Here is a 114,568-nt window from a genome sequence, read left to right as displayed (position 1 = left end):
TGGCTCGGTATGCTGGGCATGCACGGGCTTTACGAGGCCAACATGGCCATGCATGGCTGCGACCTGATGATCAATATCGGCGCGCGCTTCGACGACCGGATCACGGGGCGCGTGGATGCGTTCTCACCCCATTCCAAGAAGGCGCATATCGACATCGACGCGTCTTCCATCAACAAGATTATCCATGTGGACGTACCAATCATCGGTGACGTGGCCCATGTGCTGGAAGACCTGCTGCGGGTGTGGAAATCGCGCGGGCGCAAGACCCATAAGGAAGGTCTGGCGAAGTGGTGGAAAAAGATTGAAGAGTGGCGCACAAAGCGTTGTCTGGAATACAAAAATTCCGAAACCATCATCAAGCCGCAATATGCCCTGCAACGGCTTGAGGCGCTGACCAAGCACCGCAAGGACCGCTTCATCTGCACCGAGGTAGGCCAGCATCAAATGTGGGCCGCGCAATATCTGGGCTTCGAAGAGCCGAACCACTGGATGACCTCCGGCGGTTTGGGCACCATGGGCTACGGCCTGCCCGCGTCGGTCGGCGTGCAGGTGGCGCATCCGGACGCGCTGGTCATCAACGTGGCGGGCGAGGCGTCATGGCTGATGAACATGCAGGAAATGGGCACCGCGCGGCAATATAACCTGCCGATCAAGCAGTTCATCCTGAACAACGAGCGCCTTGGCATGGTTCGCCAGTGGCAGCAATTGCTGCACGGCAACCGCTACAGCCATTCGTGGTCCGAGGCCCTGCCCGATTTCGTCGTTCTGGCGCAGGCCTTCGGCGCGAAAGGCATAAAATGCACCGACCCGTCCGATCTGGATGACGCGATCATGGAAATGCTGAACTATGACGGGCCAGTTGTGTTCGATTGCGGCGTCGAGAAGCACGAGAACTGCTACCCGATGATCCCCTCGGGCGCACCTCATAACGAGATGCTCATGGGCGAGGATACCGGCGAGGACGCCATCGGCACCAAAGGCGCGGTGATGGTGTAAGCCATGTGGGAGTGGTTTACAGCTCTCTTCGCAGCCGCTCTGCCCCCAGCCGTCGTGCCGGACTTCGACCTGAATCGCGACGTCTACCAGCAGGAGTTGCGCTTCGCTCAGGCCGCTGAGGTCTGCGTGTGCGGAACTGGATGTGACGACGCGCCGGAGGCTGGTTATCTGGTGACCGCGACCGCTACGGATACGGGAGAGGCACAGGTGCTGCATTTCTCGGACCGGATCGAAATTGACGGGATGCCCGTGACCGTAAGGCCCGCCAGCATCTGCATCGACAAACCGGCGCAGGAACCGCTGCGCCTGACACTCTTGACACAAGCGGGCTATCCGGCGAAGTCCGGCACGCCCGTGATCGACATAAGATAGCCACCCGAAATTTTGCCATACGCATGGCAGACGCAAAGCCGACACATCTCAGACACCGAAAAGAGGCCCCAAAATGTCCCCGCTGAAAATCAAAAAAGGCTCGTCCAAACATTCGGCCTATGACCTCAAGGACCCGAACGCCGACTATATCGAGCGCCACACGCTGGCCTGCGTCGTCACCAACGAGGCGGGGGTTCTGGCGCGGGTGATCGGGTTGTTCTCGGGGCGCGGCTACAACATCGAAAGCCTCACCGTGGCGGAGGTGGACCACGAAGGTCACCGCTCCCGCATCACGATTGTGACCGTGGGGACTCCCGCGGTGATCACCCAGATCAAGGCGCAGCTGGAGCGGATGGTGCCCGTCCATGACGTCCACGATCTGACCGAGGAAGGTGCCAGCGTCGAGCGGGAACTGGCTCTGTTCAAGGTGACCGGAACCGGAAACGACCGCATCGAAGCGCTGCGTCTGGCAGAAATTTTTCGCGCCAATGTAGTGGACAGCACGTTGGAAAGCTTCGTCTTCGAGATGACGGGTCATTCCGAAAAAATTGATGCTTTTGCTGACCTTATGCGCCCGTTGGGCTTGGTCGAGCAGGCCCGAACCGGCGTTGCAGCCCTGTCGCGCGGCGCCAAGTAGAGCGATCCGCGCCCCTGCAACCCGAGGCAGATCGAGTAAGTACAGGGGCACGGACCTTTCGCCACGACGAATAGTGCTGGCTCACGCCGTGGCGAATTTAGGTTAGGCCTCGGGGATCAGGCCGCCTTCTGTTGCTGCTGTCAGCTCCTCTTCGTCCACAACGCCGTCACCATTGGTGTCGACTGCGGAAAAACCTTCCTCGGTCAGGGTTGGATACACGGCCAGCATCTCGGTGAAGGACACGACGCCGTCGCCGTCGCTGTCCAGATCGGCAACAGCGGCAAATGCCGATGTGCCCATTACAGTTGCGGTAGTCAGTGCAATAAGAGCGGTTTTCATTGAACTCTCTCCATTTGGTCGTTTCAGGTTTAGGCCCGTCCTTCAGGGCCGAGCCACCTCGTTGGTGGTCTCGAGACTGTAGATGGACCCTGCCCCGCCCGATGGGGAGAGGTCCGTGCTAAACTGCTGAAAACAAGCCATTCGCTGCCGTTTCACTACGTGAACGCAGGCATGGGTTTGCCGAGCAAGCCCTCCCCTCGGCCGTTCGGCGGGAACCTTCCTACGGCTTGCACCGGTTTCGGCAGGAAGCCGTTCACGCGTCGCGGCGAGGCAAACCATGTCGCAGTGATACAAGTGATATAGCCCCGAATCTGGGAGGGTTTTCCAAATTCAGCTGTTGGGAGGCCGCTATGTCTACTGATCTCACCGCCGTTATAGCACCCATTGAACAGGCCCGGGGCCTGCCGAACGCCCATTACATCGACGAGGCGACCTTTGCCGAGGAAACCGCCGCCGTGCTGCACGCCACTTGGGCGGGCTTGGCCGTAGGGGCTGACGTGCCGGAAAACGGCGACGCGAAACCGCTGGAGTTTCTGGGGCTGCCGCTGCTGCTGATCCGCGACAAGGATGGCGATGTGCGGGTGTTCCAGAACACTTGCCGCCATCGGGGGATGATTCTGGTCTCCGAGCCACGCAAGATCGAGGGCGCGATCCGCTGCCCCTACCATTCGTGGTGCTACTCGACCAAAGGCAAACTGGTGGCGACCCCGCATGTGGGCGGTCCGGGGATGAATACCCATGAGGCGATAGACAACGACACGCTGGGGCTTATCGAAGTCCGCTCCCATATCTGGCGCGACGTGGTGTTCGTGAACATCTCCGGCACCGCCGCCCCGTTCGAGGAGATGCATGCCGACCTGATCGCCCGTTGGGCCGAGTTCGACCAGCCGATGTATCACGGCGGTGCGGACAGCAGTTTCACTTTGGCCGCCAAGACCAACTACAAGCTGGCCGTGGAGAACTATTGCGAAAGCTACCATCTGCCTTGGGTCCATCCCGGCCTGAACAGCTATTCGCGACTGGAAGACCACTATAATATCAACGAACCGGACAAGTATTCGGGCCAGGGCACCTTGGTCTATCGCCAGTTCGAGGGTGAAGGCGGCAAGCGCTTCCCCGATTTTAGTGGTCTAAGCGAGATGTGGAATGAGGGCGCGGAATATATCACGCTCTACCCCAACGTGCTGCTCGCCGCACAACGCGATCATGGCTACGCGATCATTCTTGAGCCAAAGTCGATCAACGAGACGCTGGAGCATGTTCATATCTATTACGCAGCTCCTCAGGTGGATGATGCGATGCGGGTGAAGAACACCGCGCTTTGGAAAGAGGTGTTCGAGGAGGACATCTTCGTGGTCGAGGGTATGCAGCGCGGGCGCTACGGACCGGGCTTTGATGGCGGCAGGTTCTCCCCCGCGATGGACGGCCCGACCCATTGCTTCCACGCATGGGTGGCGCAGCGGATACTGGATTACCGGCAAAGCCACGCCGTCGCGGCGCAGTGAGCCTTGATGCCGAATTGCTCGCCGCCCATGCGGCGGGTGATGTGGAGGCGTTGATCACGCTTTATACGCGGGCCTCGGAAGAAGCTGTGAAAGACGTCGCGCAGGGGTTCTACTTGACCCACGCCTATGTCTTCGCGCTGGAGGCAGGTGACGCGCGGGCCGCGGGACTGGCGGAGAGACTTCGTGTGCAAGGGCGGCTGTAACCCTAACGCGTCCCCCCCGTGTGTTCTGAAAATCTCTGAAATTGACGTAGGGCAACGCGGGCGATCTGTTTTTCTTGTATCCTACTCCCATCATTCTTGCCTCGAATTCAATGGATGCTCAAAAAAGCAAACGGGAGTTCGTGAGGCTGAACAGATGAAGGGACTGTAAGAGACGCGAGGTTATTGATGCGACGAGGTCTACATTGTTGGGCACTTCTTGTTCCGTTTCTGGCGTCTTTCGCCGTGTCGGAAACGCTCCTCTGCGATAATCCCAACGTGAGCGTCACGTTCCACCAACGCGACATTGCCGAACTGACCTGCAATGCCGTTGAACAAGCTGAAGCTTTAATTGATCAATGTGACCTGCCACCGCTTAATCGACCGGTGAGAATAGACATTGTTGACGACCTGAAAGCGGGATGCGTCGCGCTATATCATTGCGGGAAAGACCGGATTGAGGTGCTTGAGCCTCTGAAGATGCAAGCCCGGCGAAGCCCCAAAGATGCCTTTGCGTTTCTCGACATCACCCCTTATTTTCAGAGCGTTATAGTTCATGAACTCGCGCATTCGAACTTTGACGATGCGCCCTGCCCGTTTGAATCGTGTATCGCTGCGGACGAGTATATCGCTTACTCCATGCAAATCATGTCGCTGACTCCCGAGCAAAAAGCCGAATTCGTAGAGAATTCTGACTTGGACCGGAAGATAACACGCGATGAATTAAGTGCGATAATTCTCTTTATGGCCCCTACCCTGTTCGCCCGAAAGTCATGGGCGCATCTCTCACAACGCGATGATCGGTGTGGGTATCTCCGACAAATCCTCGATGGGACGATTTTGCTCGACTACGAACGGTTCTAGCGGACCGCGCCGACAAGTCGCGCCGCAATCGAGCGCAAACAACTATCTAATAAGAAAAAGGCCCCTTCCGAAGAAGGGGCCGAGGTTCACTGATCAGGCTCGTAATTATACCGCTCAAGTTTTTTTGCCTGCGGCCTGATCTGCGTCAGGGGCGAGCGCACCCGCCCCGGAACCCGAGCACTGCCCCGCAGGGGCCGCGCCGGTATCTTGTTTAGCTACAGCCGGATGTCCCGCCGCAGGTGTTGCACTTCATGCAAGTGCCGTTGCGCACCAGCGTGTAGTTGCCGCATTCGCCGCAAGCTTCGCCTTCGTAGCCTTGCATCTTCGCTTTGGTCCGTGCGTCCAGGGATGTGGCCCCCGAGGCGATTGCGCTCGTGACTTCCGGTACCAGCGTTTGCAGGGTTGCAACCGGATCGGCCGCACTGTCGAGCGCCGTGGCGCCCATCGTTGCGTGGCCCATGCCCATGCCGCCTTGCAGGACTTTCAGCTCTTGAGGCACGCGTTTGCGCAGGTAGCCGGTGGAGCTGATCTGCTTCAGCACCTCGAGCGATTTGGAGGCCGCAGTTTCCGACAGGTCGTCGATGTTCTTCAGGTTCTCGTCCTCGCCCCGACCGATATCGTCGAAGGTCGCACCCGTTGGCTTCACATGGGCCAGATCGGTGCGGTCCAAGTAAGACACAGCCAACTCGCGGAAGATGTAGTCAAGGATCGACGTTGCGTTCTTGATGCTGTCATTGCCTTGGACCATGCCTGCTGGCTCGAACTTGGTGAAGGTGAAGGCGTCCACGAACTCCTCCAGCGGCACGCCGTATTGAAGACCAACGGACACCGCGATGGCGAAGTTGTTCATCATGGCGCGGAAGCCTGCGCCTTCCTTGTGCATGTCGATGAAGATTTCACCCAGCTGCCCGTCTTGGTACTCGCCGGTGCGCAGATACACCTTGTGCCCGCCAACGACGGCCTTTTGGGTGTAGCCTTTGCGGCGCTCCGGCATCTTGGTGCGTGCGGTGGCTTTTTCAACCTCACGGATGATGATCTTTTCGATCACCTTCTCGGCCAGCACGGTGGCCTTTTCGTGGTTCGAGCCGGTCTCAAGGATTTCTGCCGCCTCGTCGTCGTCTTCCACCAGCGCTGCGGCCAGAGGTTGCGACAGTTTGGAGCCGTCACGGTAGAGCGCGTTGGCCTTGATGCCCAAGGACCACGACAGCTCGTAGGCTTTTTGGCAGTCCTCGATATTGGCGTCGTTTGGCATGTTGATCGTCTTGGAGATCGCACCCGAGATGAAGGATTGCGCCGCAGCCATCATGTAAATGTGGCTGTCGACGGACAGGAAGCGTTTGCCCTTCTTGCCGCATGGGTTGGCGCAATCGAACACTTTGTAGTGCTCTTCTTTCAGGTGCGGCGCACCCTCCAAGGTCATGGTGCCGCAAACGTGGTCGTTAGCGTGCTCGATCTGCTCTTTGCTAAAGCCTAGGTGGCGTAGCATGTCGAAGCTCGGGTTGTTCAACTCTTTGGCTGGAATGCCGAGAGTTTGCGTGCAGAACTCCTCGCCCAAGGTCCACTGGTTGAACACGAAGCGGATGTCGAAGGCGCTTGGAAGGGCGGCTTCGATCTTGGCCAACTCGGCCTCGCCGAAACCGTGGCCGACCAGCGACGTGTGGTTGATCCCCGGCGCGTTGCCGATGGTGCCGTGGCCCACTGCGTAGGATACGATTTCTTCGATCTGGTTGCTGGCATAACCGAGGTTTTCCAGCGCGCCTGTCACACCGCGGTTGATGATTTTAAAGTACCCGCCGCCGGCCAGCTTCTTGAATTTCACCAAGGCGAAGTCAGGCTCGATACCCGTGGTGTCGCAATCCATCACCAGACCGATTGTGCCGGTTGGCGCGATAACGGTGGATTGTGCGTTGCGGTAGCCGTGCTTCTCGCCCAGATCCAGCGCTTCGTCCCAAGCGGCCATGGCGAGGTTGACCAGATCTTGGTCAGGGCAGTTCGCGTGGTCCAGCGCCAGTGGCTTGATGTCCAGCTTCTCGTAGCCGTCATCATTGCCATAGGCCGCGTTGCGGTGGTTGCGGATCACTTTGAGCATATGCTCGGAGTTTTTCGCATAACCCGGGAACGGGCCCAGCTCTTTGGCGATCTCGGCGGAGGTTGCGTAAGACACACCGGTCATCAGCGCTGTCAGGGCACCGCACATCGCGCGGCCCTCTTTACTGTCGTAGCCGTAACCCATGTTCATCAGCAGACCGCCGATATTGGCGTAGCCCAGACCCAATGTGCGGAAGTCGTAGGAGCGCTGCGCGATTTCCTTGGACGGGAATTGCGCCATGGTGACCGAGATTTCCAGCGTCAGCGTCCACAGACGGCTGGCGTGCATATAAAGCTCTGCGTCGAACTTCTGATCCTTTTGGTAGGTCAGCAGGTTCATCGATGCGAGGTTACAGGCCGTGTCGTCCAAGAACATATACTCGGAGCACGGGTTGGAGCCGCGGATTTCGCCGTCTTCGGGGCATGTGTGCCACGCGTTAACGGTGTCATGATACTGGATGCCCGGATCGGCACAGGCCCAAGCGGCGTGGCCCACTTGCTCCCACAGGTCGCGGGCCTTGATGGTTTTGCAGACCTTGTTGTCCTTGCGGTTGATCAGATCCCAGTCACCATCGGCCTCGACGGCCTTCAGGAAGGCGTCAGTCACGCGGATGGAGTTGTTGGAATTCTGGCCGGAGACGGAATTATACGCTTCAGAGTCCCAATCGGTATCGTAGGTCGGGAACTCTATCGACGTGTAACCCTGCTTTGCATAATCCAGAACGCGTTTGACGTAAGTCTCTGGGATTGCGACTTTCTTTGCGTCACGGATCGCGTCTTTCAGCTGCTCGTTAGATTTCGGGTCTACGGCGTCTTCAAGTTTGCCGTCCCAACCTTTGATCGCTTGGAAGATCACATTGAGCTTTTGCTCGTGCATCTTGGAGCCCGCGACGATGGACGCCACTTTCTGCTCTTCAAGAACCTTCCAGTTGATGAACTCTTCGATATCGGGGTGATCCGCATCAACGATCACCATCTTGGCTGCGCGGCGCGTTGTGCCGCCGGATTTGATCGCGCCAGCTGCGCGGTCCCCGATTTTCAGGAAACCCATCAGGCCGGAGGATTTCCCCCCGCCTGACAGGCTTTCGCCAGCGGCACGCAGGGAGGAAAAGTTTGTGCCAGTGCCGGAACCGTATTTGAACAGGCGCGCCTCGCGGACCCACAAGTCCATGATGCCACCGTCGTTTACCAGATCGTCGGAGACGGACTGGATGAAGCAGGCGTGTGGCTGCGGGTGTTCATAGGAGGATTTCGACTTGGTCAGTTTGCCGGTCTGGAAGTCGACATAGTGGTGGCCTTGGGCCGGACCGTCGATCCCGTAGGCCCAGTGCAGGCCGGTGTTGAACCATTGTGGGGAATTCGGAGCGGCCATCTGTTTGGCCAGCATCACGCGCATCTCGTCGTAATAGGCCTGGGCGTCGGCTTCGGTGGTGAAATAGCCACCTTTCCAACCCCAGTAGCACCATGCGCCGGCAAGGCGGTCGAATACCTGCTTGGATGAGGTTTCGCCGCTAAAACGTTGATCTTCCGGAAGTTTGTTGAGCGCAGCTTCGTCCGGGACGGAGCGCCACAAGAACTCGGGGACGTTCTTTTCTTTGACCTTCTTGGTGGCCGCTGGAACACCCGCTTTGCGGAAGTATTTCTGTGCGATGACGTCGGAGGCGACCTGGCTCCATCCTGCGGGGATTTCGACGCTATCAAGCTTGAATACGATCGTACCGTCTGGGTTGCGAATCTCGGACGCTGTGGTGGTAAATTCCAGCGCCGTGTAGGCGTCTTGTCCGGCTTTCGTAAGCTTGCGGTCGATCTTCATTCGTCTGTTCCCCGATACCCAGGCGCAACATTGCGCGTGATAATTCCGTGTGACCTGCCTCATGCGGGCCGTGGTGCCGGATCGAAGACAAACTCTCTCGTCCCATGCTTGAGCATGGGCTGACATCTTGCGATGTAATGTGTCTGGAGTGTTGCCCCGTCCCGTTGCTGCTTCCCGCCACTATATGTGGTGGCTTGGGTGTCAGCTTGCACAACCTGACGTATCGAGCCCCATCGGGTCAACGGAATTTTTACCAGTTTGAGCGACAAAAATATGTTGACCTTCAGCAGGTCGGGGTTGCCGCGATTCTTTTGGCCGACCGAGCGAGAAAATGTGCACAGGACGCGCCAAAAAGAAAAACCAATCAAATTGGCCGACTTATCACTTTAAGCTAGGGTATTGAGTGAACTATCCACAGGCTTATCCACAGCGCCCAAAGCCCAATTCGATACACAAGCCCCACATGTAGGGGGTGGTGAAAGAAATTTTGTCTATATGTAGCTGAGTGGAGCTTTGTGCGATTATGTCACGCCCAATCGTGGTTAAACGGCACTTGAAAACAGAATCGCTCTGGACGCGTGGGGGCACCAGATCGCGCCACGTGACGGACATCGCCGAACATGACGCTAAAGAAGCCCCCTGAAACGGGCTCTAGAATTGATGGATGACTAAGGGGGTTAATTTTCTCTGATGTTCCAGAGGTTTAGATGGTCGGGGCGAGAGGATTCGAACCTCCGACCCCCTGTACCCAAAACAGGTGCGCTACCAGGCTGCGCCACGCCCCGACGATCTGAGGGTTTCCTAAACACCTTCTTCGGGTTTGAAAAGCCCTAACCGCAGGGCCAAAGCGCTTCATTTTGATTAAAGCTCGAATGCTGCAAAATATCGCCTGTCGAAATGCCGAATTTAGCAGCCAGACCACCGCCGATCTCCAGAACATGGGTCAAACCATCCCCACCCTGAATTGGCGTTTCGTCATGCGGGACGGCGTTCGCATGAATATGCGCGATCCGGCCTGTCGGCTCGACGAAAATCATATCAAGAGGAATCAACGTGTTTCGCATCCAGAATGCCAGAGGTTGAGGGCGCTGATAGACAAACAGCATTCCGGCGAGTTTGGGCAGCTTTTCGCGGTTCATCAAACCGACGGCCCGTTCTCGGTCGTCGTCGGCAATCTCGATACGGAACGAGATGGCCCCGAAGCCTCCCTTTATACTGACGCGGTTGTCAGAGCATGCGGCCGCAACGGGAACAATACCGGCAAGACCGGTCAGGACAATCGCAAGTGCGGTGGCTTTAATTGTGGTTGATTGCGTGGTCCCAAGCGTGGATTTCCGCAGCCATTTGGCCACGTTCCCCATCAACGACCCGAACACAGACGGCCTCTCCTGCCAGAAGGTCGGCAAGGCCGCATCTGCGCAAAACCTCGACATGAAGGAAGATATCCTCGCTTGAACCATAGGCATTGGCAAACCCGAAGCCCTTGCCCTTGTCAAACCATTTCACCCGGGCCGGAATCATTTCTACGTTATCATAGTCGGCGATGACGCTGGCGATGCCCGTGTCATCCGGATCCGCTTCCGGCGGCGTGAGCGACAGAACTTCAACCGCTTGCAGGCCACGATCAGTTTCTTGGACGCGCAGTTCTACATTGCTGGCATCCGCGACGGAGCCTTGCCCAAAGTTACGCAGCACATTTGCATGGAGCAAAATGTCGGGACCACCCTCGTCGGCGACAACAAAGCCAAAGCCTTTTACCGCGTCGAACCACTTAACCTGACCCACTACAAATCGCGTGGTATCAGCAACTTCACTATTCTGTGTCATCCACACTGCGTCGAATTTTTCGACGCCTCCAAGATTACCCATGGAGTACTCCCAACTAATGTTGGATCCACGTTCTCACATCGAGAGGTTTCAAGATAGGTAAGGGTTTCCTGCCCTCACTCCTTACGTGTACGTCAATTACGTATATTTTTGCCGTAGTTACGGACTTAGCCGTGATATCTCCCACGGACTATCCGGATCATTGCGTGCCCAGCGAAATCGGTCGTGGAGCCGCGCAGGCCCATCAGCCCATAATTCGATTTCAACGGGTCGTATCCGAAACCCGCCCCAAAACGGTGGCCTGTCGGGGTTTAAACCCTTCTCCGCCGTCACTTTCGCAACTTTTGCCATCAAGGCGCCGCGCGACGAAAGTGGCTGCGATTGCTTCGATGCCCAAGCCCCCAACCGGCTTTTGAGCGACCGCGACTTGTAATAGGCGTCCGCTTGTTCACCGTCTTCGCGCGACACTATACCACGAACACGCACCTGACGGCGCAAAGATTTCCAATGCATCACGAAAGCAGCGGTGCCGGAGCTGTCCAACTCGCGCGCTTTTGCACTTTCGTAGTTGGTATAGAAGACGAAGGCGTCGCTCTCGATGTCTTTCAAAAGCACCATACGTGCGTTCGGCAGGCCGCTTGCGTCCACGGTCGCCAGCGCGATCGCGTTTGGATCGTTGGGCTCGACCTTCTCGGCCTCAGCGAGCCAATGACGTGCGATCGCAAAAGGATCTTCGCCCGCGAATATTCCAGTTCTGTCGGTCACTCTATATTCCCACCGTGTTTCACCGCCGCACTATCGCCAATGAATTAAGGGCTCAACCCTGACGCCGCGTCGTTTTTGACCAATTGGCAAAATTATGCCTGCGCCAGCAATGGCGCTGTTCTGTTTCATATCTGCGCCTGAAGGCTCTGCCGCGACTTGATGCAGCCAGTGCTTTCGCCTAAACCATCCCAAACACAACAAGAAGTGGCCCTGGGGGACAATATGTCAAATGGATTGATGGCAGGCAAACGCGGCCTGATCATGGGGGTGGCCAATGACAAGTCCATCGCATGGGGAATTGCGAAAGCTTGTGCCGACCAAGGCGCCGAGATTGCGTTCTCATACCAAGGAGACGCCTTGCTAAAGCGGGTCCGCCCTTTGGCCGACAGCATCGGATCGAAACATGTCCTGCCCTGCGATGTGGGCGATGGCGCGTCGATTGATGCGTTGTTTGCAACGCTGGAAAAAGACTGGGGCGGCTTGGACTTCGTGGTTCACGCCATCGGGTTCTCCGACAAAAACGAATTGCGCGGCCGGTATGTCGACACCAGCGCCGACAACTTCCGCATGTCGATGGATATCTCTGTCTACTCGTTCACAGCAGTCGCACAGCGCGCCGAAAAGCTGATGAAAAACGGCGGATCTTTGCTTACGCTCACCTATTACGGCGCCGAAAAGGTCATGCCGCATTACAATGTCATGGGCGTGGCCAAGGCGGCGCTGGAGGCGTCGGTGCAGTATCTGGCCGAGGATCTGGGTAAGGACAACATCCGCGTAAACGCGATTTCGGCCGGGACGATCAAAACGCTTGCTGCCTCCGGCATTGGCGACTTCCGCTACATCATGAAGTGGAACGAGTATAACTCGCCACTGCGCCGCACTGTGACACAAGAAGAGGTCGGCAAGTCCGCCCTGTATCTGTTGTCTGATCTTAGCTCGGCGGTCACTGGTGAGGTTCACCATGTGGATGCAGGCTATCATGTCGTCGGCATGAAGGCCGTGGACGCGCCGGACATCGAGAAATGACATTAGCGGGCTTCGTTAGCGTCGCCCTTATTCATTTGCTTGCGGCGATCTCGCCGGGGCCGTCTTTCGTGTTGAGCGTCCGGTCTGCCGCGTCCGAAGGTCTGCGAACGGCCATGGGGCTGGCTGTCGGGTTCGGCCTTGCAGCAACACTATGGGCTGCTGCTGCATTGCTTGGCCTGTCCTTGCTGTTTGAAGTCGTCCCTGCCCTGTTCACCGCGCTGAAAGTCGTGGGTGGCTTGTTCCTGATCTATATCGCATGGAAGATGTGGCAACACGCCTCCGAGCCTTTGCCCGTTATTGCTGAAGGCACCGCGCCACGGTCTGTGGTCGGGGCGGTTTGGCTGGGTCTTGTTGCGATGCTTGCCAATCCCAAGCCAGCCGTGTTTTTCGGTGCCGTTTTCGTCGGATTGGTGCCGGTTGAGGCCTCCTTGGCGGACAAGCTTTTTGTCCTGTTCAATATCTTCTGGGTCGAAACCGCGTGGTATATGATTGTGGCGCGCGTCTTCTCGCTGCCCCGCGCCCGCACGGCTTACAGCCGCTTCAAATCGAAACTGGATCGCAGCTTTGGCGGTCTGATTGCCGCTCTAGGCGCTAAAATTGCCATCACCTGAGGGAACCTGACCAATGACCGACCGCCTGCCCCACGAAAAAGGCTTTCACATCAGCTGGGATCAAATCCACCGCGACAGCCGCGCGCTTGCGTGGCGTCTTGACGGGCATGGACCGGATAACGGCGCGTGGAAGGCCGTGGTCGCCATTACCCGGGGCGGCATGGCCCCTGCGATGATCGCCGCGCGGGAGTTGGACATCCGTACGGTGGACACGATTTCGGTGAAATCCTACGACAACCAGACCCAGTCCGAGGCCAGCGTTTTGAAGAAGCCGGACGACGCGTTGATGGGCGACGGCACGGGTATCTTGATCATCGACGATCTGGTCGACAGCGGCAAAACGCTGGAGATCGTGCGCAACCTCTATCCGAACGCGCATTTTGCCACCGTATATGCCAAGCCCAAGGGCCGCGCGCAGGTGGACACGTTCATCACGGAAGTCTCGCAAGACACATGGATTTTCTTCCCGTGGGACATGGCAATGCAGTATGTGAAGCCGTATCGCGGCGAGTAACAGGTCGGCTTCTAACCTCTTGTAGGGACTTCTAAATCATGCGTCTCAACCCAAATATGGCCGCTACCTTTCCGCCTCCGGTGATGGAGGCGCGGCGCTGGATTGACGGGGTCGAATTTCCAGCAGATCGCCCCCTGATCAACGTCTCTCAGGCCGCGCCTGTTGACCCGCCTCCTGCGCCTTTGCGCGAAGCTATGTCCAAATTCGTCCTCGAGGATGACGGGACGCATTTATACGGCCCTGTTTTGGGGTTGCCGGAGTTGCGGGCGGAAGTCGCATCGCAATGGACGGCGGCCTATGGTGGCGAGGTGGCGGCCGAGCAGGTCGCAATTACCTCCGGTTGCAATCAGGCGTTTGCGTCGATGATCGCGACCCTCTGTGCTGCGGGGGACGAGGTGATCATCCCGACCCCGTGGTATTTCAACCATAAGATGTGGCTCGATATGGGCGGGATTTCATCCGTGGCCTTGAAGGCAGGTGCCGGATTGCTGCCATCGGTCGATGAGGCTGCAAAGCTCATAACATCAAAGACGCGCGCTATCACGTTGGTATCACCAAACAATCCGGGTGGCGTGGAATATCCATCCGACCTGCTTGGCGCATTTTACGACCTGTGCGAGGCGCACGGCATCGCGTTGATCGTGGACGAAACCTACCGCGACTTTGACAGCCGCAGCGGTGCACCACATGACCTGTTTACCCGACAGAACTGGGACGAGACGCTGATCCAGCTTTATTCCTTCTCCAAGGCCTACCGGCTGACGGGGCACCGTGTCGGAGCGATGGTGGCCTCGGTCGCCCGTCTGGCAGAGGCGGAGAAGTTTCTGGATACGGTGACGATCTGCCCCAACCAGTTGGGGCAACGGGCCGCTTTGTGGGGGATGCAGAACCTTGCCGCGTGGCTGGGGGAGCAGCGTGCAGAAATCCTCGCCCGTCGAGCCGCGATCGAGAAACACTTCCCCAAGCTCGCCGCCAAGGGCTGGACGCTTCAAGGCAACGGCGCGTATTTCGCCTATATGACCCATCCGTTCGACGAGCCGTCCAATGAACTGGCCCAGCGAATGGTGCGCGATATCGGCGTTCTGTGCCTGCCTGGGACGATGTTCGTTCCCGAAGGTGATCCGTCCGGCGCAACGTCTTTGCGCATCGCGTTTGCCAATATCGACGCGGACGGCATCGCAGAGCTGTTTACGCGCATGGAAACCCTCTGATCCGCTTGCCCCTTTGGGGGGGACGGTTTAACAGGTTCCAACTGGTTTTCTTCTAGGAAGGTGAGACATGGCCAAGTCAGGCAAATCTAGCGCATCGCGCATCGCGGTGTGGGGTATTTTGCTTCTGTTGGTGGCAGGGTTGGCGGGCTTTGGCTCCGGCGGTCTTGGCGGCAACATTCAGACCGTCGGCAGTGTTGGCGATACGCCAATCACCGTTCAGGAATACCAACGCGGCCTGCAACAAGAGTTGGATTTTGAAACCCGCCGCCGCCAGCAGCCGGTCTCGATGCAAACCGCCTTGCAAGAGGGGCTGGACATCCGCGTGCGTGAACGTCTGGCGGCCTCCACGGCGTTGACCGAGGAAGCCCGCGTGATGAGCCTGTCCGTGGGGGACGCCGAAGTACTGCGCCAGTTGCAGCAGGTTCCCGCGTTCCAAGGGCCAAGCGGCACGTTTGACCGCGACACCTACGAGTTTGCGTTAGAGCGTAGCAACCTGCGCCCCGCCGATTTTGAGGATGACCTGCGCAAGACCGCCGCACGCGAGTTGTTGCAGCAAGCGGTGACCGGTGGGCTGACCCTGAATAAATCCTACGCCGAAACCCTGTATGGCTATCTTGGCCAGCGCCGGTCTTTCCGGTGGGCCGAGTTGAATGCGGATCTGCTGGCGTCCCCGAACGCCGCGCCGACCGATACCCAATTGCAAGCGTTCTATGACGAAAACGGAACCCAGTTCGAAACGCCAGAGGTGCGCAAGATCAGCTATGCTTGGCTGACACCGGATATGCTGGTCGATGACATAACCCCCAACGAGGACGAACTGCTAGCGCTTTATGAGGAACGCTCCGGTGAGTTCAACCAACCCGAGCGCCGGATGGTCGAGCGTCTGGGCTTTGCCGATGCCGATGCTGCAGCGGCTGCCAAGGCGGCAATTGATGCGGGTGAGACCAGCTATGACGACCTCGTGACAGAGCGCGGCCTGACCTTGGAGGACGTGGACCAAGGCGAAGTATCGCGTGACGATCTGGACGGGCCGATCGCAGACGCGGTTTTTGCACTGACGGAGCCGGGTATCACTGATCCGGTCGAGACATCGCTTGGTCCCGCGCTCTACCGTGTGAACGCCGTTTTGGAAGCACAAGAAACCAGCTTCGAGGAGGTCCGCGATGATCTTGTTGCTGAAGCCGCCGAAGATCAGGCGCGCCGTGCGGTTCTTGATAAGCTGACCGAAGTGGAAGACCTGCTCGCCGGAGGTGCTACTTTGGAAGAACTGGGCACGGATACGGAGCTTGAGTTTGGCCAGATCGAATTTTCGAAAGAAGAACAAGAAGGTATCGCAGGTTACGACAACTTCCGCGAAGAAGCATTGTTGTTGCGCGAAGGTGACTTCCCAGAGGCGCGCGAGCTGTCTGATGGCGGCATCTTTGCCGCACGTCTGGACGAGGTGGTGCCACCCGCCCTGCCCCCACTGGCCGATATCCGTGACGATGTTGCTGCGGCTTGGGACGCGGCAGAAACCAAACGCCGGTTGAGCGAGTTGGGCGAGAACTTGAAAGCGCAACTGGACGCAGGCACCGCGATGGAAGCTTTGGGCCTTGTGGGCCGCACGGAAACCGACCGAGGCCGCACCGACTTCATCGAAGGCACGCCTCCGGCTTTGCTGGTCACCGCGTTTGATCTGGAGAAAGCCTCCGACACAGCCCTGATCCCGACGGATGACGGCGCGATCTTGGTGGAGCTGCTGGATATCTCGCCGGCCGATCTTACGGCCGACCAAGCGCAAAATTTCCTGACGCAGCTGTCCCAACAGGGCAGCGCGGGCCTCGCGGCGGATGTGTTCGAGCTGTACGGCCAAGCGGTGCAAGCGCGCCACGGCCTGAGCCTTGACCAAGTTGCGATCAATGCCGTGAACGCGAGCATGCGCTAAGCATGGCCTTGTTTCCGGAATATGACGGTTTCGCCAAGCGGTACGAAGCGGGCGAAAATCAAGTGGTCTACACGCGGCTTGCCGCTGATCTGGATACGCCGGTCTCTTTGATGCTGAAGCTGACCGCTGCACAGCCCGACAGTTTCGTGCTGGAATCGGTGACTGGTGGAGAGGTGCGCGGACGGTATTCGATTATCGGCATGAAGCCCGACTTGATCTGGCGCTGCCGTGGCGAGACAAGCGAGTTGAATCGCTCCGCCCGCTTTGACCCCGACGCGTTCGAGCCATGCACAAGCGATCCGTTGACGGCGTTGCGCGAAGTGCTGGCCGAAAGCCGCATTGATCTGCCGGAAGGTTTGCCTGCGGCCTCTGCTGGGCTGTTTGGCTATCTGGGCTATGACATGATCCGGCTGGTCGAGCATCTGCCCGATGTGAACCCCGATCCATTGGGACTGCCTGACGCCGTGATGCAACGCCCGTCGGTCGTTGTTGTTTTGGACGGGGTCAAGGGCGAGGTGATCGTCGTCAGCCCTGCATGGGCGGCCTCCGGCCTGTCCGCGCGCGCAGCCTACGCGCAAGCGGCAGAACGGGTGATGGATGCGGTGCGCGATCTGGACCGCGCGGTGCCGACGGATGCGCGGGACTTGGGCGAGGAGACTGCGGTCGCTGATCCGGTCTCGAACTTCACACATAGCGGTTATCTGGACGCGGTCGAGAAGGCCAAGGACTACATTCGCGCGGGCGATATTTTTCAAGTTGTCCCGTCGCAGCGCTGGACGCAGGAATTCCCGCTTCCGCCGTTTTCGCTGTACCGCGCGTTGCGGCGCACCAACCCGTCGCCCTTCATGTTCTATTTCAACATGGGCGGATTCCAGATCGTCGGGGCCAGCCCTGAAATTCTGGTGCGGGTCTTCGGGCGCGAAGTGACCATCCGACCGATCGCAGGAACGCGACCGCGCGGAGCTACGCCGGAAGAGGACCGCGCGTTGGAAGCCGATTTGTTAGGTGATCCGAAAGAATGTGCCGAGCATCTGATGCTGCTGGACCTCGGGCGCAATGACACTGGCAAGGTCTCCAAAATCGGCACTGTGACACCCACGGAAAAGTTCATCATCGAGCGCTATAGCCACGTGATGCACATCGTCTCCAACGTCACCGGAGAGTTGGCTGACGACCAAGACGCCCTGTCTGCACTGCTGTCTGGACTGCCTGCGGGCACCGTGTCCGGTGCGCCTAAGGTGCGCGCGATGGAGATCATCGACGAGTTAGAGCCGGAGAAGCGCGGTATCTATGGCGGTGGCTGCGGATATTTCTCGGCCAATGGCGATATGGATATCTGCATCGCGCTGCGCACGGGAATCGTGAAGGACGAGAAGCTCTATATCCAAGCGGGTGGCGGTGTTGTGTATGACAGTGACCCGGAGGCGGAGTTTCAGGAGACCGTCAACAAGTCCAAGGCGCTACTTATGGCGGCGAAAGAAGCAGGATTGTTCCTGCGCGACGGGAATGGCTGACCTGTAGGGACTTGATCCTTACGAGCCGTCACCCGCCAGCATCACAGCCGAAACCGGAACCATGGCGATCCCCGCCTCTTTTTTCTCGAGCACCCATTCCACCAGACCCTTGATCGTCTCGGGATAGCTGCGCCCGACGACAACGACCGCGCCATCGCGGTTGGCATTAAAAGCAGCGCGATCCAGATAGCGTTTTATTCTGGGGCTTTCTTCCAACTCAGCATCCAGAACGCGGAAAACCGTAGCGGCGGGAATGTCCTCGCGGCGGGCGGCTTGTTGTGCGGTGTTCAACCCGCGATCATAGGTGACCAGACCGTGACCGCTGTTCCGAATGGCCCCAAGGACAGGTTGTAGCAAGGACCGGTTGGACTGGATGCGGCCATCAAGCGGATCCATCAGGCCGACCGCTTGATCCAAAATCGAGAAATATGCCTCAACGGCAACTGCGACATCGCTTGGCGACGAGGCTGTGGGAAGTTCATTGGCAATCGCAATGACCTCCATTCCGGCCTTGCGATAATCCGCCATGATGCGGGCGGCATCTGGTGCTGTGGGGTCTAGCGCGATGGTCACCGGAATAGACAATTTCATCAGGTCCGCGCGCGGAATGCCGTCTTCGCCGCTATCAATCAGGATAACGCCGAACAGGGATTTACCCTCTGCCCCTTCAACCTTGGTGGCGAATGCTTGCAATGCGCCAAGATCAGTTGGCACGGCGGCGGGCTCTGTCGGGGTGTCGACTTGCGGGGCGGGTGTGACCAGTGTCGTTGCCCCGCCAGTGCCAACGCTTGGAAGACGGTTTGTCACCACGCCGGCATCGACCTGCGGCAGCGTGATTGGCGTGTCTGCGGAGGCCACATCGACCTCCTCGTCTTGGGCGTTGCCAATTGTTGGCAGGCTGGATACGCGCGGCTTTTCGGGCGCTTCGCTGTCCACGACCTTCTCGGTGCCGGTTATCGTTGGCGAGGGGAGTTCGGACGGCTGCACGGTTGTTGTTTCTGTGTCGACCGTCGGCTCCACATTGGGAGACGCATCAGCGGTGGGCGCCTGAACCCCGGTCTCTACTTGAGTGACCGGCTCCGGCATTGGATCGGCGCTGGCAATGATGATTTCGTCATTGCCTTCGGCCTGAACGGTCGGAGCTTGCGGGATCAGCTGGGCAACCTGCGCATCGGAAGTTGCGATCTCGGCGGTGGGGCTGTCGGTGTCAACTGCGCTGCTGGTGTCCAGCTGCGGCGTGGTTGCCTGCACGACGGGCGCATCTTGTTGCTGCTCAGGGACCGTGACGCTTTCGCTTTCAGTTACGGCGCTGTTCTCGGTGACGGGTGTTGCCGTGTCGGAACTGGTTGTGGTGGCGGCGACTGACGGCACTTCGTTTGCTTGCGGAGTTGTCTCTGTTGCTTGCGGACTGACAGCCTCAGATGGCGTGGTTTCGACCTCGAGTTTCGGGGCTGCGTCAATCCGGTCCTGCGGCAGCGGCGCATAAAGCGACAACATCGTCATCACCACCACGCCTACAAACCCACCTGACACAATACCCGCGCCTAAACCTTTACCCATCGTTCTGATCCTCGCCCGACCACTTGTCGTTTTCACCCCAAAGCGCACTTCTTACGAGGCTTTTGCCCGTCTTGTTGTATGTGGGGTCCAGATAAGCGGCCTTGACCCCGGCGCACAGCTCTGGGCATTTATACCGCGACACGGAAGGCGGTGGAAAGCCCTTTCGGAGCAAAGGGTAAGATGATGCTGCTATTGATCGATAATTACGACAGTTTCACCTACAATCTGGTGCATTTCTTCGGCGAATTGGGCGCAGATATGAAGGTTGTGCGCAATGACGCGATTGATGTGCAAGCTGCAATGGCGCTGAAGCCAGAGGGTATTGTTTTAAGCCCCGGCCCCAAGACACCTGCTGACGCGGGCATTTGTCTGGCGCTGACGGCTGCGGCCGCGGAAACCCGAACCCCGCTGTTCGGGGTGTGCCTGGGGCACCAGACCATTGGCGAGGCCTTTGGCGGCAAGGTGGTTCGGCATTCCGAAATCGTACATGGCAAGATGGGCAGCTACATTCATGACGGCAAAAGCGTTTTCAAAGGCTTACCCTCTCCGTTCGACGCGACACGCTATCATTCACTGGTGGTGGAGAAAGACACGCTGCCGGACTGTCTGGAGGTGACGGCAGCACTGGAAGACGGGACGATCATGGGATTGCAACACCGCGAATTGCCGATCCATGGCGTCCAGTTCCACCCCGAGAGCATCGCCTCGCAACACGGGCACCAGATGCTACAAAACTTCCTTGATGTTTTGCCCAGCAAAACAGGAGTTGCCGCATGAGTGAGAGGCTGAAACCACTGATCGGAATCGCCGCCGAGCGCGCATTGACCCGCGACGAGGCGGAAGTCGCGTTTCAAGCGCTGTTCGAAGGCCGCGCGACACCCAGCCAGATCGGCGGGTTTTTGATGGCACTGCGCACGCGGGGCGAAACGGTCGAGGAATATTCGGCCGCGGCAGCTGTGATGCGGTCCAAATGCAATCCTGTCGTCGCACCCGAAGGCGCGATGGATATCGTCGGCACAGGCGGTGACGGGATGGGCACGCTGAACATCTCGACCGCAACCGCGTTTGTTGTGGCCGGTGCGGGCGTGATTGTGGCCAAGCATGGCAACCGGAACCTGTCATCCAAATCCGGTGCTGCAGACGCGCTTGGGGCCATGGGGATCAACGTGATGGTGGGCGCCGATGTCGTAACCCGCGCGATCCGCGAGATTGGCATCGGCTTCATGATGGCCCCGATGCACCACCCTGCCATTGCGCATGTGATGCCAACCCGTGCAGAACTTGGCACTCGGACAATCTTCAACATCCTTGGGCCGCTGACCAACCCCGCCGGGGTCAAACGCCAACTCACAGGTGCGTTTTCGGCTGATCTGATCCGACCCATGGCGGAAACGTTACTGGCGCTCGGATCCGAGAAAGCGTGGCTGGTCCATGGTGGCGACGGGACCGACGAGTTGGCCATCTCGGCGCCGTCAAAAGTTGCGGTGCTGGAAAATGGCGCGGTGCACGAGATGGAAATCGCCCCCGAAGACGCGGGCCTGACGCCACACCCGTTCGAGGACATCCTTGGCGGTTCACCCGCAGAAAATGCTATCGAGTTTCGTGCGCTTCTTGAAGGCGAACATTCAGCATACCGCGACGCGGTGCTCTTAAACTCCGCCGCGGCTCTGGTCGTGGCAGACAAAGCGGCCAACCTGCGCGAAGGTGTGGACATGGCCCGCGCCAGCATCGACAGTGGCGCAGCCAAAGCCAAGGTTGACGCCTTGGCAAAACTGACATCGGAGGTCGTATGAGCACCCCAACCGTTCTGGAAAAGATCAAGGCTTACAAGCTGGAGGAGATCGCGGCGCGCAAAGCCGAGCGGAGCCTCGCTGATCTTGAGACCGACGCGGCAAACGCCCCCGCACCGCGCGGCTTCGCTGACGCGCTAACCGATGCGGCCATCAGCGGGTACGGGCTGATTGCAGAGATCAAGAAGGCCAGCCCGTCGAAAGGCGTGATCCGCGAAGATTTCGACGTCCCTGCCTTGGCCAAAGCCTATGCGGATGGCGGGGCGACCTGCCTGAGCGTGCTGACCGACGGGCCCTCGTTCCAAGGGGCCGACGACTATCTGGTGCAAGCGCGCGAAGCCTGCTCCCTGCCCGTCTTGCGTAAGGATTTCCTTTACGACCCTTATCAGGTTGTCGAATCCCGCGCGCTTGGTGCCGATTGCATCCTGATTATCATGGCCTCAGTCGATGACAGTCTGGCGCATGAATTGGAGGACACCGCAATCCGGCTTGGCATGGATGTGTTGGTTGAAGTCCATAATGACGAAGAGCTCCAGCGCGCCTTGCAGTTGAAGAGCCCGCTTCTGGGGATCAACAACCGTGACCTGCACACCTTTGATGTAACCTTGGACACCACTCGAAAGCTGGCGCGCCAAGTGCCGGAGGACAAGCTGATCGTGGCCGAGAGCGGGTTGTTCGAGCCATCCGACCTGTCCGATCTGGCCCGCTACGGCGCGCGCTGTTTCCTGATCGGCGAAAGCTTGATGCGGCAGGACGACGTAACCGCCGCAACACGCCATATCCTCAGTGATAAACCAATGACTGGCGGGCTTTAGATGTCGGAACTGACCCATTTCGACGGCGACGGCCATGCGCATATGGTGGATGTGTCCGACAAGCCTGTGACCTCTCGCGTTGCGGTGGCCGAAGGCTGCGTGAAGATGCAGCGCGAAACCTTTGATCTGATCACCGAAGGCCGCGCCAAGAAGGGCGATGTTCTTAGCGTTGCGCGGCTGGCGGGGATCATGGGGGCGAAGAAATGCTCCGAGTTGATCCCGCTGTGCCATCCTTTGCCCATCACCAAGGTCGCGGTCGAGCTGACACCTGATGCTTCCTTGCCGGGCATTCGTATTGAAGCGACGGTCAAGACGACGGGCCAGACCGGTGTGGAAATGGAAGCACTTACCGCCGTGTCTACCGCTGCGTTGACGATCTACGACATGGTAAAGGCCGCGGAAAAAACGATGGAAATCTGTGACATTCGGCTGGTTCTGAAAGACGGCGGCAAGTCGGGCTTGTTCGAGGCTCCGCGAGGATGATCTCGGTTGCTGATGCCTTGGCGGCGGTGCTGAAACTCGGATCGCCCGTTGACGTTGAACTTGTCCCGCTCATTGATGCCGACGGGCGCGTGCTGGCGCAGGACGTCGCTGCGACACGGGACCAGCCCCCCTTTTCCGCCTCCGCGATGGATGGCTACGCAATCTCGACCGTTGATGTCGCCGCGGGAGACACCTTCACGGTGATTGGAGAAGCCGCAGCAGGTCACCGCTTTGACGGCAAGATCGACGACGGGCAAGCCGTGCGGATATTCACCGGCGCCCCGATGCCTGCTGGCGCCCAGCGGGTTATCATTCAAGAAGACGTCACCCGCGCGGGTTCGTCGATGACGTTGCGGGAAAATATCGACAAGGGCCACCACATCCGGCCTTCCGGCGGAGACTTCAAAGTCGGTGATCTGCTGACCGCCCCGCGCCGCCTGAGCCCCTCCGACGTGGCGCTGCTGGCGTCGATGAATGTTGCCCAAGTCCCCGTGCGCCGCCGTCCCGTTGTGGCGATCATCGCCACGGGGGATGAATTGGTCAGCCCCGGAGAGACACCGCGCGACGACCAGATCATTGCCTCCAACTCGCTTGGCCTTGCCGCGATGTTCCGCCGCGCGGGCGCGCAGACGCGGTTGCTTCCAATCGCGAAAGACACCGCGTCCTCACTGGAAATGGACCTGTCGCTGGCCGAAGGCGCTGACCTGTTGGTAACGATTGGCGGCGCGTCTGTCGGTGACCATGATATCGTAGCCGAAGTTGCCGGAACGCTGGGCCTTGAACGGGATTTCTACAAGGTCGCGATGCGCCCCGGGAAGCCTTTGATGGCCGGGCGTATCGGCAAAATGGCGATGATCGGCCTGCCGGGCAATCCGGTCTCGTCCATGGTGTGCGGGGAGCTTTTCATTCGCCCCTTGCTGGATCACTTCCTCGGCCTGCCCGCAGGACCACGTGCGCGGATTAGTTTGCCCTTGGCGCAACCACTCGATGCCAACAGCCAGAGGGAGCACTATATGCGTGCCATCATCGAAGATGGTGCGGTGCGGGCTTTTGATCGCCAAGACAGCTCGCTGCTGACTGTTCTGGCCGAAGCCAACGCGCTGATTGTGCGGCCACCGAATGATCCGGCCCGTGCGGCGGGTGAGCGGATCGAGGTCATCGCGCTCTAAGCGTTGACACAAAACGGGAACAGCGGTAGAACATCGGGGAACATGGCGCGAATAATGCGCCGCCATCAGGGAGTTCTGAGCCGATGCTGACCAAGAAACAGCTGGACCTGTTGAAATTCATTCACGGACGTATTCAGCGTGACGGGGTGCCGCCCTCGTTCGATGAAATGAAGGATGCGCTGGATTTGCGCTCCAAGTCCGGCATTCACCGACTGATTACGGCGTTGGAAGAACGTGGCTTCATCCAACGGCTGGCCCATAAGGCGCGTGCACTGGAGATCGTGAAGCTGCCCGACGCGATGGAGAATGGTGGCTTTAAACCGCGAGTGATTGAGGGCGACCGCCCTGCCCCGAACCCTGCCGCCATGGCGCTTGAAGGGGTCCACGCGCTGGAACTGCCGGTGATGGGACGGATCGCCGCCGGTACACCGATCGAGGCGATCAGCGAAGTGTCACACCATGTGGCTGTTCCGGGCTCGATGCTTGCGGGCAGTGGTCACCACTACGCGCTTGAGGTGAAAGGCGACTCGATGATTGAAGCAGGCATCAATGACGGCGACGTCGTAGTGATCCGCGAGCAGATCACCGCAAATAATGGCGATATCGTTGTGGCATTGGTCGAAGATCAGGAAGCCACGCTGAAGCGCTTCCGGCGGCATGGCGCGTCCATCGCGTTAGAGCCTGCGAACTCTGCCTACGAGACGCGGGTTTTGCCGGACCATATGGTAAAGGTCCAAGGTCGTCTGGTCGGATTGATCCGCTCCTACTGAGTGCGTTTGCGCTGATGTGACACCCACAGCCGGTTGCCTTGTCGCGACCGGCTGTTTTCGTATCTGAGACCCGCTTTGGTCGTGTAAATCGCGACGGCCCCACCTTTGCTGAAATCTAGGGCGGTCCATCCTGTGCAACCTTCCGGCAGCGGGGTTTCGACACGTGGCAGCACAACGATGTCATGTGTCGCGCAGGCCTCCGCGATGTCGATTTTTTCGGGGTTGGCGGCGTTAAAGACCAGCTTTCTTCCTGCGACCTGCGTGCGAATGTGATTGGGGCTAAACCCTGTGCGCGTTGCGGCTTCCGCTTGATCAGCAATATCTCCGTCGTTCTCCAGCCAAACTCTGGCAGAAAACCCGTCACCTTTGGGCTTATTCAAGGCCCGTTCCCCATTTTGCACGATCCCGATCAGGCGGCCAGTTTCGGAGATCAGCACCGCAGGGCGCTCGACATTATGCCAAAGACCGAACGCTACAAAAACCGGCACAAGCCCGACCAGCCGCCCTGTCCCTTGCCAGATGCAAAGCATCAAGCCGCCCAGCGTCACCAATGGGAGCACTGCCGGACCCGGCGCGACAATCGCGCGGGTACTGCCGTCCAAACCTGATACCAAGTCCGCGACGCGCAAAATCCACGCCAAACCAAGCTCCATTCCCCAAAGACCGATGCCCTCCAATCCCAAGGGTGCCAGACATCCGGCCAGAAGCGCGCCGGGCATCACGACAAGACCCATCACCGGCACCGATAACAGGTTAGCCAAAAGACCGTACTGTGCCACTTGGTTGAAATGCGCCGCCCCGTAAGGTGCGGTCGCAGCTCCTGCAATAAACGACGATAGCAGCAAGGCCGCCGCGCCCGAGAGCCATTTCGGGAGTATCAGGAACAGCCCCCTATCGCGGATCACGGCGAAGACCGCCACCAAGGCCGTGGTCGCCGCGAACGACATCTGAAAGCCCGGGCCGACAAGTGCCTCCGGCGTGATAATCAGAACGATAAACGCCGCGATCGCAACCGCCCTGAGGGACAATGCAGGCCGCTCCACGCAGATCGCGAGCAACATGACAGTGACCATTATGAAGGCCCGCTGCGTCGCGACATTTGCGCCGGATACTCCTAGATATAGCACGGCGGCGATCAACGCGCCGACGGCCGCAACCTTTCGAAGATTGAGCCGGAGGGCCAGTTGTGGCACTGCGGACAGCCCGATGCGGATCACCGCGAAAACCGCGCCCGTTAACAATCCCATATGCAGGCCGGAGATGGCAAGAAGATGCGCCAGATTTGACGCCCGAAGGCGGTCTAGCAACTTAGGATCAAGATCAGCCCGATCACCGGTAATGATCGCGGCAGCAAAAGGCCCTTCTTCGTCGGACATTCGGGACTTTATCGCAGTGGATAAGGCCAATCTGAACGAGTAAAGCCACAGTGAGAAACCTTGTGCGCTCCCTGCAGGTGCCAGTCGAAGCATTGGATTGCGGGTATAGCCGAGCGCGCCGAGTTGCTGGAACCACAAATGCCGTTGGAAATCAAAGCCGCCGGGCTCCACCGGTCCGGCGGGTGGTCCCAGATGTCCGGTCGTAAGCACCGTGTCGCCAGGTGCAAACGTGATCCCGATATCGTCCCCGTGAAGCGACACGCGGACGCGGAATGGTGTGCGGTGCGGCGGCACCCGTGACAGACGAACGTGATCAAGCGTCAGGCGCATCTTCTCGGACGCGGATTTGTCGATCGAGACGATGCGCCCCTCTATCGGGCCGTAATAGCGATAGGATAGAACCGGAGCGGCCACCGCTTTTGCCCGAAGGCTTGCAACAGTCGTTCCGGCGAGGACCAAGGTCAGCACCCAAAGAGTGACGGATACCCAGCTGGCTCTGTGTTGGCCCAATCCATACGCCACAAGCCACAGCGCGCTTAAGGTTGCAGCCAGCCCTGCCAGATGCCACGTCGTCGGCTCTGACGAGGTCGCGAAATACAACCCGATCCCTGCGCCCAAACACACCGGCACCCATGGAAACAGATGCGATTGTTGCCGTGCAAATGTCGCAAAAACAACCGAGCTAATGCGTGGTGATTTGGGCTCTGCCCTGACGTTAGCCGCCCTTGTCTCCATCACTGTGATTGCCTAAACCTGACCGCAAATTGGCCAGTACGTCTGGTCCAGCCTGAATTGGGCCAATCCTGCCCGAACATGCTTTCCAAAAGGTTAAACATCCTATGACAGACGCCCCTGTGGTCACCCGCTTCGCCCCTTCTCCGACCGGATACCTGCACATCGGTGGCGCACGCACCGCGTTGTTCAACTGGCTTTATGCGCGCGGACGTGGTGGGAAGTTTCTACTCCGGATCGAGGATACGGACCGTGCGCGTTTTACGCCTGAAGCGACACAAGCCATTCTGGACGGTCTGACATGGCTGGGGCTGGATTGGGACGGCGACGCAGTGAGCCAGTTTGAAAGCGCCGACCGGCATGCCGCTGTTGCGCATGAAATGTTGGCGGCAGGGACGGCGTATAAGTGTTTCGCCTCTCAAGACGAAATCGAGGCGTTTCGTGAGGCCGCACGGGCGGACGGGCGCTCGACCCTGTTCCGCTCCCCGTGGCGCGATGTGCCTGAAAGCGAGCATCCCGACGCGCCTTTCGCCATCCGGATAAAAGCGCCGCAGGATGGCGATATCACCATTCAGGACGCCGTGCAGGGCGATGTGACGTGGAAGGCTGACGCGCTGGATGACATGGTTTTGCTACGTTCAGACGGAAGCCCTGTCTATATGCTGGCCGTCGTGGTTGATGATCATGACATGGGCGTCACCCACGTCATTCGCGGCGATGACCACCTTGCGAACGCGGCGCGTCAGTCGATGATCTACACGGCGATGGGTTGGGACTTGCCTGTCTTTGCCCATATTCCGCTGATCCATGGGCCAGATGGCAAAAAACTCTCTAAACGTCACGGGGCGTTGGGCGTTATGGAATACGCGGCGATGGGCTACACGCCAGCCGGAATGCGCAATTATCTGGCGCGTCTGGGCTGGAGCCATGGCGATGACGAGGTTTTCACCACCGAACAGGCTCTGGAATGGTTCGATCTTGGTGGCATCGGCAAAGCGCCTGCGCGGCTCGACTTTAAGAAAATGGAAAACATTAACCGTCATCAGATCGGGATGAGCGATTCTGAAACCATGGTGCGAGACGTACAAGACTATTTGGCAGCAGTTGATCAGCCTGTCTTGTCGGCTGACGCGGCAAAGGCCTTTGCAAACGCGTTTGATAAACTCGACGTCACGGATAAAACTCTGGGTGATTTACTCGCAAAATTTGCGTTTGTACTTGATAAACCACCGTTCACCTTGGACGAAAAAGCGGAAAAACTGCTTGATCCGGTATCCCGTGGTATACTGACGCAATTGACGCCGCAGCTGCAAACTGCTAGCTGGAACCGTGAAGCGTTGGAGCAAACCGTGATGGAGTTCGCCGAGGCGCAAGATCTCAAATTTGGGAAACTTGCTGGCCCCCTACGGGTCGTGCTTTCAGGCCGTGCAGTTTCACCCAGCGTCTTTGACATGATGATGATCATCGGACGTGACGAGACCCTCGCGAGGCTGGCGCATGTCGTCGGTTAATACCCTCGCCGCGCTGCGGCCGGGAGCTTAAAGGAACAAAACGACGTGGCATATATTGCCATATATAACAGGAGGTTACGACCGCGTTACCCTCCAGACACACGAAAGGTGAATGTATGTCCGACAAATCCGCACGACTGATTATTGGCAACAAGGAAATCGAATTGCCGATCCATACCCCGACTGCTGGACCCGATGTCATCGACATCACCAAACTCTACGCCCAAGGCGATGTGTTTACCTATGATCCGGGCTTCACCTCCACGGCGGCTTGCGACAGCACAATCACCTTCATCGACGGTATCAAGGGTGAATTGCTGCACCGCGGCTATCCGATCGACCAATTGGCTGAAAAATCCCACTTCCTGGAAGTCTGCTACCTGTTGCTTTATGGTGAGTTGCCATCGGCAACCGAGCTGGAAGACTTCGAAGCCCGTGTTACCAATCACACGATGGTGCATGAACAAATGCACAACTTCTTCCGTGGTTTCCGGCGCGACGCGCATCCAATGGCAACGCTTGTTGGCGTCGTGGGGGCGATGTCCGCTTTCTATCACGATAGCACCGACATCAATGATGATTGGCAGCGTGAAGTAGCCGCCATCCGACTGATCGCAAAACTGCCAACCATCGCTGCGATGGCCTATAAGTATTCTGTGGGTCAGCCATTTGTCTATCCACGCAATGACCTCGATTATGCCGCGAACTTCCTGCACATGTGCTTCTCGGTTCCAGCCGAGAAATACGAGGTTGATCCGATCCTTGCCCGCGCAATGGACCGTATCTTCACCTTGCATGCCGATCACGAGCAGAACGCGTCTACATCGACAGTTCGTCTGGCGTCATCGTCCGGCGCAAACCCGTTTGCGTGTATTGCCGCTGGCATTGCGTGCTTGTGGGGTCCCGCACATGGCGGCGCGAACCAGGCTTGCTTGGAAATGCTTAAAGAGATCGGCACGGTTGACCGCATCCCCGAGTTTATCGCGCGCGCCAAGGACAAGAATGACAGCTATCGCCTGATGGGCTTTGGCCACCGCGTTTACAAAAACTTCGATCCGCGCGCGACTGTGCTCAAGCAATCCGCCGATGAAGTTCTTGAGTTGCTGGGTGTTGAGAACAACCCGCTTTTGCAGGTCGCCAAAGAGCTTGAAAAACAAGCGTTGAACGACCCGTATTTCGCAGAGAAGAAATTGTTTCCGAATGTCGATTTCTATTCGGGCATTATTCTGGAAGCGATGGGTTTCCCGACCTCGATGTTCACGCCGATCTTTGCCCTTGCACGGACCGTCGGTTGGATTTCGCAATGGAAAGAGCAGATTTCGGACCCGAACCTGAAAATCGGACGTCCGCGCCAGTTGTATACAGGTGCGACGAAGCGCGATTACACAGACATCGAAAACCGCTAACAAAAAAGGCCACCTTCGGGTGGCCTTTTTCTTAACAAACGCGGCTTAAAGCAATCCCCCATTTAGCGCCCCTCGTAATTCGCGGCGCGCTTGTCCAGGAATGCCAGAACACCTTCCCGAAAATCATGGGTCTTTCCGCATTCGCCTTGAAGCTTAGCTTCCAACAAAAGCTGCTTTTCCAAGTCGTTCTCAAAGCTGGAGCGGATGATTTTTTTGACCCGCGCGTAGGCCTCGGTCGGGCCATTCGCCAGATAAGTTGCGCGGTCCAGCCAGTGCTGGGCAAACTCCTCATCGGCAACGGCTTCCCAGATCATTCCCATAGCGCTGGCCTGATCCGCTGTAATCGGCTCTGCAAACAATGCGGCCCCCATCGCTTTGGCCATACCCACCTGTCGCGGAAGGAAGTAGCTGCCGCCTGCATCAGGAATAAGCCCGATGCGAGTAAACGCCTGTAAGAACACAGCGGATTTGGTGGCGATCACGACGTCGGCGGCCAGTGCAAGATTTGCCCCTGCCCCAGCCGCCGGCCCGTTTACAGCGGAAATCGTCGGGATGCGGCAATTGTAGATGGCCATCAGCATCGGCACATATTCGTCGCGCAATGTCCGCTCCAAATCGGTCGACGCAACGCTGGCACGGTCGCCAAGGTCTTGACCGGAACAGAAGGCCCGCCCCTTTCCGGTCAGAACCAAGACCCGTGCGCTTGCCTCTGCGGCCTTAACGGCATGCAATATTTCGGCGCGCATTTGCGTATTCAGCGCGTTCATCACCTCGTCGCGGGTAAACTCGATCACCGCCACGTTGTTGCTGACAGTCAGTCGCAGGGTTTCGTATTGCATCGCTGGTCTCCAATTCGCGTGTTGAGCGACACGATAACGAACCGGTCAGTTTAGAAAAGCGAAACGCGCCGTCATTTCAGACTTTTATCCACCACGCTCTGCCCGCCATGCTTCCAGTGCCGGATTCGTGCTGGGCCGCTGCGGTCGCGTGGCGGGTTTTGGTGGTACAAGCGGCGCGCGTCGGTAGTGCAATTCCCGTGCGCCGAAATAGAAACTCACAATGGCCCCCAAAAGCCACCAAAGCGGTTCCGGCACATAGGCAAGCCCGCGCATACGCTCGGCAAATTCCAGCGGGTCCACCATGGCGTAGATGAACAGACCCAAAGTTCCGAGAGCCAGCATCGGGCGCGGCAAACGGTTCAAGCCGTTCATCGCGCGGTCGAACCATCCAAGTCGCCCGTATTGAAACTCCGCCCCGTGTTGCGTCAGGGCTGCGGTGAACGTCTCATGGCCCAATTCCATCTGACGGGTCGCATTGGGGCGAAACACCTCGGCCACGTCCACGACCGCACCAGCGACCCCAGTGACGCCACCCCTAAGCACTTGCGAGATCAGCCCCATGCCGCCACCCGTTTGCGGTGTTCGGTGGCCGACAGGTGGTAATGCGGTGACAAGAACTCCTCGGCCCGCTTGATCCAGCCGCCTTTGCCCCCATCCCGTCTGCGCGCGTATTTGCGCGAGGCAGGTCGGCGATCTGCCAGCGCGTAATAGTAGTCGCGCCGCGCGATACCATAGGCGTCTGTCATGTGGTCGGGCGCATCCTGAAAGGCGGCATAGGTCGCGCGGATCGTGTGCGGCCCGATCCTGCCATCAACCGTCACGTCCTGCCCCATGTCGTTCAGCAGGCGTTGCAGCAGTTTGATGGCATTTGCCCCTGCGTTCACATTCATATCGAACACGCTCGCCTGTAGCGGTTGCGGCAGGGCGTCGATGCGCGGCTCGCGAAAGTAGTGGTCAATGAAAATCTCGACCGCCTGAGCCTGCGTTAACGCCCGCACATCTGCGCGGGTTACGGTCCCGTCGCCATTCAGGTCAAGCCCAAGCCGGCGCATGGTGTGAATGGTGACACCGTGATTGGTTGGGCCACCGGGATCGTCGGGATCGTTCACATAGCCGCCTTCACGACGAACAATGTCTTGAGCAATTTCGAGAACTGTTTGCATCTTTGGCCTCCGCTGCAACACGGGGCCAAAGTTGCGCTTATTTGGTTAACGGAGCCTCTAGCTACCGTTCGCCTCTTTATACACGCCTTGTTCTTTCAACGCGTCGATGACTTCGACCGGCATGTATTTTTCGTCATGTTTGGCAAGAATTTCCGAGGCTTGGAAGACGCCTTCAATGTAGCGTCCGGTGCCGACCATGCCCTGACCTTCTTCGAACAGGTCAGGCAAGATACCCTTATAGGTGACCGCGACAACCGCGTTGCCATCGGTCACATTGAAGGTGATCTCTTGCGACTCGTTGACTTTCAGGCTGCCGTCTTCGACCAATCCGCCAATACGAAACGTCTCGCTCTCGCGCGGCGGGGTTTCGACAACTTCCGTGGGTGAGCGGAAGAAGTTGATCCCGTCACGCAGAGCGTACCCGATCAACGCAGTGGACACGAGCAGCGCCACCGCAGCGACTGCGATGACCTGAATGCGGCGTTTTTTCTTGAGGCCTTTCATGGCGCGGATCCTTTACGGGAACAGCGGGGCCATCATCAGCCCCTCGGTCTCTTCTAGACCTAACATCAGATTGGCATTTTGCAACGCCTGACCGGATGAGCCTTTCGTGAGGTTATCAAGGGCTGCGATCACGATCGCGCGGCCTTCAATCCGGTCGCCAGTGACGCCGATATGCACGAAGTTGGAGCCGCGTGTCTCATGGGTCGAGGGCGCTTGACCAAAGGGCAGTACCTCAATGAACGGCTCGTCGCTATAGGCCTCGGCAAGCGTCGCGTGGATGTCTGCGGCATCGCCTTTGACATAAACAGTCGCAAGAATACCGCGGTTCATTGGCACCAGATGGGGTGTGAACTGAACCTTAACGGGCCGTCCGGCGATGGCAGAGAACTCCTGATCGAATTCCCCCAGATGCCGGTGCGTGCCACCGATTGCATAGGCATTGCTGCCTTCGGACAGTTCCGCATGCAGCAGGTTTTCCTTCAAGGACCGACCCGCACCGGAGACACCGACTTTAAGGTCAAGGATGATGTCGTCCAGATCAATCACTCCGCCCGCAATCAGTGGCCGCAGGGCGAACTGACCCGTCGCGGCATTGCAGCCGGTGCCGGCCACAAGCCGTGCCTTGGCGATGTCATTGCGGTAGAATTCCGTCAGCCCGTAGACTGCCTCGCCCTGCATCTCCAGCGCTGCGTGGTCGTTTCCGTACCATGTCTTGTAGGCTTCCGGGTCGCGCAGCCGGAAATCGGCGGACAGGTCGACGATTTTCAGGGTCTTAGGCAGTTTGGCAATGACCTCCTGCGACGTCTTATGCGGCAAAGCGCAAAAGCACAGGTCGATGTCCGAGAAGTCGATCTCGTCGATGGTCACCAAAGTGGGCAGGTCCAGATGCCGAAGATGCGGGAACACCTCGGCCATTTCCATGCCTGCTTTGCGGTCAGCCGACAAGGCCACGATGGAGAGAGAGGGATGCGTTGCGATCAACCGGACGAGTTCCGCTCCGGTATAACCGGACGCACCTAGGATGGCGATTTTATGGGTCATGACAGACTCCGTATGAATTCAAAGATGGTTTAGAAGAAAGACAGGCGCGCGGCAATCATGCCGCTTCGAACTGGATCTTTCGTCGCAGGAACTGCGTGGCGCGGTCGGTGACCTGTGCCGGATTGCCAGTGGTCAGGAATCTGGTTTGCGTTCCCTGCCCCAGCATATTCGGGTGCCGTTTGAGATAATCCGCAAGGCTCGCCGACACCAGATTGGCTTGCGAGAACACCTTTACGTCTCCGCCCAAAGCATCCTGAAACGCCTTTTGCATCAACGGGTAATGCGTGCAGCCCAAGATCGCGGCCTGCGGGTTGGGCATCCGCCGCTTCAGCGCATCGACATGCGAGCGCACCAAGGCCTCGGCCAGCATCTCGTCGCCGTCTTCCAGCGCATCCACCAAACCGCCACAAGGCTGCGTTTCGACATCGACACCAATGGCACGGAACGCCAGTTCGCGTTGGAATGCCCGCGACGCAACGGTCGCAGGGGTGGCAAACAGGGCCACGTCCCGCACGTCTACTTCGCGCGGCGGAGAATTGTCGCCCCAGTTGCGCTCGGTCAGGGCCTCGATCATTGGCACGAAGACACCAAGCACGCGCTTGTCGGTTGGCACCCAGTTTTCCTGCATCCGCCTCAAAGCCGCAGCAGAGGCGGTGTTGCACGCGAGGATCACCAGATCACAGCCCGCATCGAACAGCGACTGCGTGGCTGCACAGGTAAGGTTGTAGATATCGTCAGCGGTGCGAACACCGTAAGGCGTGTTTGCGCTGTCGGCAAAGTAACAGACCGGCAGATCGGGCATGTCAGCCGCGATCTGGTCATAGACGGTCAATCCGCCCAACCCGCTATCAAAGATACCTACTGCCATTTTCCTGCGCCATATTCACGTTTGGCCACGTTGTCGTTCAATTCGCGCCCGTAGTCCACTGCGATTTGTGGTTAGCGATACGGAACTCCGGGCAATACCGACAGCATCTCGAACATGATATTCGCCGCGGTTAGCGCAGTGTTGCCGGAAGTGTCGTAAGGCGGTGCAACCTCGACCAAGTCGCACCCTACGATGGGCAACCCGCGCAACCCTCGGATCAGCTCCAGCGCTTGCGGCGTTGTCAGCCCCCCGATTTCGGGTGTGCCAGTGCCGGGTGCGATGGACGGGTCAAGACTGTCGATATCATAGGTGATGTAGACCGGCCCTGCGCCCATGTTCTTTCTGATCTGCGCCGCCAGCGGAGACGTTGATTTGTGCCAAACCTCCTGCGCGAGCGTTAGGTTGAACCCCCATTCGCGCGGCTCGTCGAAATCCTCTGCTGTGTAGCCAGTGCCGCGCAATCCGATCTGGTAGACATCGTCGGGGCGAAGCAGCCCTTCTTCGTAAGCGCGGCGGAACACTGTGCCATGGCACTCGCGCTCGCCGAACATCTCGTCATTTACATCGGCATGAGCATCCACATGAACGAGGCCCACCGGTCCGTGCTTTTTGGCGATGGCGCGCAGGATTGGCAGGGTGATCGTGTGATCTCCGCCGATCGTCATTGGAATGACATCCTGCTTTAAGAGTGCGTCGTAATACTCTGTAATTATTCGAATACTATCGCGAAGGTTGAACGTGTTTATGGCCACATCACCAATATCCGCACATTGCAGCGCATCAAACGGGGCAGCCCCTGTCTGAACCGCATAGGGCCGGATCATCGAGCTTTCGTTACGAACTTGGGCGGGTCCAAACCGCGTTCCGGACCGCCAGCTGGAGCCGTGATCCATCGGAATGCCAACAAACGCCACGTCGAGCCCATCCGCACTTTCAACCTTTGGAAGACGCATAAACGTGCCTTGGCCGGCAAAACGCGCAAGATCGTTCCCTGAAATTGGTTGGTTTGGCATCACGCACGCTCCCGTTTGTTATAGCAATAAAGACACATCAATTCGGTCGCCACATGCGCGCCCGCAACGGCGGTGGCGTTTCCCACATCGAACGGTGGGGAAACCTCCACGACATCGCCGCCGACCATATTCAAACGCTTAAGATCGCGCAGGATGTGAAGCGCTTGCGCCGAACTCAACCCGCCAGACACGGGCGTACCGGTTCCCGGCGCGAAGGCAGGGTCGAGGCAATCAATATCGAAGGTAAGGTAAGTTTGATGGTCACCGATGATGGATTTGATCTTCTTCACCACGGCGGCCGTCCCGCTCTCATGCACTTCGCGGGCATCTATGACGTTCACGCCCATATAGTCTTCGCAAACGGTCCGGATGCCGACCTGCACCGAGCGTTCCGGCACGATCAGACCTTCCTTCACCGCCTTGTAGAACATGGTTCCGTGGTCAACACGGGCCATGTCATCGTCGGGCCATGTGTCGGAATGGGCATCGAACTGTAGCAGCGATAGCGGCCCGAATTTTTTCACATAGGCCCGCAATATCGGGAAGGTAATGTAGTGATCTCCACCAAGACAAAGCGAGCCTGCACCGGCGTCAAGAATGCCGGAAATGTGGCTCGTAACCGCTTTAGGAAAGGCTGGTATCTCCGCGTAATCAAACGCTAAATCTCCGTAGTCCGCGATGTTGAAGTCCAGCATCGGATCAATGTCCCAGCCGTAGGGCGGATCGCAGGCTTGCAACGTCGAGACTTCCCGAATAGCACGCGGCCCAAGACGTGTCCCAGGCCTGTGTGTCACTGCTTGATCAAACGGGATCCCTGTTACGGCAAGGTCTACCCCTGTGAGATCTTTGGTATAAGTCCGACGCAAGAAGCTGAGCGCACCACCAAAGGCGTTCTCGAAGCTATGCCCCCGAAAACCGTCGCGCGTCAGCGCATTGTCTACGTCGTATGCAGCATCAGTAAGCGCCATTATCCGATCCTTATCCCATCGCGTACCAGTTGATCCGTCACTTCTTTGATAGCCAATTCAAGGGTTTCCGCAACGAAATCAATCTGCGATTGCGTGATCACCAAGGGCGGTGACATGACATTCAGGTGTCCCATCGGGCGCACCATCAATCCGCGCGCCTCTGCGGCGTCAGCAATGCGCTTGCCCACGTCAAGATCATCCGGCAGCAATGCTTTGGTGGCCTTGTCCGCTACGTTTTCGACACACAGCATCAGCTTGCGTCCGCGAACGTCGCCAACCATCGGCAGGTTTTCCAACTGCCCCAAGCGATCTTCGAAATAGTGGCCGACCTTTGTGGCATGCGCGAGAAGGCCCTCGCGCTCGATAATCTCAATATTCTTCAGCGCCGCCGCACAGGCCACCGGATGGCCCGCATAGGTGAAGCCGGATGCGTACCAGCGGTCCCCTTGCATCGCGTCCCATATCCGGTCGGAAAAGATCATGGCTCCAATGGGTTGGTAGCCGGAGCTAAGGCCCTTGGCGCAGCAAATTATGTCTGGCTGCACACCAAATTCGTCCCATGACGCAAACCAATGTCCCAAGCGCCCGAACGCTGTCACGACCTCATCCGCGATGAACAGGATATCGTGCTTCTGGCAAACCTCTGCCATCCGTTTCAGGTAGCCTTTGGGTGGCACAACAACTCCGCCGGATGCCTGAATGGGTTCCGCGAAGAAACCACCCACCTTGTCGGGTCCGATTTCGTTGATCTTGGCTTCGAACTCCGCAACCAGATCATCGCAGAACTCCGCCTCGCTCCGCTCCCCTATCGCGCGATAGCAGTCTGGTGCGCTGACATGGTGGATGCCCTCTGACAGATATTCAAACTCCGGCATCTTGTCGCCGGACCGCTTGCCGATTGAAATCGTCGCGAAACTGGAGCCGTGGTAAGAACTGTCGCGCGCGATAACATGGGTTTTGTCCGGCCGACCGGAGCAACGCTGATAATACGCAACCATGCGGTAAGCGCTGTCGACAGCCGTGGAGCCGCCAGTGGTCAGATGGACATGGTTTAAATCACCCGGCGCCAGTTCCGCCAGTTTGGCGCTTAACAGGGCGGACGGTCCGTTGGTCATGTCCACGAAGGTGTTGGAAAAGGCCAGTTTCTCGGCCTGTGCGGCAATGGTTTCAGCCATTTCGCGGCGACCCAGGCCGATATTTGTGCACCAGAGCCCACCGACCGCGTCCAGATATTCCCGCCCGTCGCTGTCCCAAAGGGAGCAGCCGGACCCGCGCTCGATTACCAAGGGTCCGTCGCGGACGAAGCTTTCGAAATGGGTCCAAGGATGCAGTGCGTGGGCCTTGTCCAGCGCTGCAATGTCGAGGTTGGTGTCAGCGCTCATGATCGCTCCTTCGTCAATTATATCGCCAACCTGCCCCTGCCTTCGTGACAATGCAAGACTTGCGCCTAAGTTCATGCACAGGCAGACAGGAACTACAGCGCGAACCAAGAAGGCGACCATGACAACACCTGAACGACTCCAACTTCGCGACAAGTTTGTTGATGCGATGAGCCAGCTGGTCTCCTCCGTAACAATCGTAACGACCGATGGTCCTGTTGGTCCCGCTGGGGCGACGGTCTCGGCGATGACGTCCGTTTCTGCGGATGGGGATGCGCCGACCATGCTGGTCTGTTTGCATCACGAAACCACTGCGGCGCCCGCTATCCTGAACAACCGCTGTTTTTGCATAAACCTCTTGGGAGCGGATCAGACTGACATCGCCAATGTCTTCGCCAGTCGCACCCCTGCGCCGGGTGGTGACAAGTTCACCGCCGGACAGTTCGAGCCTATGCGGAGCGGTGCGCCGGGATTGGTCACTGCATTGGCACGGTTCGATTGCAAACTGCTGTCAGACGAGCGTATCGGCACCCATCACGTCATGATCGGCTCGGTCCTGCAGGTGGCCTGCCTTGACGGGCCACCCTTGTTGTACGGCAATCGGGCCTATCAAAATCTCGCTTAAAGCGGCTGGGCGGTTTCGACCAGCTTCGCAAAGAAGGACGCACCGATCGGGGCGATCTCGTCGTTGAAATTGTAGTTCGGGTTGTGCAGACCTGCGTCGGTGCCTTGACCCAAGAACAGGTAAGCTCCGGGGCGTTTTTCCAGCATGTAGGAAAAATCCTCAGCCCCCATCTCGCGGCCGCCTTCATCATTCACCGCCTTGTCGCCCGCAATCTGACGCGCAACATCTGCTGCAAACGCGGTTTTGCGCGTATCATTTACCGTCGCAGGATAGCCGCGTTCATATGTCAGACGCGCCTCCACACCATAGCTTGCTGCCTGCCCGGCCACGATCTCTGTCAAGCGACGCTCGACCATATCCTGTACAGTTGGATCGAAGGTGCGCACGGTGCCGTTGATATAGGCCGTATCTGGAATGACATTGTCAGCCGAGCCAGTGTGGATTTGCGTCACGGAGACCACCAGATCATCCAGCGACTTGTGGTTCCGCGATACGATGGTCTGGATTGCGTTGCAGATGCCCAAAGTCGCGACCACAGGGTCTTTCGTTTCATGCGGGTAAGCGCCGTGCCCGCCAACACCGTCGATATGAATGTGGAACGTATCCACTGCCGCCATGATCGGACCAGGCGTTGTCACAAACTCGCCAAACGGAACGCTCGGGTTGTTGTGCAACGCGTAGACTTCGCTGATGTCAAAGCGCTCCATGATGCCTTCTTCGACCATAACGCCCGCGCCGCCGCCGCCTTCTTCCGCAGGCTGGAAGATCAACGCGACACGGCCCTTGAAATTCCGCGTCTCGGCCAGATACCGCGCCGCGCCAAGAAGCATCGTTGTATGCCCGTCATGACCGCAAGCGTGCATTTTGCCGGCAACGGTGGACGCATAGTCCAGCCCCGTGGTTTCCTGCATTGGCAGAGCGTCCATATCTGCACGCAGACCGATGGTTGGCCCGTCGCCCTGCCCTTCAATGATCGCCACGACACCGCTTTGCGCAATGCCTTCGTGAATCTCCGTGATCCCGAACTCTTTCAGGCGCGCCACCACAAATGCCGCCGTTTCGTGGCAATCAAATTGCAATTCGGGATTCTGGTGCATCCATCGGCGCCAGGTTTTCATGTCTTCAGCATAGTCGGCGATGCGGTTCACGGGTGGCATGCGGGCGTTCCTTCTGGTTATCTGCGCGCAACGATCCTCCAAACGCAAAGACACTGCAATGCCTGATCTTGTCCATGATGCCTCCCAGCCCATGCCCCGCCTGATTGAAATCATGCGCCGTCTGCGGGACCCAAAATCAGGCTGTCCTTGGGACATTGAACAGGATTTCGCCTCCATCGCGCCCTACACCATCGAAGAAGCCTATGAGGTCGCTGACGCCATCGAACGCAGCGACTGGACAGAATTGGAGGGGGAGTTGGGCGATCTGCTGCTCCAGACGGTTTACCACACGCAAATGGGAACCGAGGCTGGGTTGTTTGATTTCGCCTCCGTCGCCAATGCGATTTCGGACAAGATGATTGCCCGCCATCCCCACGTTTTCGGCGACGAAAGCCGTGATAAATCCGCCGAACAACAAGTGGCGGACTGGGAACAGATCAAGGCTGCGGAGCGCGCTGGCAAAGCGCAAGGCGGCACACTGGACGGCGTCGCTGTGGGTCTTCCCGCATTGTTGCGTGCCTTGAAGTTGCAAAAGCGGGCAGCACGGGTCGGCTTCGACTGGCCTTCGACCGACGAGGTGCTCGACAAGATCGTCGAGGAGGCCCGCGAATTGGTCGAAGCTCGCGATACCCTTACTCAAACCGAAGTCGAGGAAGAGTTCGGGGATTTGCTATTCGTCATGGCAAATCTTGGCCGACATCTTGGGTTGGACCCCGAAGCAGCCCTGCGGGCCGCAAACGCGAAGTTCACCCGTCGATTTGAAGCGGTTGAGGCAAAGCTGGCCGAGCGTGGCAAAACCCCGTCCCAGTCGGATTTGTCCGAGATGGACACCCTTTGGGACGAGGTGAAGGCGGAGAGCAGGCGGTGATTACCGCGCTTTGAACAAGCTGCCCATAATCCCGCGTACAAGGGCCGTGCCGGTCTTCGTCCCAAGCGAGCGCATCATGGATTTGGCAAACGCCTCCCCCACGCTGTCACCGCGCCGCTTTCGCGTTTTGGTCTTGGAGGTGGAGCGTTTGACGCGCGTGCCGGAATACCGCCGACCTGTTTGATATTCGCGCTCGCGGGCTTCCAACTCGTCTTCCTTGGCCTCGGCCTCTTCAGCGGCTTTTGCCGCAGCTTCTGCGCGTTGTGCCAGCATCTCGAACGCTGATTCACGATCCAATGCAGTCTCGTATTTGCCCGCGACGGGGGACGTCGCGACAACAGCACGACGTTCTTTGCTGGTGATCGGTCCAAGTTGCGAGGACGGCGGGCGGATCAATGTGCGCTCCACCATGCCCGGAATGCCCTTTTTCAGCAGGAACGAGGTTACGGCTTCGCCAACCCCCACTTCCTTGATCGCATCCTCGACGTCAAAACGTGGATTTTCGCGATAGGTGTCCGCTGCCGAACGCAGGTCTTTCTGATCCTTGCGGGTAAAGGCCCGCAACGCATGCTGCACACGGTTGCCCAACTGCCCCAGAATATCTTCCGGCACGTCGGCGGGCTTTTGGGTGATAAAATAGACCCCTACGCCCTTGGAGCGGATCAGACGTGCGACTTGCTCTACCTTATCGACCAAAGCTTTTGGCGCGCCATCAAACAACAGATGTGCCTCGTCAAAGAAAAAGACGAATTTCGGTTTTTCCGGATCACCGATTTCCGGAAGCGTTTCGAACAGTTCCGACAGCATCCAAAGCAGGAAGGTCGCGTAAAGTTTCGGGGCAGACATCAGCTTGTCAGCGGCAAGAATGTTAATCTGTCCGCGCCCGTCAGCATCGACATGGAACATGTCCTCAAGGTCCAAAGCAGGCTCTCCGAAGAAGTCGGCAGCGCCCTGGTTTTCCAATACCAGCAGACGACGCTGGATCGCGCCCACTGACTGGGACGAAACGAAGCCATAGCGCAGCGCCAGCGATTTCGCATTCTGCCCGATCCAGACCAGTAAGGACTGCAAGTCTTTGAGGTCCAGCAGCGGCAGGCCTTCTTCATCGGCCACGCGGAAGGCAATGTTCAAAATGCCTTCCTGCGCCTCCGAAAGCTCCAAAAGACGGGACAAAAGCAATGGGCCCATCTCGCTGACCGTAGTGCGAACGGGGTGCCCGCTTTCGCCATACATGTCCCAGAAGGTCACCGGGAAGGAATCGTAGCTAAAATCCGAGAAGCCGATCTTGGCAGCACGTTCCATGAACGCGCCATGCAGCTTGTGAGTGTCGGTTCCTGCGACCGCCAGACCGGACAGGTCCCCTTTTACGTCGGACATGAAAACCGGAACACCCGCATTGGACAGGCTTTCCGCCAAGATCTGCAAGGTCACGGTTTTGCCCGTCCCCGTGGCACCGGCGATAAGACCGTGGCGGTTGGCATATTTCAGCAAAAGCTCTTGCGGATCCGCGTAGCCCTCGCCACCGCCGCCTACAAAAATGCTACTCGTCTCTGCCATGTTCGCCCCTAATTGCTCTCGATCGCTTTTTAAGTCGTGCCACAATAGCTTGTTAACGTCTATGTGCCAGTATCATCGGCATGCTGATGTAGCTGTCTTGGCAGCACATAGCATGACTTCCTCCCTGTCGACTGGGCCGTGTCTTCGCGACACGGCCTTTTTTTAACCGATAGAAATGTGAACAAGTTGTCGCAGGTTTACAGTTGACCGAAGCGCTTTGGATGCCTAGAGTTTGCCCATAAGTCGGCCTAGTCCGACGGGGAGAAAAATTCGGAAGAAGGGCCTGCTTGCGGGCCCTTTTTTCATTGGGGCTGTTTCTCGGCGGAAATTACCCTGCTCAGGGGCAGATTTGCGTTTTCCATCCTGACACCCCTGCACGCGCGTGTTAAACCCCTGCCAATATCAAAATTGAGTAGCAGGATCACATGTCTGAGTATTTGAAATCCCTGATGATTGGCGCCGCATTGAGCGCTGTTGTTGCTGGTGGCGCGTTGGCGCAAACTGCAACCGACACAACAACCGAAGCCGCAGAAGAAACTGCGACCGAGGCCCCCTCAACCGAAGCCCCTGCGGCCGAAGCTGAAGCCGAAGCTCCGCGCGCTGACGGCCTGAATACGGGCTCCGAAGTGGTGGAAGTTGGCAAGACCTATAAAATCTCCGATCACGGTGATTGGGAACTTCGCTGCATCAAAGCACCCGAAGGCACAAAGGACCCTTGTCAGCTGTACCAGCTGCTGGAAGACCAGCAAGGCAACTCGGTGGCCGAGATCAATCTGTTCAACCTGCCCGATGACGACAAGCTCGCCGCGGGTGCAACGATTGTGACACCTCTTGAAACCCTGCTGACGCAAAATGTTCTGCTGTCGGTGGATGGTGGCAAGGCCAAGGTCTACCCGTTCACCTTCTGCACCACGATTGGCTGTTTCTCTCGCGTTGGCTTCACGGCTGGTGATGTCGCGGCCTTCAAGGCAGGCAACTCAGCGAAAATCGTTGTGGTTCCGGCACAAGCGCCAGACCAACGTGTAGAGCTGACCATGTCCCTGAGCGGTTTCACCGCTGGTTTTGACGCTGTGAAAGCCGCAACCGAAGCTGAGTGATCGCCAGATTATCCGAAAAACTGAAACGCCGCCGCTCCGGTCTGGAGCAGCGGCGTTTTCTTTTGGGCCATGCCTACCGCCTTACGTCTCTTTCAGCCGCGCCTTTCGACCGCCCCGCCGCTTCGCTTCCGGCTTCGCCGCCAGCCCTTCACGAAGGACGAGCGTCATCGGGTGCGTCTCCGGCATGGCGTTATAGGCGTCCAGCAGACCGGTAATCGCGGCGGAGCTGTCTTGCCCGTCAGGCAGGTTGAGCGCCCAGTCCAGAAAGATCGAGCGGCACTCGCTTTCGGTGATCCCCTCGATCCGGTAGGCCTCGCGGATCAGACCCTTCCGGTCGATCATTTTCAAATCCATCTGCTGCTCCATCAGATCATTGGTGACGCCCAGTTAACCCGAAACCCGCGTCATTGCAGAAGCTGTTCTACGACTTCGGCGGTTCTTTTACGACATTCGGCGATGTCGTCGGCAAGTATATCCACTGTTTCGCGGTCGCAATCGCGTAAAAGCATGGCAATCCCGCCTGCGCCCATTTCTTCCGGTGTCAGTGATTTGGTGGACATCAGTCGTGCGGCCATCTGGATTTTGGAGAATAGCGCGTGGGCGCCCAGAAGATGCTCATACTGCGCGTCCGATAGTAATCCCGCCTGTTTGGCATCGCTCAATTGCAGGTCAATCTGGCGCGCAGTGCCTTTACTGATAAGACAAAGCGCCTGACTGAGCAGCTCTATGTCCTGCCGCCCGCCAGCGCCGGATTTCACATCCCAAGGCTGGGGCGCGCCCGACGCCTCGGCCAGCCTCACCCGCATCTCCCGGGTTTCGCGTTTCACCTGCTCTGCTTCAAATTTGCTGGCGAGTGCCTGACAGCGCACCGCCTCCACATCCGCTTGCAGCGACGCATTACCAGCAACCGCCCGTGCGCGCGTCAGGGCCAGATGTTCCCACACCCATGCATCGTTCATCTGGTAGTTTCTGAACGCCTCCAGCGACGTCGCAACGGGCCCAGACTGGCCGGACGGACGCAACCGCAGGTCGACCTCGTATAACCGCCCTTCCGCCATCGGGGCCGTCAAAGCCGTCACAAAGGCCTGTGTCAGGCGGGCAAAATAGGTGCGCGTTTCAAGCGGGCGGCGGCCCTCGCTTTCCTCGACGCCTTCGGGGTCATAGATGACGATAAGATCAAGGTCCGAGTCCGCCGTTAAGGACGCCGCGCCGACAGAGCCCATTCCCAACACAACAGCCCCGCGCCCGGGTGCCGGACCATGTTTGCGGGCAAACTCGGCTTCCACTACGGGCAACAATGCTGCCAAAGTCGCCTGAGCCAGATCGGCGTATTGAGTGCTCGCGTCTTCAGGACTAAGCAATCCCTGCAGATGATGCACGCCAACGCGGAAATGCCATTCCTTCTGCCAGCGCCGCGCGGCATCCAACTGCCCTTCGTAATCCCCGATCTCCTGCATCTTTTCGATCAGGTGTTCCGTGAGACTCTCCACATCGGGCCATTCAGCGAAAAAATCCCCCCCGATCACCGCGTCGAGCACGCCTGCGTTCTGTGACAGATAGGTCGCCAGCGCAGGAGACGTAGCACAGATATCCACGATCAGTTTGGTGAGTTGCGGGTTAGAATCAAATAGCGAAAAGACCTGAACACCTGCGGGCAAACCTGACAGGAAGCGTTCGAATTCGGCCATAGCCTCGGTGGGGCGTGTCGCCTGTCCCATCTGTCGGAGGATGGTCGGGAACACCCGTTTGAACAGCGAGACCGAGCGCTCCGAGCGCAAGGCAGGCAAGCTGCGCCATTGCTCCAGATATGTGCTGGGCGGTTCCAACCCTTCAGTCTCCGGTGCTTCTTCGGCGTCATCGGGTGCGAAAAAGCTGTCGGTGACATCTGCAACCTCTTCAAGCCGCGCAAGCAAGCCCGCGCGAAATTTCATAACGTCTTCTTCCCCCATGAAGCGCGACAACCGCTGGAACCCTTCTTCGTTCTTGGGCAATTCATGGGTTTGGCTGTCACCAATCATTTGCAAGCGGTGTTCCACCTCGCGATGCGCAACATAAGCAGCTTGTAATCGGTCCGAGGCGTCTTTGGGCACCCAGCCCGCTTCGACCAGTTGATCCAATCCCTCCCGCGTGCCGCGTACCCGAAGATGTGGGTCGCGCCCCCCCGCGATAAGTTGACGGGTTTGCGTGAAAAACTCGATCTCGCGAATGCCCCCGGCCCCTAGTTTCATGTTGTGCCCATCAAGCTGCATTTGCCCGCCTAGACCTTTATGGCTGCGGATTTTAAGCCGCATGTCATGGGCATCCTCGATGGCAGCGAAATCCAGATGTTTACGCCAGATGAACGGGCTCAGGCGTTCAAGGAACCGCTCCCCCGCCTCCAGATCACCCGCACAAGGCCGCGCTTTGATGAATGCCGCGCGCTCCCATGTCCGGCCAACGCTCTCGTAATACCGCTCCGCTGTTTCCATCGCGATACAAACAGGCGTCACCGACGCATCGGGACGAAGTCGCAAGTCCGAGCGGAACACGTACCCGTCTGCCGTGACATCCGACATCAGGCTCATCAAGGCGCGGGTGATTTTTATGAACGTCGTCCGCGCCTCAAGGTAGTCGTCAGGCTGGAAACGGGTTTCGTCAAACAGACAGATCATGTCGATGTCGGACGAATAGTTAAGCTCGTAGGCCCCCATCTTTCCCATCGCCAGAATACACATGCCCGCCCCGATTTTCGCATCGGCTTCGGTTTGGCCGGGCAGATTTCCGCGTGCGATTTGCGCGGCGGTCAACTCGGTCAAGCCACGCTGCAAACACCGATCTGCCAGCTCCGTGAGGGCATAGGTCACCATCTCAAGCGGCCAGACACCGCCAATGTCGGCAACCGCTGCCAGCAATGCAATCCGGCGTTTGGCCTGCCGGAAAACGACTTTTATATCCCCTTCGCTCTGCTCGATATCCTGCCAAACCCCGTCGCGCAGATCTTCCGCCTCACAGGTTGCGAGCTGGGCAATCCAGTCCGCTTCGCGCTCCATCAGCCCCGCCAGATACGGGCTGCACCCTGCCGTGGTTTCCAGAAGCGTGACCAACGCCTCCGGTAGCTCGCTAAACAGGCGACGCGCGTCGGTACACCGTTCGGTGTTATGAGGAAGCGGGTGTCGGGTGATGCGATCATGAAATGCCATATACCCACGATGAAAGGCCCAGCGTCTGCCGTCAACAAGCGCTTGCAGCAATGCCCGCTATGCGTAAGGTCGCACCTCATGAGCAAAAGCCTAAAACGCGTGACCAAGGCCCTCGCCGATGCGGGGATCGACGCGCAGATCGTAGAAACCTCGGATCAAACCCGCACCGCAGAACAAGCCGCCGCACAAGCTGGCTGTGTGGTGGATCAAATCGCGAAGTCCATTATTTTCAAAGGTGAAGACAGCAATCTGGCTGTGCTTTTCATCACCGCCGGCGGTAATCAGGTGGATGCAGCCAAGGCCAGCACCGTCGCGGGAGAGGTTTTGGGAAAGGCAGATGCGGACCTCATCCGCACCCAGACCGGATTTGCCATTGGCGGGGTGTCACCAGTCGGGCATCTCAATTCCATCCGAACATTCATCGACCCGCGCTTGACGGAATTCGAGTTGATCTGGGCCGCCGCTGGAACGCCAAGACATATCTTCTCGCTCGCGCCTTCTGATTTGATAACCCTGACAAACGGACAATTGGCTGACTTTACCGGTTGACCCGGGGTTACACCTGATCTTCAAACCCGGCGACCCGCGCGACCACCTTGGCCGCCCGCAACCCCGGAGGCTCGTCACCTCTCCCAAGCCGCTCCATCGTGATCTCTGCCGCCGCAGCTTGGGCTGACCGCTCTGGGCCGGGTTTAAGAACCTGTTCCAGCGCCCGTGCAATATCAACGGGCTTGCACGCATCCCCCAGAAACTCTGGCACGGTGCGGGTCTCGGACACCAGATTGACCAGAGTTACCGTATCAATCTGCAACATCGCGCGGATCAGTTTGCGTGAAAACCAGTTCATGTCATAGGCGATCACCATTGGCACGGTGTTCGCCGCAAGCTCCAAAGATACCGTTCCGGAGGCCGCCAATGCCACGTCGGCCGCAGCAAAGGCCGCGCGTTTTTCAGCAATCGCCTCGTCGGGGTTCATGCCGCGCGGATCAAGGATAACCGGCTGCCCCGGCCAGCCACGGGTCTGCTCATAGACCAATCCCGCAACCGGAGCCGCAGCCGGAACAACCACACGGATGTCAGGGCGTTGAGCGGCAAGCTTGTGCAGGCTTTCACCGAAAATACCCGCAAGTCGCGACACCTCGCCCCGCCGAGATCCGGGCAAGGTAAGTATAACCGGCGCATCGTTCAGGCCATGGATGGCGCGGAAGGCCGACGCATCCGATGCCTCAGCCAGAGGTTCCGCCACGACAGGGTGGCCCACGAAGTCGCAAGGCAGCCCTGCCCCTTCCATATAGGGTGGCTCGAACGGAAGAAGCGCCATCACATGATCGACAATCCCGATCATCCGCTCCGTGCGTTTCGGGCGCCAAGCCCAAACCGAAGGTGCCACGTAGTGAACCGTGGGAACCGCGGACAGTTCGCGCAGCTTTCGCAAGACCCGCAGGCAAAAATCGGGACTGTCGATCGTCACAACCACATCCGCGCCGGATCCGATAATATCCTCAACCGTCTCATCACGGCGTTTGAACAGGCCTCGCAATTTGGGCAAAACCTCTGCCAGCCCCATGACCGACAATTCGTCCATGGGAAATAGCGAGGTCATGCCTTGCGCCTCCATCAACGGGCCGCCGACCCCTTGAAACCGCACATTCGGGTTCAGCTGCTTCAGGCCCTCCATCAAGGCCCCACCAAGCTTGTCACCCGACGGCTCGCCCGCGATGAGGTAGACCTTCACTCGCGCACCCAGATGAACAGGCCGTGCTTTTCGGCCAGTTTGGTGCAAAGAGCGGACTGTAACACGATGACACGTCCGGCCTCCACCACAATTCCGTCCAGCCCGACCTGAACGGCACGCAGGATGGTATCCGGACCGATGGTCGGCATGTCGATGCGCAGTTCCTGTCCGGGCTTCGCCGCCTTGATCAACACACCGCCCTTGGGTGGCAGGCCTTTCGCGCGCGGGCTTTTGAATACGCCAAGCGGGGCTTTGCCCCATGGCAGATTAGCCCGCTCATGCAACAGGCTCTGCATCATGAAATCCGTGCCGGGTTGGGCCTCGATCACCAAGGGTTGCCGCTCATGCACAATACACGCTTGCCCGACATCGGCGGCGGCCATTGCGGCGATCACCTCGATGCCGCGGTCTGCGTCCCGCGCGTGTTGCTCTGACGGGCGATGACTGCCCAGATATCCGGCGGGCGGCAAAATGTCGGGCTGTATCTCGTGGGCGCCGACAGGGCGAATTCCTGCTTCCTCGAAGAAGCCCAAGACCAACCTGAGGGCGGCGTCATCCCCCACCTGCAACGCCTGCATCATGCGCGGCACAAGGGGCATGGTTTCGGGGTCGATCTTTGAGGGGTCAAGCGGAGGACGGTCAACGCGGCCCGCAAAACAAATGCGGTCCACGCCTTGGTCTTTCAACCAAGCGATAAAGCTGCCCAAGGTTTCGATACGAAATTTGCGGACCGGTTGGTCTCCGCGCGCGTCAGAGCCTTGCCATTCCATTTGGCACAGATGATAGGGCGTGTTTGTGTCTGCCAGATGCTCCAACAGAAGCTCCGGCAACTGGCCCTCACCTACAACCAGTGCCAGCATCAGCGCGGCGCGAGGAACGACCGGCCGCTGTCGCCCAGAATGAAGTCGACAACCTCGCGCACATATTCGCTGTCCGTTTCTTCGGCCAGTCTGCGGGCGCGGTCCTGAAATGCGCCATCACCCTGACGCAGCATTTGATAGGCCGCGCGAAGGGCGGTGATGTCCGCCCGTGAGACGCCCGCGCGTTTCAGTCCGACGTAATTCAACCCGTCCAACTCGCCACGCGGGGCTTGCACAAGGCCGTATGGAATGACGTCATTGGTCACCATGGTGACCGCGCCGATAATTGCGCCGCGCCCGATGCGCACGAACTGGTGGATGCCCGCAAGGCCGCCAATGATCACCTTGTCTTCGATGATGCAATGCCCCGCCAATGCGGCTTGGTTGGCCATGATCACACCATTGCCAACGATGGCATCGTGGCCGACATGCGCACCGGTCATAAACAGGCAATCGTCGCCAACCTTGGTCAGCCCGCCCCCGCCGGACGTTCCGGTATTCATCGTCACGCCTTCACGAATGCGGTTGCGGGCGCCAATCTCCAGACGGGTTTCTTCACCGTCAAATTTCAAATCCTGCGGGATTTCACCGATCACGGCGAAGGGAAAAACAACCGTCCCCTCCCCGATCGAGGTTTTGCCGGTCACGACAACATGGCTTTTCAGCTCGACACCCGACGCGAGCGAGACATTCGCCCCCACCGTGCAAAACGGGCCGACGATCACCCCGTCGGCAAGCTGCGCGCCGTCTTCTACGAACGCCGAAGGATGGACTGTCGCACTCACTTCGGCAGGTCCATCATTGCGGTGAATTCGGCCTCGGCTGCCATTTCGCCTTCGACCGTTGCGACACCTTTGAACTTCCACACCTTCGCGCCGGCCTTGCCGCGCGTGACCTGCACATCAAGGTGCAGAACGTCCCCCGGAACGACCTTGCGGCGGAATTTGCAGCCGTCGATGGCCATAAAATAAACCAGCAGGTCCTTGTCGGCCATGTCCATGGTCACACCGACCATCACCGCGGCGGTTTGCGCCATGGCTTCAATAATCGTGACCCCCGGCATGATCGGAGCCCCCGGAAAGTGGCCTTGGAAATGTGGTTCGTTAAACGTCACGTTTTTGATGCCACGCGCACTTTCGCCCGCTTTGATATCCACGACCTTATCAACCAGCAAGAACGGGTACCGGTGCGGGATGATCCGCTGGATCAAGTCAATATCGGCAGTGGTGGTGGTCATGGATATATCCTTTGGCCTTTAGCTCATTTGGGTAGCACCAGCCTACGCGCGGCACAAGTTTGGTAGGTTAGTTATCTGTGGAGCTATTGTCAGTGTCGTCAGTCGTTTCTGCGCCTTCAGGATTTGGGCGCGGCAATGGCAGTGGACCTGGGTCAACCGGTCTTGGTGATGCGCCGATTGCCGCGTCGATCCGCTCGATAGCAGCATCCGTGATGTCGATCTGGCGCACCGAAAATATAACCGCTGTGTTGTTGAGAATTGCAACCGCGCCTGTTTCCTCGACCAGTTCCAACAAGACCGGAAACGCCGCCTCGAAAAAGCGGACGCGTTCAGCCTCGGCTTGTCGCCGGATGCTCTCGGTTTTTGCAGCCTGAGCACGGCGGATACCGGTGACACGTTCGTCGAAATCAGTCGCCAGCTTCTGGAATTCTTCGGCAGACATCCCTTCGCGCTCGACCGTTAAACGACGCTCTTCTTCTTCCAGCGCAGCCTCGATCTTGCGGTTCTCCTGCGACAGATCGGTGGACTGCTTTTGCAGGTCCTCCTGCACACGTTGTCCAAAGGCCGACGCCGCATAGACGCGGTCCTGATCGAGGGTGAGGACCGGACTAGGCTGAATGCCCTGCGCCGCAATCGGGGTGGCAGCGCAAAGCGCCACCACACACGCGCTTAGTGCACGCCGCAGGGCCATAATCAGAACTTCGTGGAGACAGTTAGATCGAACGACCGCTCTTTGTCGTAGTCTTCCTTGACCAACGCCTTGGAGAAGTTAAAGCGCAGCGGCCCAATCTGTGTATCCCAAAGCAAGGATACACCAATGACCGAGCGGATTTTGAAACCATCGTCGACAGCCGCCCCGGGAACGGCATTCGTTCCGGTGTTGGTGTCATCCAGCCCCCAAAGCGAGCCGACGTCAAAGAACACGCCGCCGCGGATGCCGTACTCTTCCGGCAAGCCCAGCGGGAAATCGGCTTCCAAGCGCGCGACTGCGAAGTAATTCCCACCCAGTGCATCCTGATTGGCACTCGTAAGGTCCCGAGGTCCTACACCTGCCCCATCAAACCCACGCAATTTGCTGGACCCGAGGAAAAATCGCTCAGTGATGCGGCTGTTGCCAGTCAGGCGCGTATTGGCCCCGAACTCGAACTGCGCACGCAGCGTTACTTCCTCGCGGGCAACCTTGGTTTCCGCAGAAACCAAACCGGTGGTTTGCAGGTACTTCAAACCGCCACCAACGCCAGCGATTTGTTGCCCGAACCGCAACAAAACCCCGCCATTCGGGTTCAGCCCCGTGCGACGCGTGTCGTAGGAATAAAGAACACCAAGTGCAGATGTGAACGCAGAGCCTTCGTCACGACGAATGATGTTAGAGGTCGTGGCGTTGACGTTTTTAATCGAGTCCTTCGAAATCCGGTAGCTCAGACGCAAACGACCGTTTTCGGAAACGGGGAATTCGATGCTGGGCTCAAACCCGACATTTTGCGTATCGTAATCCGCGTATTGGCTATCCGTGGTGCGGTAATAGGCGTTCAGACCAAGTGATAGATCGCGCCCTAAGAATGCAGGCTCGATAAAGTCTATCGACGTATTCTTGTTGTCAGACCCGGTATCGAACGAGAACGAAAGGGTTTGTCCGCGTCCGAGGAAGTTTCTCTCTTTGAAGTTCACGCTCAACGACGCGCCCGCATCGGCACCGTAGCTGACCCCGAAACCCAACGACCCTGTCGTGGTTTCTTCGACATCAACGTCAACGACAACCTGCTCCGGCCCGCTGCCTTGACGTGTGTTCACATCCGCCGTCGAGAAATATCCCAAGGCGCGAATGCGTTCAGCTGCATCGCGGATCTCGCGTGGGTTGAAGGGGTCGCCCTCAACCGTTTTGAACTGACGGCGGACAACGCGGTCCAACGTCGTCGCGTTGCCCTCGATGTCGATACGCTCGACGAAAACCCGCGATCCGCGGATCAGCGCGAATTCTACATCCAGAGTGACGTCGGCATCATTGCGGGTGATACGCGGCTCGACGCGGACGAAGTTCAGCCCCTGCCGCAGCGCAAGACGCTCCATGCGGGTGATCGTGTTTTCAATTTTTGCCGGAGAGTACACCTCGCCGTCTTTCAGACGGGCGACCTTGTGATATTCGTCGGCGTCAATTTCTGGCAAATCGGAATAGGTGGTCACCCGCCCGACTTTGAATTGCTGGCCTTCCCTGACCTTGAAGCTCACGAAATACCCGTCACGCTGGCGCGTCAGCTCCGGCGTTGAGGATAGAACCTGAAAATCCACATAGCCGCGCGACAGGTAGAAATCCCGAAGCAGCTGGCGGTCAAACGCGATGCGATCCCCCACAAACGTGTCCGACTGGATGATCGAGCGCAGAAAACCTGCCTGCTTGGATTCGATCACCCGACGCAAGCGGCGGTCCGAATACGCGCGGTTGCCGATAAAGCTGATACGCTCGACCTCAACGACGTCCCCTTCGGCGACTTCGAACACCAGATCGACACGGTTGTTGGAGCGCGGAATAATCCGCGGCGTCACTGTCGCAGCAATACGCCCGGCCTGGCTATAGCCTTCGGCCAGCAACGCGGCATCGGCCTCTGCCGTGGCTGGGCTATAGACCCTGCGCGACTGGGATTTCAGCAGCGGCATGAGGTCTGCGTCCTTGAGACGCTTGTTGCCTTCAATGTTCACGCGGTTGATTGTCGGATATTCAGAAACCGTCACGACCAAGCGGTTCCCGACCGGAACCACATCCACTGTTTCGAACAGTCCGGACCGTTGCAGACGCTGGATCGCATCATTGAGCTGGCCCGCAGTGGCGCTTTTGCCGCGTTCCAAACGCAAGTAGCTCAGAATCGTTGCATCTTCGATGCGCTGATTGCCGTCGATCTGAATCGAGGAAATCGGAAAACTCTGTGCAAATGCTGGCGTCAAAGGCACCGCGCTGCTGACAGCGGCAATGGCGAGCCCGGACAGAGCAGCCCTAACGCACTGAATTTGAATGAATTGACGTGCGTTCTGCGTCGCTTTTGCGATCTTCATGTGTTTGGGTCCCGCTCTGACACTCTATATTGTGTGTTCGGTCTAGCCCGAGTCTGCACACTTGTCAAAACGAAGCCCAAAAAAGACGCGCTGAAAACAGGCGTCTTTTATCTCGGTTTGTTACAGATATTTCAGCGGATCAAAGTCCGGCGAGCAGTCCCGCTGTTGCAAGTGCTGCGACGATGGCAACCGGCCATAGCAGGCGGTCCCAATTGAGGCTGATCAAAAGGCTCAGGCCTTGATAGCTGCTTTGAATGTGTTGCATGGGTCCGTTCCCTCACGAATACGGACCCTTTTTGATCTTCAAATGTGGCGCAAATACGGCAGCTTCACGCGCAAAAGAAGTCATTTGTTAAGGCAAACACCATCAAAGACAGCAGCAAAACCAGCCCGCCCATCATCATCGCGTTCAGCGCTTTGTCGCTTGGCGGACGCCCGACAACGGCCTCATAGGCGTGAAACACCAGATGCCCACCATCCAGCACAGGTATTGGGAAAAGGTTAAGCAATCCGACCGCGGTGGACAAAACCGCGATAAACCAGATGAACTCGGCCGCACCCTGCGAGGCCATATCACCGGAGGTTTGTGCGATGCCAATCGGGCCTTGGATATTACACGAACTTATCGCCCCCGTAATCATATGCCACATGCCCGACAGGCTCGATTGCGCGATGAACCACGTCTGGCGTACACCACCCCAGAGCGCGTCCCCTGCCCCAAGCGTTTGTCGGGTCGGCTCGAAGAATGCACCGCCCGAGAAGCCGATCAGCCAACGCGTCTCGAATCCGTCAGCCGTGGGCAAATCACGTTGGCGCGGTGTCAGTGTTTTCTCCAGCACTTCCCCATTGCGCCAAACCAGTAACTCCAATGGCTTGTCTTCGTTGCTTTGGGCCGCAACTTGCACTTCGCTCAATGCGAAAACGGGAGTGCCGTTAACTGATTGGATGACATCGCCCACTTCCAGACCACCGTCCATCGCGGCCGATTTCGGCTGCAACTGGTCAATGACCGGCGGGAACGGGAATACGCTGTCAAAGCTTACTACTTGCCCGTCGCGCTCGACTTCATAGGAAACCGTCGGCGCCGGTGCTGCGTCACGGGCCGCAAGGTAGAAGCCTTCCAAATCCGTGATTTCGGCGTCGCCGATACGTAAGATTCGGTCACCTTCTTGGAACAGCTCGATCTCACCGGGCAGCGGTTTGAGTTTGCCGATGACGGCTTCATCCGTAGTCGTGCCTGAAAACAGGAATATGCCTGCAAACACCAGAATGGACAGAATAAAGTTGAAGACAGGGCCCGCAGCCACGGTCGCCGCACGTCGCCACAGGTCGGCCCCGTGCATGGTACGTTTCCGCTCGGTCTCGCTCAGACCGGTAATCGCTTCGCCATCCTTGCCGGATGCCGCGTCGGAATCTCCCAGAAATTTGACATATCCGCCAAACGGCAACGCCGCGACCTGCCAACGGGTGCCGCGTTTGTCGACGCCCGAAAACAGCACTGGACCAAAACCCAACGAGAACACTTCTGCATGAATGCCGCACCAGCGGCCCACGATGTAGTGGCCGTATTCGTGAATCGCCACGATCACGCTCAGCGCCACGACAAAGGCGACCAACGCGCCGAAAAAGCCGCCAAACGAGGGAAGCATCCCCAAAATATCCATAAACCGCCCTTTCGCGTCTCGTTATCCGGTGTCTAGCGCACCGTTGCGTCTTGCATCATGTCTTGTGTGGTCTTGCGTGCCAAATGGTCTGTGGCAAGCACCTTATCAAGGGTGAGTATGTCGCAACTAAGACCATTACGCTGCTGCAAACGGTTCAAAACTTTGTCAACAAGCCGCGCCATATCCTGAAATCCGATCTGGCCCGCAATAAACGCGTCCAATGCGGCCTCTTTGGACGCGTTGAAGGCAGCCCCGGACAGCCCGCCCGTTTGCATCACATCGCGCGCAATGCGCAGCGCGGGATATCTGTCTTCTTCGGCGGGTCTGAAATTCAGGCTTCCGATCTGCGCCAGATCTAACCGTGCGACAGGGACATGCCCGCGATCCGGCCAGTGCAGCGCATAACCGATGGCATGGCGCATATCGGGCGGTCCAAGATGCGCCATCAGCGCCCCGTCTTTGAAACCAACCAGCGCATGGATCAGACTTTCAGGATGCACGACGGCCTCGATCTTGTCCGTATCGACACCAAAGAACTCTTTTGTCTCAATAAGTTCCATCGCTTTGTTAAACATCGACGCGCTGTCGATGGTGATACGCTGCCCCATATCCCAGTTCGGATGCGCGGAGGCTTCCGCCAAGGTCGCCTTCTCCAACGCTTGGAGGGGCCAATCGCGAAATGCACCACCGGAGGCCGTGATGATGATGCGCTCGACCGCTTTCATATCCTCCCCGACAAGGGCTTGAAAAACGGCGGAGTGTTCGCTGTCCACGGGCAGAATGGTCGCCCCGTGTTTCCGCGCCTCGGCCATCAGATATGGCCCCGCTGTGACAAGGGATTCCTTATTGGCCAAAGCCAGAATCGTGCCATGACGCAAGGCGCGAAGCCCCGGCACCAGACCGGCGGCCCCGACGATGGCCGACATGAACCAGTCCGCCTTCCGGTCCGCCGCCTCAGCCACGGCAGCTTCACCTGCGGCAACTTCGATCCCTGTTCCGGAAAGAGCGGCCTTCAGATCGTCATAGCAGTCGTCAAACGCCGTCACGGCAAGATCGGCGTTGAGCGAAATCGCCTGCTCTGCCAAACGCGCCACATTCCGCCCGCCCGTCAATGCCACTACATCATACAACTCAGGTGCACGCGCGATCAGATCGACCGTGTTTTCCCCGATCGAGCCGGTGGAGCCAAAGATCGTGACTTTGCGCATCAGCCAATCAATGCCGGTGGAAAATCAACGACTTGCTCGATCAGCAGCAAGAATACCGACGCGCCCAGCATTCCGTCAAAGCGGTCGAACACGCCGCCATGACCGGGGATCAGGTTCGACGAATCTTTCACGCCCATCTTCCGCTTTACGGCGCTTTCGGCGATGTCTCCCATCTGCGACGCCATGGAGATAGCAACAGATATGCCCAATATCTCAAGCCCCACCCCGGGGACTGTCATAAATGCCGCGCCTACCAGCGCTGCCGCAACCCAGCCCGCTACGGTGCCGGACCATGTTTTTTTGGGGCTGACACGCGGCCAGAACTTCGGGCCGCCGAATATCCGCCCCGCGAAATAGCCCAGCACGTCGGTGGCGATGACCACCAAGGCCAGCCAAAGCATCCAGACAAAGCCGAAATCAACGCGGAGGATCGCAAGCCCGTAGCACGAAATCACAATCAACGCAGCAAACACCATGTAGAGCGTCCGGTTACTGGACAGCAACGCGATGCCTGCCATTGCAGGGACCAGAATGAACGGCAGTCCAAGGCCCGGTGGCAGCAAACTCACCGCCAGGAACGATCCGGCCGCCAGCGCCCCCATGGTCAAGGCGCGGTTTTGCCCTGCCCCCAGCATGCGGACCAGTTCCCAAACCAATGCCCCGCACACGAGTGTCAGCAGCGCCATAAACCAGAAGCCACCTGCCCAGACGGCACCGATCCCGACAACGGCCATGACAGCGGCCGAACTCATGCGGGCCGCCAGATCAGAAAATTTTTCAGATGATGCGCTCATGTCGCCTCCCTAGAATTGCAGGCGAACGGCCTTCAAGCCTTCACTGCGCCAAAGCGACGGTCACGACTGCCATAGCGGGCCACGACGCTGGTGAACACCTCCGGCGTGAAATCCGGCCAGTGCGTGTCGATAAATTCATACTCGGCATAGGCCGATTGCCATAGCAGAAAGTTGGAAATCCGTGCCTCGCCGGAGGTGCGGATCACCAGATCAGGATCCGGCAAAACATAGGTATCAAGGAAGGAAGCCAGCACCTCGGAATTAACCTGCTCTGGCAATAGGCGCTTTTCCGCGATCTCCACAGCCAAACGCTGCGTGGCACGGGTCACCTCGTCCCGCGCGCCGTAGTTCAGCGCAATCGTCAGGTGCGTCGTGTCGTTCTTTTCGGTCAGTTTTTCGAGGTAATCCATCAACGCCTGAAGCTTCTTGTCCAGCTTTTCGCGGTCCCCGATGAATCGCACGCGGGTGCCGAGGCGGTGCAGATAATTGGCCTCGCGCTGGATATAACGCCGGAACAGCGCCATCAAACCCGACACTTCGGATTGGGTGCGCTTCCAGTTTTCGGTCGAAAATGCGAACATTGTCAGATACTTGACGCCCAGTTCTGGGCAGGTCTCCACTGCCTGACGCACGCGTTTCGCACCCGCTTGGTGGCCGAACAGTCGGGGCCGGTTGCGCTGCGTCGCCCATCTGCCGTTGCCATCCATAATGATGGCAACATGTTTGGGCCCATTCGGATTGATATCCACAGCGCTCATTTCGTTACCTCAATTTATTATTCGTTAATCTTCTTTATCAAAAAAGCCCGCACGTGTCAGTCGATCCGTTGCGGGAAATTTCACATCTAAACCTGCATGATCTCTTCTTGCTTGTTCTCAAGCGCCTGATCCACCAGCTTGATCTGCGCGTCGATCATGTCCTGAACCGCGGACTCCCAGAATTTCTGGTCATCCTCGCCCATTCCGTCAGCCTTGGCCTTTTTGATCTGGTCCATCGCATCGCGGCGAATGTTGCGGATCGCCACACGGGCATGCTCGGCATATTGCCCCGCCACTTTCGTCAATTCGCGACGGCGCTCTTCGTTCAATTCGGGGATCGGCAGCATAATGATCGTGCCGTTTAGTTGAGGATTGATCCCTAAGCCACTCTCCCGAATGGCTTTTTCCACTTTTCCGACGAGCCCTTTGTCCCACACGTTGATCGTCACCATCCGCGGCTCCGGCACGTTCACCGTGCCCACTTGGTTGATCGGGGTCATGGAGCCGTAGGCATCGACCATCACCGGTTCCAGCATTGAGCCGGAGGCCCGGCCTGTGCGCAGCGAGCCGAACTCGGTGCGCAAGCTGGCCATGGCGCCATCCATGCGGCGCTGAATATCGTCGGTGTCTAGCATGAAATCTTCGGACATAATCGGTCTCGTCTTTGAGTTTGCTTTGTCTGCTTGTGTAGACGATGCCTCGCGCCAAGACCAGACCCCGACGGAGCCTTCAATTGACAACAATTTTCATCAGTTGTCGCGCATTATGTTTTGGTATGTCATGCCACATTAAGGTTCGGGCCGCAGACTCACACCCTCAAGGAAGGGTGCAAACATGCCATGACGACAACCACGTCGGATTTCATATATATCGGCAATTTTGCCGACATGGATACCAATGAAGGCGATTGGGATACCGAGAACCCCAACCTTGTCCTTGGTGTCCATGACGATCTGGTCATTACGACCCTGACCCAAGTGGATGGGAACAACGATGGCTTGATCAATGACGACGAGGCGGGCAACCCAAATGATTACGTAGGTTACGACGTCGGAAACGGGACGACCACGCAATGGGTCGACAGCACGTCTGAATATAATGCCATCGTCACCCTTGGGGATGGCACACAAATGGTCATCGAACTGGTTGTCATCCAAACACAAGCAGGCGACGTCTTTGTGGCCGATCTGTATAACCGGACCGACCTTGACGCCAAAGCTATCCAGTCAGTTGAACTGACATCGCTCAAGGCCAGCAATTATGGAAGCTATTATTCAGAGCAAGGCGTGTCCGGCACCAGCGTTGTATGCTTTGCCGCAGGGACGGCTATACATGGCGCGCAAGGCCCCGTTCGCGTCGAGAATATCCAGCCCGAGGACAAAATATGGACGCTAGACCGCGGGTTTCAACCGGTGCGCAATATCATGCGACGCGCGCTCTTACGCCCAGACCATAATGCGCCAGTGCGGATTGCCAAAGGCGCTCTGTGCCAGGGCATCCCGCGCCGGACGTTGTTTGTCTCGCCGCAACACCGCGTTCTGCTCACCACCCGCGTGGCAAAAAACATGCTGGGCGACAGCGACGTGCTAATTGCCGCAAAGCATCTGATCGGCTTGGACGGGATCACGCAGCAATTGCCATTCCTGCCGGTCAGCTACACGCATCTTCTGTTTGATCGCCATGAAATTATACTAGCGAATGGCGCTGCGGTTGAAAGCCTGCTTACGGGCGCGCAAACCCGTAGAATTTTGGCCGCGTCGGGCCTGCCTCCAGACCCGATGCGCCCTGCCCGAACGGTGCTTGAAGGCCCGCGTGCGCGCAGGTTAATCGCCCGCCATCTGGCCAACCGAACCCCGCGCCAAGAGCCTTTGGCCCGGAACCTGCGTCAGGAGTCCTTCACAATCGTGTAAGTCCCCTCGCCCGCCAGAATGCCCTTGAACCCGCCCGGCTCGTCCAGCGAGAACACGATGATCGGCAGGTCGTTGTCACGGGCCAGTGCAATGGCGGAGGCATCCATGACGCCAAGGCGCTTTTGCAGGACGTCATCAAAGCTGACCTTGTCATAGCGCACCGCGTCGTCGTGCTTGGCGGGGTCCTTGTCATAGACGCCATCAACCTTGGTGCCCTTGAAGATCGCCTCGCAGGACATTTCGTTTGCCCGCAATGTCGCGGCGGTGTCGGTGGTAAAATACGGGTTCCCCGTTCCGGCGGCAAAGATGCACACCCGCTTCTTCTCCAAGTGCCGCACTGCGCGGCGGCGGATATAGGGCTCGGCCACCTCGTTCATGGTAATCGCCGAAATCACCCGTGTGTGGATGCCAAGGCTCTCCAGTGCTCCCTGCATCGCCAGCGCGTTCATCACCGTGGCCAGCATGCCCATGTAGTCCGCCGTCGTCCGCTCCATCCCCTGCGCGGAGCCCTGAAGCCCGCGAAAGATGTTGCCGCCGCCAATGACCATGCAGATTTCCACGCCCATTTCGTGGACCGATTGCACTTCGCGAGCGATCCGTTCCACCGTTGGCGGATGAAGGCCGAATCCCTGATCCCCCATCAATGCCTCGCCGGAGATTTTCAACATAACGCGTTTGTAGGTCGTCTTGGAGGCATCGGTCATGGCGGGCAGCCTTTCTGGGAGTGCGATTTGAGCAGTTGCAAATTGGTGGCAAACTGTCGGAAAACGCGGAAAGTTTCAACGGCCAAGCGCCGTCCACCCGCGACAAACTGTTAATAACTGGAATCCCACCGCGCGATGTTGCCTCTGCTTGAACATATCGGAGCCGAACAGCCGGTTTTGATCGCCGGACCAACTGCCTCCGGCAAGTCCGCGCTGGCCTTGCAGATTGCGACCACGCTGGGTGGCACGATCATTAACGCCGATGCGTTGCAGGTCTTCGATTGCTGGCAGCTTTTGTCGGCCCGCCCCGATGCCGCCGAGTTGGCGCAGGCAGACCACAGGCTTTACGGGCACGTGCCCTACCGCGAGACCTATTCGACAGGGCATTGGCTTCGCGATGTAACGACGGAACTCGCCAAGCCATCCCGTCCGATCATCGTCGGGGGGACCGGTTTGAACTTTACGGCCCTCACCCAAGGCTTGGCCGATATCCCGGCTATCCCCAGTACCATACGCGCTGCGGCCGAGCAGCTGACCCGCGAAGACATGCTTCAGGATCTGGACCCCGAGACTACCGGACGCATCGACGTGCTGAACCGCGCACGCGTGCAACGCGCGTGGGAGGTTCTAAAAGCCACCGGTCGCTCGATCAGCGCGTGGCAGTCCGAAACACCGCCGCCCACCCTGCGCCGCGAAGATTGCACCGCGATTGTGCTGAATGCCCCCGTCCCGTGGCTCGACGACCGGATCATCCGCCGGTTTGATCAAATGCTGCAAAAGGGCGCGCTGGACGAGGTGCGGGCGCTGCAATCCGATTGGGATATCCAGCGCCCCTCCGCCAAGGCCATCGGCGGTCCTGAGCTTATGGCGCATCTAAATGGCGAAATTCCGCTGTCAGAGGCCCGCGACCGCGCGATTATCGCTTCGCGTCAATATGCTAAGCGCCAACGAACATGGTTCCGTGCCCGTATGAAAGACTGGACGCAGATTTCCGCCGATGAATTGCGTTTTTGACACAGAATTGCCTTAATTCGATATTTGACAGCTTGAAGGCGGGCAAACTACTACTCAGTTTGTCTATATTCGACGTTCCGGCACGACAGCATTCGCAGGACATTTTATGACCCGTCAAATTCTACCTCAAGTAGAGACCCTTGCGACCCATCAACGGTCTGAAGCATGGCGGACTGACGCAGCGCAATCTCTGGACCACCCGATCCTGTTCTGGATCACCCGTGGTCAGGGGCGCATCATGGTGGATTGCCGGATGCGTGGCATCGGGCCGAATACCGCGATTTTCATCCCGCCCCATACGCTGTTCAGCTACGAGATGTTTGCAAGCCCGCAAGGCATGGTCGTCTCGCTTCCGCGCAACGATACCTCCGGACTTCCGCGCAGGCCCGCCCTGCTGAAAGCCTCGAGCGTGCAGATGCAAAGCGAGATCACAGGGCTCATCGACGCGCTGTCGCGCGAGTTGGGTGAATTGCGCACGGGTCAGCGCCGCGCCGTCATGGCCTATGTCATGATGCTTGGCGTTTGGATCGACCGCGCCTTGACCGGACAGCCTCAGGGCGAGCTTGGGAAATCGGAACGCGTGCTGCAAAAATTCAGCCACGTGGTCAGCATTGGCCATCGCGACGGCAAATCGCTGGGCGAATTCGCCGCTGACTTGCAGGTCACCCCGACCCATCTCACACGCCTGACGCAAAATGCCGTCGGCAAGCCGGCCTCTACGCTGCTGCAAGAACGGGTGATCCAGGCCGCATGCGAAGCCTTGCTTCACACCGACCGCCCTGTGCAAGACATCGCCGAAAAGCTCGGTTTTTCCAGCCCTGCCTACTTCACGCGGGCCTTTCAGGCACATACAGGAAAAAGCCCTTCTGCGTTTCGCAAGACAAGGTAAACCTCCCGACATATCGCGCTTTTGCAATACGTTCGCCGGATCGTACTGAATTCAGCTTCCATAAATGTCGCTTTTTGACATTGCGAATGTCGTTTTTTTACCCCAGTCTGACGGTTCCAACCGTTGACGCGACCCGAAAATTGGTGCGCTATGAGGGCCGGAGCGTTGATGGGGAGACGCAAAAGCCGAAAACATTCAGCCATAAGCCAGCTGGACCGGGCGTGCTCGGTCAAACGTGCTGCAAAAAACGACAAAGTCTACAGGGAGACAATCATGACAAACCAAACCTTTACTGGCGGACCGGTTCACCCGGCCGTCGATATGTATGTCGAAGAACACAAGGCAGGCCAAATGGACCGCCGCGAGTTCATGACACGCGCAACCATGCTGGGCGTCACCGCGACAGCCGCATACGGCATGATCGGTGCCACGCCTGCCAAAGCTGCGGCACACGCCCAGCAAGGCGGCACATTGCGCATGCAGATGGAAGTCCGTGCACTGAAAGATCCGCGCACATTTGACTGGACACAGATCGCCTACTTCACCGCCGGTTGGCTGGAATATATGGTTGAGTACAACTCCGACGGCTCCTTCGAGCCGATGTTGCTGGAGTCGTGGGAGATCAACGACGACGCGACCGAGTACACATTGAATGTTCGCAAGGGCGTCAAGTGGAACAATGGCGACGACTTCACCGCAGACGATGTGGCACGTATGGTTACTGCATGGTGTGACAAAGACGTCGAAGGCAACTCGATGGCTGGTCGCTTCTCCGTCATGATCGACGCCAACACCAACAAAGCTGTTGATGGAAGCATCACGGTTGTGGACAGCCACACGGTCAAACTGAGCTTGCCAGCACCTGACATCACATTGATTGCAGGCATGTCCGACTACCCTGCCGCTGTGTATCACAGCTCGGCCACGGGGACGCCGGAAGATATGTTGGCCAACCCGATCGGCACCGGCCCTTACAAGCCAGAGTCTCTGGAAGTTGGTGTCAAAGCCGTCATCGTGCGCAACGAAGGCTTTGACTGGTGGGGCTATTCCGCTGGCAAAGGCGCGTATCTCGACAGCATCGAATATATCGACTACGGCACCGACCCTGCGGCTTGGGTTGCAGCGGCTGAAGCCGAAGAAGTCGACATGTTCTACGAAACTGTTGGCGAGTTCGTGGACGTCATGGACGGTCTGGGTTGGGAAAAGTCGGAAGTGGCTTCTGCCGCAACCATCGTTATCCGTCCTAACCAAGTTGCTGAAGACGCCAACGGCGTGAAGCCTTACGCAGACGTTCGCGTCCGTCAGGCCATCGCCAAGGCCGTTGATCGCGGTGTTTGCCTCGAACTGGGCTACGCTGGACAAGGCATTGTCGCGGACAACACGCATGTTGGCCCGATGCACCCGGAATATGCAGATGTTCCGGGCATGGAGTATGATCCAGCCGCTGCCAAGGCGCTTCTCGACGAGGCCGGCATGGCCGATTACGAGTTCGAGCTGATCTCCATCGACGATGACTGGCGCAAGAACACAACTGATGCCGTTGGCGCTCAGCTGCGTGATGCGGGCTTCAACATCAAGCGGACGATCATACCGGGCACCACGTTCTGGAACGACTGGACCAAGTACGGCTTCTCGTCGACCAACTGGAACCACCGCCCGCTTGGCGTCCAGATCCTTGGCCTTGCATACCGCTCCGGCGAAGCATGGAACGAAGCTGCGTTCTCGAACGCAGAGTTCGATGCGGCCTTGGCCGAAGCCAACTCGATTGCCAACGATGACAAACGTCGTGAGGTAATGGCGAAACTGCAGACGATCATGCGGGACGAAGGCGTGACCATCCAGCCATACTGGCGGTCGCTCTATCGCCACTCCAAGCCGGGTATCGTCGGCGGCGACATGCATATCGCTTACCTGCCGCAAATCTACAAATACGGCTTCGCTGCGTAAATCAATTCAGGTCAGGGCCGCATCTTCGGGTGCGGCCCTTTCTTCCTCAATAACCGCGCTGCCAGGGCTGCCCTGGCTCCAGACGCCCAGAAGGGCGCACATGTCGCGGCCAAACAGACAGGGACCCCAATCACATGGGAATGTTCATCCTACGACGTGTAGGCGTGATGCTGCTGACGGCTTTTTGCCTGACCTTCATCGTGTTCTTTATGACGAATCTTTACCCCAACCTTGAAAAGCTCGCCAAAACCCAAGGCAACTTCCGCATGTCCGACGAGGCCGTGGTCAGCTACCTGACCCGAGAGGGCTACATGGCCCCCCTGCCCGTCAAATACGGGCGCTGGCTGGGTGTGTTGCCCAACCATGTCACTACCAACGATGAGGGCGTGACCACCGGCAAGTGCATCCGCGAAGGCGTCAACACCGCCGAGACAGCACCACGCTATTGCGGTGTGTTGCAGGGGGAATGGGGCTATTCGTCGGTCTTCAAGGATGACGCAGGTTCGATAATCGCGAAACGCTTGGGGCTGACCGGATGGCTCGCCCTGTTGGCCTTCGCCGTGATGATCCCCGCGGCCCTGATTATCGGCGTCCTTGCAGGGATGCGCGAAGGCAGTCGGATGGATCGAACATTGTCCACCTTCTCCATCGCCTCGTCTGCGACGCCCGAATATGTCTCCGGTGTGATCTTCATCGCCGTGTTCGCCTCCTCCGCCTTCGGCCTCAAATGGTTCAAAGGCTCCGCCACCTCCGCGATGGAGGACTTCACATGGGCCAATATCACCCTGCCCGTCGCGACGATCGCGCTCTACGGGGTCGGCTATGTCGCCCGCATGACCCGCGCCTCCATGGCCGAGGTCATGACCGCGCAATACGTGCGCACTGCGCGGCTCAAAGGTGTCAGCTTCGGCAATATCGTCGTCAAGCACGCTTTGCGGAACGCCTTGATCGCGCCGTTTACCGTCATCATGCTGCAATTCCCGTACCTGCTGACCGGCGTCGTCATCACCGAGACCTTGTTCAACTACAAAGGCTTCGGCTGGATGCTGGTTCAGGCGGCCTCGAACAACGATATCGACCTTCTGCTCGGCGGCTCCGTCGTCGCGGTGATCGTCGTTCTCGTAACGCAGCTGATTTCGGATATCGGCTACGTGTTCCTCAACCCACGCATTAGGATTTCATAATGGAGCCGCTCACTTGGACTGGTGCGCTAGGCACCCTTTTGAACCCTCTCTTCGCACTTGCTGTGTTGGGACTAATCCTCGCCGTGGCCGGTTACTTGCTGGTCAGTGCTTACGAGAACGTACAAGCCGCGTTCAGCACCACCTCTGGCGGAATTGTCATGAGTGCGCCGCATTCTGAATCCTTGGCGCGTTTCATCCTACCGACCGCCGTCGCCACATTGGGGCTCGGTATGATCTACCTGCTGGCAGGTATCGTGACCCCTTACGGCACCGCTGGAATTCTGGGCGAGTTGGGCGTTCGCTTCCTGCCCGTCTGGATCGCACTCGCCGTGACCTTCTTCCTGTCGATCACCTACAAGCGCAAGCTGGGCCTCTATGGCAAACTCTTCGACAGCCCCATCGGCATGTTCGGCTTCGCCATTGTGATGTTCTGGGTCTTCACCGCCATCTTCGTGGCCATGGACCTGATCATCACCCATGATCCGCTGGGTCAGGTCTCCGGCATGAAGAACAAGCTCCCCGGCACGCCGCTGCGTGGCGCGGCAGAGGGCGACTACACCCACTACCTGCTTGGGGGCGACAACCTCGCGCGTGACGTGTTCTCGCGCATGGTCAAAGGCTCTCAGGTCGTGTTGGTCATCGCACCGGCGGCCACATTGTTTGCCTTCATGGTCGGCATCACGCTGGGGCTACCGGCGGGCTATTTCGGCGGCAAGCTGGACACCATCATCAGCTTCATGGCGAACCTCGTTTTGGCCTTCCCCGTGATCTTGCTGTTCTTCCTGCTGGTCACACCAGAAATTCGCGCCGCGGGTATCGCTATACCGGGAACGGAGTATATCTGGCGCGTGCCAACGATCCTCGCCTCGATCCTGTTCTTGTTCCCGCTGGTGTTCCTCGTGGTGCTGTTCGACTCGCGCTACTTCACCCAACCGCCCAAACGAAACCTCTATGTCGGGCTGACCATCCTGATCGGTGGGTACATCTACCTTGGCATGGCGTGGGATGCAGACCCGCTCGGGCTGATCTCCATTGATGGCGGCGTGTTGATCGTGTTCGTCTCGGTGGTCTTCGTGAACTCCCCCACCGTGTTCCGGATTGTACGTGGCTTGGTCCTCGACATCAAAACCCGTGACTACGTGGCGGCAGGGCAAACCCGTGGTGAAGGCCCTTGGTACATCATGCTCTGGGAAATCCTGCCCAACGCACGCGGCCCGCTGATCGTCGATTTCTGTCTGCGCATCGGCTACACCATCATCCTGCTGGGCACCTTGGGCTTCTTTGGTCTCGGGTTGTCGTCGGAAAGCCCCGACTGGGGCACGACGATCAACGCAGGCCGACGCTTGCTCAGCATCTATCCGCATCCCGCGATCGTACCTGCCATCGCCTTGATGAGCCTCGTTCTGGGGTTGAACCTGCTGGCCGACGGGCTGCGCGAAGAATCCCTGAAGGACTGATATCATGCCCGACAAAAAGCCGACACTTTGCCGACGCTTTGCCGACCGGCCTTCAGTGCCGAAAAAACCAACTCAGGGAGGCCGCAAAAATGGCTGACGCAGAGACCTATTCCGGCCCGATTCTGGAAATCGACCAATTGTCGATTTCCTTCTTCACCCGCCTTCGCGAGATACCCGCCGTGATGGATTTCTCTTGCATCGTGCAACCCGGCGAAGCCATGGGCCTTGTCGGCGAGTCCGGTTGCGGCAAGTCCACCGTAGCCCTCGGCGTCATGCAGGATCTGGGCGTCAACGGCCGCGTGGTCGGCGGTTCCATCAAGTTCAAAGGTCAAGACCTTGGCCAGATGAGTCCGGAGGAATTACGCAACATCCGCGGCTCCGAGATTGCCATGATCTATCAGGAACCCATGGCGTCTCTCAACCCCGCCATGCGCATAGGCAAGCAGCTTATGGAAGTGCCGATGATCCATTTCGGCACCTCCGAAAAAGAGGCCTATGAGCGCGCGTTGGAGGTGGTCACCGACGTCAAACTCCCTGACCCCAAGCGTATCCTCAACAGCTTTCCCCACCAGTTGTCCGGCGGCCAGCAACAACGCATCGTGATCGCTATGGCCTTGATGTCAAAGCCTTCTCTGCTGATTTTGGACGAGCCGACGACCGCTTTGGATGTGACCGTGGAGGCCGCCGTGGTCGAGCTGGTCAAGGACCTTGGCAAGAAATACGGCACGTCGATGCTGTTCATCTCGCACAACCTCGGGCTGGTCTTGGAAACCTGCGACCGCATCTGCGTGATGTATTCCGGCGAGGCGGTGGAGACCGGCTCCATCGAAGACGTCTTCGACGACATGCAGCACCCCTATACGCAGGCGCTGTTCCGCTCGATCCCGCTTCCGGGCGCCGACAAAAACTCGCGCCCGCTGGTCGCCATCCCCGGCAACTTCCCCCTGCCGCACGAGCGCCCTCAGGGGTGCAACTTCGGCCCGCGCTGCGACTACTTCAAGGAGGGCTTGTGCGATCAGGGCGACATCAAGATGCACAAGATCAGGGGCAATGACCGCCACGGCTCCCGCTGCCTGCGCATCGAGGAAATCGACTGGAACGCACCGATTGAGATCGGGGCGCAAACCGAGAAGCCCGAACCCGGTGAAGTCGTCCTCAAGATGGACAACCTCAAGAAATATTACGAGGTCGCCGCCTCAGCCCTATTCGGCGGGGCCAACAAGAAAGTGGTGAAGGCCAACGAAACCCTCAGCTTCGAGGCGCGCGAGTCCGAAACCCTTGCAATCGTTGGGGAATCCGGTTGCGGCAAGTCCACCTTTGCCAAGGTTTTGATGGGGCTGGAGACAGCCACCGAAGGCAAAATCCTGCTCCACGGCAAGGAGATTCAGGACGTCTCGATTGAAGATCGCGACACCAAAACAATCTCCAACGTGCAGATGGTGTTCCAAAATCCGTTCGACACGCTGAACCCATCAATGACCGTTGGGCGTCAAATCATTCGGGCGCTGGAGATCTTCGGCATCGGCGACACCGAGGCGGCCCGCGAAACACGCATGTTGGAACTGTTGGACCTCGTAAAACTGCCCCGCGAATTCGCCACCCGCATGCCGCGACAATTGTCCGGCGGACAAAAACAGCGCGTCGGAATCGCCCGCGCCTTTGCCGGTGACGCCAAGATCGTGGTGGCGGATGAACCTGTGTCGGCACTCGATGTATCGGTTCAGGCGGCGGTCACCGACCTGTTGATGGAAATCCAGCGCGAGAACAAAACCACCCTGCTTTTCATCTCTCATGACCTGAGCATCGTCCGCTATCTGGCCGACCGCGTTATGGTCATGTATCTCGGCCATGTGGTTGAACTGGGCACGACGGATCAGGTCTTCCAGCCACCCTATCACCCCTATACCGAAGCGCTGCTCTCGGCTGTCCCCATCGCCGATACCTCGGTCGAAAAACAGCATATCGTTCTGGAAGGCGACATTCCCTCGGCCATGAACCCGCCCCCCGGATGTCCGTTCCAGACGCGCTGCCGTTGGAAGGATCAGGTGCCGGGTGGGCTATGCGAAAAAGACGTGCCGCCAGTGCGGACCTTGGCGGAAGGCCATCAAGTCAAATGCCACCTCGCGGATGACATCTTGGCCCGCATGGAACCCGTCATCAAAATCGCCGCCGAATAAACAAATGCCGCGCCTCCAATCGGGCGCGGCATCTCCTATCATTGCTTCAAAATACCTCCGCCGGAGGCTCCCTCAGACGCCGTAAAGCGATTCGAATTTGTCTTCGAGATACGCCAGCAGCGGCTCCTCTGACGGCGCGAAACCACAGGCATACTCGATGGTTTCCCGCGGAGCGCGCAGCCCGCCATGTTGTTGCAAGTTGTCCTTCAACCACGCCGTTGCCGCGGATGTATCCCCACGAGACAAGTCCTGATCCAGCGATGGAACCGCCTTACGCAAAGACGCATACAGGCACCCCGCATAGACATTGCCCAAGCTATAGGTCGGGAAATAGCCAAACAGCCCGAAGGACCAATGCACATCTTGCAGAACGCCGTTTGACGGCTTGTCGACCGCAACTCCGAAATCAGCTTCAAACCGCGCATTCCACGCATCTTCCAAATCCGCGACATCCAATGCGCCGGAAATCAGCTGCCGCTCCAGATCAAAGCGCAACATGACGTGCAGGTTATAATGCACCTCGTCGGCCTCGGTCCGGATGTAGCCAGACCCCACCCGGTTCACCACGGCATAGAACGCCTCCTCATCCGCGACCCCGAAGTCACCGAACTGGTCCCGCATCTGGCCATAGAGCCAACCTGTAAATGCGCGCGAGCGGCCAAGCTGGTTTTCGTAAATTCGCGACTGGCTTTCGTGAACGCCCATCGACACGCCAGCCCCAAGTGGCGTCAGCGCATACTCGGCCCGTACCCCTTGCTCGTAGCAGGCGTGACCAACCTCATGGATCGTGGAGTAAAAGCAGTTGAACGGATCGCGCGGACTGGTGCGGGTGGTAATCCGCACATCAGTGCCGGAGCCGCTGGAGAACGGATGCACCGCTTTGTCAATCCGTCCACGTGTCAGATCATATCCGAAGGCCTCCGCCAGTTTGGCGGACAAGGCCATCTGCCCCGCCTCGTCAAACGCGCGGTTCAATGGCGCAGGCGCCTCCGCCGCAAGAACACGGGCGCGCAGATCGACCAGCCGCGGGCGCATGCGATCAAACAGGCCCTGCAGTTCTGCGCCGGTCATGCCGGGCTCATAATCGTCCAGCAATGCGTCATAGAGATCGCCACCGTTTGCAAGGCAGGCTGCCTCCTCGCGCTTCAAATCTATCATCCGGCTGAGAGTTGGTGCGAAGCCTTCAAAATCATCCTCGGCCCGCGCCTTGGCCCATATCCCCTGCCCCGCAGAGGTGTGACGCGCTATGTCGGTGGCAAGCTTCTCCGGCACCTTGGTGTTGCGCATGTAAGAGCGTTTCATCTCCCGCAGGATCGCCGCACCGGTCTCGTCGAGCGCTTCGGCCTTTGCCAGCCAGTCTCCGATCCGTCCGTCCGTGCGCCGCGCGTGTAGGACAGCCTCTAACGCGGCCATTTCCTCGGAACGCAACTCGGCGGCACCCGCAGGCATCACCGTTTCCTGATCCCACCCCGTGCGGCCCGCAACCGAGGCAAGGGCTTGCGTCGTGCGGTCTTGGGCCATCAGGTCTTCATATGCTGACATGGAGTTAAGTCCTTACAGATTGAGCGGTGGGGTAAATGCTCAAGAACCGAGCTCGCAGGATCAGGCAAATCAGGACCACCGCACCAAGTTGGTGGATGATCGCCAGATGCCAGGGGGCCGCATACAGAACGGTTCCGATGCCCAGAACCAGCTGGCCGAACATCATCACGGCGACCCAGTCAAAGGCCTGTTTCACCGCGCGGTTGGCCGCGCCGCGTGAGCGCCACCAGATGAACATGCCCAGCAGGAACAGGATATAGCCCAGCGTGCGGTGGTTGAATTGCACCAGCGCCTCGCTCTCGAAGAAATTCCGCCATACAGGGCTGTATTCGAAAGCAAGAGTCGGAAAGACGTCCCCGGCCATCAAAGGCCAGTCAGTATAGGTGCGCCCCGCGTCGATACCCGCGACCAACGCCCCGACGATGATCTGTAAATAGGCAACCGGAACGAGCCAGCTGGTGAGTATCGTGAGCGTGGAGGACCCCGACCGGCGGGCCTGCATCAGCTCGGCATCCGTGCGCCCCAGCATGAAGACATACCACGCGATCAGACCAAGGATGACAAAGGCCAATCCCAGATGTGTGGCGAGCCGATAGGACGCGACATCCAGCATCTCGCCCGTCAGGCCAGAGGACACCATCCACCAGCCAATCGCACCTTGCAACCCGCCAAGCGCCCCGATCCCGACCAAACGGCCCGTCCAACCCGTTGGGATTTGTTTGCGCAACAGGAACCAGAAGAAGCCCACAGCCCAGACCAGCCCGATCACCCGCCCAAGCTGGCGGTGGCCCCATTCCCACCAGTAGATCGTCTTGAATTCGGACAAGCTCATGCCCTTGTTTTGCAACTGGTATTCCGGGATCGCGCGGTACTTCTCCAGCTCCGCTTCCCACGCGGCTTCCGACATCGGCGGCATGGCACCCGTCACCGGTTTCCACTCGGTGATGGACAAGCCGCTATCGGTCAGGCGCGTCAGCCCACCGACGACGATCATCACCACAACCATCGCGAACAGCACCATCAGCCAAGCGCGTATCCCACGCCGGTTTCCACGGCTGGCCGCACGGTCAATCGCACCCGGTTGCGCGGTGGGTTTTTCGGCCGTTTCGACCTCTTCGAAAATGCTGCGTTTGCCTGCCATATCGTGCCTCGTTATTTCGCCATCAACCTAAGCCGCAAGGCCCAGCCCGACAAGTCAGTCGCCGCGTTCTTTCCACCGCACAAACTGTCGCAGCATTCCGTGGAACGTCTGGATATCGGCCTGCGTCATCGGCAGGCGTGACAGCATGTTGCGCAGGTTGAGCCGCATGGAATCCGCTTTGTGATCAGGGTAGAAGAATTTCGCCGTGTCGAGACGTTGAACGAAATGCTCGTAAAGTTTCTCCACCTCAACTTGTGTGGCGAATTCCGTTCCGGCCATCTCCACCACCTCCGGCGCGTCCTCGCCTGTTTGGCGTCGCCATTCATAGGCGACCAGCAAAACGCATTGCGCAAGGTTCAGCGACGCAAAGCCGGGGTTTACCGGAACCGAGATCAGCGCATTGGCCTGCGCGATGTCGACGTTTTCCAAGCCTGCCCGCTCTGGCCCGAACATGATGCCTACTTGTTTACCTGCGGCTGTCATCGCCCGCGCATGCTCCATCGCGCGCTCAGGCGTCATCACAGGTTTGGTCAGATCGCGGGACCGCGCGGTGGTGGCAAAAACATAGTCCATGTCGGCCAATGCATCCGCTGTGCTGTCGAAGACGCGCACATGATCCAGAACCCGCGACGCACCCGAAGCCGTGGCGACGGCGGCGGGGTTCGGCCAGCCATCACGCGGGGTGACCAGCCGCATCCGTTGCAACTCGAAGTTCCACATCGCCCGCGCGGCAGAGCCGATATTCTCGCCCATTTGCGGCGCGATCAGCACAACCGTGGGTTGCGCGCCGCCCCATGGGGCTTGGGATTGGTGGTCGGTACCGGACATGTGGCCTCTATCTATGGGTGAGGCAGGGTTTAGGGCTGCGCGCGCCGCCCCGCAACACCCTTGTGAGCGCCCGCAGCCCCCGCTATGACGGGCCAAACAACGGCGGAGACGACCATGGCCCAGAACGAGACTGCCCAAGAGGGCCCGGAAACCCCACAGGTTTACCTTATCACCCCGCCCGAATTCGAGCTGTCGAGCTTTCCGGACACCTTGTCACGAGTGCTGGATTCCTGCGAGATCGCGTGCCTGCGTCTGAGCCTTGCCACCAAGGACGAAGACAAGATCGCGCGCGCCGCTGATCTGATACGCGAACAAGCCCATGCCCGTGACATCCCGTTGGTGATCGACAGCCATTTCCTGCTGGTCGAGCGGCTGGGTCTTGATGGGGTTCACCTGCTCGATGGTGCCCGCTCGGTGCGCTACGTGCGCAAGGAAATCGGACCAGACGCGGTGATCGGGGCGTTCTGTGGCCCGTCACGCCACGAAGGCATGAGTGCCGGTGAAAGTGGCGCTGACTATGTGTCCCTTGGCCCGATTGGTGAAACTGTCTTGGGGGACGGCCAGATTGCCGAAACCGAGGCGTTCGAATGGTGGTCACAAATGATCGAGCTGCCCATCGTGGCCGAAGGTGCGGTCAACATCGCGGCTATCGAGCGTCTAGCGCCCTACACCGATTTCTTTGCCATTGGCGAAGAAATCTGGCGGGAGGACGACCCTAGCGCTGCGCTGAAAGCTTTGCTTGCGCCTCTGGGCTGAGTTTCAGCCCCGATCGGACGATTTTCTCACACGCGGACGCGAGGTCTTTCCGACTGTCAAACTCGGATACCTTAAGTGGACCGTGATATGTGACCGTGATTTGCCCCTGAGGAGATGCCGCCAGCGTTTGCAAAAGATGCGGGGCGAATTCCATGTCACCCCACCACCCGTAAAACCGTGGATCGGCATTGTCCGGTGATTGGTAGGACAGCGTAACGGGCTGAACATACAATACGTCGCGCAACTCCGGCGTGAAGAACGCCGCAAAGAGCGTTGATTTAAATGGTAATATTCTAATTCCATCAGAACTTGTACCTTCAGGGAAAAACAACAGCTTATGCCCTGCTAACAACCGCTTCTCGAACAACACCTTTTGAGCACGTGCCTGTCGCGGATCGCGGTCGATAAACACAGTCCCTGTTGAGCGTGCCAGCCAGCCGATACCGGGCCAACGGGCCACTTCCGACTTGGAGACGAAATAGACCCGCTTGCGCGCATTCAGCGAGAAGATGTCGAGCCAGCTGCAATGGTTCGAGACGACCGCGCCCCGCTCGGTCATCGGTTGACCTTCGGAGCGAAACTTGATCCCCAGTAGGAAAAACGACGTCCGGCAGACGACTTGGGTGATATGCGGTGTCCAGGGACGGTCGTATCCATGGATGGGTCGCTCGACCAGCCGAACAAGAAGCAGGACCGCAAGGCCGCCAAACACCAGCAGTGCAAGCGGTACGCCGCGCAGGAAAACCCTAAGCCACGCGAAAAGCCCCATCCGCAGGTTCGGCGGTGCTTCGCCGCTGTCCCACGTGCTCATAAAGCACCTTTGCTGTCGCGATCACGCGAATAGATATCTCGGTGCTTTTGCGACATGCGCGCAGTGTCCATCACCAGACAGACATCTATCGTATTGAATTCATGATCAATAAACGCCCCGTCGCCCACCATACCCCCAAGGCGCAGATAGGCTTTGATCAACGCCGGCGTGTCCTTCATCGCCTTCGGGCGGTCGATATCTTCTGGCGCGACAAGGTCCATGCGTTGATGAACCAACGCGCGCGGACGTAGGTCCGGCGGAGCCAGATGCGTGTGATGCAGGTGGGACATGGATTGCGCGACCGCTTCGACATCCGTTCCGTGATAGGATGCCACACCGAAAAGCACCTCGATCCTGTGCGTATCGATATATTGCGCAAGCCCTTGCCACAGATGGAACATTGCGGCGCCGCCACGGTAGTCGGAATGCACGCAGGAGCGCCCCAGCTCCAGCAGCCTGCGACCGGTGGCCTTCAGGGGGCCAAGATCGTACTCGCCTTCGCTGTAAAACGAGCGCCCAACTGGCAGCGCGTCAGATCTGAGCAACCGGTAAACGCCCACCACCTGCCCTGCACTGGCGGCGCGGGCATGATCCAGCAAGATCAAATGATCGAAGTGAGGATCGAAAGCGTCCCGTTCCAGCTGGGATTCGTGGTCTACATGCTCGCCATCGCCGCCGAGTTCATCTACGAAAACCTGATATCGCAAATGTTGCGACGCCCGCAGGTCGGCTTCGTCCTTGGCTAGACGGGTTTCAAACTGCGGGGCTGTTTGGGTCATTTGCCAGACTGCTTGGTTTCAGGTGCTTCTAGCAAATATGCGCCCCCGCCTCCCAAAGCAATGCTGCAAGGGCAATGCGTTAGCTGTTGAATTGGAGGGTTAGTGCAATTTTGGCACTCTCTAATGTCATCTTGCCCATATTCTCAAAATTAACCGTAAGTTTACCGTTTATGTTAGATTGAACTTGTCCAAGGCCCCAATCGGGCTCGGCCGGATTGCGCACCAGCATTCCGGGTTCCAACAAGGAGTTCATATTGTCCGACAAAGCTCGCTCCCACGTCGTTGATACAGTTTCGCAGCCAGAGGGCCTCAGAGACACTGCGTCGCTTCTGGCCTCTCGCATCTGTCATGACCTCATTAGTCCGATCGGCGCAATCAGCAATGGCATGGAATTGCTGATGATGTCCGGCTTACCCCCGTCTCCGGAGCTTAGCCTGATCGAAGAGAGCATCGCAAATGCCAATGCCCGCGTTCGCTTGTTTCGGCTCGCCTTCGGGGTTGCGAGCGGTGGGCAGCGCATGGCGCGCGGAGACATCGTCAAATTGCTAAGCGATTGTTACGGCACCGGACGCATTCAGGTCATCTGGGAGCCGACATCGGATGTCAGCCGGATGGAAGCAAAAATCGCGCTACTCGCAGTGTTGTGTCTGGAGGTGACGCTTCCGGCAGGTGGGAAAATCGTTCTGCGATGTGACCGCGGGCAGTGGCAAATGCAGGCCTATGGCAGCAAAATCCGCTTTGATCCCGCGACATGGAACCTGCTGATCAATCCCGCTGTTGACGCATCAGATCTGCAACCTTCGCAAGTACAATTCATCTTGCTGAGAGACGCGTTGGCCCAACTTGGAAAAACTGCGCTGGCTGGACATTCCGACAGTGCAGTCTCGTTGCGATACGAGTTTTAGAGCGCTTGCAAACCATCGCGGAACCGCCGCATGTTTGCCTGATAGCCCAAGGCCGAGTTGATCAGCCCTTTCTGGGCCTGCGCATCCAACTCCCGCACGACCTTACCCGGTGCGCCCATCACTAAAGATCCGTCAGGGATGACTTTGCCTTCGGTGATCAAGGCACCCGCCCCGATCAAACAGCCTTTGCCGATCTGTGCCCCGTTCAACACCGTGGCCCCCATGCCAATCAAAGAGCCTTCGCCAATCACGCAGCCGTGCAACATGGCTTTGTGGCCGATCGTGCAGTTTGCCCCGATCACCAGCGGGTATCCCATATCGGTGTGCAACACGCAGTTTTCCTGAATGTTGGACCCGCGCCCGACCGTGATCCGTTCGTTATCACCGCGTAGCGTCGAGCCGAACCAGACGGATGCCGCCTCCTCGATCTCGATATCCCCGATCAGGTTCGCATCCGGCGCGATCCAAAAATCGTCGCCCTCCGGCAGTTGCGGTGAAACACCGTCGAGCGCGTAAAGGGTCATTGGCGGGCCTCGTATTCATCGTTGAGCCGGCGCACCAAAGTCATCAATCCCGGCTGGCGCGACCGCTTCAAGCGTTCGGCGGTCAGGATCGCCTTAAGCTCTTGTTCAGCAGCATCAATATCGTGGTTGATCAGGCAGTAATCATATTCGGCCCAATGGCTGATCTCGTCCCGGCTTTTCTTCATGCGGGCTGCGATCACCTCGTCGCTGTCCTGCGCACGGGAACGCAGCCGCTTTTCAAGCTCCACGATGGACGGTGGAAGGATAAAGATCGACACCACATCCTCGGCCAAGCCAGAGTTGCGCACTTGCTGCCCCCCCTGCCAGTCAATGTCGAAAATGACGTCCCGCCCGTCACTGATTGCGGCCTCGACCGGTCCTTTCGGAGAGCCATAGAGGTTGTCGAACACCTCGGCGTGCTCCAGCATTTCGCCATCATCGACCATCTGGCGGAACTCGTCATGGGAGCGGAAGAAATACTCGCGACCGTCCTGTTCGCCGTCGCGCGGCGCGCGGGTGGTCGCGGAGACCGAAAATGACAGACTGTCATCCCATTTCATCAAGCGCCCGGCCAGTGTGGACTTGCCCGCGCCCGAGGGCGACGAAAGGATGATCAGAATTCCGCGCCGGGCTGTCATGGCTACTCCACGTTTTGAACTTGTTCACGCATCTGGTCGATCAGGGCTTTAAGGTCAAGGCCCACCCGCGTCAGCTCTGGCGAGCCTGACTTAGAACACAAGGTATTCGCTTCGCGGTTGAATTCCTGCATCAGAAAGTCGAGCTTTCGCCCTACGGGGCCGTCACTGCCCAGCAAGGCTTCCGCCGCAGCCACATGTGCGGTCAAACGGTCGACCTCTTCCGAGACGTCCGCTTTCACGGCCATCAGCGCCAGTTCCTGCGCGATGCGGTCCGGGTCGGCGCCGTCCGCGGTATCCATGATCCGCGCCAGGTTCGTTTTCAGGGTCGCCGCGACTTGATCCTTGCGCGCCTCCGCGCGCTGCGCGGCCTCGGATGTCAGCGCTGCGATCTGTGCCAGTTGCTGGCGCAACACTCCATCGAGCGCTGCCCCTTCGGACGCCCGCATAGCCGAGAACCCTGCGATTGCCGCGTCCAGACTTTGCATAATCTCGGCCTCTGGCAACGGGCCGTTGTCCATGTCGGCACGCATGACGCCGCGCAACCCAAGATAGTCAGTTGCGCTTGCTTCCGTCAGCTTCAACCCTTTGTTCTTTGCGATCGACCGCACGCGGATCGCGGACAGGATGTAGCTTTCCAAAACATGCTCATCCAGATGCACGGGACTGGCAGTGGCATCCTCATCAAGGCGCAGGGTCATGCTGATATTGCCACGGGCAAATGCTTTGGTGAGTTTTGCGCGGATGGCTTGCTCTTGCGGCATCAGTCGTTCGGGAAGGCGCAGACGAATATCAAGCCCCTTGGCGTTCACGCCTCTCATCTCCAGCACCCAAGAGGTTTGGGACGCTTGGCCGGTTTCAGAGGCGAAGGCGGTCATGGATCGGATCATAGCGGGTTAACCTATTAACACTTTAGAAACCCACTTAGGGCAACCTATGTGCCATATTAAGACAACGGTAATGATTAGCAACTTCGGGGTAGCAAGCCGCGAGGTCAACAACAACCGACGAGATTGAAAGGTACAGGTGTGCCATGTGGCCGGGGGGCCATGTCGCAAACCGCTGCTGGGGTAGACAGATGACGCAACACCGAAACACCACATCGCCAAGCGCCGAGATCGTTTCGCTTTGGCGACATCAAGCCAAGCGCGACATATCCGCAATCGGCGAGATGCGCGGCTACTGGGAAAGCCTGCGTGGAGGGCGGTTGGTTCCCCTGCGGTCCGAGATTGACCCGCGCGAAATCACGGGCGCTTTGGAATACGGCTTCATTCTGGAGCGCCTCCAGCCCGGTGCGATCCGGTTCCGCCTTGCGGGCATGCACCTAAGTGACCTGATGGGGATGGAGGTGCGTGGCATGCCGCTACGCTCGTTTATTTCGCCAACCAGCCGTGCCCGCTTTTCCGCGATGTTGGAGCGGGTGTTCACCCAGCCTGAAATTCATGAATACGTGATGACCTCCGAGGATTCGAATGGGACATGTCTGCGCGCACGTTTATTGATCCTGCCGCTGAAAAGTGACGGTGGCACCGTCGACCGGGCAATCGGGTGCTTCACTACCGAAGGTGTCGTCGGTCTTGCGCCAAGGCGCTTTCGTGTTCTGGAAACCCGTGTCACCAGCCTGATCAATGGGGAACAAACCCGCGAATTCGAGTCTGACGAGATGCCAGCTACGCCCGAACCGTTGCGCGCCGGATTCGCAGAGTTGCAAGAGGCGTTTGATGCAGAACCCCGACCACAGTTGCGGCTTGTGGTGACGGATACTCCGGACGCATAAAAAAGGCCGGGCGCAGTGGCCCGGCCTTCTAGATTTTTGCAGAAGGCCGTTAGCCCGCCGCGCGTTCTCTTGCTTCACGCAAGGACGACAGCTCCTCTGACACCAAGAACGCCAATTCCAGAGACTGGGACGCATTCAGGCGCGGATCGCAAGCTGTGTGGTACCTATCCGACAGGTCCTCGTCTGTGACCGCACGGACACCGCCGGTGCATTCCGTCACATCCTTGCCGGTCATCTCGAAATGCACACCACCCGGGATCGTGCCTTCGGATGCGTGGATAGCGAAGAACTCGCGTACTTCGCGCAGCACGGATTCGAATGGTCGCGTTTTGTAGCCGGTCGACGATTTGATCGTGTTTCCGTGCATCGGATCACAGGTCCAAACGACGTTTGCCCCCTCTTCCTTCACAGTTTTGATCAGGCGTGGCAGGTGTTCGCCCACATTGCCTGCGCCGAAGCGTGCGATCAGCGTCAGACGACCTGCCTCGTTTGAAGGGTTCAGCTTGTTCATCAGAACCTTGAGGTCTTCTGGCGTGGTGGTCGGGCCGCATTTCAAACCGATCGGGTTTTGCACACCGCGCGCGAATTCAACGTGGGCGCCGTCAGGTTGACGGGTCCGATCACCAATCCAGATCATGTGGCCGGAACCTGCAACCGGCAGCCCCGAGGTGCTGTCGATCCGGCAAAGCGCCTCTTCGTATTCCAGCAAGAGCGCCTCGTGGGACACGTAGAAATCCACCGATTGCAGAGTGTGGGCCGTTTCCTGCGTCACACCAGCTGCTTTCATGAAGTCCAGCGCGGCGGAGATGTTGTTCGCCATCTCGCGGTATTTGGCGGCCTTCTCACCCTCGGTGAAGCCCAATGTCCACGCATGGACCTGGTGAACGTCCGCGTATCCGCCTGTCGAGAATGCACGCAGCAGGTTCAGGGATGCGGCGGCCTGTGTGTAGGCTTGCAGCATCTTGCTGGCGTTCGGGATACGGGCTTCGGGTGTGAAGTCCAACTCGTTGATGATGTCGCCACGGTAGCTGGGCAGCTCCACGCCATCCTTCACTTCTGTTGGCGCCGAGCGTGGCTTGGCGAACTGCCCTGCCATGCGGCCGACTTTAACCACAGGCACCTTGGCGCCATAGGTCAGGACCATGGCCATTTGCAGCATCACCTTGAAGGTGTCGCGGATCGTGTCAGCAGAGAACTCCGCAAAGCTTTCGGCGCAGTCACCGCCTTGCAGCAAGAACGCTTCCCCGCGCGATACAGCGGCCAGTGATGATCTAAGCTTCCGCGCCTCACCTGCAAAGACCAGTGGTGGATACTTGGCAAGTTGGGCCTCGACGGCCGAAAGGGCGTCTGCGTCCAAATAATCGGGCATCTGCACGCGTGGTTTGTTGCGCCAGTCCGACTTAGTCCAAGCCTGTGCCATGGTCATATGCTCCATCTATGATAGCGTTACCAGTATTGAGCCCTGTGTATAACCGCACAGCGAAGGGCTTGCCAATGTCGAAAACTCAGCTAAGGCTTGAGTTTCGGAATCGACATGCCAAGGTCGTTTTTTGGCCTCTTGAAAGAGGCCTCAGGATTGGGAGGTCCGCTGCGTGGCTCATACTGACACATTGGGCACGGCTCAGACGGGACGACTAAAGCCGCGACGCTACGTGTTCGTGCTGATGGAAAACTTCACCATGCTCAGTTTTGCTGGTGCCGTGGACGCTCTGCGCATCGCAAACCGCATGAGACCAGGTAGTTACGAATGGGTCTTGGCTGGCGAAGGGGGGGATACGATCTCTTGTTCATCCGGCATCAGCTACAAGTTGGACATGGATCTTGTCGAAGTTCAGCGCGACGACACGCTTATCTTGTGCGGTGGTACGCATGTTCAAGAAGCCACGACAAAGCGCCTGTTGAACTGGCTACGTCGTGAAGCAAGACGCGGCGTCGTTATCGGCGCCTTATGTACCGCCTCTTATGTTTTGGCCCGCGCGGGGCTGCTGGACGGCAAGCGCGCGACGATTCATTGGGAAAATCAGGACAGCTTTACCGAAGAATTCGAAGATGTGGAGCTGACCAAATCCGTGTTCGTCGTGGACGGCAACCGCATGACCACAGCGGGCGGGACCTCTTCCATTGATTTGATGTTGAAGATTATCGCCTCAGATCTTGGGGAAGATGTTGCCAGCATGGTAGCGGATCAGCAGATTTATTCTTCAATCCGGACCGACCAAGACCAGCAACGACTGTCGATCCCCACACGGATCGGCGTGCGTCACCCGAAACTGAGCCGCGTTATCCAGATGATGGAAATCAACGTGGAGGAGCCGATCAGCCCCTCCCTTCTCGCCAAAGAGGTCGGCATGTCGACGCGGCAGCTGGAACGGTTGTTCCGGCGCTACCTGAACCGGTCCCCCAAGCGTTATTACATGGAAATCCGTCTGCAAAAGGCCCGAAACCTGTTGATGCAGACCGATATGAGCGTGATCAATGTGGCGCTGGCTTGCGGGTTTGCGTCACCATCGCATTTCTCGAAATGCTATCGCGCGCATTACGATACGACGCCGTATCGCGAACGCGGCGCGCAGGCTGCACGTCCGCTCAGTTAGGTTTTCGCAGCGCCAGAACCGCATTCATGCCACCAAAGGCGAACGCGTTGGACAAGGCAACATCGACCTTGGCGTCGCGCGCCTCGTTCGGGACGACATCTAGTGCGCATTCCGGATCGGGTTCTTCATAATTAATTGTCGGGGCAACGACGCCTTCGCGTAGCGCCATTATGCAAGCCAGCAGCTCGATCGCCCCTGTTCCCCCGATCACGTGGCCATGCATCGACTTGGTAGACGACATCATCAAGCGATCCGCATGCGCACCAAACACATCCGCCACAGCGGCACATTCGGTTTTGTCATTGGCTGCGGTCCCGGTGCCATGGGCGTTGATATAGGCCACGTCAGACGGGTTCAGCCCTGCGTCAGTCAACGCTCCCGAGATCGCTCGCGCAGCCCCTTGTTTAGACGGCATCACAATGTCGGCTGCGTCCGATGACATGGCAAACCCGATGACTTCGGCCAATATGTCGGCCCCACGGGCCTTGGCATGCTCATATTCCTCGAAGACGAAGATCGCCGCTCCCTCGCCCTGCACCATCCCGTTGCGGTTGGCAGAGAACGGGCGGCAGGCGTCTTTAGACATGACCCGCAAGCCCTCCCACGCCTTCACACCGCCAAAGCACAGCATAGATTCGGAGCCGCCAGTGACCATCGCCTTGGTCATACCCGACCGCACGAACTGAAATGCCAACCCCATAGCGTGGTTGGACGACGCGCAGGCCGTGGCGACCGTAAAGGACGGGCCTTTCAGGTTGTACTGCATAGACAGGTGCGCAGCGGCTGCGTTGTTCATTAGTTTGGGCACCACAAACGGGTGGACACGGTTTTTGCCCTCTTCATAGACCGCGCGATAATTCTCGTCTTGGGTGTTCATCCCGCCGCCCGCAGTGCCCAGCACAACACCGGCTTGCGCCGCCAGTTGATCTGAGAAGGTCAGGCCCGACTGCCCAATGGCTTCACGCGCGGCAAGCAAGGAGAACTGGGTAAAGCGGTCGTAAATGGCAATTTGCTGACGGGTGAACTCAGCATTCGGGTCGTATTTTTTGACCTGCCCGCCAATCTGGATTGCCAAACGATCAACGTCGCGAATGTCCAGCGCGCCAATACCGCAACGCCCCGCCTTGAACGCGTTCAGGGTTTGCGCGACGTCAGCCCCCAAAGCATTGATGGTGCCCTGCCCCGTGATAACAACCCTATGCACGCACTAGGCCTTCTGCTCTGCCACAAGTCCTTCGACAGCGCCAACGATGCTCTTGACTGTCGAGATGTCAAATTCGCTGGCGGACGGGTCGTTTGCGTTGAACGGCACCGAAATGTCAAACGCCTCCTCGATGGCAAAGATGCTTTCAACGAGTCCCAAGCTGTCGATCCCCAGATCCTCCAGCGTGGCGTCCATTTTGACGTCGCCCACCTCCAGAACAGCTTGTTCGGCGATGATGGCAATCACCTGATCTTTGACGCTCTCGGCCATAAGGCTACCCTCGGTCTTGTTCGCGTTGCCGGAGATTTAAGCATTCGGGGCGCGATTTACTACAATCTATTTGTCTTGTTTCAAAGACTTCATAAACCGAGGGAGCCGTCTCAGGGATTTTTGTATCTCGATATGGGTTTCCATTTTTACCGCTGGGTAACCCAGCAAAACCCGACCCGCAGGCGCGTTGGTAAATATCTTGGTGGCCCCTCCGGCAATAACATCATCCCCGACGAAAATGTTATCGTTCACCCCGCACTGCCCTGCCATCACGACGCGGTTCCCGATACGCGAGGAGCCCGCAATTCCCACCTGCCCGCAGAGCAGACAATCATCACCCACTTGGACGTTGTGCCCGATATGGACGAGGTTATCGAGCTTGGTGCCGTTCCCGATGCTGGTATCGCGGATCGTGCCGCGGTCGATTGCACAGTTCGCGCCGATCTCCACGTCGTTGCCGATGCGAACTCCGCCAAGCGAATGAATGCGCGTCCAGCTTTGTTGTGCAGTCTCGCCCTGATCGCCCAGAGACTTTCGCACGTTTTCAACGCCGCTCTTTTCGGGGGTGACAAAGGAAAAGCCGTCAGAACCGATCACGCAGCCCGGCTGCGCGATGAAGTTGTCGCCGATATGAACGCGTGCACCGATCCGAACACCCTGCAATATCAGCGCATTGCGACCAATAGTTGATCCTTCCGCAACCGAGACATGCGATGCTATGCGGGCATCCGCCCCGATTGTTACCTCGCGACCGATCACCACGAACGGTCCAATCGCCGCCCCGTCAACAATCTTTGCGCTTCGGTGGACAACTGCGGTGGGGTGAATGCCCGGCTCGATCTCCGGGCCCGGGTCCATCAACGTGGTCAGGCCCGACATTGCATAGCGCGGGCGCGGCACGAAAATGGCCGCCTTCAGCCCTAGCGCCTGCCAGTCTGCCCCTTGCCACAAGATTGCGGCCTGAGCCGCGCCCTGTGCAAGCCCATCACCGTATTTCGGATCCATTGCCAAAGCCAAGTGGTGCTTACCAGCCGATGCTGGCTCAGCCGCACCAGACACACGAATTTCGCCGTCGCCTTCCAGCGTGGCGCCCAATGCAGTCGCGATTTGGGTCAGGGTGAATTCGGTCATGACATGCTCCGACAAAAGAAAAGGCGCGCTGCGGTTCGCCCGCAACGCGCCCGAAAACCTGTAGTTATCGGTTTAACTTGCTACCGAGCACAGCGAAACCCCGGCGCGGCTCAGCGCAGAGAAAATCTGTGCATCGCGGTTGTAGACGTCATTGCGGTAATGCGCCTGCCCCTTGGCGTCGACCCATGCGGTATAATACGCGATATGCACCGGCAGCGGCTCGCGCAGGTCAACGCGACGTTCCCGTCTGGTGCGCAGCGCAGTTTGGAAGAACCCTTCGGGGTCCTTTTCTTGGGAAGAGAGCAGCGCGTAGGCGAAATCAAACGGCTTATGAACACGGATACACCCGTGGCTGAACGCACGAGACTCCCGTCCAAACAAGGACTTGGACGGCGTGTCATGCAGGTAGATGTTGTGTTTGTTCGGGAACATGAACTTCACCAGCCCAAGTGCGTTGCCCTTCGATGGGGGCTGCTTCATCGAATACGGGAAGTTCTTCGCATTATACTGCGAAAAGTTGATCGAGCTGCGGCTGACAGGTTTGCCATTGCGACCAATTATCTGAAGCTGACCTGCGGCACCTTTGTTGCGCTGCATCAGTGGCAGGTATTCTTTCGTTACGATCGAACGCGGAACATACCAGCTTGGGTTGATGATCATGAACTCCATCGTGTCGGAGAATTCCGGCGTGCGGCGATCAGAGGTGTTCTTGCCCACAACCACGCGCGACCGGAAGGTCGACTTGCCGTTTTTCATGATATCGACGTGGAAGTCGGGAATGTTTACCCAGACATGTTTCTTCTCCAGCGGGCGACTGTTCCAACGCTGACGTTCCATCGCCACCAGCACTTGCTGTAGGCGGTCCTGCGCATCCTTGTTGACTTGCGCAATTGTCGATGCACCCGCGACGCCGTCTGGCGAAAGCCCGTGGTTGATCTGGAACTTCTGAACCGCGGCTTGCATATTCGCATCATAGCTTTGCGTGGCAGATTTCCGCATATACCCCATGCGGATCAAACGGTTGCGCAGTTGAACAATTGCGCCACCGGACTGACCAGGCTTCAGCGATTTTGCCTGAACCTTGTCGCCCCAACCGCCCTTACCAAGCAGTTTTTCCAACTGAAGTTTCTCTTTTTGCAGGCGGACATATTCCGGCTTGCGCGGAGCCATCTTCTTCAGAAACGCGGCAGGGTTTGACTTTGAGAAAGCGTCAATGGTGGACGCGCGGTCATAGCGCGGCACATCCATCACCAGCAGGCTATCGACCCGGCGCGGGGTCAGAACACCAGACCGCAAGTGATCTGCATATTCCAGCATCCGCGTTGCGGCCATCACTTCCACACGGCCACGGTCACTTGGTGTCTTCGCTGCTTTCATCGCGGCCTTCAGGCCAGTGGCGTCATAGGCCCCTGTTGGCAGTCCGTGATCGCCAGCAGAAGCAAGCGCTTTGAGCAACGCCCCACGGCGACGCCCGTCTCCTTTGCCAACAAACACAGGTTTGTAATTCCGTTCGCGGTAGAACGCGGACAGCGCCTCATCTTTGGCAGCGGCTTCGGCGATTGACTGCTTAAGTGCCGTTACAGCGGCATCTGCGCGGCCTGCACCAATGAAATTTGGCAAAACAAATCCGACCGCGCCTGCGGCTATCAGTTTCATCGTCGAGCGTCTGGTCGGGGAAAGGGTCATGGCAGTTTACCTCAATATACTAAGCACAATTTAGCCCGACTACATTTCAGCACACACTGAGAGTCCATTCACAATCCCGAGCAAAAGCGGCCTTTTTTTTGCCACGTTGCGATTTGGTCACCGTTTAGGCCCTTGCGGGGCAGTCTTCCGACTTGATGCAACGCAAAGACAAATGCGCAAAATTTCGCCTATTTTCACCTTATTAACGCCTCTCTTTCAGAGTGTACTTGGTAAAAGAATCAAGTTGTGGCATAGAGTTCCCATCTGGGGACCAAAAAAGACGACGGCCGTGGCAGCGGTCTAGGGTAACTACGGGACAGGCAATAACCATGAGCAATACCAAATCCGCATTAATCACGCGGCGTGCAATCTTGGGCGCATTCGCAGCAACGACACTTACGGCTGCTCCAGTCTACTCCAAAGCTTTCGGTTTCCTCAAAGGTGCAGGTGATGTCCGTCGCCTGAAAATGTATTCCGGCCGCACCGGCGAGAAGATCGACATGATCTACTGGATCGAAGGCGAGTACATCAAAGAATCCCTGAAAGAGATCAATTATTTCATGCGTGACTGGCGGCAGAACAGCTCCATCAACATGGACACCCGCACAATCGACATTATGACTGCCTCCCACAATTTGATGGGTATTTCAGAGCCCTACATGCTGCTGTCCGGTTACCGCTCCCCCAAAACCAATGCGATGTTGCGGTCCCGCTCGCGTGGTGTTGCTAAAAATTCCCTGCACATGAAGGGTCAAGCTGCCGATCTGCGCCTGGCCTCGCGTTCCGTTGGCCAGATTTCACGTGCTGCTGTATCGTGCTCGGCTGGTGGTGTAGGCCGTTATTCCAGCTCCAACTTTGTCCACATGGATTGCGGTCCTGTACGGTCTTGGGGTCGGTAGACTAAAGCTATCCGTAACTGCCCTGCAAAGCCGGCCTCGCGTGAGGGCGGCTTTTTTGTGCGAAGCTCCCCGCTTAAATCAACAACCGGGATTTAGCGCTAAACGACCTGCGATAGATGAATGGTCATTTCAGCCCGTTCAGGAGGCTGATCACAACGACAGTTGATGAAAAATGGTGCACCCGAGAGGATTCGAACCTCTGGCCTCTGCCTTCGGAGGGCAGCGCTCTATCCAGCTGAGCTACGGGTGCCTGCGCATGGCTATACAAGCGCGTTCGACCTGCCGCAACGCCAAATAAGAACTTCTTCGGCTTGGGGTCAAATCAGGCAAACAGCTCGTGGCACAGCTCTAGCGCATCAACCAGTGCATCGACCTCTGCTTGCGTGTTGTACATTGCAAAAGACGCGCGGCAGGTGGCCGTAAGCCCCATATGCTCCATCAAAGGTTGCGCGCAATGCTGGCCTGCCCGAACAGCGACACCTTTTTTGTCCAATACGGTCGAGATGTCATGGGCATGGGCCGCACCGTCCAAAGTGAACGAAAAGATAGCGCCTTTATCTGCCGACTGCCCCTGCACGTTCAGCCAGTTCAGCCCGTCCAGCCGTGAGCGCGCGTAGTCCCGCACGGTGCGTTCGTGGGCGGCAATATTGTCCATGCCAATTCCCGACATGTAGTCGAGCGCCACCCCCATACCAATCATCTGAACAATGCCGGGGGTTCCGGCCTCGAATTTCATCGGGGCGTCATTGTAGATCACTTCGTCCTTGTGGACGTCGCGGATCATATCGCCGCCGCCGATAAACGGCTGCATCTCGGCCATCCGTTCGGACTTCACATAGATCGCGCCGGAACCCGACGGGCCATAGAGCTTGTGACCGGTAACAGGATAGAAATCGCAGCCCAGATCAGCGACGTTAACGGGCATATGGACTGCAGCTTGCGAGCCATCGACCAGCACAGGCACGCCGCGTGCATGCGCCGCGTCGCAGATGGTTTTCACATCGACCACCGTGCCCAAAACATTAGACATATGGGTGACGGCGATTAGTTTGGTGCGCGGGGTGATCGCGTCGATCACTTTTTGTGGGTCAAGATCGCCATTGGTGTCCACATCAACCCAGACCAGTTTCACCCCTTGGCGTTCTCGCAGAAAATGCCAGGGAACTATGTTTGCGTGGTGCTCCATCACGCTCAGAATGATTTCGTCCCGGGCTTCCATCCGAGGTGCTGCCCATGCGTAGGCCACCATATTGATGCCCTCGGTGGTGCCGGAATTGAAGATGATCTCGTCCTCGGACTTCGCGCCCAAGAACGATGCGACTTTGCCGCGCACAGCCTCGTATTTGTCCGTCGCCAGATTGGACAGATAGTGCAAGCCTCTGTGAACATTCGCGTATTCATGGGCATAGGCTTGGTTGATCGCGTCGATCACCACCTGCGGTTTTTGCGCCGATGCCCCGTTGTCGAGATAGACCAACGGCTTGTCATTCACCTTCCGGCTCAGGATGGGAAAGTCTGCCCTTATTTTCTGGACGTCATACATTTGCACCCAACTCCAATCCGAAAACTCCTGCAATCAGGCCTATCGCCAGCGCAATGCCAAACATCAATCCGATCAGGGAAATAACTGCTCCGGCAAAGACCAATCCCAGCGATCTGAAGCCATGCAATGCCCGTACAAACTCTAGGAAAACATAAAACACATATAGCGCACCGACCCAGCCAAACAGGATCGCAACCACCGGAGAAATCAGGAAAAACGCAATCTGCACCACCTGCAAGGCCAACAAAACGACCTGCATCCAGATCACGGTTTTCAAGCTGTCTTTTAACTCACCTCGACCGTCGAAGGCCCGACCAACATAGTGGGTGATGAACACCGACAGAACAAGCAAGCCCCAGATCACCAGCCCGAGCAGAAGCGGGCTGCTTGGGAACGGTCCATCTTCAACGATCATCTCGGACGGGACAAACAGCAACGTGAACTCGGTAAACAGCACCGAAACGACTGACACCAATCCAAGCGCGGACCAAAGCGAGTTGCGATCCAGATCAAGTGACAACACAGTTTCTACGGCGCTTTTCGGGCGGCGCAGAGTTTGGCCGACTAGGTTCAGCAGGAATGACAACATCAGCGGGCGCCTTCCAGCTCGATCAGACTATTCAGCCAGACCCAAAGAAAAACCATAAATGACACAAGAGCCACAAGCGTGGCTTGTTGTCCTGGCCCGATCAATGCGGCAACGAGCCCTTGGAACAAGACAACAGGGCCCGAGGCAAGCAGCCCCCAGAACATCGCCAAGCGTGCGTCAGTGATGCTCCCCTGCCCTCCGAGGGTATTCGCTACGAAGTGGCTTAGGCTGGCCAAAACGTAAAAGAGGATGGGTGCTAACAGCATCGTTCCGAAAAACGTACCAAGCGCCAATCCGAATAACGGCACGTCCCCGTCGCTTAGATGCGACGTGCGCGCCAAGCCGGGCAGTTGCGCGATGAAGAACAGGATGCAGGCGGCAAACAACCACCCCAGCCCTGTGGCCTCATCAGCCCCCGCCGCGCGAAAGTCCCGAGCAACCGCGCGCGGGGCGCGGTAGCTGCGAAATATGGCTTGTGCCGTCGACATCGCTTAGGTGCTGTGCCGCGAGAACCACGCCTCGAGACGACTTTGCAGGTCTGCGGCTAAATCTTCGTTCTCGATCTCGTCCAACGCCTCGCCAAGGAAAGCAATGACCAGCAGGTTCTGGGCCTCTTTCTCCGGCACACCACGCGAGCGGAGATAGAACATCGCATCTTCGTCAATCGCGCCGGAAGTCGACCCGTGAGAGCAAGCAACGTCATCCGCGTAGATTTCCAGCTCCGGCTTTGCAAGGAACTGGCTATCGCCATCCAGCAGCAGGGCTTGGCTGATCTGGTAGCCGTCGGTTTTCTGCGCCCCCGCTTTCACAAGAATTTTGCCTTGGAACACACCAGTGGCCCCGTTGCGCAGCACCTTTTTGAACACCTGACGGCTTTCGCAATTCACCGCGTCATGGGTGATAAAAACCGTGTCATCGTGATGGAACGCGTCGCCGTCACCGACACAAGCACCGCCAACATGCACTGCCGCGTCATCGCCTACGATTTCAGTAACGATTTCGTTGCGGGTCAGCTGCCCGTTGAGCGACATTGTAAAGGACTTCAATGTCGCCTCGGTAGCGACACGGGCAAAAAGATGCGTCGCGACATGGCGCCCATGCGCCCGACCTTGCGGGCGGATGTGGTGCAGTGTGCCGCCATCGGCAATATCGACCTCAAGAACGACGTTGCTGCGTGCGCCCGGAGTTCCGGTCTCCAGCAAGGTCAGCTCTGCACCCGCTTCGACCTTAATCACATGATGCAAGATCGCTTCGGACGTTTTGGAGGACTGACGGTACGAAATGTGCAAAGGCTTCTTTGGTTTGCCGGTAACCCGCACCAACATACCTTCAGTCGCTTGTGCGGTGTTTAAGGCGGCCAACGGGCGCGCGACAGGACTTTGACCCGCCTCTTCAAGCTTGCCGTAAAGCCCCTGCGCCCAATGCAAATCCAGGTCATTCACTTCGGATAAGCGCGTGATTTCGACGCCGGCCAAGTCAGGATTATCGGATTGCTCCGCGTCAAACACACCATCCACGAAAACGAGGCGGGTTTTGTCGATCGTCCCGAAAATCGGAGTGCTGGTTTGCAACGGATCGCAAGGCAACGGAGCCTCACAGACCAAGGCCGAAGGATCGGTGTAGCGCCAATATTCGTCACGCTTTACGGGCAAGCCCATTGTCTGCAAACGCATCAATGCACTGGACCGCGCGGTTGTCGGCCAGCCACCTGCCGGAACCGTCAAGCCGTCCAGGCGCGGATCGGCCGCAATTTTGGAAGCAACTGTCATCAGGCCACCTCTGCCAGCAAATCGGCATAGCCGTTGTTTTCGACTTCCAAAGCAAGCTCAGGCCCGCCGGATTTGATGATCCGGCCATCCGCCATGATATGCACCACGTCAGGTTTGATATGGTCGAGCAAGCGCTGGTAGTGCGTGATCACTAGGAAGGACCGACCTTCCGAACGCAGCGCGTTCACACCTTCGGCCACCAGCTTCATCGCATCAACATCAAGGCCGGAATCCGTCTCATCCAGGATGCACATCTTCGGCTCAAGCATCGCCATCTGCAATATTTCATTGCGCTTTTTCTCACCACCGGAGAAGCCCACATTGACGGGGCGTTTCAGCATGTCAGCGTCGATCTTCAGGCTTTTGGCCTTTTCGCGGATGAATTTCAGAAAGTCACCTGCGGACATTTCATCTTCACCGCGCGCTTTGCGTTGCGAATTCACCGCAGTACGCAGGAATGTCATGTTGCCAACGCCCGGAATTTCGACGGGGTATTGGAACGCCAGAAACAGGCCAGCCGCGGCGCGTTCTTCAGGATCCAAATCGAGCAAGTCCACATCGTCCAGTATGGCCGTGCCATCGGTGACTTCGTAGCCGCTTTTGCCAGACAGAACGTAGGACAGCGTGGATTTGCCAGAGCCGTTTGGCCCCATAATCGCGTGCACTTGGCCCGCGCCAACGGTCAGATTCACGCCTTTGAGGATTTGCTTGTCTTCATCTTCAAGTTGTACGTGCAGGTTTTTGATTTCCAACATGATTTTTCTCTCTTTCAACAGGAGCAACCCCACATGGGAAACCCATGTGAGGCGCGTGTAAGTGCATTCGATGTTTTGTTTATTCTGTAACGGCGAGTTCCGGCGGCGGAGCGAAGCCCCACTGCGTGGTTTGCGCGAAGGCTTTGAATTTCAGTGCGTCGGCATATTCCGCCGAATACATCTGCGTCCAAACGCTTGGTGCTGCGCGCGCCATATGAGGCTCGGCGTAATGTGTCGCGAAGAAGCCCGCGATAATAACGCAGACCAGCATGAACGACCGCAGGCCCGAAACGTAAAGCAGGAAAAACGCCAGTAGCGCGGACATGCCCAGCGGCCCCAAAGCTTCTACCAGCAGGCGGAAGTTGTCGAAATCCGTGGCCACACCTTGGGTCGCATGAAACGTCGCCAAGGTTCCCCCAAAGAATGAGATTATTCCCAGAATGAAAGCCACGACGACCTTCTTGACCGGAAACTTCTTCTTTTCCTGAATTCCCAAGGTCGCATCCGGAACCGGCCCTTTGCCATTCTGCTGGCGCGCGCGAATTTTGGTCAACTCGCCCGTGCCCAACAGCCCCTCGGCCACATACCCCTGGCCCGAGCTGATCCGATCCAACCGTGCCTGAAAGCTTGCGTCTGCCATGCTCATAGGTAGCCCCTCCATCCGTAAACACGGACGAAGCTAAGGTGGCAACCGGGCCAGAATATGGCAAGAAACTGGAGATTTGATGCATCCTTTAAGGTGTGGCTGGCAGGGTTTACCCCACCGACCCTTCCAGCGAGATCGCGACCAACTGCTGCGCTTCCATGGCGAACTCCATCGGCAATGCTTGCAACACTTCTTTGGCAAAGCCATTCACGATCAGCGCGACGGCGGCCTCCTCATCCATCCCGCGTTGACGGCAGTAGAAGACCTGATCGTCATCGACCTTGGAGGTGGTTGCCTCATGCTCTACCCGCGAAGAGTTGTTCTTCACCTCGATATAGGGGACCGTGTGCGCGCCGCATTTGTCGCCGATCAGCAAGCTGTCGCACTGCGTATAGTTGCGCGAATCCTTGGCCTTCGGGTGCATCGAAACCAGCCCACGATACGTGTTCTGCGCCTTGCCCGCAGAAATCCCCTTGGACACGATGCGCGACTTGGTGCGCTTGCCCAGATGGATCATTTTGGTGCCGGTGTCGGCCTGCTGCATGTTGTTGGCGATGGCGATGGAATAGAACTCGCCCTGTGAATCGTCGCCGCGCAGGATGCAGCTTGGGTATTTCCACGTCACGGCAGAACCAGTTTCGACCTGCGTCCACATCACCTTGGAGCGATCGCCGCGGCAATCGGCACGTTTGGTGACAAAGTTGTAAATGCCGCCTTTGCCCTCTTCATCGCCCGGATACCAGTTCTGGACGGTGGAATATTTGATCTCAGCGTCTTCCAGCAGCACCAGTTCCACCACAGCCGCGTGCAACTGGTTAGTGTCGCGCATGGGCGCCGTGCAACCTTCGAGGTAGGAGACGTAGGACTCCTTGTCCGCAATGATCAGGGTACGCTCGAATTGGCCGGTGTTTTCCGCGTTGATACGGAAATAGGTAGACAATTCCATCGGACAACGCACGCCCGGTGGGATGTAGACGAACGACCCGTCAGAGAAGACCGCAGAGTTGAGCGTCGCGTAGAAGTTGTCCGACTGCGGGACGACCGAGCCGAGGTATTTCTTCACCAGTTCGGGATGCTCTTTAATTGCTTCCGAGATGGAGCAGAAAATAACGCCCTTCGACTTCAGTTCCGCTTGGAATGTCGTTCCGACAGACACGGAATCAAACACGGCGTCCACAGCTACCTTGCGCGGGGCATCAGTCAGTTCTTCCGCGCCCTCGACACCCGCAAGGATCATCTGCTCTTTCAGCGGGATGCCTAGCTTCTTGTATGTTTCCAGCAACTTGGGGTCGACATCATCCAGGGACTTCGGTTTCTCAGCCATGGATTTTGGCGAGGCGTAGTAATACTGGTCCTGAAAGTCGATCTTGGGATAATGAACCATCGCCCACGTTGGCTCGGTCATCTTGACCCAACGGGCATAGGCCTCAAGACGCCATTCCAGCATCCATTCCGGCTCGCCGTTTTTCTCGGAAATCAGACGCACGATGTCTTCGCTCAGGCCTTTCGGCGCGTAGTCCATCTCGATCTCGGTTTCCCAGCCGTATTTGTACTTACCGCCCACTTCGCGGACCGCATCTACGGTGTCCTGATCTACGCCCTCTTTGACGTTGTCTACGACTTCCTCAAGCGACATGTCTGTCTCCTTGCTTATCACGCCGCCTTGGCGTGAAATTTTCGTTCTGCCTTCAGCCACGCATCCGCGAAGCGAAGAATTTGTTCTTCCGTCGTCTCGGGTCCAAGCGAAACGCGCAACGTGCTTGTTGCAACCGTCTCGTCGTATCCCATGGCCGCCACCGCTTGGCTGGCTTTGACCTTGCCGCTGGAGCAAGCTGATCCGGCAGATACTGCGTAACCAGCGAGATCCATAGCCATCACCTGCGTCTCACCCTTCCAGCCCGGCGTCGCGAAGCAGGAGGTGTTTGGCAGCCTTTCCGACTCATTCCCGACAAAAATAGTATTCTTTGCGGAAGCCTCAATGGCCTTTTCTAGAATATTTCTAAGTTTCGCAACCCGATCCCAGACTCCATCGGCCAAATCACGCACTGATTTTTCAGCCGCAGCGCCAAATCCTGCGATGCCGATGACGTTTTCCGTGCCGGAACGACGCCCCATTTCCTGCCCGCCGCCCTTGATCTGACTTTGAACATCAAGCCCCTGACGCAGGACCAGAGCCCCTATCCCCTTCGGGCCGCCCAGCTTGTGGGCGGAAATAAGCGCCATTTGCGCGCCGGACCAAGAGAAGGCGACGGGTATTTTGCCGAAGGCTTGGGTCATGTCCGAAAGCGCCAAGCCTTCGGGCAGATCTTGCAATACCCCCGTCTCAGAATTGGCAAGTTGCAGCGCGCTGTTGGCCGGTTCAGACAGGGCAACTTTACCTTTCGCATCAACGGGCAAGTCGCAGGACGTCCACGCGCCAACTGCATCATGTTCAACAGCCGCGCTTTGCAATTTGCGCCCTGCGCAAGCAAGGGCCGCGGCTTCGGTCGCGGACGATGTGAACACGATATCCGCACCGGACGCACCAAAGGCGTCTGAAACTTGAGCGCGTGCGCGCTCGACGATAGCCTTTGCAGCACGCCCCTCCGCGTGAACGGAAGACGGGTTGCCCGCCACGTCCATCGCCGCGATCATCGCGTCGCGGGCCGCCTGCACAAGCGGCATCGTCGCGTTATAATCAAGGTAGACGCGCGACATGCTCAGACCTCATCCACCACAGTGAACAGGGTTGGAACAGCTGGGCACGGGGTCAAATCATTCTCGATGACATCCGACAAACGGGTCTGGTGCAGGAACACGTAGACATGCGCCGACAGACTTTCCCACAAGCGGTTGGTCATGCTTTGCGCCTTTGAACCGGACGAGGCACCGGAGGCCCCCGCACCCGTGTGCAAGGCACTCACCGTCTCGTCCACCGCCTCCAGAACTTCGGACACGCGGATGGCGTTGGGAGATTTGGCCAGACGGTACCCGCCCCCCGGCCCACGTACGGATTCAACCAAGCCAGCACGACGAAGCTTCACAAAAAGTTGCTCCAGATACGGCAGCGAGACATCTTGACGCTTGGAAATTTCACCTAACGAGACGAGCCCGCCATCCGTGCTTTGGGCAAGGTCGGCAAGGGCGACCATCGCGTAGCGGCCTTTAGTGCTGAGTTTCATCGCGTAATCCCTCGAAAATAGGCGAATTTCGTTGACGATAGCAGGCTCAGACCTTAACTCAGTTTGACCTGTCCAGCGACTTCGCTCGGGCAACTTAGAATAATTCTAGATTACCTGAGCAATCTCGTCAACTATATGGGGCAGCTCTTAATCTGACGCAAGGAAAGACGCCTATGCCCGAAGTGATTTTCCCCGGACCGGAAGGCCGTCTTGAAGGCCGCTACCACCCCCACAAAGGCAAGCGCGACGCCCCAATTGCGATCATCCTGCACCCGCACCCGCAATTCGGCGGCACGATGAACAATCGCGTGGTCTACAACCTGCATTACACGTTCCATAACATGGGCTTCAACGTGCTGCGGTTTAACTTCCGTGGCGTTGGCCGCAGCCAAGGTGAATACGACCAAGGCATCGGGGAGTTGTCCGACGCGGCCTCTGCGCTCGACTACCTTCAGTCGATGAACCAGAACGCGAAGCATTGCTGGGTTGCTGGCTTCAGTTTCGGCGCGTGGATCGGCATGCAGCTTTTGATGCGCCGTCCGGAGATCACGGGTTTCATCTCGGTCTCGCCGCCCGCTAACATGTACGACTTTTCCTTCCTCGCCCCCTGCCCGGCATCCGGCCTGATGATCAACGGCCTTGGCGACCGCGTGGCACCGCCGCAGGACACGGTCAATCTGGTGAACAAGCTACACGAGCAGAAGGGCATCACGATCACGCACCAAGAGGTTGAAGGCGCTGGCCACTTCTTCGAGAATGATCACATGGACACACTCACCGGTTCGGTCGAGGAATACGTCCAACGTCGTCTTACGGAAAACACACGCTAATGGGCATCACCGAAGACATCGCCGACAACCTTGCCAAGAAAGCCATCGCTGTCGAAAACGAATTGGATGACGAAAGCGTCATTCCGCATGTCGCGACCCTGATCGGTGCATCTTCGCAAACCACCCAAGAAGCTTTTCTGACCGCAGTTCGCGTCCGCAAAGCCGAAGCGCGGGCTGTGAAGTTCCTGAAGGACAAGCTGGCTGGCAAGCAAGGCGAGAAGCTTCCGACCAGTGGTGATAAGGGCTAGGGCGCGAAGCCTACTGGGATGCTGATCTTGTGAGTGACAAATTATCCCGGCAATTCGCCTTTCTGAACGAAGCGGACAAACTTAAATCCGTTTTACGTGGAACCACGCTTTGCGACAGCTCGCGACGCGAGAACTCGGGCGAGCATAGCTGGCACATTGCTCTATATGCGATGGTTCTGGCCGAACATGCGGAACGTCCGGTGAATATAGACCGCGTGATAAAGATGCTTCTGCTCCATGATCTGGTGGAAATCGATGCTGGCGACAATCCTATTCACGGCGATCATGATCCTGTTGAGATGGCACGCGTGGAACAGACCGCCGCCGACCGGATATTCGGGTTGCTCCCTCCTCTACAGGCTTCGGAGTTTCGCACCATTTGGGAAGAGTTCGAAGCAGCAGAAACAGACGACGCGGTCTTTGCCAAATCCATTGACCGCGTTCAGCCCGTTGTTGCCAACCTTGAAACCGGTGGCGGCACCTGGCCTGAATACAATGTCACGCCGGAGCAGCTTGATCATCGCGTCGGGGTGAAGGTGCGTCGTGGTGCGCCTGCCCTTTGGGAACACTTGAAAGCACGCATTGACGCATGGTTCGACGCACATTAGCGCAATAATCCGCTCGACCTGCGTCATTTCCGTATACAATGGCATACCGTCTTCCCAAGCCATGCAAGGTGCGCTATGAGACGCGCAGTAGATTCCCCATTTGCCGGAGGCGCACATGTCTAAAATTAAGGTAGAAAACCCCGTCGTCGAACTCGACGGCGATGAAATGACCCGCATCATCTGGGACTTCATCAAGAAAAAGCTGATCCTGCCCTATCTGGACGTCGACCTGAAATACTACGACCTTGGCATTCAGGCCCGCGACGACACCAATGACCAAATCACTGTTGATGCCGCCGAAGCGATCAAGAAATACGGCGTTGGCGTCAAGTGTGCGACAATCACCCCTGATGAAGCCCGCGTCGAAGAATTTGGCCTCAAAGAGATGTGGCGCTCGCCCAACGGCACGATCCGTAACATCCTTGGCGGCGTAATCTTCCGCCAGCCGATCATCTGTTCCAACGTCCCGCGTCTGGTGCCTGGCTGGACCAAACCCATCGTTGTTGGCCGTCACGCATTTGGTGATCAATACCGTGCGACCGACTTCAAATTTCCGACCGGCGGCAAGCTATCGCTGAAATTCGTCGGCGACGACGGTGAAGTGATCGAGCGCGAAGTCTTTGACGCACCGGATTCTGGTGTGGTCATGGCGATGTATAACCTCGACAAGTCGATCATCGACTTTGCCCGTGCATCGATGAACTACGGCCTATCGCTGGGCTGGCCTGTCTACCTGTCCACCAAGAACACGATCCTCAAGCAATATGACGGTCGCTTCCTTGAGCTGTTCCAGCACATCTACGAAACAGAGTTCGAAGATAAGTTCAAAGCTGCGGGCATCACCTACGAGCACCGCCTGATCGACGACATGGTCGCTTGCGCCATGAAGTGGAATGGTGGCTATGTCTGGGCCTGTAAGAACTATGACGGTGATGTTCAGTCCGACACCGTTGCACAAGGCTTCGGCTCGCTTGGCCTGATGACATCCGTGCTGATGACGCCAGATGGTGACACCGTGGAGGCCGAAGCGGCGCACGGCACAGTGACCCGCCACTATCGCCAGCACCAGAAGGGCGAAGCCACCTCGACCAACTCCATTGCGTCGATCTATGCGTGGACAGGTGGCTTGAAGCACCGCGCCAAACTGGACAACAACACGCAACTGCAAAACTTTGCAGAAACGCTGGAGAAGGTTGTCGTGGACACCGTAGAGAGCGGCTTCATGACCAAAGACCTCGCCCTGCTTGTGGGTCCTGATCAGAAATGGCTGACCACTGAAGGCTTCCTCGAGAAGATCGACGAGAACCTCAACAAGGCCATGTAAGCTATTATAATATTTCGGAAAAGGGCTGGCGGAAACGCTGGCCCTTTTGCACATTCGGGTGGTGGTATTCCCTAAAAATCCGCACTAGCCTATCGGAATTGGCCCTTAGCGCGGAGAATTCCAAATGCCCAGCACTACATTTTTCTGATCGTTGCCGTGCTTGCCGAAACGGTCGGAACATCCTCGGTGCAAGCCTCGCAACAGTTCACCCGATTTTGGCCGTCCGTGCTGGCTTTGGGAAGTTTTGCCATCGCGTTTTACTTCCTGTCCCTCACGCTCAAGGTTTTGCCGGTGGGCATCATGTATGCAATGTGGTCGGGACTTGGAATCATTTTCATCGCCATCATAGGCTGGCTCTATTTTGGCCAGAAGCTGGACCTTGCTGCCGTATTCGGCATGTCTTTGATCCTTGCTGGCATCCTCGTCATTAACCTCTTTTCAACCACGGCAACCCATTGAGCATCGCAATTCTTCTTCTTGCAGGTGGTGCATCCTCACGGATGGGATCACGTGACAAGCTGATGGAAGACGTCGGAGGAATTCCACTCATCCGGCAACGCGCAATGACCTGCATTGCGTCATCGGCTGATCAAGTGCGGGCTGTCTTGCCCCCGGATAAGCCACTCAGAGCCGAGGCCCTTGAAGGACTGGACATCGACATCGTCTACAACGAGGGCGCGGCGCTTGGACTATCGCATTCTTTGCGCAGCGGATTAGTCGGGATTGCTACAGAGGCAGTGCTGATCGTTCTGGCGGATTTGCCGGACATTACGACGGCGGACCTCGACAAGGTTATCAAGGCAGCCAAGGCCCACCCGCTCGCTACCATCCTGCGCGGGGCTGATGGCAACGGCAAAGCCGGCCATCCAGTGTTGATCCGGAAGGCGTTGTTCGAAGATCTCAAGCAATTGGAAGGCGACACAGGTGCGCAGCCTGTCCTTCGACAGCACAAATCCGACACCGTTCTTGTACCAATCGGAACCGCCGCGTTGCGCGATTTGGATACCCCGGAAGACTGGAAAACTTGGCGTGCCGAACAAAAGACATAGCTGGCCAAGCGATAGAATGTCAGCGCGTCAAAGCAGCTTTGCCTCATGTGCTTTCAACACCAAACGCGCAGAACCGTAAGCCGATTGCCCGACGGTGTCGCTTAGATCAGGGAACAGCTCGAAGATTTCGCTTCGTTGCGCCTGCCCTACCCCTTTTAGCGAATAGTCACCGGGTTGGAAGCTTTCGCTCCACGCTCCGTTGGACAGGATCACCTCGTGATTGTCGAATAGGATATGCCAGTAGGTCACGCCCGTGGATGCTTCTACGACATCCACCCCATCACGCTGGCACAGGTGCTTGGCCGAGGACAGCACTTCACGTTCCTCGAACAGGACGTCCACTTGCTCGTTCATCAAAAGAACGCGGTGGTTCGGGGAGAGCAGAAGATCGCGCTCCGGCATACCATGCCCAAGCGATCCAGCCTGCACCAGAACCGGCCGCAGATGCGCATAATTCTGAAGCGCCTTCGCGCCAACAGATTTTTTCCCGATCCAGCGGATTTGCTGCAAACCATTGTCACGGGTGATGACACGGTCGCCTTCGCACAAGGCTTCGACCGGCACCTCACCTTTGGGCGTGGCAATTAATGTGCCGGTTGTGAAGCAGGGGATGATCTGTTCGATCTCCGAGAAATGCAATCGGCCCGACACATTGCCGTTGGCGTCTAGAAATTCCACGGTGCCTGACTGGCTGTCGCCGTCGGCATCGGTTGTCAGGTTCACAAAACGTAAAGGACCGCTTCCGGTCAGGTCCAGCGTGTCGAAATCGTCGCCATCAGTCCCGCCGTCGATCCGGTCGCCGGAGCCATCCGCCCCGCTTGAAACCACAAATGTATCGCGGTCGTCGCCTCCACTTAGCTGGTCTTGCCCTGCACCACCTTCGATCAGGTCATTACCTGTGCCGCCTTCGACGCGGTCGTTGCCCTCGCCGCCTGAGATAGTGTCATCGCCTTCTTGGCCGAAAATCACGTCGTCGCCATTACCACCATCAATGGTGTCATCACCTGGTTCGGTCGGGACGATAACCACGTCTTCAATCAGGTTGCCATTCATCGTGTAGCCGGTCTGCCCACCGCGTGCGGTCAAGGTGAACTCGATAAATTGCTGTCCTTCGATTTGGGTCGAGAACCACGCATTCTGATCTGACGGATTTGTATCCCGCCCGCCGGAGGCCGAGATAGTGTTCACGCCATCCTGGACAACAAGATTGGAGTTCTGGGAGGTCCCGAAGCCGCTGACAAATTGCTTGGAGATGGTAACGTTCTCGGTGCCATTGCTGGCGCGATCCAGATCACCAAATGTCCCGACCGTGTTCAGTGTCACCGGCTCGTTAGTGTTCTGGTTAAAGAACTCCATCCGGATTTCGACGGTCTCGCCACGCATCGAGGCGTTAAACACACCGTTCAGCAAAATTTCAAATCCTTCACCACCGGTTAGGTCAACCGTGAGGTTCGGGTTGGACTTCGACAGTAGGGTCAGCTTGACCTTGACCGGTGTACCATCCTCCAACGTGGTCGCGTTCAGATACTCGACGCTGGTGCCGTCAACGCTTTCATTTTGGGCATTGGCAAACTGGAGCTGCAACGGATCCGCGTCCTGCGCACCATTGCCCGCGCCGCTGGGCCCATAGTCGCCATAAACGGTATCATCGCCGTCGCCAGCATTGATCGTATCATCCAAACCGTTTCCGGTAATCGTGTCGTCTTGATTTGTTCCGTTCAGAACGTCGTTGTTTTCTGTGCCATTGATAATAGCCAAAACGTATCCCCCAAGGATAAGCAGACATGGCGCAACAGGAAAACGAGGCACCTTTTCGTCTAAAGTAGCTCGAATTCATCTTTAGTCACTAGGTCAAAGCTATCGAGAGTTTCCCCGTCAAAGCTTTGTGAGCTGACTTGAATTCGCTAAAACAAACGAGCAGAGGCCCCAATCTGGGATTGGGGCCTCACTTTATCACTCTTTACCTTTAGGACAGCGCTCCCAGACGCTGCCCCAGATTCACTCTTTACTTAAACAGCAGTTTTGCTTCGTGCTTTTTCAGCGTCAGGCGGGCGGAGGCATAGGCCTCACGACCAGCCTCACCCTGCAGCTCTGGGAACAATTCGAAGATTTCGTTCCGCTGCGAGTTGCCGATGCCTTTCAGGCTGTAGTCACCCGGCTGGAAGCTCTCTGTCCACGCGCCGTTCGACAAGACAACCTCGTGGTTGTCGAACATGAAGTGGATGTAGGTGGTTCCCATCGACGCGATGGTCTGAACACCTTCCGACGGGTTGACCAAGTGCTTAGCCGAAACCAGAACCTCGTTCTCTTCGAAGTAGAGAGCAACACGGTCGCTGTTGACCAGCATCCGGTGGTTCGGGCTTACCAGCATATCACGCTCTGGCAGGCCGTTCCCGAGGGAGCCCTTCTGGATCAGGACAGGCTGCAGATGCGGGTTGTTTTGCAACTCGCGACCGTCCATGCGCTTGGCGCCAATCCAGCGGATTTCCTGAATGCCGTTGTCACGGGTGATAACCTTGTCGCCGACCATCAGGTCTTCGACGAGGATTTCACCACGAGGCGTCGCAATCGACGTGCCAGGTGTGAAGCAAGGAACGATGCTTTCGATCTCGGAGAACTGAAGCGTTCCGATGACGTTACCGCCAACACCGTCGAGGAACTCAACAGTACCAGAGGTGCTGTCACCGTCCGCATCTACAGTTTCGCCAACGATGCGCAGCGGGCCAGACCCCGTAAGATTCAGAACGTCAAAATCGTTGCCGCCTGTGCCACCGTCGATTACATCGCCAACGCCATCTTCACCACTTGTGACCAAGAAGGTATCAGCATCGTCGCCGCCGGACATCGTATCCGCGCCTTGACCACCTATGATAATGTCATCGCCGGTGCCACCTGTGATGGTGTCATCGTCCACACCGCCGTCGATGTAGTCGTCTCCAGCATCGCCATTCAGGATGTCATCGTCATCGGCACCATAAATGGTGTCGTTGCCGTCGCCGCCATTGACTACGTCCATGCCGTTGTTCGGCACCAAATCACCATCAACATCAGCAATGTCGAGGTTATCCGGCAGACCAAGATCGGGATCAATCCCAGCGTAAACGATATCGTCTCCGGCACCTGCGTTGATCACATCGGAGCCTTCGCCCCCCACGATCCGGTCGTCGCCATCACCACCATCGATCGTGTCGTTGTCAACACCACCATCAATCGAGTCGTTGCCATCACCACCAAAGATGGTGTCAGCGTCATCACCCGTAGAGATAGTATCATCGCCCGCTCCGCCATCGACAAAGTCGATGTCGTCGTTCGGGTTGGTATCGGCTGGGAACAATCCCGGGTAGCCAAGGTCAGGCCGCGGAACACCTGACCCGCCTGTATTGATGACATCATCGCCATCGCCACCCAGCACCGAGTCATTTCCGTCGCCACCGTCAATCACGTCGTTACCGTCATTGCCCTCGATGGTGTCATCACCCGTCCCACCGATGATTGTATCATCGTTATTGGCCCCGATCAGCGTATCATCGCCTGCGCCACCATCCAAAAGGTCGGTGCCCGGTCCGCCAAGCAGAAGATCGTCACCATCTTCACCAAAGAGTTGATCTGCGCCTTGGCCCGCATCCAGCGTGTCGTCGCCGTCACCGCCATAAATAACGTCGTCGCCTTCGCCACCAGACAGGTAATCGTCGCCGGCTTCACCGTAGAGGGTGTCGTCACCCGCCTCACCGTAAACGTCGTCGTCACCTTCTCCAGCCAGCACAGTGTCGTCGCCGTCACCCGCCAACACGATGTCGTCCTGAGGGCCTTCGCCTGGCAGGAATTCGTCGTTGTTATCGATCATGTCGCCTTCAGGGTCATCCATGTAGTTGACGTCGATCAGATCGTCGCCTGCCGTGCCTTCAACGATACCGTCGTTCACCTTTACAATGACAGTCGCCGTGTCGAAACCGCCATTGCCATCGGTGATTGTGTACGTGATCGTCGCCACACCGCCAAAGTCGGCCTCTGGCGTGTAGGACAGAGTGCCATCAGCGTTGATGGTCACGTCGCCAACATCCACAGATGCCTCGGTCACGGTCAGGTCGTCGTTCTCAGGGTCGGTGTCATTTTGCAGAACCGGTATCACAACAGGCGTCAGGTTGTTGGTAGACGCTTCGTCATCCACTGCATCGGGGCCGTCATTGACGCCCGACACCGTGAAGGTGATCGTCGCCGTGTCGGTGCCGCCGTTTCCGTCGGAAACGGTGTAGGTCACGGTATCTTCACCCGCGAAATCGTCATTAGGCGTGTAGGTGATGGTGCCATCGGCATTCAAAACCGCTTCACCGTTATCGGGCTGCGTGATCTCTGTGATGGTCAGCGTATCGCCATCGACATCAGTGTCATTTTCCAACGGCGAGACGGTGATCGCGGTGTCTTCATCCGTGGTGTAGGCATCATCTTCTGCCACCGGATCATCGTTCACCGGGGTTACTGTGACATTGACCGTCGCCGTATCCTCGCCGCCGTTACCGTCGGTGATGATGTAAGTGATCGTGGTGTCGCCGTTGAAGTTCTCGGCTGGCGTGAAGGTGATCGTGCCGTCGGCATTGATCACAACGTCGCCGTCCGGAGATGTCGCTTCGATCACCGTCAGATCGTCGTTCTCTGGGTCGGTATCGTTACCGAGCACAGCGATGTCGACGGGAGTATCCTCGTCGGTGGTCGCAACATCGTCAACTGCATCCGGGCCATCATTGACCGAGCCGACCGTGACCGTAACGGTCGCCGTGTCGGTACCGCCATTGCCGTCAGAGACGGTGTAGGTGATGGTCGTCTCACCGTTGAAGTTGTCCTCTGGCGTGAAAGTCAGCGTGCCGTCAGCGTTGATCACAACGTCACCGTCCGGTGAGGTCGCTTCGGTCACTGTCAGGTCATCGCCATCCACATCGGTGTCGTTGCCGAGCACGTTGATGTCGACAGGTGTGTCCTCGTCGGTCGAGGCCACATCATCATTCGCCACCGGATCATCATTTACCGGAGCAACCTCGATGGTGTGAACCGCGATGTCTGTACCACCGTTGCCGTCGGAAATCTCATACGTGATCGTCGCCGTCCCGTTGAAGTTCGGCGCCGGAGTGAAGGTCACCGTGCCGTCGCCATTGTCGACCAGCGTGCCTTGATCCGCAGGGACCGTGGCGTTGATGACTGTCAGCTCGTCGCCGTCGGCGTCGGAGTCGTTGGCCAGCAAATCAACAGTGACCGGAGTGTCCTCGTCGGTCACGTCGCTGTCGTCTTCAGCCACAGGACCGTCATTGATCGCACCGACCGAGACAACTGCCTGACCTTCGTCTTCACCTCCCTGGCCGTCGACAACCGTGTAGGTGATTGTCGCTGGGCCGTTGAAGTTCGGCGCAGGTGTGAAGGTCACGGTGCCGTCGCCATTGTCGACAACTGTGCCTTGGTCCGCAGGGACCGAGACCGAGCCGACGCTCAAAGGATCACCGTCAACGTCTGTGTCGTTGGCGATTAGATCGATGGTGATCGCCTCGTCTTCGTCCGTGGTTTCGATATCATCAACCGCAATCGGGTCGTCGTTCACAGGTGTCACTGTCACCGTGACTTCGCCGATATCTGCGCCACCATTGCCGTCGGTGATACCGTAGGTGATGGTCGCTTCGCCGTTGAAGTTTTCAGCAGGTGTGAACACCAATTGACCGTCCACAACCTCAACCGTGCCTTGATCCGCGGGAACGCTGGCTGTTGTGATGCTTAGTGCGTCACCTTCAGTGTCAAAGTCGTTGTCCAACACGTCGATCGTGACCGGTGTGTCTTCGTCCGTTGTCGCCGTGTCATCGACAGCCTGAGGGCCGTCGTTTACGCCGATAACCTCTACGTTAACCACTGCTTCGCCGCTGTCTTCACCGCCTTGGCCGTCCTGCACCGTGTAGGTGATCTGCGCGGGACCCGTGTAGTCCGGGGCCGGAGTGAAGGTCACCGTGCCGTCGCCATTGTCAACAACTGTGCCTTGCTCGGGCGGAACCGAAACGGTGCCGATATTCAATGGATCGCCGTCGACATCTGTGTCGTTACCGATCAGGTCGATGACGACGGATTCGTCCTCGAAGGTCTCTGCAATATCGTCAACCGCCACTGGCGCATCGTTCACCGGGGTCACGTGAACCACGTGGATCGCTGTGTCCGTGCCGCCATTGCCGTCGGTGATCGAGTAGCTGATGGTCGCCGTGCCGTTGAAGTTCTCGGCAGGTGTGAACACCACCTGATTGCCCACGATCTCGACCGTGCCCTGCTCTACAGGAACGGTTGCGCCGGTCACTGTCAGATCGTCGTTCTCCGGGTCCGTGTCGTTGGCCAGAACATCGACCGTGATCGGTGTGTCCTCATCCGTGGTGCTCTCGTCGTTTACCGCATCCGGGCCATCATTAACCGAGCCGACCGTGACCGTAACGGTCGCCGTGTCGGTGCCGCCATTACCGTCAGAGACGGTGTAGGTGATGGTCGTCTCACCGTTGAAGTTGTCCTCTGGCGTGAAGGTCAGCGTGCCGTCAGCGTTGATCACAACGTCACCGTCCGGCGAGGTCGCCTCGGTCACTGTCAGATCATCGCCATCCACATCGGTGTCGTTGCCGAGAACGTTAATGTCGACAGGTGTGTCCTCGTCGGTCGAGGCCACATCATCATTCGCCACCGGATCATCGTTTACCGGAGTGACAGTGACGTTGACCGTCGCTGTGTCGGTGTTTCCGGCCTCATCTTCAATCGTGTAGGTGATAGTTGTGTCACCATTGAAGTTTTCAGCAGGTGCGAAGGTAATTGAACCATCAGCATTGATTGTCACTTTACCGTCTGGCGAGGTGGCATCAATGACAGTCAGGTCATCATTCTCCGGATCTGTGTCGTTGCCCAGCACGTTGATAGTAACGCTGTCATCTTCGTCGACCGTGGCCGAGTCATCGTTGGCATCGGGACCCTGATTGACCAGATCGCCGATGATTTGCTCGATCTCGGTGAATTGCAGGGATCCAGTGACATCGCCGTTGCTGTCGAGGAATTCGACCGTCCCCGAAGTGCTGTCGCCATCAGCATCAACGGTTTCGTTGACGATGCGGAACGGGCCTTCGCCGGTCAGGTCCAGAATATCGTAGTCGTCACCGGTTGTGCCACCGTCGACCGTATCGCCATCGTTACCACCAAGAATGGTGTCGCGACCGGAACCACCAACGATTGTGTCAGCGCCTTCGCCACCAGTCAGGGTGTCGTCGCCAGCATCGCCATAAAGACGGTCGTCGCCCACGCCACCAAACAAGGTGTCGTTGTCGTTCATGCCTTCCAGCACGTCATTACCAGCGCCACCCGTCAGGACGTCGTCGCCGTCATTGCCGCACAGAATGTCATCGTCGTCGCCGCCGTCGATGGTATCGTTACCATCACCGCCGATCAGGAAGTCTTCGCCAGCACCACCTTCTATGGTGTCGTCGCCACCTTGGCCGAAGATGTCGTCATCTCCAGTGCCGCCGGACAGAGCGTCATCGCCCTCCCCGCCTTCGATGTGGTCGTTGCCACCTTCACCAAAGATCATGTCATCGCCAGCGCCACCGTTTAGGGTGTCGTTGCCTGATTGGCCGTGGATCCAGTCGTTACCTTCGCCACCGTCAACAGTGTCGTCGCCAGACCCCATCCAGATTTCGTCATTGCCGGCACCACCGGTTGCAGTGTCGTTGCCCGCACCACCGATAATTATGTCGTTGCCATCGCCACCATCCAGCGTGTCATCGCCAGAACCACCTTCGAGACGGTCATTTCCGCCTTCGCCGTAGATGGTGTCATTGCCGTCACCACCGCGCAGCGTGTCGTTGCCGTCCGGTCCGTTGTCGACCACCGAGGTATCCGTGTCGAAGAACATGTCCGTGATGCGAACGCCCGAGTTGTTGCCCCCATCTTGGGTATGTTCGACAACGATCCGTGCAACCGGTCCGGCAATGCTCACCTGAAGGTTGTACAAATCAGAGTTCGTGTTCGCGTATCCACCGTTGCTGTTGGCGGTGTCTGCACCGTTCACACCATCCGAGTCGATGAGCGTCAGGTTGTTACCACCGGTGAGCTGGACGGGGATTTCGTTGCCATCAGCGTCGTAGGCCGTCACTTTGACCACGCCGTCACCGTCGATGTCGTTGATGTTGAAATCAACATCGGTAACTGCGGACGAGAACTCCCACTGGAATTCGCCCCGACCGTTTGAGCCGTTGGTGATAGAGGTCAAACCGCTGTCGGTGTCGACAACTTCGGAGCCGTCGTCGATGCCGTCCACATTCAGCTGCTCATCATTCAGATAGCTGTCATGATCGTTCTCGTCAGCCGTTCGTGTGAAAGTTACTTCAACATTTCCGGTGTCCTGAACGAATGTAGTATCCACTTCATTCTCGGATTGCAGGTCCCACTCGAAGCTCTCGCGCACAGTCGTGCCTGCGCCAGCGCCGCTATAGTTGCTATCGCCATAGATGATGTCATCGCCAGTCCCGCCATCGACGGTATCGTCGCCGGAGCCTGCATAGACTTCATCATTGCCTTCGCCCGATGAAATCGTGTCGTCGCCACCAAAAGCGTCCACGATATCGTCATTCGGGCCCTCGCCCGGCAGAATTTCGTCATTGGCGTCAATCATGTCGCCATCAGGGTCACCATCATAGGCCGCGTCGATAACATCATCGCCAGCAGTGCCTTCAACAATGCCATCCAATTCGCTCGTGACCTCTGGGGTTACGTAGCAAATGTTGTCGATCGCACCTGAGCCGCACAGCACTACCTCCATGCGCGCAACACCATCTGCATTGATGTTCACGGTCACTTGGCCGTTGTTTGATGTGCAAGGAATTTGAACCGTTTTGATCAGCTGCCCGGCTTCATTGTAAAGGCGAACGGTTCCGCCCTCCTCAACGTCGAGCGCGCGGAAGTTTACGACCTCGGAAGGTTCGTCAAATTCGAAAATGAATTTGCCACCACCTGCGTTGTCATCTGGATCATTGCTGTCGCCATCTTCCGACAAAATCAGGACATTGCCCAAATTGTTGGTGTGTAGATCGGAATCTCCACCCGTCGGGTTGTCAGAGTCGAACACCATAGGAGGTGTGGCAGGGTTGCCCGAACTGATGGTCACCCCATTGCTGTTGTATTGGCCATTAACAATGTCACCGGCTTGCAGGTCTTCAAACGTGAGCAGAACGTTGGGCATTCTAGTCTCCTATGACTTCGCGGATATCGGTCGATGCGCAACCGACCCCGTGAATTCGACAAACTTTTTAGCGCGCACGCGTGAAATCATCCCAACGGAAAAAACGGCGCCAAACGCCGTCAAAACACCCATCAGTACAATCGCTTCAGCCATGAATAATCCCCTTGGCATCGTGCATTTCGATCTCACCCGTGACTGAGTGAAGGCGCCAAAACAGCGGCCACACATCGACGCGGTGCCTAAACAAGGGGGGTAGTTTGGGCTTAAATGCCCAATGTCGGTGACGGATTACGTTCTGCGCCCGTTGTAAACCAACGCGCCACGCAAGCGATCACACGACGTCCCTCGCATCTGGCAGAGATGCGTCATCGTGCGGCCGCCCCCGTGGCCTATGTCTTCACCCCCCAGTTGGGCGTAGTTTGTGATACCGATTAGACAGTCGGGCAAAAAGCAGAATGTTTTGATTTGGACACAAAAAAGTCCTTTTTCAGGAATGAACCGTCGAGCCAAACAGATTGTTTCAAGGTGAATCTACGCGCTGAAACCGATGTTTTCTTATCAAATTGCGTCGCATTTAACGACGAATGATTGCGAAATTTTATAAAATATTTTCAATTGGTTACCTTCAATTCGCCTGATCAAAAAGAAACTCGGCGTTTGCAACTATTCCGAATCCGCAAAGGTAAGGATTTCCATACCTCTCGATCTACTTACGGTTTCTTTCCCTCACCTTTTCCCCCCATGAAACGGTGAGACAATCACGCCAGATTGCATCGCATTGTTTAGTAATAGTTCGATTTCCTCAATTTCTCGAATCAGATTCGTTGAAATTGCCGTAGCGGCACCCGAACCGATCTCCACCCGATCACTCCCAGGTAAGAAACAATAATATCTGGAGCAGCAAACTGTTTCCAAAATCCGTGCCAAGCCTGATTCCCTCCATATAGTTGGCAAAATTTGCACATCATTTGGTTGATCGACTAAATTTCAGCGAATTTCTGCCAGCCTGTGGATAAGTCAACGGCCAGTGCAGTTGCACATTCTTTGGGTAAAATTGGTACCCGAGGTCGGACTCGAACCGACACGCCTCTCGGCAACAGATTTTGAATCTGTCGTGTCTACCATTCCACCACTCGGGCCCCTTGTCTCGTTCGGCAGCGCGGTAGTCACCACCAGAGGTGCGTGCGGTGTAGCCAAAGCGATCAGGCGCGTCAATTCGTGGAACGCATTATCATGTCGTTTTTGATACTTCTATTCTGCGACCTACCTATAACGGTAGAAACAGGAGACACGACCATGCGCACCCTACTCAGCTTCGCCGCTGCCCTAATGTTGCAAACAGGCGCAGTACTGGCGTTTACATTCCCGAACATTGATGGCGGTGAGATCGACCTTGATGACTGGACAGGTCGCCCGGTGCTGGTCGCGAATACGGCATCCCTGTGTGCGTTCACCAAGCAATATGACGATCTTCAAGCACTCTATGACACCTACAAAGCGAAGGGGCTGATCGTCCTTGCGGTCCCCTCGGACGATTTCAAGCAGGAACTCGCAAGCTCTGAAGAGGTGAAAGAATTCTGTGCAGTTAATTTTGCGCTGGATCTGCCAATGACCCACGTCACACATGTCCGCGGCGCGCAGGCGCACCCGTTTTACAAGGACGTTAAAGCCCAGACCGGTTTCACTCCACGCTGGAACTTCAACAAAGTACTTCTGGACGGATCAGGCAAAGTCGTCGCGACATTCGGCTCTGGCGCTAATCCGATGGGGCGCAGCATTCGCAGCCAGATTGACGCTTTGCTCTCCGGCTCCTAGAACATCACCCCGACCAGCCACAATGTGAGGCCGGGGAACGCTACCAGCACGACGACCCGCACCAAATCCGACGCAACGAACGGCAAAACGCCGCGATAAGTCTGCGAAATCGGAATGTCCCTGCCCACTTGATTGATGATGAACAGGTTCATCCCCACCGGAGGCGTGATCAACCCCACCTCAACAACGATCAGCGCAAGTATCCCGAACCAGATCGCCGTTTGCTCTGCCCCCATTCCGAAGTCCAGCGACTCGATGATCGGGAAGAAAATCGGGATGGTCAGCAAAATCATCGACAGGCTGTCCATGACACAGCCGAAGATCAGGTAACATAGCAGCATCGCAATCAGCACCGTCATAGGCGCGAAGCCCTGCACTGAGACCCACTCGGCCATCGCTTGCGGGGCTTGAGTGAAGGCAAGAAACGAGTTGAACACCTGTGCGCCGAAGATGATCAGGAAGATCATCGCCGAGGATTGTGCCGTCTCCAGAATGGAGGCTTTGAAACCATCCCAATCCAGGCCGCGTGTGGCGATGCCATATAGACCGGTCGCGACCGCGCCGACAGCGGCCCCTTCCGTTGGTGTGAACAGGGCCTGAACCCCAGGCTTGAACCAATTCCAGTCCGCCGCAATTCCCCCCATGACGAGCACAAAGATCAGCACAACGGGCCATACCTTGATCAGTGTACGAAACCGCGCCTTGATCGGTTTACGCTCTGCCACAGGGCCAGAGCCGGGTTTCACCCGCACATAGATGGCAACAGTTAGCATATAGCCGAGGGCCGCAAGAATACCCGGGATCAGCGCGCCGATGAACATTTTCACAATGTTCTGCTCTGTCAGGATGGCGTAGATCACCAGAATTATCGACGGTGGGATCAGAATGCCTAGCGTGCCTCCGGCGGCCAATACGCCTGTGCTTAACGCATCAGAATAACCTCGCTTGCGCATTTCAGGCAGCGCGACATGGCCCATCGTGCTCGCCGTGGCCAAGGACGAACCGCAGACGGCCCCGAACCCCGCACAGGCCCCGACAGCCGCCATGGCCACCCCGCCCTTCCGGTGTCCCAGCCAGTCGGAAGCTGCGTTAAACAAGGCAGAACTCATGCCCGACTTGGTGGCGAACTGTCCCATCAATAAAAACAGCGGCACGATGGTCAGCGAGTAGCTGGAAAACGTGTCGTAGGTTAAGGTTTTCATCTGGCTGAGCGTGGCGGAGGGTCGCCCCAACACCACCCACGTCCCAAGAAAGCCGGTCGCGAACATCGCAACACCGATGGGAATGCGCAGGAATATCCCCACAAGCATGAGGCCGAAGCCGGACAGGGCCAGTTCCAAGCCGCTCATTTCGCGGTTTCCCTACCGGTCAGAACCCAGTTCAATGCCCGCCACACGGTGTAAAGGCTGACGACAAAGAACAACGCGGCCCCGATTGTCGAGAGCCCGAAGGGGATCCAGACGGGCAGCTGCAATTCATAGGTTGTTTCGGGGTAGTAGGGTTTGGCTCCCATGCCGAATGCGGTGCGAAACGCCTCTGATCCATATGGGAATTTCTCCGCAAACCCCAAATAGAGCCGCCAGAGTATCAGTCCCGCGACCACAGCAACGGCCAGATCACCAATCAAGCCGAATACGGCCTTCGCCCGCGCGGGCATCCGGTCAACCAAGACGTCGACCGTAACGTGACCTCGGTTTAACTGGCACCACGGTAGAAATGCAAAAATTGCGATCGCGCAGGCGGTTTCGACCAACTCGAAATCCCCCCTGACGGGTCCTAACCCCGCAAACAGGAAAAACCGCCCGATAACGGAGACGACGGTCACCAAGGCTGCGCCGACAAGCACCAGCCCGCCGACAACCGCCAACAGACGGCATAAGGCCTCAAGCACGCGTCCCACGCGGGTTTCGAATTCTGCGGCTAGAGCCATGCGTTCCTCTTACACCTGCACAAGACTGCGTGCGGTATGCGCGGAGCTAAGGGGAATTTTCAACCCGAAGAGGTCACGATGCGACATAGGATTGTTGATTTGCGCGATGACGCCAATCCCTTGCGTTATAGACGGTCGGTGCTGAAGGTGTCGCAGCTTTGCACCGTCGCCTTCTCGTAGCCCGTGGTGAACCAGCGCTGGCGCTGCTCTGACGTGCCATGCGTGAAGCTGTGCGGGTTTGGTCTGCGGCCTGCGTTACGCTGCAACGTATCATCACCGATCTGCTTGGCTGCATTGATGGCCTCTTTCAGGTCACCTTTTTCAAGCGAGTTGAACCGCGCTTGAGCATAGCGCGCCCAAACGCCTGAAAGGCAATCGGCCTGCAGCTCGATACGCACCGAAATGGCGTTGCTCTCGGCCTGGCTCACTTGTTGGCGGATTTTGTTGGCTTGCCCCAGAATGCCCAGCTCGTTTTGAACATGGTGGGCAATCTCGTGGGCCACCACATAGGCGGCGGCAAAGTCACCCGATGCGCCCATGCGGCGCGACAAGGTCGTGAAGAATTCAGTGTCAAGATAGGCTTTCTTGTCTGCGGGGCAGTAGAACGGCCCCGATGCGCCGGATGCGCCACCACAGGGGCTTTGCGTCCCGCCTTTGAACAGAACCAGCGTTGCGGGCTTATACGGGCGCCCAACCTGATCATTAAAAATCTCGGCCCAGACTTCTTCAGTGTCGCCCAATACGACCGATACGAATTCACCCGCCTGTTTGTCGGCTTCGGTTATTTCTCCACCCTGAGACGCAACCTGTCCGCCACCTGAACTTTGCAGCAGTGGCGTGACATCGACGCCGAGGAAATATCCGATCACCAGCACCGCGATGATGCCGACACCACCAATGCCGCCGGCTTTGCCGCCACGCCCCATGCCGGATTGCATACGGCGGTCTTCAATGTTGCGGCTGCTCCGCCGACCTTTCCAACGCATTTTAGCGCTCCTCATTACTGGACTTGGCATCTTTCTAGGGCCATGGTGGAACGAAGGCAAACTACCCTTTGGCAGCGCGCATTTATAAGCGGGCGCTTTAGAGGCGAAGCAGGACTTGAAATGAAGCGACTATATCACTGGACTCTGTCCTTGGCGGATCATCCATACGCTATGTGGGCGCTTGTCGTCGTGGCCTTCGCGGAAAGCTCGTTCTTCCCTATCCCCCCTGATATCCTGATGATCCCGATGATTATCGCGCGCCCGAACAAAGCGTTCCTAATCGCGGGCATCGCAATGGCGGCTTCGGTCACCGGCGGGCTATTGGGATATGCGATCGGAGCGCTCGCCTTCGAGCAAGTCGGACGCCCAATTCTCGAAGCGCTCGGAAAAGGTGACACCGCGTTGGAATTCAACGCCCGCTTTAACGATATGGGGTTCTGGCCCGTCCTTATCGCGGGGCTGACCCCGTTTCCCTATAAGGTCATCACGATAATGTCAGGGTGGACCGGGATGCCTTTGGGCACGTTCCTTGTTACCTCCATCATCGCCCGTGGCGGTCGCTTCTTTCTCGTCGCCGGCCTGCTTTGGAAATTTGGCGACCCCATTCGCGACTTTATCGAGAGGAGGCTGGGGTTGGCCCTCACACTTTTTCTTGTCGTCCTGTTGGGCGGCTTTACTCTGGTAAAATTTATATGAGCATGACACGTGCACAGATTGTAACCACGGCCGCTGGTGGCTCGGTGCTGCTTTTAGGTGGGGCGTTTCTGTTTCAGATTGCCGGTTACCCACCTTGCGAGATGTGTCTGTGGCAACGCTGGCCTCATGCTTTCGCCTTCGTCATCGGCATTGCATTTTTGGTAATTCCAAATCGCTTGCTGGCCTTGCTGGCCTTGCTGGGGGCCTTGGCAGCCGCAACGACGGGCCTGATCGGGGTGTATCACGCAGGCGTCGAGCAGAAGTGGTGGAACGGCCCGTCCACCTGCACATCCGGCGACATTTCCAATTTGACGCCAGAGCAACTGCTGGAACAAATCATGGCAGCCCCCTTGGTGCGGTGTGACGAAATCCCGTGGGCTTTGGCTGGCATTTCGATGGCGGGCTGGAATGCAATCATTTCGTTGTTTTTGGCAGGGCTTTGGATCGTCGCGGCGCGTAGATCGGCCTGAACTTAACGTTCCCGAAACATGCACAAGGCTCATTCGGGCCACCCCCATTGCACCCTAAACCTAGGTTGGTCTATAGTGCCGACAACTAGATATAGACGCCTTGAGGCGCTTCCAACACGAGATCGGACGCAACGTGAACGACACGCCGGAAACCCCTGAAAACGAAGAAGAAAACACGCCGCAGCGGATGCATCACGACGGACCGCAGATTAACATCGCCGACGAGATGAAGACCTCGTTCCTCGAATACGCGATGAGTGTAATTATCTCGCGCGCGATTCCCGACCTGCGTGACGGCCTGAAGCCGGTCCACCGCCGCATCCTCTACGCCATGCACGAAACCGGCAATACGCATGACAAATCCTACAAAAAGTCGGCCCGCCCCGTGGGCGACGTCATGGGTAAATACCACCCGCACGGAGACAGCGCGATCTACGACGCGCTTGTGCGGATGGCACAAGATTTCTCCATGTCGCTGCCGCTTCTGGATGGTCAAGGCAACTTCGGGTCCATGGATGGCGATAACCCTGCAGCGATGCGTTACACCGAGGTGCGCATGGACAAGCCTGCGGGCTCTCTGCTCGCTGACATTGAAAAAGACACCGTCGATTTTCAAGACAACTACGACGGCAAGGACCGTGAGCCGACCGTTCTTCCGGCGCGTTTCCCCAACATGCTGGTTAACGGCGCGGGCGGTATTGCCGTTGGTATGGCGACCAACATTCCGCCGCACAACCTGGGCGAAGTGATTGATGCAACGCTGGCACTGATTGAAA

At 57.8% G+C, this 114,568-nt stretch carries 108 protein-coding genes and 3 tRNA genes (2 of these 111 cut by a window edge); 46 read left to right on the top strand and 65 right to left on the bottom strand.

Features of this window, described 5'->3' with window-relative positions:
- From BDE40_RS05275 to ilvN, 3 genes are all read left to right on the top strand, one after another.
- Positions 1–996: the 3' portion of an acetolactate synthase 3 large subunit gene (locus tag BDE40_RS05275; protein ID WP_134013776.1), read on the top strand. It extends 765 nt beyond the left edge of the window; only the last 996 of its 1,761 coding nucleotides appear in the window; the start codon falls outside the window, past its left edge; its stop codon occupies positions 994–996.
- Positions 997–999: 3 nt separating this feature from the next.
- Complete coding sequence (locus tag BDE40_RS05270) at positions 1,000–1,368, top strand: hypothetical protein (protein ID WP_134013392.1); 369 nt, start codon at positions 1,000–1,002, stop codon at positions 1,366–1,368.
- Between the two features lie 73 nt (positions 1,369–1,441).
- On the top strand, positions 1,442–2,005 hold the full coding sequence (ilvN, locus tag BDE40_RS05265; RefSeq protein WP_134013391.1) for an acetolactate synthase small subunit: 564 nt from the start codon (positions 1,442–1,444) through the stop codon (positions 2,003–2,005).
- Between the two features lie 102 nt (positions 2,006–2,107).
- On the opposite strand, the gene BDE40_RS05260 is transcribed toward ilvN, so the two are convergent.
- Complete coding sequence (locus BDE40_RS05260; RefSeq protein ID WP_073141461.1) at positions 2,108–2,344, bottom strand: EF-hand domain-containing protein; 237 nt, start codon at positions 2,342–2,344, stop codon at positions 2,108–2,110.
- A 350-nt stretch (positions 2,345–2,694) separates the two neighbouring features.
- On the opposite strand from BDE40_RS05260, the gene BDE40_RS05255 reads away from it, so the two are divergent.
- The 3 genes from BDE40_RS05255 (at position 2,695) to BDE40_RS05245 (ending at position 4,913) form a co-directional block, all read left to right on the top strand.
- Entirely contained in the window at positions 2,695–3,849 is a 1,155-nt protein-coding gene (locus BDE40_RS05255; RefSeq protein ID WP_134013390.1) for an aromatic ring-hydroxylating oxygenase subunit alpha, read from the top strand.
- The gene (locus BDE40_RS05250) at positions 3,846–4,052 is read left to right on the top strand and encodes a hypothetical protein (RefSeq protein ID WP_134013389.1); all 207 of its coding nucleotides are present in this window, start codon (positions 3,846–3,848) and stop codon (positions 4,050–4,052) included. The genes BDE40_RS05255 and BDE40_RS05250 overlap by 4 nt, the downstream gene beginning before the upstream one ends.
- Positions 4,053–4,328: 276 nt before the next feature.
- Positions 4,329–4,913, top strand: a complete 585-nt coding sequence (locus BDE40_RS05245) for a hypothetical protein (protein WP_162848032.1) — start codon at positions 4,329–4,331, stop codon at positions 4,911–4,913.
- 211 nt (positions 4,914–5,124) lie between these two features.
- Here BDE40_RS05245 and BDE40_RS05240 read toward each other — a convergent pair whose 3' ends face one another.
- The 5 genes from BDE40_RS05240 to pdxH all read right to left on the bottom strand — a co-directional run bounded on the left by BDE40_RS05240 (position 5,125) and on the right by pdxH (position 11,406).
- Positions 5,125–8,814 carry a vitamin B12-dependent ribonucleotide reductase gene (locus tag BDE40_RS05240; RefSeq protein WP_134013387.1) on the bottom strand — a complete coding sequence of 1,230 codons (3,690 nt, stop codon included), beginning with the start codon at positions 8,812–8,814 and terminating at the stop codon, positions 5,125–5,127.
- Between the two features lie 708 nt (positions 8,815–9,522).
- Positions 9,523–9,599 (bottom strand) — tRNA-Pro (locus BDE40_RS05235).
- A gap of 45 nt (positions 9,600–9,644) precedes the next feature.
- Complete coding sequence (locus tag BDE40_RS05230) at positions 9,645–10,175, bottom strand: DUF192 domain-containing protein (RefSeq protein WP_134013775.1); 531 nt, start codon at positions 10,173–10,175, stop codon at positions 9,645–9,647.
- Positions 10,111–10,641, bottom strand: a complete 531-nt coding sequence (locus BDE40_RS05225) for a cold-shock protein (protein WP_134013774.1) — start codon at positions 10,639–10,641, stop codon at positions 10,111–10,113. The genes BDE40_RS05230 and BDE40_RS05225 overlap by 65 nt, the downstream gene beginning before the upstream one ends.
- A gap of 159 nt (positions 10,642–10,800) precedes the next feature.
- Positions 10,801–11,406 (bottom strand): pyridoxamine 5'-phosphate oxidase, encoded by a 606-nt coding sequence (gene pdxH, locus BDE40_RS05220; protein WP_134013386.1) that lies wholly within the window; start codon positions 11,404–11,406, stop codon positions 10,801–10,803.
- Between the two features lie 222 nt (positions 11,407–11,628).
- On the opposite strand from pdxH, the gene fabI reads away from it, so the two are divergent.
- The 6 genes from fabI to trpE all read left to right on the top strand — a co-directional run bounded on the left by fabI (position 11,629) and on the right by trpE (position 18,206).
- A complete protein-coding gene (gene fabI, locus BDE40_RS05215; protein WP_134013385.1) occupies positions 11,629–12,432 on the top strand; it encodes an enoyl-ACP reductase FabI in 804 nt (267 codons plus the stop codon).
- The gene (locus tag BDE40_RS05210) at positions 12,429–13,043 is read left to right on the top strand and encodes a LysE family translocator (RefSeq protein WP_134013384.1); all 615 of its coding nucleotides are present in this window, start codon (positions 12,429–12,431) and stop codon (positions 13,041–13,043) included. Before fabI ends, BDE40_RS05210 begins: the two co-directional genes overlap by 4 nt.
- Positions 13,044–13,056: 13 nt before the next feature.
- Positions 13,057–13,557 carry a xanthine phosphoribosyltransferase gene (gpt, locus tag BDE40_RS05205; protein ID WP_134013383.1) on the top strand — a complete coding sequence of 167 codons (501 nt, stop codon included), beginning with the start codon at positions 13,057–13,059 and terminating at the stop codon, positions 13,555–13,557.
- Between the two features lie 38 nt (positions 13,558–13,595).
- A complete protein-coding gene (locus BDE40_RS05200; protein ID WP_134013382.1) occupies positions 13,596–14,768 on the top strand; it encodes an aminotransferase in 1,173 nt (390 codons plus the stop codon).
- A 67-nt stretch (positions 14,769–14,835) separates the two neighbouring features.
- Positions 14,836–16,692 (top strand): peptidylprolyl isomerase, encoded by a 1,857-nt coding sequence (locus tag BDE40_RS05195; RefSeq protein WP_134013381.1) that lies wholly within the window; start codon positions 14,836–14,838, stop codon positions 16,690–16,692.
- Between the two features lie 2 nt (positions 16,693–16,694).
- Positions 16,695–18,206, top strand: coding sequence for an anthranilate synthase component I (gene trpE, locus BDE40_RS05190; RefSeq protein WP_134013380.1), 1,512 nt, complete (start codon positions 16,695–16,697; stop codon positions 18,204–18,206).
- A gap of 18 nt (positions 18,207–18,224) precedes the next feature.
- Here the strand turns inward: trpE and BDE40_RS05185 are convergent, their stop codons facing one another.
- A complete protein-coding gene (locus BDE40_RS05185) occupies positions 18,225–19,766 on the bottom strand; it encodes a divergent polysaccharide deacetylase family protein (RefSeq protein ID WP_134013379.1) in 1,542 nt (513 codons plus the stop codon).
- Positions 19,767–19,949: 183 nt separating this feature from the next.
- On the opposite strand from BDE40_RS05185, the gene BDE40_RS05180 reads away from it, so the two are divergent.
- The 6 genes from BDE40_RS05180 to lexA all read left to right on the top strand — a co-directional run bounded on the left by BDE40_RS05180 (position 19,950) and on the right by lexA (position 24,793).
- Positions 19,950–20,543 carry an anthranilate synthase component II gene (locus BDE40_RS05180; protein ID WP_134013378.1) on the top strand — a complete coding sequence of 198 codons (594 nt, stop codon included), beginning with the start codon at positions 19,950–19,952 and terminating at the stop codon, positions 20,541–20,543.
- Positions 20,540–21,559 carry an anthranilate phosphoribosyltransferase gene (gene trpD, locus BDE40_RS05175; RefSeq protein ID WP_134013377.1) on the top strand — a complete coding sequence of 340 codons (1,020 nt, stop codon included), beginning with the start codon at positions 20,540–20,542 and terminating at the stop codon, positions 21,557–21,559. The genes BDE40_RS05180 and trpD overlap by 4 nt, the downstream gene beginning before the upstream one ends.
- A complete protein-coding gene (gene trpC, locus BDE40_RS05170; RefSeq protein ID WP_134013376.1) occupies positions 21,556–22,371 on the top strand; it encodes an indole-3-glycerol phosphate synthase TrpC in 816 nt (271 codons plus the stop codon). Before trpD ends, trpC begins: the two co-directional genes overlap by 4 nt.
- Entirely contained in the window at positions 22,372–22,854 is a 483-nt protein-coding gene (moaC, locus tag BDE40_RS05165) for a cyclic pyranopterin monophosphate synthase MoaC (protein WP_134013375.1), read from the top strand. It begins immediately after the preceding gene.
- The gene (locus BDE40_RS05160) at positions 22,851–24,023 is read left to right on the top strand and encodes a molybdopterin molybdotransferase MoeA (RefSeq protein WP_134013374.1); all 1,173 of its coding nucleotides are present in this window, start codon (positions 22,851–22,853) and stop codon (positions 24,021–24,023) included. The genes moaC and BDE40_RS05160 overlap by 4 nt, the downstream gene beginning before the upstream one ends.
- Before the next feature lie 83 nt (positions 24,024–24,106).
- The gene (lexA, locus tag BDE40_RS05155) at positions 24,107–24,793 is read left to right on the top strand and encodes a transcriptional repressor LexA (protein ID WP_134013373.1); all 687 of its coding nucleotides are present in this window, start codon (positions 24,107–24,109) and stop codon (positions 24,791–24,793) included.
- On the opposite strand, the gene BDE40_RS05150 is transcribed toward lexA, so the two are convergent.
- Complete coding sequence (locus BDE40_RS05150) at positions 24,787–26,793, bottom strand: ComEC/Rec2 family competence protein (RefSeq protein ID WP_246030361.1); 2,007 nt, start codon at positions 26,791–26,793, stop codon at positions 24,787–24,789. The two genes, lexA and BDE40_RS05150, sit on opposite strands and share 7 nt — an antisense overlap.
- 215 nt (positions 26,794–27,008) lie before the next feature.
- Between BDE40_RS05150 and gltX the strand changes: the two genes are divergently transcribed.
- Together gltX and BDE40_RS05140 are read left to right on the top strand one after the other, a co-directional pair.
- Positions 27,009–28,412 (top strand): glutamate--tRNA ligase, encoded by a 1,404-nt coding sequence (gene gltX, locus BDE40_RS05145; RefSeq protein ID WP_134013371.1) that lies wholly within the window; start codon positions 27,009–27,011, stop codon positions 28,410–28,412.
- Positions 28,413–28,528: 116 nt separating this feature from the next.
- Positions 28,529–29,818 carry a citrate synthase gene (locus BDE40_RS05140; RefSeq protein ID WP_073141422.1) on the top strand — a complete coding sequence of 430 codons (1,290 nt, stop codon included), beginning with the start codon at positions 28,529–28,531 and terminating at the stop codon, positions 29,816–29,818.
- A gap of 62 nt (positions 29,819–29,880) precedes the next feature.
- On the opposite strand, the gene BDE40_RS05135 is transcribed toward BDE40_RS05140, so the two are convergent.
- The 9 genes from BDE40_RS05135 to BDE40_RS05095 form a co-directional block, all read right to left on the bottom strand.
- Positions 29,881–30,657 (bottom strand): enoyl-CoA hydratase-related protein, encoded by a 777-nt coding sequence (locus tag BDE40_RS05135; protein WP_134013370.1) that lies wholly within the window; start codon positions 30,655–30,657, stop codon positions 29,881–29,883.
- Positions 30,658–30,741: 84 nt separating this feature from the next.
- Positions 30,742–31,218 (bottom strand): holin family protein, encoded by a 477-nt coding sequence (locus BDE40_RS05130; RefSeq protein WP_134013369.1) that lies wholly within the window; start codon positions 31,216–31,218, stop codon positions 30,742–30,744.
- Complete coding sequence (locus BDE40_RS05125; RefSeq protein WP_134013368.1) at positions 31,209–31,820, bottom strand: holin-associated N-acetylmuramidase; 612 nt, start codon at positions 31,818–31,820, stop codon at positions 31,209–31,211. Before BDE40_RS05125 ends, BDE40_RS05130 begins: the two co-directional genes overlap by 10 nt.
- 57 nt (positions 31,821–31,877) lie before the next feature.
- On the bottom strand, positions 31,878–32,324 hold the full coding sequence (ccmE, locus tag BDE40_RS05120) for a cytochrome c maturation protein CcmE (RefSeq protein WP_073141413.1): 447 nt from the start codon (positions 32,322–32,324) through the stop codon (positions 31,878–31,880).
- A 12-nt stretch (positions 32,325–32,336) separates the two neighbouring features.
- Positions 32,337–33,365, bottom strand: a complete 1,029-nt coding sequence (gene argC, locus BDE40_RS05115; protein WP_134013367.1) for an N-acetyl-gamma-glutamyl-phosphate reductase — start codon at positions 33,363–33,365, stop codon at positions 32,337–32,339.
- A gap of 55 nt (positions 33,366–33,420) precedes the next feature.
- On the bottom strand, positions 33,421–34,233 hold the full coding sequence (locus BDE40_RS05110) for a glutamate racemase (RefSeq protein ID WP_134013366.1): 813 nt from the start codon (positions 34,231–34,233) through the stop codon (positions 33,421–33,423).
- Between the two features lie 71 nt (positions 34,234–34,304).
- On the bottom strand, positions 34,305–35,246 hold the full coding sequence (gene speB / locus BDE40_RS05105) for an agmatinase (protein WP_134013365.1): 942 nt from the start codon (positions 35,244–35,246) through the stop codon (positions 34,305–34,307).
- Complete coding sequence (gene speB, locus BDE40_RS05100; protein WP_134013364.1) at positions 35,246–36,214, bottom strand: agmatinase; 969 nt, start codon at positions 36,212–36,214, stop codon at positions 35,246–35,248. The genes speB (BDE40_RS05105) and speB (BDE40_RS05100) overlap by 1 nt, the downstream gene beginning before the upstream one ends.
- Positions 36,214–37,596, bottom strand: coding sequence for an aminotransferase (locus tag BDE40_RS05095; RefSeq protein WP_134013363.1), 1,383 nt, complete (start codon positions 37,594–37,596; stop codon positions 36,214–36,216). Before BDE40_RS05095 ends, speB (BDE40_RS05100) begins: the two co-directional genes overlap by 1 nt.
- A gap of 118 nt (positions 37,597–37,714) precedes the next feature.
- On the opposite strand from BDE40_RS05095, the gene BDE40_RS05090 reads away from it, so the two are divergent.
- Positions 37,715–38,218: a flavin reductase family protein gene (locus BDE40_RS05090; protein WP_073141401.1), complete on the top strand. Its 504-nt coding sequence runs from the start codon at positions 37,715–37,717 to the stop codon at positions 38,216–38,218.
- On the opposite strand, the gene BDE40_RS05085 is transcribed toward BDE40_RS05090, so the two are convergent.
- Complete coding sequence (locus BDE40_RS05085; RefSeq protein WP_134013362.1) at positions 38,215–39,375, bottom strand: M20 aminoacylase family protein; 1,161 nt, start codon at positions 39,373–39,375, stop codon at positions 38,215–38,217. The two genes, BDE40_RS05090 and BDE40_RS05085, sit on opposite strands and share 4 nt — an antisense overlap.
- Positions 39,376–39,433: 58 nt before the next feature.
- On the opposite strand from BDE40_RS05085, the gene mazG reads away from it, so the two are divergent.
- Positions 39,434–40,243, top strand: a complete 810-nt coding sequence (mazG, locus tag BDE40_RS05080) for a nucleoside triphosphate pyrophosphohydrolase (RefSeq protein ID WP_134013361.1) — start codon at positions 39,434–39,436, stop codon at positions 40,241–40,243.
- On the opposite strand, the gene BDE40_RS05075 is transcribed toward mazG, so the two are convergent.
- Positions 40,244–41,800 (bottom strand): helicase HerA-like domain-containing protein, encoded by a 1,557-nt coding sequence (locus BDE40_RS05075; RefSeq protein WP_134013360.1) that lies wholly within the window; start codon positions 41,798–41,800, stop codon positions 40,244–40,246.
- 425 nt (positions 41,801–42,225) lie between these two features.
- On the opposite strand from BDE40_RS05075, the gene BDE40_RS05070 reads away from it, so the two are divergent.
- Positions 42,226–42,897, top strand: a complete 672-nt coding sequence (locus BDE40_RS05070) for an invasion associated locus B family protein (RefSeq protein ID WP_134013359.1) — start codon at positions 42,226–42,228, stop codon at positions 42,895–42,897.
- Positions 42,898–42,978: 81 nt separating this feature from the next.
- Here the strand turns inward: BDE40_RS05070 and BDE40_RS05065 are convergent, their stop codons facing one another.
- Positions 42,979–43,251 (bottom strand): hypothetical protein, encoded by a 273-nt coding sequence (locus BDE40_RS05065; protein ID WP_246030360.1) that lies wholly within the window; start codon positions 43,249–43,251, stop codon positions 42,979–42,981.
- Positions 43,252–43,301: 50 nt separating this feature from the next.
- Entirely contained in the window at positions 43,302–46,076 is a 2,775-nt protein-coding gene (locus BDE40_RS05060) for a bifunctional [glutamate--ammonia ligase]-adenylyl-L-tyrosine phosphorylase/[glutamate--ammonia-ligase] adenylyltransferase (RefSeq protein WP_134013357.1), read from the bottom strand.
- A gap of 78 nt (positions 46,077–46,154) precedes the next feature.
- Here BDE40_RS05060 and BDE40_RS05055 point away from each other — a divergent pair, with 78 nt between their 5' ends.
- On the top strand, positions 46,155–46,625 hold the full coding sequence (locus BDE40_RS05055) for a YbaK/EbsC family protein (RefSeq protein WP_134013356.1): 471 nt from the start codon (positions 46,155–46,157) through the stop codon (positions 46,623–46,625).
- A 7-nt stretch (positions 46,626–46,632) separates the two neighbouring features.
- Here BDE40_RS05055 and lpxB read toward each other — a convergent pair whose 3' ends face one another.
- The 12 genes from lpxB to frr form a co-directional block, all read right to left on the bottom strand.
- Positions 46,633–47,811, bottom strand: a complete 1,179-nt coding sequence (gene lpxB, locus BDE40_RS05050; RefSeq protein WP_134013355.1) for a lipid-A-disaccharide synthase — start codon at positions 47,809–47,811, stop codon at positions 46,633–46,635.
- Positions 47,808–48,671: an LpxI family protein gene (locus BDE40_RS18350; protein WP_134013354.1), complete on the bottom strand. Its 864-nt coding sequence runs from the start codon at positions 48,669–48,671 to the stop codon at positions 47,808–47,810. The genes lpxB and BDE40_RS18350 overlap by 4 nt, the downstream gene beginning before the upstream one ends.
- Positions 48,671–49,456 carry an acyl-ACP--UDP-N-acetylglucosamine O-acyltransferase gene (gene lpxA / locus BDE40_RS05040; RefSeq protein ID WP_134013353.1) on the bottom strand — a complete coding sequence of 262 codons (786 nt, stop codon included), beginning with the start codon at positions 49,454–49,456 and terminating at the stop codon, positions 48,671–48,673. The genes BDE40_RS18350 and lpxA overlap by 1 nt, the downstream gene beginning before the upstream one ends.
- Positions 49,453–49,908 (bottom strand): 3-hydroxyacyl-ACP dehydratase FabZ, encoded by a 456-nt coding sequence (gene fabZ / locus BDE40_RS05035; RefSeq protein WP_083588575.1) that lies wholly within the window; start codon positions 49,906–49,908, stop codon positions 49,453–49,455. Before fabZ ends, lpxA begins: the two co-directional genes overlap by 4 nt.
- Positions 49,909–49,975: 67 nt before the next feature.
- A complete protein-coding gene (locus tag BDE40_RS05030) occupies positions 49,976–50,599 on the bottom strand; it encodes an OmpH/Skp family outer membrane protein (RefSeq protein WP_134013352.1) in 624 nt (207 codons plus the stop codon).
- A gap of 2 nt (positions 50,600–50,601) precedes the next feature.
- On the bottom strand, positions 50,602–52,953 hold the full coding sequence (bamA, locus tag BDE40_RS05025) for an outer membrane protein assembly factor BamA (RefSeq protein ID WP_134013351.1): 2,352 nt from the start codon (positions 52,951–52,953) through the stop codon (positions 50,602–50,604).
- Between the two features lie 139 nt (positions 52,954–53,092).
- The gene (locus tag BDE40_RS18485) at positions 53,093–53,218 is read right to left on the bottom strand and encodes a hypothetical protein (RefSeq protein WP_281250184.1); all 126 of its coding nucleotides are present in this window, start codon (positions 53,216–53,218) and stop codon (positions 53,093–53,095) included.
- 64 nt (positions 53,219–53,282) lie between these two features.
- On the bottom strand, positions 53,283–54,617 hold the full coding sequence (gene rseP, locus BDE40_RS05020; RefSeq protein WP_134013350.1) for an RIP metalloprotease RseP: 1,335 nt from the start codon (positions 54,615–54,617) through the stop codon (positions 53,283–53,285).
- 32 nt (positions 54,618–54,649) lie between these two features.
- The gene (gene dxr, locus BDE40_RS05015) at positions 54,650–55,825 is read right to left on the bottom strand and encodes a 1-deoxy-D-xylulose-5-phosphate reductoisomerase (RefSeq protein ID WP_134013349.1); all 1,176 of its coding nucleotides are present in this window, start codon (positions 55,823–55,825) and stop codon (positions 54,650–54,652) included.
- Complete coding sequence (locus BDE40_RS05010; protein ID WP_134013348.1) at positions 55,825–56,619, bottom strand: phosphatidate cytidylyltransferase; 795 nt, start codon at positions 56,617–56,619, stop codon at positions 55,825–55,827. Before BDE40_RS05010 ends, dxr begins: the two co-directional genes overlap by 1 nt.
- Before the next feature lie 32 nt (positions 56,620–56,651).
- Positions 56,652–57,377, bottom strand: a complete 726-nt coding sequence (gene uppS / locus BDE40_RS05005; protein ID WP_073141373.1) for a polyprenyl diphosphate synthase — start codon at positions 57,375–57,377, stop codon at positions 56,652–56,654.
- An 86-nt stretch (positions 57,378–57,463) separates the two neighbouring features.
- On the bottom strand, positions 57,464–58,027 hold the full coding sequence (gene frr, locus BDE40_RS05000; RefSeq protein WP_134013347.1) for a ribosome recycling factor: 564 nt from the start codon (positions 58,025–58,027) through the stop codon (positions 57,464–57,466).
- Between the two features lie 189 nt (positions 58,028–58,216).
- Here frr and BDE40_RS04995 point away from each other — a divergent pair, with 189 nt between their 5' ends.
- Positions 58,217–59,287: a Hint domain-containing protein gene (locus BDE40_RS04995; protein ID WP_134013346.1), complete on the top strand. Its 1,071-nt coding sequence runs from the start codon at positions 58,217–58,219 to the stop codon at positions 59,285–59,287.
- Here BDE40_RS04995 and pyrH read toward each other — a convergent pair.
- The gene (pyrH, locus tag BDE40_RS04990) at positions 59,263–59,991 is read right to left on the bottom strand and encodes a UMP kinase (RefSeq protein ID WP_134013345.1); all 729 of its coding nucleotides are present in this window, start codon (positions 59,989–59,991) and stop codon (positions 59,263–59,265) included. The two genes, BDE40_RS04995 and pyrH, sit on opposite strands and share 25 nt — an antisense overlap.
- A 135-nt stretch (positions 59,992–60,126) precedes the next feature.
- On the opposite strand from pyrH, the gene miaA reads away from it, so the two are divergent.
- The 6 genes from miaA (at position 60,127) to BDE40_RS04960 (ending at position 68,659) form a co-directional block, all read left to right on the top strand.
- A complete protein-coding gene (gene miaA, locus BDE40_RS04985) occupies positions 60,127–61,005 on the top strand; it encodes a tRNA (adenosine(37)-N6)-dimethylallyltransferase MiaA (RefSeq protein ID WP_134013344.1) in 879 nt (292 codons plus the stop codon).
- Between the two features lie 106 nt (positions 61,006–61,111).
- The gene (locus BDE40_RS04980) at positions 61,112–61,894 is read left to right on the top strand and encodes an AraC family transcriptional regulator (protein ID WP_134013343.1); all 783 of its coding nucleotides are present in this window, start codon (positions 61,112–61,114) and stop codon (positions 61,892–61,894) included.
- Between the two features lie 273 nt (positions 61,895–62,167).
- Positions 62,168–63,841, top strand: coding sequence for an ABC transporter substrate-binding protein (locus BDE40_RS04975; RefSeq protein ID WP_134013342.1), 1,674 nt, complete (start codon positions 62,168–62,170; stop codon positions 63,839–63,841).
- 134 nt (positions 63,842–63,975) lie between these two features.
- Positions 63,976–65,025, top strand: a complete 1,050-nt coding sequence (locus BDE40_RS04970) for an ABC transporter permease (protein ID WP_134013341.1) — start codon at positions 63,976–63,978, stop codon at positions 65,023–65,025.
- Positions 65,025–66,482: an ABC transporter permease gene (locus tag BDE40_RS04965; protein ID WP_134013340.1), complete on the top strand. Its 1,458-nt coding sequence runs from the start codon at positions 65,025–65,027 to the stop codon at positions 66,480–66,482. Before BDE40_RS04970 ends, BDE40_RS04965 begins: the two co-directional genes overlap by 1 nt.
- An 89-nt stretch (positions 66,483–66,571) precedes the next feature.
- Positions 66,572–68,659 carry a dipeptide ABC transporter ATP-binding protein gene (locus BDE40_RS04960; RefSeq protein WP_134013339.1) on the top strand — a complete coding sequence of 696 codons (2,088 nt, stop codon included), beginning with the start codon at positions 66,572–66,574 and terminating at the stop codon, positions 68,657–68,659.
- Positions 68,660–68,731: 72 nt separating this feature from the next.
- Here BDE40_RS04960 and BDE40_RS04955 read toward each other — a convergent pair whose 3' ends face one another.
- The 3 genes from BDE40_RS04955 to BDE40_RS04945 are packed head-to-tail and all read right to left on the bottom strand — an operon-like array spanning position 68,732 to position 72,170.
- Positions 68,732–70,201 (bottom strand): carboxypeptidase M32, encoded by a 1,470-nt coding sequence (locus tag BDE40_RS04955; RefSeq protein ID WP_134013338.1) that lies wholly within the window; start codon positions 70,199–70,201, stop codon positions 68,732–68,734.
- Between the two features lie 4 nt (positions 70,202–70,205).
- Entirely contained in the window at positions 70,206–71,342 is a 1,137-nt protein-coding gene (gene ctaA / locus BDE40_RS04950) for a heme A synthase (protein ID WP_134013337.1), read from the bottom strand.
- A gap of 54 nt (positions 71,343–71,396) precedes the next feature.
- Positions 71,397–72,170 carry an RNA methyltransferase gene (locus BDE40_RS04945; protein WP_121025022.1) on the bottom strand — a complete coding sequence of 258 codons (774 nt, stop codon included), beginning with the start codon at positions 72,168–72,170 and terminating at the stop codon, positions 71,397–71,399.
- A gap of 114 nt (positions 72,171–72,284) precedes the next feature.
- Here BDE40_RS04945 and BDE40_RS04940 point away from each other — a divergent pair, with 114 nt between their 5' ends.
- A complete protein-coding gene (locus BDE40_RS04940; RefSeq protein WP_134013773.1) occupies positions 72,285–72,926 on the top strand; it encodes a thiamine phosphate synthase in 642 nt (213 codons plus the stop codon).
- On the opposite strand, the gene olsA is transcribed toward BDE40_RS04940, so the two are convergent.
- The 3 genes from olsA to BDE40_RS04925 form a co-directional block, all read right to left on the bottom strand.
- A complete protein-coding gene (gene olsA / locus BDE40_RS04935; protein ID WP_134013336.1) occupies positions 72,886–73,737 on the bottom strand; it encodes a lyso-ornithine lipid O-acyltransferase in 852 nt (283 codons plus the stop codon). The genes BDE40_RS04940 and olsA overlap by 41 nt on opposite strands.
- Positions 73,734–74,516, bottom strand: a complete 783-nt coding sequence (gene olsB, locus BDE40_RS04930; RefSeq protein ID WP_134013335.1) for an L-ornithine N(alpha)-acyltransferase — start codon at positions 74,514–74,516, stop codon at positions 73,734–73,736. The genes olsA and olsB overlap by 4 nt, the downstream gene beginning before the upstream one ends.
- Before the next feature lie 79 nt (positions 74,517–74,595).
- Complete coding sequence (locus BDE40_RS04925) at positions 74,596–74,769, bottom strand: DUF3553 domain-containing protein (RefSeq protein WP_134013334.1); 174 nt, start codon at positions 74,767–74,769, stop codon at positions 74,596–74,598.
- 1 nt (position 74,770) lies between these two features.
- Between BDE40_RS04925 and BDE40_RS04920 the strand changes: the two genes are divergently transcribed.
- Positions 74,771–75,421, top strand: coding sequence for a histidine phosphotransferase family protein (locus tag BDE40_RS04920; protein WP_134013333.1), 651 nt, complete (start codon positions 74,771–74,773; stop codon positions 75,419–75,421).
- Here the strand turns inward: BDE40_RS04920 and BDE40_RS04915 are convergent.
- From BDE40_RS04915 to BDE40_RS04905, 3 genes are read right to left on the bottom strand one after another with little or no spacing between them, the layout of a single operon-like run.
- Positions 75,418–75,945 carry a gamma carbonic anhydrase family protein gene (locus BDE40_RS04915; protein ID WP_134013332.1) on the bottom strand — a complete coding sequence of 176 codons (528 nt, stop codon included), beginning with the start codon at positions 75,943–75,945 and terminating at the stop codon, positions 75,418–75,420. The genes BDE40_RS04920 and BDE40_RS04915 overlap by 4 nt on opposite strands.
- Positions 75,942–76,583, bottom strand: a complete 642-nt coding sequence (gene gmk, locus BDE40_RS04910) for a guanylate kinase (RefSeq protein ID WP_134013331.1) — start codon at positions 76,581–76,583, stop codon at positions 75,942–75,944. The genes BDE40_RS04915 and gmk overlap by 4 nt, the downstream gene beginning before the upstream one ends.
- 2 nt (positions 76,584–76,585) lie before the next feature.
- A complete protein-coding gene (locus BDE40_RS04905; protein WP_134013330.1) occupies positions 76,586–77,470 on the bottom strand; it encodes a YicC/YloC family endoribonuclease in 885 nt (294 codons plus the stop codon).
- 188 nt (positions 77,471–77,658) lie between these two features.
- Here BDE40_RS04905 and BDE40_RS04900 point away from each other — a divergent pair, with 188 nt between their 5' ends.
- Positions 77,659–78,357 (top strand): PAS domain-containing protein, encoded by a 699-nt coding sequence (locus BDE40_RS04900; protein WP_162848030.1) that lies wholly within the window; start codon positions 77,659–77,661, stop codon positions 78,355–78,357.
- 49 nt (positions 78,358–78,406) lie between these two features.
- Here BDE40_RS04900 and BDE40_RS04895 read toward each other — a convergent pair whose 3' ends face one another.
- Complete coding sequence (locus tag BDE40_RS04895; protein ID WP_134013772.1) at positions 78,407–79,777, bottom strand: class II 3-deoxy-7-phosphoheptulonate synthase; 1,371 nt, start codon at positions 79,775–79,777, stop codon at positions 78,407–78,409.
- 172 nt (positions 79,778–79,949) lie between these two features.
- Between BDE40_RS04895 and BDE40_RS04890 the strand changes: the two genes are divergently transcribed.
- Positions 79,950–80,951: a GlxA family transcriptional regulator gene (locus BDE40_RS04890; RefSeq protein ID WP_246030359.1), complete on the top strand. Its 1,002-nt coding sequence runs from the start codon at positions 79,950–79,952 to the stop codon at positions 80,949–80,951.
- Here the strand turns inward: BDE40_RS04890 and BDE40_RS04885 are convergent.
- The 4 genes from BDE40_RS04885 to BDE40_RS04870 all read right to left on the bottom strand — a co-directional run bounded on the left by BDE40_RS04885 (position 80,944) and on the right by BDE40_RS04870 (position 85,242).
- Positions 80,944–82,155, bottom strand: a complete 1,212-nt coding sequence (locus tag BDE40_RS04885; RefSeq protein ID WP_134013328.1) for a beta-ketoacyl-[acyl-carrier-protein] synthase family protein — start codon at positions 82,153–82,155, stop codon at positions 80,944–80,946. The genes BDE40_RS04890 and BDE40_RS04885 overlap by 8 nt on opposite strands.
- 3 nt (positions 82,156–82,158) lie before the next feature.
- A complete protein-coding gene (locus BDE40_RS04880; protein WP_134013327.1) occupies positions 82,159–82,425 on the bottom strand; it encodes an acyl carrier protein in 267 nt (88 codons plus the stop codon).
- Between the two features lie 66 nt (positions 82,426–82,491).
- On the bottom strand, positions 82,492–83,556 hold the full coding sequence (lpxD, locus tag BDE40_RS04875) for a UDP-3-O-(3-hydroxymyristoyl)glucosamine N-acyltransferase (protein WP_134013326.1): 1,065 nt from the start codon (positions 83,554–83,556) through the stop codon (positions 82,492–82,494).
- Between the two features lie 72 nt (positions 83,557–83,628).
- Complete coding sequence (locus BDE40_RS04870) at positions 83,629–85,242, bottom strand: L,D-transpeptidase family protein (protein WP_134013325.1); 1,614 nt, start codon at positions 85,240–85,242, stop codon at positions 83,629–83,631.
- A gap of 329 nt (positions 85,243–85,571) precedes the next feature.
- On the opposite strand from BDE40_RS04870, the gene mepK reads away from it, so the two are divergent.
- The gene (gene mepK, locus BDE40_RS04865; RefSeq protein WP_211342398.1) at positions 85,572–86,141 is read left to right on the top strand and encodes a peptidoglycan L,D-endopeptidase MepK; all 570 of its coding nucleotides are present in this window, start codon (positions 85,572–85,574) and stop codon (positions 86,139–86,141) included.
- A 173-nt stretch (positions 86,142–86,314) separates the two neighbouring features.
- Here mepK and BDE40_RS04860 read toward each other — a convergent pair.
- The 10 genes from BDE40_RS04860 to iscR all read right to left on the bottom strand — a co-directional run bounded on the left by BDE40_RS04860 (position 86,315) and on the right by iscR (position 94,604).
- Positions 86,315–86,391, bottom strand: a tRNA-Arg gene (locus tag BDE40_RS04860).
- A gap of 72 nt (positions 86,392–86,463) precedes the next feature.
- Complete coding sequence (locus BDE40_RS04855) at positions 86,464–87,684, bottom strand: cysteine desulfurase (RefSeq protein WP_134013324.1); 1,221 nt, start codon at positions 87,682–87,684, stop codon at positions 86,464–86,466.
- Complete coding sequence (locus BDE40_RS04850; protein WP_134013323.1) at positions 87,677–88,273, bottom strand: Yip1 family protein; 597 nt, start codon at positions 88,271–88,273, stop codon at positions 87,677–87,679. The genes BDE40_RS04855 and BDE40_RS04850 overlap by 8 nt, the downstream gene beginning before the upstream one ends.
- Positions 88,273–88,761 (bottom strand): YIP1 family protein, encoded by a 489-nt coding sequence (locus tag BDE40_RS04845; protein ID WP_134013322.1) that lies wholly within the window; start codon positions 88,759–88,761, stop codon positions 88,273–88,275. The genes BDE40_RS04850 and BDE40_RS04845 overlap by 1 nt, the downstream gene beginning before the upstream one ends.
- 3 nt (positions 88,762–88,764) lie before the next feature.
- The gene (locus BDE40_RS04840; RefSeq protein WP_134013321.1) at positions 88,765–90,042 is read right to left on the bottom strand and encodes a SufB/SufD family protein; all 1,278 of its coding nucleotides are present in this window, start codon (positions 90,040–90,042) and stop codon (positions 88,765–88,767) included.
- Positions 90,042–90,797: a Fe-S cluster assembly ATPase SufC gene (sufC, locus tag BDE40_RS04835; RefSeq protein ID WP_134013320.1), complete on the bottom strand. Its 756-nt coding sequence runs from the start codon at positions 90,795–90,797 to the stop codon at positions 90,042–90,044. Before sufC ends, BDE40_RS04840 begins: the two co-directional genes overlap by 1 nt.
- A gap of 79 nt (positions 90,798–90,876) precedes the next feature.
- The gene (locus BDE40_RS04830; RefSeq protein WP_134013319.1) at positions 90,877–91,443 is read right to left on the bottom strand and encodes a hypothetical protein; all 567 of its coding nucleotides are present in this window, start codon (positions 91,441–91,443) and stop codon (positions 90,877–90,879) included.
- A gap of 109 nt (positions 91,444–91,552) precedes the next feature.
- Positions 91,553–93,079 carry a Fe-S cluster assembly protein SufB gene (gene sufB / locus BDE40_RS04825; protein ID WP_134013318.1) on the bottom strand — a complete coding sequence of 509 codons (1,527 nt, stop codon included), beginning with the start codon at positions 93,077–93,079 and terminating at the stop codon, positions 91,553–91,555.
- Between the two features lie 17 nt (positions 93,080–93,096).
- Positions 93,097–94,140, bottom strand: a complete 1,044-nt coding sequence (locus tag BDE40_RS04820; RefSeq protein WP_134013317.1) for a cysteine desulfurase family protein — start codon at positions 94,138–94,140, stop codon at positions 93,097–93,099.
- A 2-nt stretch (positions 94,141–94,142) separates the two neighbouring features.
- Positions 94,143–94,604, bottom strand: a complete 462-nt coding sequence (iscR, locus tag BDE40_RS04815) for a Fe-S cluster assembly transcriptional regulator IscR (protein ID WP_134013316.1) — start codon at positions 94,602–94,604, stop codon at positions 94,143–94,145.
- A gap of 173 nt (positions 94,605–94,777) precedes the next feature.
- On the opposite strand from iscR, the gene BDE40_RS04810 reads away from it, so the two are divergent.
- The 6 genes from BDE40_RS04810 to BDE40_RS04785 all read left to right on the top strand — a co-directional run bounded on the left by BDE40_RS04810 (position 94,778) and on the right by BDE40_RS04785 (position 98,663).
- Entirely contained in the window at positions 94,778–95,434 is a 657-nt protein-coding gene (locus BDE40_RS04810) for an alpha/beta hydrolase (protein ID WP_073141297.1), read from the top strand.
- Positions 95,434–95,682 carry a hypothetical protein gene (locus BDE40_RS04805; RefSeq protein WP_073141293.1) on the top strand — a complete coding sequence of 83 codons (249 nt, stop codon included), beginning with the start codon at positions 95,434–95,436 and terminating at the stop codon, positions 95,680–95,682. The genes BDE40_RS04810 and BDE40_RS04805 overlap by 1 nt, the downstream gene beginning before the upstream one ends.
- Positions 95,683–95,711: 29 nt before the next feature.
- Positions 95,712–96,290, top strand: a complete 579-nt coding sequence (locus BDE40_RS04800) for an HD domain-containing protein (RefSeq protein ID WP_134013315.1) — start codon at positions 95,712–95,714, stop codon at positions 96,288–96,290.
- Positions 96,291–96,405: 115 nt separating this feature from the next.
- Complete coding sequence (locus BDE40_RS04795; RefSeq protein ID WP_134013314.1) at positions 96,406–97,614, top strand: NADP-dependent isocitrate dehydrogenase; 1,209 nt, start codon at positions 96,406–96,408, stop codon at positions 97,612–97,614.
- A 117-nt stretch (positions 97,615–97,731) separates the two neighbouring features.
- Positions 97,732–98,073, top strand: coding sequence for a DMT family transporter (locus BDE40_RS04790; RefSeq protein WP_134013313.1), 342 nt, complete (start codon positions 97,732–97,734; stop codon positions 98,071–98,073).
- Positions 98,070–98,663, top strand: coding sequence for a nucleotidyltransferase family protein (locus BDE40_RS04785; RefSeq protein WP_134013312.1), 594 nt, complete (start codon positions 98,070–98,072; stop codon positions 98,661–98,663). The genes BDE40_RS04790 and BDE40_RS04785 overlap by 4 nt, the downstream gene beginning before the upstream one ends.
- Positions 98,664–98,690: 27 nt before the next feature.
- Here BDE40_RS04785 and BDE40_RS04780 read toward each other — a convergent pair whose 3' ends face one another.
- The 4 genes from BDE40_RS04780 to BDE40_RS04770 form a co-directional block, all read right to left on the bottom strand.
- Positions 98,691–100,421 carry a Hint domain-containing protein gene (locus BDE40_RS04780; protein ID WP_134013310.1) on the bottom strand — a complete coding sequence of 577 codons (1,731 nt, stop codon included), beginning with the start codon at positions 100,419–100,421 and terminating at the stop codon, positions 98,691–98,693.
- Positions 100,422–100,668: 247 nt separating this feature from the next.
- Entirely contained in the window at positions 100,669–107,895 is a 7,227-nt protein-coding gene (locus tag BDE40_RS04775) for a cadherin-like domain-containing protein (protein ID WP_134013308.1), read from the bottom strand.
- Positions 107,896–107,904: 9 nt separating this feature from the next.
- Complete coding sequence (locus BDE40_RS18170; RefSeq protein WP_162848029.1) at positions 107,905–108,048, bottom strand: hypothetical protein; 144 nt, start codon at positions 108,046–108,048, stop codon at positions 107,905–107,907.
- Between the two features lie 902 nt (positions 108,049–108,950).
- A tRNA-Leu gene (locus BDE40_RS04770) sits at positions 108,951–109,034 on the bottom strand.
- 157 nt (positions 109,035–109,191) lie between these two features.
- Here BDE40_RS04770 and BDE40_RS04765 point away from each other — a divergent pair.
- Positions 109,192–109,710, top strand: a complete 519-nt coding sequence (locus tag BDE40_RS04765; RefSeq protein ID WP_134013306.1) for a glutathione peroxidase — start codon at positions 109,192–109,194, stop codon at positions 109,708–109,710.
- On the opposite strand, the gene BDE40_RS04760 is transcribed toward BDE40_RS04765, so the two are convergent.
- The 3 genes from BDE40_RS04760 to ypfJ form a co-directional block, all read right to left on the bottom strand.
- On the bottom strand, positions 109,707–111,059 hold the full coding sequence (locus BDE40_RS04760; RefSeq protein WP_134013304.1) for a TRAP transporter large permease: 1,353 nt from the start codon (positions 111,057–111,059) through the stop codon (positions 109,707–109,709). The two genes, BDE40_RS04765 and BDE40_RS04760, sit on opposite strands and share 4 nt — an antisense overlap.
- Positions 111,056–111,640, bottom strand: a complete 585-nt coding sequence (locus BDE40_RS04755; RefSeq protein ID WP_134013302.1) for a TRAP transporter small permease — start codon at positions 111,638–111,640, stop codon at positions 111,056–111,058. Before BDE40_RS04755 ends, BDE40_RS04760 begins: the two co-directional genes overlap by 4 nt.
- 125 nt (positions 111,641–111,765) lie before the next feature.
- Positions 111,766–112,626: a KPN_02809 family neutral zinc metallopeptidase gene (gene ypfJ / locus BDE40_RS04750; protein ID WP_134013300.1), complete on the bottom strand. Its 861-nt coding sequence runs from the start codon at positions 112,624–112,626 to the stop codon at positions 111,766–111,768.
- A gap of 120 nt (positions 112,627–112,746) precedes the next feature.
- Here ypfJ and BDE40_RS04745 point away from each other — a divergent pair, with 120 nt between their 5' ends.
- The 3 genes from BDE40_RS04745 to gyrA all read left to right on the top strand — a co-directional run.
- Positions 112,747–113,322: a YqaA family protein gene (locus tag BDE40_RS04745; protein WP_134013298.1), complete on the top strand. Its 576-nt coding sequence runs from the start codon at positions 112,747–112,749 to the stop codon at positions 113,320–113,322.
- Between the two features lie 2 nt (positions 113,323–113,324).
- Positions 113,325–113,792: a disulfide bond formation protein B gene (locus BDE40_RS04740; RefSeq protein WP_246030358.1), complete on the top strand. Its 468-nt coding sequence runs from the start codon at positions 113,325–113,327 to the stop codon at positions 113,790–113,792.
- Positions 113,793–113,925: 133 nt separating this feature from the next.
- Positions 113,926–114,568: the beginning of a DNA gyrase subunit A gene (gyrA, locus tag BDE40_RS04735; protein ID WP_211342410.1), read on the top strand. 2,114 nt of this gene lie beyond the right edge of the window; 643 of the gene's 2,757 nt are visible here — the first part of the coding sequence; its start codon is at positions 113,926–113,928; its stop codon lies off the right edge, out of view.

The organism is Litoreibacter halocynthiae, assembly GCF_004365635.1.
Classification (GTDB): Bacteria; Pseudomonadota; Alphaproteobacteria; order Rhodobacterales; family Rhodobacteraceae; genus Litoreibacter; species Litoreibacter halocynthiae.
The sequence above is the reverse complement of the archived record's forward strand: the minus strand, read 5'-3'. Positions and strand labels throughout refer to the sequence as shown.

Excerpts from the sequence above, each read along its gene's own strand:
- argC (WP_134013367.1), bottom strand. The coding sequence starts at position 33,365 with ATGACCCATAAAATCGCCATCCTAGGTGCGTCCGGTTATACCGGAGCG.
- BDE40_RS05065 (WP_246030360.1), bottom strand. The coding sequence starts at position 43,251 with ATGGATTTGAAAATGATCGACCGGAAGGGTCTGATCCGCGAGGCCTAC.
- BDE40_RS04760 (WP_134013304.1), bottom strand. The coding sequence starts at position 111,059 with ATGAGCGGCTTGGAACTGGCCCTGTCCGGCTTCGGCCTCATGCTTGTG.
- gltX (WP_134013371.1), top strand. The coding sequence starts at position 27,009 with ATGACAGACGCCCCTGTGGTCACCCGCTTCGCCCCTTCTCCGACCGGA.
- olsA (WP_134013336.1), bottom strand. The coding sequence starts at position 73,737 with ATGAGCACGTGGGACAGCGGCGAAGCACCGCCGAACCTGCGGATGGGG.
- ctaA (WP_134013337.1), bottom strand. The coding sequence starts at position 71,342 with ATGGCAGGCAAACGCAGCATTTTCGAAGAGGTCGAAACGGCCGAAAAA.
- BDE40_RS04870 (WP_134013325.1), bottom strand. The coding sequence starts at position 85,242 with ATGACCCTTTCCCCGACCAGACGCTCGACGATGAAACTGATAGCCGCA.
- trpC (WP_134013376.1), top strand. The coding sequence starts at position 21,556 with ATGAGCACCCCAACCGTTCTGGAAAAGATCAAGGCTTACAAGCTGGAG.
- gpt (WP_134013383.1), top strand. The coding sequence starts at position 13,057 with ATGACCGACCGCCTGCCCCACGAAAAAGGCTTTCACATCAGCTGGGAT.
- rseP (WP_134013350.1), bottom strand. The coding sequence starts at position 54,617 with ATGGATATTTTGGGGATGCTTCCCTCGTTTGGCGGCTTTTTCGGCGCG.
- BDE40_RS05130 (WP_134013369.1), bottom strand. The coding sequence starts at position 31,218 with ATGGGGCTGATCTCGCAAGTGCTTAGGGGTGGCGTCACTGGGGTCGCT.
- ccmE (WP_073141413.1), bottom strand. The coding sequence starts at position 32,324 with ATGAAAGGCCTCAAGAAAAAACGCCGCATTCAGGTCATCGCAGTCGCT.
- BDE40_RS05030 (WP_134013352.1), bottom strand. The coding sequence starts at position 50,599 with ATGGCCCTGCGGCGTGCACTAAGCGCGTGTGTGGTGGCGCTTTGCGCT.
- BDE40_RS04975 (WP_134013342.1), top strand. The coding sequence starts at position 62,168 with ATGACAAACCAAACCTTTACTGGCGGACCGGTTCACCCGGCCGTCGAT.
- BDE40_RS04805 (WP_073141293.1), top strand. The coding sequence starts at position 95,434 with ATGGGCATCACCGAAGACATCGCCGACAACCTTGCCAAGAAAGCCATC.
- BDE40_RS04895 (WP_134013772.1), bottom strand. The coding sequence starts at position 79,777 with ATGGCACAGGCTTGGACTAAGTCGGACTGGCGCAACAAACCACGCGTG.
- BDE40_RS04765 (WP_134013306.1), top strand. The coding sequence starts at position 109,192 with ATGCGCACCCTACTCAGCTTCGCCGCTGCCCTAATGTTGCAAACAGGC.
- BDE40_RS05195 (WP_134013381.1), top strand. The coding sequence starts at position 14,836 with ATGGCCAAGTCAGGCAAATCTAGCGCATCGCGCATCGCGGTGTGGGGT.
- trpD (WP_134013377.1), top strand. The coding sequence starts at position 20,540 with ATGAGTGAGAGGCTGAAACCACTGATCGGAATCGCCGCCGAGCGCGCA.
- BDE40_RS04880 (WP_134013327.1), bottom strand. The coding sequence starts at position 82,425 with ATGGCCGAGAGCGTCAAAGATCAGGTGATTGCCATCATCGCCGAACAA.
- BDE40_RS04970 (WP_134013341.1), top strand. The coding sequence starts at position 63,976 with ATGGGAATGTTCATCCTACGACGTGTAGGCGTGATGCTGCTGACGGCT.
- BDE40_RS04945 (WP_121025022.1), bottom strand. The coding sequence starts at position 72,170 with ATGTCCGGTACCGACCACCAATCCCAAGCCCCATGGGGCGGCGCGCAA.
- BDE40_RS05230 (WP_134013775.1), bottom strand. The coding sequence starts at position 10,175 with ATGGGGAACGTGGCCAAATGGCTGCGGAAATCCACGCTTGGGACCACG.
- trpE (WP_134013380.1), top strand. The coding sequence starts at position 16,695 with ATGGCCTTGTTTCCGGAATATGACGGTTTCGCCAAGCGGTACGAAGCG.
- BDE40_RS04795 (WP_134013314.1), top strand. The coding sequence starts at position 96,406 with ATGTCTAAAATTAAGGTAGAAAACCCCGTCGTCGAACTCGACGGCGAT.
- frr (WP_134013347.1), bottom strand. The coding sequence starts at position 58,027 with ATGTCCGAAGATTTCATGCTAGACACCGACGATATTCAGCGCCGCATG.
- BDE40_RS05270 (WP_134013392.1), top strand. The coding sequence starts at position 1,000 with ATGTGGGAGTGGTTTACAGCTCTCTTCGCAGCCGCTCTGCCCCCAGCC.
- BDE40_RS04820 (WP_134013317.1), bottom strand. The coding sequence starts at position 94,140 with ATGTCGCGCGTCTACCTTGATTATAACGCGACGATGCCGCTTGTGCAG.
- BDE40_RS04905 (WP_134013330.1), bottom strand. The coding sequence starts at position 77,470 with ATGATCCGATCCATGACCGCCTTCGCCTCTGAAACCGGCCAAGCGTCC.
- BDE40_RS05200 (WP_134013382.1), top strand. The coding sequence starts at position 13,596 with ATGCGTCTCAACCCAAATATGGCCGCTACCTTTCCGCCTCCGGTGATG.
- BDE40_RS04965 (WP_134013340.1), top strand. The coding sequence starts at position 65,025 with ATGGAGCCGCTCACTTGGACTGGTGCGCTAGGCACCCTTTTGAACCCT.
- BDE40_RS18170 (WP_162848029.1), bottom strand. The coding sequence starts at position 108,048 with ATGGCTGAAGCGATTGTACTGATGGGTGTTTTGACGGCGTTTGGCGCC.
- BDE40_RS05255 (WP_134013390.1), top strand. The coding sequence starts at position 2,695 with ATGTCTACTGATCTCACCGCCGTTATAGCACCCATTGAACAGGCCCGG.
- BDE40_RS04740 (WP_246030358.1), top strand. The coding sequence starts at position 113,325 with ATGACACGTGCACAGATTGTAACCACGGCCGCTGGTGGCTCGGTGCTG.
- uppS (WP_073141373.1), bottom strand. The coding sequence starts at position 57,377 with ATGAGCGCTGTGGATATCAATCCGAATGGGCCCAAACATGTTGCCATC.
- fabI (WP_134013385.1), top strand. The coding sequence starts at position 11,629 with ATGTCAAATGGATTGATGGCAGGCAAACGCGGCCTGATCATGGGGGTG.
- olsB (WP_134013335.1), bottom strand. The coding sequence starts at position 74,516 with ATGACCCAAACAGCCCCGCAGTTTGAAACCCGTCTAGCCAAGGACGAA.
- BDE40_RS05060 (WP_134013357.1), bottom strand. The coding sequence starts at position 46,076 with ATGGCATTTCATGATCGCATCACCCGACACCCGCTTCCTCATAACACC.
- BDE40_RS04755 (WP_134013302.1), bottom strand. The coding sequence starts at position 111,640 with ATGGCTCTAGCCGCAGAATTCGAAACCCGCGTGGGACGCGTGCTTGAG.
- BDE40_RS04845 (WP_134013322.1), bottom strand. The coding sequence starts at position 88,761 with ATGTCGACGGCACAAGCCATATTTCGCAGCTACCGCGCCCCGCGCGCG.
- BDE40_RS05055 (WP_134013356.1), top strand. The coding sequence starts at position 46,155 with ATGAGCAAAAGCCTAAAACGCGTGACCAAGGCCCTCGCCGATGCGGGG.
- BDE40_RS04900 (WP_162848030.1), top strand. The coding sequence starts at position 77,659 with ATGACGCAACACCGAAACACCACATCGCCAAGCGCCGAGATCGTTTCG.
- BDE40_RS05240 (WP_134013387.1), bottom strand. The coding sequence starts at position 8,814 with ATGAAGATCGACCGCAAGCTTACGAAAGCCGGACAAGACGCCTACACG.
- BDE40_RS05160 (WP_134013374.1), top strand. The coding sequence starts at position 22,851 with ATGATCTCGGTTGCTGATGCCTTGGCGGCGGTGCTGAAACTCGGATCG.
- speB (WP_134013365.1), bottom strand. The coding sequence starts at position 35,246 with ATGCCAAACCAACCAATTTCAGGGAACGATCTTGCGCGTTTTGCCGGC.
- bamA (WP_134013351.1), bottom strand. The coding sequence starts at position 52,953 with ATGAAGATCGCAAAAGCGACGCAGAACGCACGTCAATTCATTCAAATT.
- BDE40_RS05135 (WP_134013370.1), bottom strand. The coding sequence starts at position 30,657 with ATGCAATACGAAACCCTGCGACTGACTGTCAGCAACAACGTGGCGGTG.
- dxr (WP_134013349.1), bottom strand. The coding sequence starts at position 55,825 with ATGCGCAAAGTCACGATCTTTGGCTCCACCGGCTCGATCGGGGAAAAC.
- BDE40_RS04850 (WP_134013323.1), bottom strand. The coding sequence starts at position 88,273 with ATGTTGTCATTCCTGCTGAACCTAGTCGGCCAAACTCTGCGCCGCCCG.
- BDE40_RS05140 (WP_073141422.1), top strand. The coding sequence starts at position 28,529 with ATGTCCGACAAATCCGCACGACTGATTATTGGCAACAAGGAAATCGAA.
- BDE40_RS18350 (WP_134013354.1), bottom strand. The coding sequence starts at position 48,671 with ATGCTGGCACTGGTTGTAGGTGAGGGCCAGTTGCCGGAGCTTCTGTTG.
- fabZ (WP_083588575.1), bottom strand. The coding sequence starts at position 49,908 with ATGACCACCACCACTGCCGATATTGACTTGATCCAGCGGATCATCCCG.
- BDE40_RS04940 (WP_134013773.1), top strand. The coding sequence starts at position 72,285 with ATGGCCCAGAACGAGACTGCCCAAGAGGGCCCGGAAACCCCACAGGTT.
- BDE40_RS04810 (WP_073141297.1), top strand. The coding sequence starts at position 94,778 with ATGCCCGAAGTGATTTTCCCCGGACCGGAAGGCCGTCTTGAAGGCCGC.
- BDE40_RS05010 (WP_134013348.1), bottom strand. The coding sequence starts at position 56,619 with ATGAGCGCATCATCTGAAAAATTTTCTGATCTGGCGGCCCGCATGAGT.
- BDE40_RS05210 (WP_134013384.1), top strand. The coding sequence starts at position 12,429 with ATGACATTAGCGGGCTTCGTTAGCGTCGCCCTTATTCATTTGCTTGCG.
- BDE40_RS04955 (WP_134013338.1), bottom strand. The coding sequence starts at position 70,201 with ATGTCAGCATATGAAGACCTGATGGCCCAAGACCGCACGACGCAAGCC.
- lexA (WP_134013373.1), top strand. The coding sequence starts at position 24,107 with ATGCTGACCAAGAAACAGCTGGACCTGTTGAAATTCATTCACGGACGT.
- speB (WP_134013364.1), bottom strand. The coding sequence starts at position 36,214 with ATGGCGCTTACTGATGCTGCATACGACGTAGACAATGCGCTGACGCGC.
- sufB (WP_134013318.1), bottom strand. The coding sequence starts at position 93,079 with ATGTCGCTTGAGGAAGTCGTAGACAACGTCAAAGAGGGCGTAGATCAG.
- BDE40_RS04855 (WP_134013324.1), bottom strand. The coding sequence starts at position 87,684 with ATGTATGACGTCCAGAAAATAAGGGCAGACTTTCCCATCCTGAGCCGG.
- ilvN (WP_134013391.1), top strand. The coding sequence starts at position 1,442 with ATGTCCCCGCTGAAAATCAAAAAAGGCTCGTCCAAACATTCGGCCTAT.
- miaA (WP_134013344.1), top strand. The coding sequence starts at position 60,127 with ATGTTGCCTCTGCTTGAACATATCGGAGCCGAACAGCCGGTTTTGATC.
- BDE40_RS04745 (WP_134013298.1), top strand. The coding sequence starts at position 112,747 with ATGAAGCGACTATATCACTGGACTCTGTCCTTGGCGGATCATCCATAC.
- BDE40_RS04960 (WP_134013339.1), top strand. The coding sequence starts at position 66,572 with ATGGCTGACGCAGAGACCTATTCCGGCCCGATTCTGGAAATCGACCAA.
- BDE40_RS04995 (WP_134013346.1), top strand. The coding sequence starts at position 58,217 with ATGACGACAACCACGTCGGATTTCATATATATCGGCAATTTTGCCGAC.
- BDE40_RS04925 (WP_134013334.1), bottom strand. The coding sequence starts at position 74,769 with ATGAACTCCTTGTTGGAACCCGGAATGCTGGTGCGCAATCCGGCCGAG.
- BDE40_RS04840 (WP_134013321.1), bottom strand. The coding sequence starts at position 90,042 with ATGACAGTTGCTTCCAAAATTGCGGCCGATCCGCGCCTGGACGGCTTG.
- pyrH (WP_134013345.1), bottom strand. The coding sequence starts at position 59,991 with ATGACCGATGCCTCCAAGACGACCTACAAACGCGTTATGTTGAAAATC.
- sufC (WP_134013320.1), bottom strand. The coding sequence starts at position 90,797 with ATGTTGGAAATCAAAAACCTGCACGTACAACTTGAAGATGAAGACAAG.
- ypfJ (WP_134013300.1), bottom strand. The coding sequence starts at position 112,626 with ATGCGTTGGAAAGGTCGGCGGAGCAGCCGCAACATTGAAGACCGCCGT.
- iscR (WP_134013316.1), bottom strand. The coding sequence starts at position 94,604 with ATGAAACTCAGCACTAAAGGCCGCTACGCGATGGTCGCCCTTGCCGAC.
- mazG (WP_134013361.1), top strand. The coding sequence starts at position 39,434 with ATGCCTGATCTTGTCCATGATGCCTCCCAGCCCATGCCCCGCCTGATT.
- BDE40_RS05075 (WP_134013360.1), bottom strand. The coding sequence starts at position 41,800 with ATGGCAGAGACGAGTAGCATTTTTGTAGGCGGCGGTGGCGAGGGCTAC.
- gmk (WP_134013331.1), bottom strand. The coding sequence starts at position 76,583 with ATGACAGCCCGGCGCGGAATTCTGATCATCCTTTCGTCGCCCTCGGGC.
- BDE40_RS04915 (WP_134013332.1), bottom strand. The coding sequence starts at position 75,945 with ATGACCCTTTACGCGCTCGACGGTGTTTCACCGCAACTGCCGGAGGGC.
- BDE40_RS05225 (WP_134013774.1), bottom strand. The coding sequence starts at position 10,641 with ATGACACAGAATAGTGAAGTTGCTGATACCACGCGATTTGTAGTGGGT.
- BDE40_RS05125 (WP_134013368.1), bottom strand. The coding sequence starts at position 31,820 with ATGCAAACAGTTCTCGAAATTGCTCAAGACATTGTTCGTCGTGAAGGC.
- lpxD (WP_134013326.1), bottom strand. The coding sequence starts at position 83,556 with ATGACCGAATTCACCCTGACCCAAATCGCGACTGCATTGGGCGCCACG.
- BDE40_RS04980 (WP_134013343.1), top strand. The coding sequence starts at position 61,112 with ATGACCCGTCAAATTCTACCTCAAGTAGAGACCCTTGCGACCCATCAA.
- moaC (WP_134013375.1), top strand. The coding sequence starts at position 22,372 with ATGTCGGAACTGACCCATTTCGACGGCGACGGCCATGCGCATATGGTG.
- BDE40_RS18485 (WP_281250184.1), bottom strand. The coding sequence starts at position 53,218 with ATGCAACACATTCAAAGCAGCTATCAAGGCCTGAGCCTTTTGATCAGC.
- BDE40_RS05095 (WP_134013363.1), bottom strand. The coding sequence starts at position 37,596 with ATGAGCGCTGACACCAACCTCGACATTGCAGCGCTGGACAAGGCCCAC.
- BDE40_RS05180 (WP_134013378.1), top strand. The coding sequence starts at position 19,950 with ATGCTGCTATTGATCGATAATTACGACAGTTTCACCTACAATCTGGTG.
- BDE40_RS05090 (WP_073141401.1), top strand. The coding sequence starts at position 37,715 with ATGACAACACCTGAACGACTCCAACTTCGCGACAAGTTTGTTGATGCG.
- BDE40_RS05110 (WP_134013366.1), bottom strand. The coding sequence starts at position 34,233 with ATGGCAGTAGGTATCTTTGATAGCGGGTTGGGCGGATTGACCGTCTAT.
- BDE40_RS05085 (WP_134013362.1), bottom strand. The coding sequence starts at position 39,375 with ATGCCACCCGTGAACCGCATCGCCGACTATGCTGAAGACATGAAAACC.
- BDE40_RS05260 (WP_073141461.1), bottom strand. The coding sequence starts at position 2,344 with ATGAAAACCGCTCTTATTGCACTGACTACCGCAACTGTAATGGGCACA.
- BDE40_RS04775 (WP_134013308.1), bottom strand. The coding sequence starts at position 107,895 with ATGCCCAACGTTCTGCTCACGTTTGAAGACCTGCAAGCCGGTGACATT.
- BDE40_RS05070 (WP_134013359.1), top strand. The coding sequence starts at position 42,226 with ATGTCTGAGTATTTGAAATCCCTGATGATTGGCGCCGCATTGAGCGCT.
- BDE40_RS05185 (WP_134013379.1), bottom strand. The coding sequence starts at position 19,766 with ATGGGTAAAGGTTTAGGCGCGGGTATTGTGTCAGGTGGGTTTGTAGGC.
- BDE40_RS04830 (WP_134013319.1), bottom strand. The coding sequence starts at position 91,443 with ATGAGCATGGCAGACGCAAGCTTTCAGGCACGGTTGGATCGGATCAGC.
- mepK (WP_211342398.1), top strand. The coding sequence starts at position 85,572 with ATGAGCAATACCAAATCCGCATTAATCACGCGGCGTGCAATCTTGGGC.